The sequence below is a fragment of the Leifsonia sp. C5G2 genome (assembly GCF_013359685.1).
In the GTDB taxonomy this organism is placed as follows: domain Bacteria; phylum Actinomycetota; class Actinomycetes; order Actinomycetales; family Microbacteriaceae; genus Leifsonia.
Window position 1 is genome coordinate 57225 of the sequence record NZ_JABFMV010000003.1, and the last position, 111125, is coordinate 168349.

At 71.2% G+C, this 111125-nt stretch carries 115 protein-coding genes and 1 tRNA gene (2 of these 116 cut by a window edge); 45 read left to right on the top strand and 71 right to left on the bottom strand.

Annotation, left to right across the window (positions count from 1 at the left end):
* The 8 genes in view from HNO83_RS04945 to HNO83_RS04980 are tightly spaced (at most 38 nt apart) and all read left to right on the top strand, a layout consistent with a single transcriptional unit that may run on beyond the window.
* Positions 1-811 carry the 3' portion of a ThiF family adenylyltransferase gene (locus tag HNO83_RS04945; protein ID WP_175336413.1) on the top strand. The gene continues 320 nt to the left of window position 1, outside the view, so only the last 811 of its 1131 coding nucleotides appear in the window; its start codon lies beyond the left edge, outside the window; its stop codon occupies positions 809-811.
* Positions 812-842: 31 nt separating this feature from the next.
* Entirely contained in the window at positions 843-2057 is a 1215-nt protein-coding gene (locus HNO83_RS04950) for a molybdopterin molybdotransferase MoeA (RefSeq protein WP_175336414.1), read from the top strand.
* A complete protein-coding gene (gene moaCB, locus HNO83_RS04955) occupies positions 2054-3034 on the top strand; it encodes a bifunctional molybdenum cofactor biosynthesis protein MoaC/MoaB (protein WP_175336415.1) in 981 nt (326 codons plus the stop codon). The genes HNO83_RS04950 and moaCB overlap by 4 nt, the downstream gene beginning before the upstream one ends.
* On the top strand, positions 3031-3444 hold the full coding sequence (locus tag HNO83_RS04960) for a molybdenum cofactor biosynthesis protein MoaE (RefSeq protein WP_175336416.1): 414 nt from the start codon (positions 3031-3033) through the stop codon (positions 3442-3444). Before moaCB ends, HNO83_RS04960 begins: the two co-directional genes overlap by 4 nt.
* A 38-nt stretch (positions 3445-3482) precedes the next feature.
* Complete coding sequence (locus HNO83_RS04965; RefSeq protein WP_175336417.1) at positions 3483-3905, top strand: TOBE domain-containing protein; 423 nt, start codon at positions 3483-3485, stop codon at positions 3903-3905.
* Positions 3902-4705 (top strand): molybdate ABC transporter substrate-binding protein, encoded by an 804-nt coding sequence (modA, locus tag HNO83_RS04970; RefSeq protein ID WP_175336418.1) that lies wholly within the window; start codon positions 3902-3904, stop codon positions 4703-4705. Before HNO83_RS04965 ends, modA begins: the two co-directional genes overlap by 4 nt.
* 7 nt (positions 4706-4712) lie before the next feature.
* Positions 4713-5510 (top strand): ABC transporter permease, encoded by a 798-nt coding sequence (locus HNO83_RS04975; protein WP_175336419.1) that lies wholly within the window; start codon positions 4713-4715, stop codon positions 5508-5510.
* Positions 5507-6532 (top strand): sulfate/molybdate ABC transporter ATP-binding protein, encoded by a 1026-nt coding sequence (locus HNO83_RS04980; protein WP_175336420.1) that lies wholly within the window; start codon positions 5507-5509, stop codon positions 6530-6532. The genes HNO83_RS04975 and HNO83_RS04980 overlap by 4 nt, the downstream gene beginning before the upstream one ends.
* 92 nt (positions 6533-6624) lie before the next feature.
* Here the strand turns inward: HNO83_RS04980 and HNO83_RS04985 are convergent, their stop codons facing one another.
* Positions 6625-6870 (bottom strand): MoaD/ThiS family protein, encoded by a 246-nt coding sequence (locus HNO83_RS04985; protein WP_175336421.1) that lies wholly within the window; start codon positions 6868-6870, stop codon positions 6625-6627.
* Entirely contained in the window at positions 6863-7960 is a 1098-nt protein-coding gene (gene moaA, locus HNO83_RS04990; RefSeq protein ID WP_217498737.1) for a GTP 3',8-cyclase MoaA, read from the bottom strand. The genes HNO83_RS04985 and moaA overlap by 8 nt, the downstream gene beginning before the upstream one ends.
* Positions 7961-8007: 47 nt before the next feature.
* Between moaA and HNO83_RS04995 the strand changes: the two genes are divergently transcribed.
* The 3 genes from HNO83_RS04995 to HNO83_RS05005 are packed head-to-tail and all read left to right on the top strand — an operon-like array spanning position 8008 to position 9631.
* Positions 8008-8601 (top strand): sulfite oxidase-like oxidoreductase, encoded by a 594-nt coding sequence (locus HNO83_RS04995; RefSeq protein ID WP_175336422.1) that lies wholly within the window; start codon positions 8008-8010, stop codon positions 8599-8601.
* Positions 8602-8615: 14 nt separating this feature from the next.
* On the top strand, positions 8616-9368 hold the full coding sequence (locus tag HNO83_RS05000) for an FAD-binding oxidoreductase (protein ID WP_502708421.1): 753 nt from the start codon (positions 8616-8618) through the stop codon (positions 9366-9368).
* Entirely contained in the window at positions 9365-9631 is a 267-nt protein-coding gene (locus HNO83_RS05005) for a DUF6510 family protein (RefSeq protein WP_175336423.1), read from the top strand. The genes HNO83_RS05000 and HNO83_RS05005 overlap by 4 nt, the downstream gene beginning before the upstream one ends.
* Before the next feature lie 172 nt (positions 9632-9803).
* Here HNO83_RS05005 and HNO83_RS05010 read toward each other — a convergent pair whose 3' ends face one another.
* Together HNO83_RS05010 and HNO83_RS05015 are read right to left on the bottom strand one after the other, a co-directional pair.
* Entirely contained in the window at positions 9804-11615 is a 1812-nt protein-coding gene (locus HNO83_RS05010; RefSeq protein ID WP_217498759.1) for an APC family permease, read from the bottom strand.
* A 178-nt stretch (positions 11616-11793) separates the two neighbouring features.
* On the bottom strand, positions 11794-13296 hold the full coding sequence (locus HNO83_RS05015) for an SDR family NAD(P)-dependent oxidoreductase (RefSeq protein ID WP_175336424.1): 1503 nt from the start codon (positions 13294-13296) through the stop codon (positions 11794-11796).
* Between the two features lie 29 nt (positions 13297-13325).
* Between HNO83_RS05015 and HNO83_RS05020 the strand changes: the two genes are divergently transcribed.
* On the top strand, positions 13326-13754 hold the full coding sequence (locus tag HNO83_RS05020) for a DUF1622 domain-containing protein (protein ID WP_175336425.1): 429 nt from the start codon (positions 13326-13328) through the stop codon (positions 13752-13754).
* A gap of 28 nt (positions 13755-13782) precedes the next feature.
* Here the strand turns inward: HNO83_RS05020 and HNO83_RS05025 are convergent, their stop codons facing one another.
* On the bottom strand, positions 13783-14175 hold the full coding sequence (locus HNO83_RS05025; RefSeq protein ID WP_175336426.1) for a DUF5997 family protein: 393 nt from the start codon (positions 14173-14175) through the stop codon (positions 13783-13785).
* Positions 14176-14208: 33 nt separating this feature from the next.
* On the opposite strand from HNO83_RS05025, the gene HNO83_RS05030 reads away from it, so the two are divergent.
* Both HNO83_RS05030 and HNO83_RS05035 read left to right on the top strand, forming a co-directional pair.
* The gene (locus HNO83_RS05030) at positions 14209-14796 is read left to right on the top strand and encodes a LysR substrate-binding domain-containing protein (protein WP_175336427.1); all 588 of its coding nucleotides are present in this window, start codon (positions 14209-14211) and stop codon (positions 14794-14796) included.
* 108 nt (positions 14797-14904) lie between these two features.
* Positions 14905-16179 (top strand): alpha-hydroxy-acid oxidizing protein, encoded by a 1275-nt coding sequence (locus HNO83_RS05035; RefSeq protein ID WP_175336428.1) that lies wholly within the window; start codon positions 14905-14907, stop codon positions 16177-16179.
* A 16-nt stretch (positions 16180-16195) separates the two neighbouring features.
* Here HNO83_RS05035 and HNO83_RS05040 read toward each other — a convergent pair whose 3' ends face one another.
* The 4 genes from HNO83_RS05040 to HNO83_RS05055 all read right to left on the bottom strand — a co-directional run bounded on the left by HNO83_RS05040 (position 16196) and on the right by HNO83_RS05055 (position 19404).
* On the bottom strand, positions 16196-16603 hold the full coding sequence (locus HNO83_RS05040) for a hypothetical protein (RefSeq protein ID WP_175336429.1): 408 nt from the start codon (positions 16601-16603) through the stop codon (positions 16196-16198).
* 12 nt (positions 16604-16615) lie between these two features.
* Positions 16616-17581, bottom strand: a complete 966-nt coding sequence (locus tag HNO83_RS05045; RefSeq protein WP_175336430.1) for an NADP-dependent oxidoreductase — start codon at positions 17579-17581, stop codon at positions 16616-16618.
* Between the two features lie 79 nt (positions 17582-17660).
* A complete protein-coding gene (locus HNO83_RS05050; protein WP_175336431.1) occupies positions 17661-18689 on the bottom strand; it encodes a 6-phosphofructokinase in 1029 nt (342 codons plus the stop codon).
* A gap of 100 nt (positions 18690-18789) precedes the next feature.
* Positions 18790-19404 carry a CYTH domain-containing protein gene (locus tag HNO83_RS05055; RefSeq protein ID WP_175336432.1) on the bottom strand — a complete coding sequence of 205 codons (615 nt, stop codon included), beginning with the start codon at positions 19402-19404 and terminating at the stop codon, positions 18790-18792.
* Between the two features lie 75 nt (positions 19405-19479).
* Between HNO83_RS05055 and HNO83_RS05060 the strand changes: the two genes are divergently transcribed.
* Both HNO83_RS05060 and HNO83_RS05065 read left to right on the top strand, forming a co-directional pair.
* On the top strand, positions 19480-19872 hold the full coding sequence (locus HNO83_RS05060; protein WP_175336433.1) for a DUF3224 domain-containing protein: 393 nt from the start codon (positions 19480-19482) through the stop codon (positions 19870-19872).
* A 43-nt stretch (positions 19873-19915) separates the two neighbouring features.
* Positions 19916-20116 (top strand): hypothetical protein, encoded by a 201-nt coding sequence (locus tag HNO83_RS05065; protein ID WP_175336434.1) that lies wholly within the window; start codon positions 19916-19918, stop codon positions 20114-20116.
* 99 nt (positions 20117-20215) lie between these two features.
* On the opposite strand, the gene HNO83_RS05070 is transcribed toward HNO83_RS05065, so the two are convergent.
* The 3 genes from HNO83_RS05070 to HNO83_RS05080 form a co-directional block, all read right to left on the bottom strand.
* On the bottom strand, positions 20216-22375 hold the full coding sequence (locus HNO83_RS05070) for a DEAD/DEAH box helicase (protein ID WP_175336435.1): 2160 nt from the start codon (positions 22373-22375) through the stop codon (positions 20216-20218).
* Between the two features lie 170 nt (positions 22376-22545).
* Positions 22546-22893, bottom strand: coding sequence for a DUF6804 family protein (locus tag HNO83_RS05075; RefSeq protein ID WP_175336436.1), 348 nt, complete (start codon positions 22891-22893; stop codon positions 22546-22548).
* A 104-nt stretch (positions 22894-22997) separates the two neighbouring features.
* Positions 22998-23426 (bottom strand): RbsD/FucU domain-containing protein, encoded by a 429-nt coding sequence (locus HNO83_RS05080; RefSeq protein WP_175336437.1) that lies wholly within the window; start codon positions 23424-23426, stop codon positions 22998-23000.
* Positions 23427-23574: 148 nt separating this feature from the next.
* Between HNO83_RS05080 and HNO83_RS05085 the strand changes: the two genes are divergently transcribed.
* The 3 genes from HNO83_RS05085 to HNO83_RS05095 all read left to right on the top strand — a co-directional run bounded on the left by HNO83_RS05085 (position 23575) and on the right by HNO83_RS05095 (position 25729).
* A complete protein-coding gene (locus HNO83_RS05085) occupies positions 23575-23853 on the top strand; it encodes a metal-sensitive transcriptional regulator (RefSeq protein ID WP_115698346.1) in 279 nt (92 codons plus the stop codon).
* Positions 23854-23855: 2 nt separating this feature from the next.
* The gene (locus tag HNO83_RS05090) at positions 23856-24383 is read left to right on the top strand and encodes an O-acetyl-ADP-ribose deacetylase (RefSeq protein ID WP_175336700.1); all 528 of its coding nucleotides are present in this window, start codon (positions 23856-23858) and stop codon (positions 24381-24383) included.
* Positions 24384-24454: 71 nt separating this feature from the next.
* Positions 24455-25729 (top strand): M20/M25/M40 family metallo-hydrolase, encoded by a 1275-nt coding sequence (locus tag HNO83_RS05095; RefSeq protein WP_175336701.1) that lies wholly within the window; start codon positions 24455-24457, stop codon positions 25727-25729.
* 76 nt (positions 25730-25805) lie between these two features.
* Here HNO83_RS05095 and HNO83_RS05100 read toward each other — a convergent pair whose 3' ends face one another.
* The 5 genes from HNO83_RS05100 to HNO83_RS05120 form a co-directional block, all read right to left on the bottom strand.
* Positions 25806-26396, bottom strand: coding sequence for an SGNH/GDSL hydrolase family protein (locus HNO83_RS05100; RefSeq protein ID WP_175336438.1), 591 nt, complete (start codon positions 26394-26396; stop codon positions 25806-25808).
* 160 nt (positions 26397-26556) lie between these two features.
* On the bottom strand, positions 26557-27417 hold the full coding sequence (locus tag HNO83_RS05105) for an aldehyde dehydrogenase family protein (protein ID WP_175336439.1): 861 nt from the start codon (positions 27415-27417) through the stop codon (positions 26557-26559).
* Complete coding sequence (locus tag HNO83_RS05110; protein ID WP_175336440.1) at positions 27414-28910, bottom strand: aldehyde dehydrogenase family protein; 1497 nt, start codon at positions 28908-28910, stop codon at positions 27414-27416. Before HNO83_RS05110 ends, HNO83_RS05105 begins: the two co-directional genes overlap by 4 nt.
* 14 nt (positions 28911-28924) lie before the next feature.
* Positions 28925-29962 (bottom strand): deoxyribose-phosphate aldolase, encoded by a 1038-nt coding sequence (deoC, locus tag HNO83_RS05115; protein ID WP_175336441.1) that lies wholly within the window; start codon positions 29960-29962, stop codon positions 28925-28927.
* 14 nt (positions 29963-29976) lie between these two features.
* Entirely contained in the window at positions 29977-30975 is a 999-nt protein-coding gene (locus HNO83_RS05120) for a sugar-binding transcriptional regulator (RefSeq protein ID WP_175336442.1), read from the bottom strand.
* A 90-nt stretch (positions 30976-31065) separates the two neighbouring features.
* On the opposite strand from HNO83_RS05120, the gene HNO83_RS05125 reads away from it, so the two are divergent.
* Positions 31066-32028, top strand: coding sequence for an ROK family protein (locus HNO83_RS05125; RefSeq protein ID WP_175336443.1), 963 nt, complete (start codon positions 31066-31068; stop codon positions 32026-32028).
* A gap of 85 nt (positions 32029-32113) precedes the next feature.
* On the opposite strand, the gene HNO83_RS05130 is transcribed toward HNO83_RS05125, so the two are convergent.
* From HNO83_RS05130 to HNO83_RS05155, 6 genes are read right to left on the bottom strand one after another with little or no spacing between them, the layout of a single operon-like run.
* A complete protein-coding gene (locus HNO83_RS05130; RefSeq protein WP_175336444.1) occupies positions 32114-33334 on the bottom strand; it encodes an MFS transporter in 1221 nt (406 codons plus the stop codon).
* Positions 33334-34296, bottom strand: a complete 963-nt coding sequence (locus tag HNO83_RS05135) for a bifunctional riboflavin kinase/FAD synthetase (RefSeq protein WP_175336445.1) — start codon at positions 34294-34296, stop codon at positions 33334-33336. Before HNO83_RS05135 ends, HNO83_RS05130 begins: the two co-directional genes overlap by 1 nt.
* Entirely contained in the window at positions 34293-34796 is a 504-nt protein-coding gene (locus HNO83_RS05140) for a hypothetical protein (RefSeq protein ID WP_175336446.1), read from the bottom strand. The genes HNO83_RS05135 and HNO83_RS05140 overlap by 4 nt, the downstream gene beginning before the upstream one ends.
* 29 nt (positions 34797-34825) lie before the next feature.
* A complete protein-coding gene (locus HNO83_RS05145; protein ID WP_175336447.1) occupies positions 34826-35194 on the bottom strand; it encodes a hypothetical protein in 369 nt (122 codons plus the stop codon).
* Positions 35191-36102, bottom strand: a complete 912-nt coding sequence (truB, locus tag HNO83_RS05150; protein ID WP_175336448.1) for a tRNA pseudouridine(55) synthase TruB — start codon at positions 36100-36102, stop codon at positions 35191-35193. The genes HNO83_RS05145 and truB overlap by 4 nt, the downstream gene beginning before the upstream one ends.
* Positions 36099-36761 carry a TetR/AcrR family transcriptional regulator gene (locus HNO83_RS05155; RefSeq protein WP_175336449.1) on the bottom strand — a complete coding sequence of 221 codons (663 nt, stop codon included), beginning with the start codon at positions 36759-36761 and terminating at the stop codon, positions 36099-36101. The genes truB and HNO83_RS05155 overlap by 4 nt, the downstream gene beginning before the upstream one ends.
* A gap of 73 nt (positions 36762-36834) precedes the next feature.
* Between HNO83_RS05155 and HNO83_RS05160 the strand changes: the two genes are divergently transcribed.
* On the top strand, positions 36835-38334 hold the full coding sequence (locus tag HNO83_RS05160; RefSeq protein ID WP_175336450.1) for a DHA2 family efflux MFS transporter permease subunit: 1500 nt from the start codon (positions 36835-36837) through the stop codon (positions 38332-38334).
* 158 nt (positions 38335-38492) lie between these two features.
* Entirely contained in the window at positions 38493-39500 is a 1008-nt protein-coding gene (locus HNO83_RS05165) for a ketopantoate reductase family protein (protein ID WP_175336451.1), read from the top strand.
* 1 nt (position 39501) lies between these two features.
* Here HNO83_RS05165 and HNO83_RS05170 read toward each other — a convergent pair whose 3' ends face one another.
* A complete protein-coding gene (locus tag HNO83_RS05170) occupies positions 39502-40083 on the bottom strand; it encodes a nucleoside/nucleotide kinase family protein (RefSeq protein WP_175336452.1) in 582 nt (193 codons plus the stop codon).
* Between the two features lie 39 nt (positions 40084-40122).
* Here HNO83_RS05170 and HNO83_RS05175 point away from each other — a divergent pair, with 39 nt between their 5' ends.
* The gene (locus tag HNO83_RS05175; protein WP_175336453.1) at positions 40123-40989 is read left to right on the top strand and encodes an iron-sulfur binding domain-containing protein; all 867 of its coding nucleotides are present in this window, start codon (positions 40123-40125) and stop codon (positions 40987-40989) included.
* Positions 40990-40993: 4 nt separating this feature from the next.
* Here the strand turns inward: HNO83_RS05175 and HNO83_RS05180 are convergent, their stop codons facing one another.
* From HNO83_RS05180 to nusA, 6 genes are all read right to left on the bottom strand, one after another.
* Positions 40994-41965 (bottom strand): class I SAM-dependent methyltransferase, encoded by a 972-nt coding sequence (locus HNO83_RS05180; RefSeq protein ID WP_217498742.1) that lies wholly within the window; start codon positions 41963-41965, stop codon positions 40994-40996.
* A gap of 31 nt (positions 41966-41996) precedes the next feature.
* Complete coding sequence (locus tag HNO83_RS05185) at positions 41997-42281, bottom strand: YciI family protein (protein ID WP_175336454.1); 285 nt, start codon at positions 42279-42281, stop codon at positions 41997-41999.
* Between the two features lie 37 nt (positions 42282-42318).
* The gene (gene rbfA, locus HNO83_RS05190) at positions 42319-42765 is read right to left on the bottom strand and encodes a 30S ribosome-binding factor RbfA (protein ID WP_175336455.1); all 447 of its coding nucleotides are present in this window, start codon (positions 42763-42765) and stop codon (positions 42319-42321) included.
* Between the two features lie 60 nt (positions 42766-42825).
* The gene (infB, locus tag HNO83_RS05195) at positions 42826-45606 is read right to left on the bottom strand and encodes a translation initiation factor IF-2 (RefSeq protein ID WP_175336456.1); all 2781 of its coding nucleotides are present in this window, start codon (positions 45604-45606) and stop codon (positions 42826-42828) included.
* A gap of 105 nt (positions 45607-45711) precedes the next feature.
* Complete coding sequence (locus HNO83_RS05200) at positions 45712-46008, bottom strand: YlxR family protein (RefSeq protein ID WP_349627078.1); 297 nt, start codon at positions 46006-46008, stop codon at positions 45712-45714.
* 36 nt (positions 46009-46044) lie between these two features.
* The gene (nusA, locus tag HNO83_RS05205; RefSeq protein ID WP_175336458.1) at positions 46045-47052 is read right to left on the bottom strand and encodes a transcription termination factor NusA; all 1008 of its coding nucleotides are present in this window, start codon (positions 47050-47052) and stop codon (positions 46045-46047) included.
* 108 nt (positions 47053-47160) lie between these two features.
* Between nusA and HNO83_RS05210 the strand changes: the two genes are divergently transcribed.
* Complete coding sequence (locus HNO83_RS05210; RefSeq protein ID WP_175336459.1) at positions 47161-47952, top strand: DUF1206 domain-containing protein; 792 nt, start codon at positions 47161-47163, stop codon at positions 47950-47952.
* A gap of 22 nt (positions 47953-47974) precedes the next feature.
* On the opposite strand, the gene HNO83_RS05215 is transcribed toward HNO83_RS05210, so the two are convergent.
* The 4 genes from HNO83_RS05215 to HNO83_RS05230 are packed head-to-tail and all read right to left on the bottom strand — an operon-like array spanning position 47975 to position 53331.
* Entirely contained in the window at positions 47975-49951 is a 1977-nt protein-coding gene (locus HNO83_RS05215; protein ID WP_283810062.1) for an ABC transporter ATP-binding protein, read from the bottom strand.
* A gap of 12 nt (positions 49952-49963) precedes the next feature.
* Positions 49964-51697 carry an ABC transporter ATP-binding protein gene (locus HNO83_RS05220; protein WP_175336460.1) on the bottom strand — a complete coding sequence of 578 codons (1734 nt, stop codon included), beginning with the start codon at positions 51695-51697 and terminating at the stop codon, positions 49964-49966.
* Positions 51688-52317, bottom strand: coding sequence for a TetR/AcrR family transcriptional regulator (locus HNO83_RS05225; RefSeq protein ID WP_349627079.1), 630 nt, complete (start codon positions 52315-52317; stop codon positions 51688-51690). The genes HNO83_RS05220 and HNO83_RS05225 overlap by 10 nt, the downstream gene beginning before the upstream one ends.
* Positions 52318-52362: 45 nt before the next feature.
* Entirely contained in the window at positions 52363-53331 is a 969-nt protein-coding gene (locus tag HNO83_RS05230) for an aldo/keto reductase (protein WP_175336461.1), read from the bottom strand.
* A 132-nt stretch (positions 53332-53463) separates the two neighbouring features.
* Here HNO83_RS05230 and HNO83_RS05235 point away from each other — a divergent pair, with 132 nt between their 5' ends.
* Positions 53464-53961: a methylated-DNA--[protein]-cysteine S-methyltransferase gene (locus tag HNO83_RS05235; protein WP_175336462.1), complete on the top strand. Its 498-nt coding sequence runs from the start codon at positions 53464-53466 to the stop codon at positions 53959-53961.
* Positions 53958-54608, top strand: coding sequence for a DNA-3-methyladenine glycosylase I (locus HNO83_RS05240; RefSeq protein ID WP_175336463.1), 651 nt, complete (start codon positions 53958-53960; stop codon positions 54606-54608). Before HNO83_RS05235 ends, HNO83_RS05240 begins: the two co-directional genes overlap by 4 nt.
* A 599-nt stretch (positions 54609-55207) precedes the next feature.
* On the opposite strand, the gene HNO83_RS05245 is transcribed toward HNO83_RS05240, so the two are convergent.
* The 13 genes from HNO83_RS05245 to HNO83_RS05305 form a co-directional block, all read right to left on the bottom strand.
* A complete protein-coding gene (locus HNO83_RS05245; RefSeq protein WP_175336464.1) occupies positions 55208-56023 on the bottom strand; it encodes a YaaA family protein in 816 nt (271 codons plus the stop codon).
* Between the two features lies 1 nt (position 56024).
* On the bottom strand, positions 56025-56591 hold the full coding sequence (locus tag HNO83_RS05250) for a P-loop nucleotide/nucleoside kinase family protein (protein ID WP_249776514.1): 567 nt from the start codon (positions 56589-56591) through the stop codon (positions 56025-56027).
* A gap of 1 nt (position 56592) precedes the next feature.
* Entirely contained in the window at positions 56593-56853 is a 261-nt protein-coding gene (locus tag HNO83_RS05255; RefSeq protein ID WP_175336465.1) for a F0F1 ATP synthase subunit epsilon, read from the bottom strand.
* A gap of 1 nt (position 56854) precedes the next feature.
* Positions 56855-58315 (bottom strand): F0F1 ATP synthase subunit beta, encoded by a 1461-nt coding sequence (gene atpD, locus HNO83_RS05260; protein WP_175336466.1) that lies wholly within the window; start codon positions 58313-58315, stop codon positions 56855-56857.
* 25 nt (positions 58316-58340) lie between these two features.
* Positions 58341-59240 carry a F0F1 ATP synthase subunit gamma gene (locus HNO83_RS05265; protein ID WP_175336467.1) on the bottom strand — a complete coding sequence of 300 codons (900 nt, stop codon included), beginning with the start codon at positions 59238-59240 and terminating at the stop codon, positions 58341-58343.
* A gap of 34 nt (positions 59241-59274) precedes the next feature.
* The gene (atpA, locus tag HNO83_RS05270) at positions 59275-60912 is read right to left on the bottom strand and encodes a F0F1 ATP synthase subunit alpha (protein WP_175336468.1); all 1638 of its coding nucleotides are present in this window, start codon (positions 60910-60912) and stop codon (positions 59275-59277) included.
* A 22-nt stretch (positions 60913-60934) separates the two neighbouring features.
* Positions 60935-61726: a F0F1 ATP synthase subunit delta gene (locus tag HNO83_RS05275; protein WP_175336469.1), complete on the bottom strand. Its 792-nt coding sequence runs from the start codon at positions 61724-61726 to the stop codon at positions 60935-60937.
* Complete coding sequence (locus tag HNO83_RS05280; protein ID WP_175336470.1) at positions 61726-62283, bottom strand: F0F1 ATP synthase subunit B; 558 nt, start codon at positions 62281-62283, stop codon at positions 61726-61728. Before HNO83_RS05280 ends, HNO83_RS05275 begins: the two co-directional genes overlap by 1 nt.
* A 31-nt stretch (positions 62284-62314) precedes the next feature.
* Positions 62315-62536, bottom strand: coding sequence for an ATP synthase F0 subunit C (gene atpE, locus HNO83_RS05285; RefSeq protein WP_064111451.1), 222 nt, complete (start codon positions 62534-62536; stop codon positions 62315-62317).
* 51 nt (positions 62537-62587) lie between these two features.
* Positions 62588-63385, bottom strand: coding sequence for a F0F1 ATP synthase subunit A (atpB, locus tag HNO83_RS05290; RefSeq protein WP_175336471.1), 798 nt, complete (start codon positions 63383-63385; stop codon positions 62588-62590).
* A 173-nt stretch (positions 63386-63558) separates the two neighbouring features.
* Positions 63559-64062: a Cg1360 family ATP-synthase-associated protein gene (locus HNO83_RS05295; protein WP_175336472.1), complete on the bottom strand. Its 504-nt coding sequence runs from the start codon at positions 64060-64062 to the stop codon at positions 63559-63561.
* The gene (locus HNO83_RS05300; protein WP_349627080.1) at positions 64059-65345 is read right to left on the bottom strand and encodes an MraY family glycosyltransferase; all 1287 of its coding nucleotides are present in this window, start codon (positions 65343-65345) and stop codon (positions 64059-64061) included. The genes HNO83_RS05295 and HNO83_RS05300 overlap by 4 nt, the downstream gene beginning before the upstream one ends.
* Positions 65342-66034 (bottom strand): L-threonylcarbamoyladenylate synthase, encoded by a 693-nt coding sequence (locus HNO83_RS05305; RefSeq protein WP_175336473.1) that lies wholly within the window; start codon positions 66032-66034, stop codon positions 65342-65344. The genes HNO83_RS05300 and HNO83_RS05305 overlap by 4 nt, the downstream gene beginning before the upstream one ends.
* Positions 66035-66093: 59 nt before the next feature.
* On the opposite strand from HNO83_RS05305, the gene HNO83_RS05310 reads away from it, so the two are divergent.
* Positions 66094-66720: an HAD family hydrolase gene (locus HNO83_RS05310; RefSeq protein WP_175336474.1), complete on the top strand. Its 627-nt coding sequence runs from the start codon at positions 66094-66096 to the stop codon at positions 66718-66720.
* Positions 66721-66815: 95 nt separating this feature from the next.
* On the opposite strand, the gene HNO83_RS05315 is transcribed toward HNO83_RS05310, so the two are convergent.
* Both HNO83_RS05315 and HNO83_RS05320 read right to left on the bottom strand, forming a co-directional pair.
* Entirely contained in the window at positions 66816-67613 is a 798-nt protein-coding gene (locus tag HNO83_RS05315) for an ABC transporter permease (protein ID WP_175336475.1), read from the bottom strand.
* Positions 67610-68515 carry an ABC transporter ATP-binding protein gene (locus HNO83_RS05320; protein WP_175336476.1) on the bottom strand — a complete coding sequence of 302 codons (906 nt, stop codon included), beginning with the start codon at positions 68513-68515 and terminating at the stop codon, positions 67610-67612. Before HNO83_RS05320 ends, HNO83_RS05315 begins: the two co-directional genes overlap by 4 nt.
* 109 nt (positions 68516-68624) lie before the next feature.
* On the opposite strand from HNO83_RS05320, the gene HNO83_RS05325 reads away from it, so the two are divergent.
* Positions 68625-69554 (top strand): TetR/AcrR family transcriptional regulator, encoded by a 930-nt coding sequence (locus tag HNO83_RS05325; protein WP_175336477.1) that lies wholly within the window; start codon positions 68625-68627, stop codon positions 69552-69554.
* 109 nt (positions 69555-69663) lie between these two features.
* Here HNO83_RS05325 and epsC read toward each other — a convergent pair whose 3' ends face one another.
* Positions 69664-70233 carry a serine O-acetyltransferase EpsC gene (epsC, locus tag HNO83_RS05330; RefSeq protein WP_175336478.1) on the bottom strand — a complete coding sequence of 190 codons (570 nt, stop codon included), beginning with the start codon at positions 70231-70233 and terminating at the stop codon, positions 69664-69666.
* Positions 70234-70237: 4 nt separating this feature from the next.
* Complete coding sequence (gene cysK / locus HNO83_RS05335) at positions 70238-71176, bottom strand: cysteine synthase A (protein ID WP_175336479.1); 939 nt, start codon at positions 71174-71176, stop codon at positions 70238-70240.
* A gap of 117 nt (positions 71177-71293) precedes the next feature.
* Here cysK and prmC point away from each other — a divergent pair, with 117 nt between their 5' ends.
* Entirely contained in the window at positions 71294-72184 is an 891-nt protein-coding gene (gene prmC, locus HNO83_RS05340) for a peptide chain release factor N(5)-glutamine methyltransferase (protein WP_175336480.1), read from the top strand.
* A gap of 104 nt (positions 72185-72288) precedes the next feature.
* On the opposite strand, the gene prfA is transcribed toward prmC, so the two are convergent.
* The 8 genes from prfA to argS all read right to left on the bottom strand — a co-directional run bounded on the left by prfA (position 72289) and on the right by argS (position 83465).
* A complete protein-coding gene (prfA, locus tag HNO83_RS05345; protein WP_175336481.1) occupies positions 72289-73362 on the bottom strand; it encodes a peptide chain release factor 1 in 1074 nt (357 codons plus the stop codon).
* 88 nt (positions 73363-73450) lie between these two features.
* Positions 73451-75655 carry a transcription termination factor Rho gene (gene rho / locus HNO83_RS05350; RefSeq protein ID WP_175336482.1) on the bottom strand — a complete coding sequence of 735 codons (2205 nt, stop codon included), beginning with the start codon at positions 75653-75655 and terminating at the stop codon, positions 73451-73453.
* A 250-nt stretch (positions 75656-75905) separates the two neighbouring features.
* Positions 75906-76862, bottom strand: coding sequence for a homoserine kinase (thrB, locus tag HNO83_RS05355; protein WP_175336483.1), 957 nt, complete (start codon positions 76860-76862; stop codon positions 75906-75908).
* Positions 76859-77965 carry a threonine synthase gene (gene thrC, locus HNO83_RS05360; RefSeq protein ID WP_175336484.1) on the bottom strand — a complete coding sequence of 369 codons (1107 nt, stop codon included), beginning with the start codon at positions 77963-77965 and terminating at the stop codon, positions 76859-76861. The genes thrB and thrC overlap by 4 nt, the downstream gene beginning before the upstream one ends.
* On the bottom strand, positions 77965-79347 hold the full coding sequence (locus HNO83_RS05365) for a homoserine dehydrogenase (protein WP_175336485.1): 1383 nt from the start codon (positions 79345-79347) through the stop codon (positions 77965-77967). The genes thrC and HNO83_RS05365 overlap by 1 nt, the downstream gene beginning before the upstream one ends.
* Positions 79344-80798 (bottom strand): diaminopimelate decarboxylase, encoded by a 1455-nt coding sequence (gene lysA, locus HNO83_RS05370; protein ID WP_175336486.1) that lies wholly within the window; start codon positions 80796-80798, stop codon positions 79344-79346. Before lysA ends, HNO83_RS05365 begins: the two co-directional genes overlap by 4 nt.
* Positions 80799-80930: 132 nt before the next feature.
* Positions 80931-81725 carry an LmeA family phospholipid-binding protein gene (locus HNO83_RS05375; protein WP_175336487.1) on the bottom strand — a complete coding sequence of 265 codons (795 nt, stop codon included), beginning with the start codon at positions 81723-81725 and terminating at the stop codon, positions 80931-80933.
* Positions 81726-81764: 39 nt separating this feature from the next.
* Positions 81765-83465, bottom strand: coding sequence for an arginine--tRNA ligase (argS, locus tag HNO83_RS05380; protein WP_175336488.1), 1701 nt, complete (start codon positions 83463-83465; stop codon positions 81765-81767).
* 120 nt (positions 83466-83585) lie between these two features.
* Between argS and HNO83_RS05385 the strand changes: the two genes are divergently transcribed.
* Both HNO83_RS05385 and HNO83_RS05390 read left to right on the top strand, forming a co-directional pair.
* Positions 83586-84200, top strand: a complete 615-nt coding sequence (locus HNO83_RS05385; RefSeq protein ID WP_175336489.1) for an iron ABC transporter ATP-binding protein — start codon at positions 83586-83588, stop codon at positions 84198-84200.
* Positions 84201-84273: 73 nt separating this feature from the next.
* Positions 84274-84346: transfer RNA gene (locus HNO83_RS05390), tRNA-Arg, on the top strand.
* 5 nt (positions 84347-84351) lie between these two features.
* Here the strand turns inward: HNO83_RS05390 and HNO83_RS05395 are convergent.
* The 5 genes from HNO83_RS05395 to HNO83_RS05415 all read right to left on the bottom strand — a co-directional run bounded on the left by HNO83_RS05395 (position 84352) and on the right by HNO83_RS05415 (position 89471).
* Positions 84352-84624 carry an HPr family phosphocarrier protein gene (locus HNO83_RS05395; RefSeq protein WP_175336490.1) on the bottom strand — a complete coding sequence of 91 codons (273 nt, stop codon included), beginning with the start codon at positions 84622-84624 and terminating at the stop codon, positions 84352-84354.
* A gap of 77 nt (positions 84625-84701) precedes the next feature.
* Positions 84702-86801 carry a PTS fructose transporter subunit IIABC gene (locus tag HNO83_RS05400; protein WP_175336491.1) on the bottom strand — a complete coding sequence of 700 codons (2100 nt, stop codon included), beginning with the start codon at positions 86799-86801 and terminating at the stop codon, positions 84702-84704.
* 28 nt (positions 86802-86829) lie between these two features.
* Positions 86830-87777 (bottom strand): 1-phosphofructokinase family hexose kinase, encoded by a 948-nt coding sequence (locus tag HNO83_RS05405; protein ID WP_175336492.1) that lies wholly within the window; start codon positions 87775-87777, stop codon positions 86830-86832.
* Positions 87774-88559 (bottom strand): DeoR/GlpR family DNA-binding transcription regulator, encoded by a 786-nt coding sequence (locus HNO83_RS05410; RefSeq protein WP_175336493.1) that lies wholly within the window; start codon positions 88557-88559, stop codon positions 87774-87776. The genes HNO83_RS05405 and HNO83_RS05410 overlap by 4 nt, the downstream gene beginning before the upstream one ends.
* A 264-nt stretch (positions 88560-88823) precedes the next feature.
* Complete coding sequence (locus tag HNO83_RS05415) at positions 88824-89471, bottom strand: TetR/AcrR family transcriptional regulator (protein ID WP_175336494.1); 648 nt, start codon at positions 89469-89471, stop codon at positions 88824-88826.
* 169 nt (positions 89472-89640) lie between these two features.
* Between HNO83_RS05415 and HNO83_RS05420 the strand changes: the two genes are divergently transcribed.
* From HNO83_RS05420 to rlmC, 7 genes are all read left to right on the top strand, one after another.
* A complete protein-coding gene (locus HNO83_RS05420; protein ID WP_249776515.1) occupies positions 89641-91302 on the top strand; it encodes an ABC transporter substrate-binding protein in 1662 nt (553 codons plus the stop codon).
* Positions 91303-91388: 86 nt separating this feature from the next.
* Complete coding sequence (locus HNO83_RS05425; protein WP_175336496.1) at positions 91389-92213, top strand: ABC transporter ATP-binding protein; 825 nt, start codon at positions 91389-91391, stop codon at positions 92211-92213.
* The gene (locus HNO83_RS05430; RefSeq protein ID WP_175336497.1) at positions 92210-93040 is read left to right on the top strand and encodes an ABC transporter ATP-binding protein; all 831 of its coding nucleotides are present in this window, start codon (positions 92210-92212) and stop codon (positions 93038-93040) included. Before HNO83_RS05425 ends, HNO83_RS05430 begins: the two co-directional genes overlap by 4 nt.
* Positions 93037-94158 carry an ABC transporter permease gene (locus tag HNO83_RS05435; RefSeq protein ID WP_502708418.1) on the top strand — a complete coding sequence of 374 codons (1122 nt, stop codon included), beginning with the start codon at positions 93037-93039 and terminating at the stop codon, positions 94156-94158. Before HNO83_RS05430 ends, HNO83_RS05435 begins: the two co-directional genes overlap by 4 nt.
* A gap of 3 nt (positions 94159-94161) precedes the next feature.
* Positions 94162-95241 carry an ABC transporter permease gene (locus HNO83_RS05440; RefSeq protein WP_175336498.1) on the top strand — a complete coding sequence of 360 codons (1080 nt, stop codon included), beginning with the start codon at positions 94162-94164 and terminating at the stop codon, positions 95239-95241.
* On the top strand, positions 95238-97517 hold the full coding sequence (locus HNO83_RS05445) for an exo-beta-d-1,3/1,6-glucosidase (RefSeq protein WP_175336499.1): 2280 nt from the start codon (positions 95238-95240) through the stop codon (positions 97515-97517). Before HNO83_RS05440 ends, HNO83_RS05445 begins: the two co-directional genes overlap by 4 nt.
* Positions 97518-97585: 68 nt before the next feature.
* The gene (rlmC, locus tag HNO83_RS05450; protein WP_175336500.1) at positions 97586-98716 is read left to right on the top strand and encodes a 23S rRNA (uracil(747)-C(5))-methyltransferase RlmC; all 1131 of its coding nucleotides are present in this window, start codon (positions 97586-97588) and stop codon (positions 98714-98716) included.
* 14 nt (positions 98717-98730) lie between these two features.
* Here rlmC and HNO83_RS05455 read toward each other — a convergent pair whose 3' ends face one another.
* The 5 genes from HNO83_RS05455 to HNO83_RS05475 form a co-directional block, all read right to left on the bottom strand.
* Positions 98731-99543, bottom strand: a complete 813-nt coding sequence (locus tag HNO83_RS05455) for an ABC transporter permease (RefSeq protein WP_349627081.1) — start codon at positions 99541-99543, stop codon at positions 98731-98733.
* Positions 99540-100400, bottom strand: coding sequence for an ABC transporter ATP-binding protein (locus HNO83_RS05460; protein ID WP_175336501.1), 861 nt, complete (start codon positions 100398-100400; stop codon positions 99540-99542). The genes HNO83_RS05455 and HNO83_RS05460 overlap by 4 nt, the downstream gene beginning before the upstream one ends.
* Positions 100401-100549: 149 nt before the next feature.
* Positions 100550-101059 (bottom strand): peptide-methionine (S)-S-oxide reductase MsrA, encoded by a 510-nt coding sequence (gene msrA / locus HNO83_RS05465; protein WP_175336502.1) that lies wholly within the window; start codon positions 101057-101059, stop codon positions 100550-100552.
* Positions 101060-101070: 11 nt separating this feature from the next.
* Entirely contained in the window at positions 101071-101517 is a 447-nt protein-coding gene (gene msrB / locus HNO83_RS05470; protein ID WP_175336503.1) for a peptide-methionine (R)-S-oxide reductase MsrB, read from the bottom strand.
* Between the two features lie 36 nt (positions 101518-101553).
* On the bottom strand, positions 101554-102429 hold the full coding sequence (locus tag HNO83_RS05475) for an endonuclease domain-containing protein (protein ID WP_175336504.1): 876 nt from the start codon (positions 102427-102429) through the stop codon (positions 101554-101556).
* 266 nt (positions 102430-102695) lie between these two features.
* Between HNO83_RS05475 and HNO83_RS05480 the strand changes: the two genes are divergently transcribed.
* Positions 102696-103421: an alpha/beta fold hydrolase gene (locus HNO83_RS05480; protein ID WP_175336505.1), complete on the top strand. Its 726-nt coding sequence runs from the start codon at positions 102696-102698 to the stop codon at positions 103419-103421.
* A 95-nt stretch (positions 103422-103516) separates the two neighbouring features.
* On the opposite strand, the gene HNO83_RS05485 is transcribed toward HNO83_RS05480, so the two are convergent.
* Both HNO83_RS05485 and HNO83_RS05490 read right to left on the bottom strand, forming a co-directional pair.
* Complete coding sequence (locus HNO83_RS05485; protein WP_175336506.1) at positions 103517-103951, bottom strand: hypothetical protein; 435 nt, start codon at positions 103949-103951, stop codon at positions 103517-103519.
* Complete coding sequence (locus HNO83_RS05490; RefSeq protein WP_349627082.1) at positions 103948-105198, bottom strand: mechanosensitive ion channel family protein; 1251 nt, start codon at positions 105196-105198, stop codon at positions 103948-103950. The genes HNO83_RS05485 and HNO83_RS05490 overlap by 4 nt, the downstream gene beginning before the upstream one ends.
* 163 nt (positions 105199-105361) lie before the next feature.
* Here HNO83_RS05490 and HNO83_RS05495 point away from each other — a divergent pair, with 163 nt between their 5' ends.
* From HNO83_RS05495 to HNO83_RS05520, 6 genes are all read left to right on the top strand, one after another.
* Positions 105362-106357 carry an SDR family oxidoreductase gene (locus HNO83_RS05495; protein WP_175336507.1) on the top strand — a complete coding sequence of 332 codons (996 nt, stop codon included), beginning with the start codon at positions 105362-105364 and terminating at the stop codon, positions 106355-106357.
* A gap of 208 nt (positions 106358-106565) precedes the next feature.
* Positions 106566-107711 carry an ROK family transcriptional regulator gene (locus HNO83_RS05500; RefSeq protein ID WP_175336508.1) on the top strand — a complete coding sequence of 382 codons (1146 nt, stop codon included), beginning with the start codon at positions 106566-106568 and terminating at the stop codon, positions 107709-107711.
* Positions 107712-107786: 75 nt separating this feature from the next.
* Positions 107787-109118, top strand: coding sequence for an ABC transporter substrate-binding protein (locus tag HNO83_RS05505; protein ID WP_175336509.1), 1332 nt, complete (start codon positions 107787-107789; stop codon positions 109116-109118).
* Positions 109119-109128: 10 nt separating this feature from the next.
* Entirely contained in the window at positions 109129-110109 is a 981-nt protein-coding gene (locus HNO83_RS05510; protein ID WP_175336510.1) for a carbohydrate ABC transporter permease, read from the top strand.
* A complete protein-coding gene (locus HNO83_RS05515) occupies positions 110106-111014 on the top strand; it encodes a carbohydrate ABC transporter permease (protein ID WP_175336511.1) in 909 nt (302 codons plus the stop codon). The genes HNO83_RS05510 and HNO83_RS05515 overlap by 4 nt, the downstream gene beginning before the upstream one ends.
* A gap of 3 nt (positions 111015-111017) precedes the next feature.
* Positions 111018-111125: the beginning of a 6-phospho-beta-glucosidase gene (locus tag HNO83_RS05520; protein ID WP_175336512.1), read on the top strand. It continues 1164 nt past the right edge of the window; only the first 108 of its 1272 coding nucleotides appear in the window; it begins with the start codon at positions 111018-111020; its stop codon lies beyond the right edge, outside the window.

The window sequence follows — 111125 nt, forward strand, 5'->3', positions numbered from 1 at the left end:
CGACACGATCGAGGTCCGGCTGCTCGCCGAACGGCTGACCTCCGAGAACGCGCGGGAGGTCCTCTCCGGCTACGACCTCGTGCTCGACGGCAGCGACAACTTCCCGACCCGGTACCTGGTCGACGACGCGGCGACGTTCGCCGGCATCCCCGTCGTCTGGGGCGCCGTGCACCAGACCGGCGGCCAGGCCGGCCTCAGCTGGGCGGTGCAGGGGCCGACCTACCGCGACCTGTTCCCGGTGCCTCCGGCTCCGGGCAGTGTGGCCAGCTGCGCGGAGGCAGGGGCGCTGCCGTCGGTGTGCGGCGTCATCGGGGGCCTGATGGTCAGCCAGGCGATCCTGCTCGTCACCGGCACGGGCGACCCGCTGCTCGGCCGCGTCGTCGTCCACGACGGCCTGCGCGGCACGTTCCGCGAGCTCGCCTACGCGCGCGACCCGGAGGCCGAGCCGGTCACCGGGCTCATCGACTATGACCTGTTCTGCGGGGTTACCGACACGATGTCGCCCGCCGAGCTCCACGCGCGGCTGCTCGCGGGCGAACCGCACACGCTGCTCGACGTGCGCGAGCCGTGGGAGGCCGACATCGTGGAGCTGCCCGGCTCGCTGCTGGTGCCGCTCGGCGTGATCGAGCGCGACCCGGAAGGGGTCGCGGCCCGGCTCCCCGAGGGACCGCTCGTGATCGTCTGCCACCACGGCATCCGCGCCGAGACCGCCCGGCAGCTGCTCGATGGCGCCGGGGCGCCCGGCCTCGTCCTCGCCGGCGGAATCGAGGCGTGGGCGCGCGATGTCGACCCGAGCCTCCCCCGGTACTGACCGTGGACGGCCGGCGCGGGATACTGAACCCATGACCACAGCGCGCAGCGTCGAGGAGCATGCCGGGATCGTCGCGCGGATGCTGGAGCCGCTCAGCGACGAACCCTCCGTCGAGACCGTGCCGCTGGCCGATGCCCTCGGCCGCGTCACCGCGGGCGAGGTGCGGTCGGAGGTCGACCTGCCGCTGTTCCGCAACTCCCAGATGGACGGGTACGCGGTGCGGGCGGCCGACATCCACTCGGTCCCGGTCGCGCTGGAGGTGAGCGGCGACATCCCGGCCGGCCACACCAGCCCGGTGACCCTGATCGCCGGCACGGCGCTTCGCATCATGACCGGCGCCCCCGTGCCGACGGGAGCCGACGCGATCGTCCCGGTGGAGGACACCGAGCTGGTCCTCGGGCGCGACGACGACCTGGAGGGCGCGGTCGTCGAGATCCGCCGCTCCCGCAGCGCCGGCGAGTACGTCCGCGAGCGCGGCAGCGACGTCCGCCGCGGCGAGGTGCTCGTGCCCGAAGGGACCCGGCTCGCGCCCCGGCACCTGGCGGCGCTCGCGGCCGCGGGCGTCGAGACGGTGCACGTGCGCGCACGGCTGCACGTCGCCGTCCTGACCACCGGATCGGAGCTCGTGACCTCCGGATCGCCCGCGCACGGGCAGGTCTTCGACGCCAACGGCATCGCGCTCGCGTCGCTCGTGGAGGAGGCCGGGGCCGTCGTCTCGCTGCGCGCGAGCAGCGACGACGATCCCGGCGCCTTCGCCCGCATCCTGGATGACGCGATCCGGTCGAGCGACCTCGTCATCACCTCCGGCGGCATCTCGAAGGGCGCCTACGAGGTGGTACGCGAGGTGCTGCTGCCCCGCGGGGCGGACGTGACGTCGGTGGCGATGCAGCCGGGCGGACCGCAGGCGACCGCGGTGATCGACGGCGTGCCGGTGGTCGCGTTCCCGGGCAACCCGGTCAGCACGCAGGTGTCGTTCGCCGTGTTCCTGCGCGGGCCGCTGCGCGCCGCCGCCGGGCTGCCGCCGCTGCCGCCGCAGCGGGCGACGCTCACCGAAGCCGTGCGCTCGGTCCCCGGCCGCCGGCAGTTCCTGCGCGGCCGGCTCGACGAGGGCGGCGGCGTCGCCCCGGTCGCCGGTCCCTCGTCGCACCTGGTCGCGGCGATGGCCAAGGCCGACGTGCTCATCGACGTGCCCGTGGAGGCGGAGGCGCTCGACGCGGGCTCCGCCGTGACAGTCTGGACGCTATGACGCAGTTGACCCACCTCGACGCCGACGGCCGTGCACGCATGGTCGATGTCGGAGGCAAGCCGGAGACCGACCGGGAGGCGGTCGCGCGCGGCCGCTTCGTGACCACCCCGGAGGTGGTCCGGCTGGTGGCCGCCGACGACCTGCCCAAGGCGGACGTGCTCGCCACCGCCCGCATCGCCGGGATCGGCGGGGCGAAACGCACGAGCGAGCTCATCCCGCTCTGCCACCCGCTCCCGCTGAACGGCGTGCGCGTCGACTTCGAGCTGGACGCCGACGCCGGCGCCATCGAGATCGAGGTCGTCGCACGCACGCACGGCCGCACCGGCGTGGAGATGGAGGCGCTCACCGCGGTCGCGGTCGCGGGGCTCACGCTGCACGACATGGTGAAGGCGGTGGACCCGGCAGCGATGCTCACCGACGTCCGGCTCGTCGCGAAGAGCGGCGGGAAGCGCGGCGAGTGGCGGCGGGACGGCGAGCCCTCGGCGGTGGCCCCGGCACAGCCCGAGACGACCCATCCCGCGATCGTGCTGGTCGCCTCCACCCGCGCCGCCCGCGGCGTCTACGAGGACACGACCGGGCCGGTGATCGCGGACTGGCTGGCCGAGCGCCGGCTTCCCGCCGACGTCCGGGTCGTCGCCGACGCCGAGGTGGACGCGGCCCTGCGCGCCGCCGTCGCCGAGCGTCCCCTGGTGCTCATCACGACCGGTGGCACCGGTGTCTCGCCGACCGACCGGACGCCGGAGGCGACGGCGGCCCTGCTCGACCGAGAGCTGCCCGGCATCGAGGAGGCGCTGCGGGCGCGCGGCGCCGCGGCGACCCCGCTGGCGGCGCTCAGCCGCGGCCGGGTCGGGGTGGCCGGTTCGACCCTGGTGGTCAACCTCCCTGGCTCGCGCGGCGGTGTCGCCGATGGGCTGGCGGTGCTCGACGACCTGCTCCCCCATCTTCTGGACCAGCTGCGCGGAGGCGACCACTCGTGAGCGACATCCTCGCCACCGTCACGGCGGACCCGCTCGACCCGTCCACCGTCGACGAGTTCGTCTGGCGTGCGGAGGCGGGAGCCGTCGTGTCGTTCCGGGGCGTCGTCCGCGATCACGACGGCGGGAAGGGCGTCGTCTCGCTCGACTACCGGGCGCATCCCGACGCCGAGGACTTCCTCCGGGCGTGCTGCGAGGAGGTGGCTCGCACCAGCGGCCTGCGGGTCGCCGCGCAGCACCGCATCGGCTCGCTGACGATCGGCGACCTGGCGCTCATCGCCGCGGTCGCGGCCCCGCACCGGGCGGAGGCGTTCGCGGCGTGCGCCGAGCTGGTCGAGATCATCAAGGCGCGGGTGCCGATCTGGAAGCGGCAGCACTTCTCCGACGGCGCCTCGGAGTGGGTCGGCCTTTAGGCTTCCGCATCCGCACCTGCGGTTCTAGGCTGGACCTCGTGCCGCAGATACGGATCAAGGACGCCGCGCTCTACCTCGGTGTGAGCGACGACACCGTTCGCCGCTGGATCGAGGCGGGGCTGCTCGGCAGCACCCGCGACGACAGCGGACGGACGGTGGTGGACGGTCTCGAGCTCGCGCAGCTCGCCCGGCAGAACGCCGTGCTGCCCTCCGACCCGTCGGGCGTCGCCGGCTCGGCCCGCAACCGCTTCGTCGGGCTGGTGACCGACATCGTCGTGGACACGGTGATGGCGAAGGTGGAGCTGCAGTGCGGCCCGCACCGCGTGGTCTCGCTCATCAGCAGCGACGCGGTTCGCGACCTCGGGCTGGAGCTCGGATCGGTGGCGGTCGCCGTCGTGAAGGCGACCAACGTGATCGTGGAGGCGCCCGCGGGCCACGGCGGTCCGGCGGTGTCGCGGTGACGCGCCCACGACTGCGCGCCGCCGTCGTCCTGGCAGTGGCCGCTGGGCTGCTGCTGAGCGGCTGCAGCACGGCCGCCGCCGGCCCCGGCGCCTCCGGGACACCCACGCGGTCCGCCGACGATGTCCACGGCACCGTGACGGTGTTCGCGGCCGCCTCCCTCACCGCGACGTTCACCCGGCTCGGGAAGGAGTTCGAGGCCGCGCATCCCGGAGCGACGGTCTCCTTCTCGTTCGCCGGATCCTCCGACCTCGTCTCGCAGCTGACCGCCGGTGCCCCGGCCGACGTGTTCGCGTCCGCCGACGAGAAGAACATGACGAAGGCGGTGGATGCGGGGACGATCGACGGCAAACCGGTGGATTTCGCGACGAATGTGCTCGCCATCGCCGTGCCGGCCGGCAATCCCGCGCACGTGAAGAGCTTCGCCGACCTCGCCTCCCCGTCGGTCAAGACGGTGATCTGCGCGCCCCAGGTGCCGTGCGGCACCGCGACCGCGGCGGTCGAGAAGTCGGCGGGCGTGACGCTGACGCCGGTGAGCCAGGAGTCGTCGGTGACCGACGTGCTCGGCAAGGTGATCTCCGGCGAGGCCGACGCCGGTGTCGTCTACGCGACCGATGTGAAGGGCGCGGGTAGCAAGGTCGCCTCGGTGCCGTTCCCGGAGGCGGCGAAGACGGTCAACGTGTACCCGCTCGCGACCGTCGCGCACGCCCCCAACCCGGCCGGAGCCGCCGCGTTCGTCGCGTTCGTCACCGGTCCGTCCGGCCGATCGGCGCTGCGGGCCGAAGGCTTCGGGCTGCCGTGAGCCGCCGATGAACGTCCGTCTCGGCGTCCCCCGCTGGGTGCTCGCCGTCGCCGCGGTGGGTGCCCTCTTCGTGGTGCTGCCGCTGATCGCGATGGCACTCCGGGTCGACTGGCTGCACTTCCTGCCGCTGATCGCATCCCCGTCGTCGGTGGATGCGCTGCTCCTCAGCCTGCGCACCTCGCTGCTGGCCACGGCCGGCTGCCTGGTGCTGGGCGTCCCGATGGCGGTGGTGCTGGCGCGCGTGCCGTTCGCCGGGCAGCGGGTGGTGCGCGCGATCGTGCTGCTGCCGCTCGTGCTGCCGCCGGTCGTCGGCGGCCTCGCGCTCCTCGCCCTCTACGGCCGGCGCGGGCTGCTCGGCGGCGCGCTCGACGTGGCGTTCTCGACCCCCGCGGTCGTGATCGCGCAGACGTTCGTCGCGCTGCCGTTCCTCGTGCTCAGCCTGGAGGGCGCGCTGCGCTCCGCGGGCGAGCGCTACGAGGCGGTGGCGGCGACGCTCGGCGCGCGCCCGTCGGCTGTGCTGTTCCGGGTAACGCTGCCGCTGGTGCTCCCAGCGGTGGTGTCCGGCGCCATCCTGTCGTTCGCGCGGGCGCTCGGCGAGTTCGGCGCGACGCTCACCTTCGCCGGCAGCCTGCAGGGCGTGACGCGCACCCTGCCGCTGGAGATCTACCTGCAGCGGGAGACCGACCCGGATGCGGCGGTCGCCCTCTCGCTCGTGCTCATCGCCGTCGCGATCGCCGTGGTCGCCGTCGCGCACGGCGCCGGCGAGCGGGTGCGGCCGTGGCGGGCCGCACGGAGCGACGCGTGAGCCTGCGGCTGGACGCCGCGCTGGACGCGCGCGACGTCGCCGTCTCGCTGTCGCTCGACGACGGCGAGACCCTGGCCGTGCTCGGCCCGAATGGCGCCGGCAAGTCGACCGTGCTCGGGATGCTCGCCGGGCTCGTCCGCCCCGACCGCGGGAGCGCGACGCTCGGCGACGACGTGCTGTTCGAGCTGCCCGGCACCTGGAGCCCGCCGCACCGCCGCGGGGTCGCCCTACTGGCACAGGAGGCCCTGCTCTTCCCGCACCTGATCGTGCGGCACAACGTCGCGTTCGGCCCGCGCTCCTCCGGCGCGACGCGTTCGGAGGCGGGCGCGCTGGCCGACGAGTGGCTGCGGCGCACGGCGACCGACGCGTTCGCCGACCGGCGCCCGGCCGAGCTCTCCGGCGGGCAGGCGCAGCGCGTCGCCATCGCCCGCGCGCTCGCCGCGGAGCCCCGCCTGCTCCTCCTCGACGAACCCCTGTCGGCCCTCGACGTGGCGGTCGCGGCCGACGTGCGCGGGATGCTCTCCGATGTGCTCGCGGGCCGCACGACGGTCCTCGTGACGCACGACGCGCTCGACGCCTACCTGCTCGCCGACCGGGTGGCGGTCATGCACGACGGCCGCGTGGTGGAGGAGGGCCCGACGCGGCGCGTGCTGGAGCGGCCGCGGCATCCGTTCACGGCGGAGCTCTCCGGGCTGACGCTGGTGCGCGGCGTCCGCACGCCCGACGGGATGCGCGGCGACGACGGGATGCTGCTCCCCGGCGAGCCCGTCGAGCCGGTCGGGCAGGGCGCTCCTGTACTCGCGGCGGTGCGCCCGTCCGCCGTGCGGCTGACGCCGCCGGGCTCCGGGTCGATCGCCGCGGAGGTCACCGCGCTCGAACCGCAGGCCGACCTCGTGCGCGTGCGCACCGACCGCCTCGACGCGCTGGTGCCGCCCGCCGACGTCGCAGACCTCCGCCTGCGCGTCGGCGACCCCGTCGCCCTGACCGTCCCGCCGTCCGCCGTCACCCTCTACCCCGCCTGATCCTCCGCCGAGGTGCTCGCAGATGTCGCCCCTCGGCCCGAGATCGCGCACCTACGAGCACCTCAGCGGCGGGGTTGAGAGGGGTGCGGGGTTCAGCCGCCGGCGAAGGGTGGGAGGACGTCGACGATGCCGGTCACCTCGCGGGAGGGGTCGCGCGAGACGACGCCGCCGACCAGGAACGAGCCCGACCGCACCACGCGCTCCATGGCGTCGCCGTAGCGGGCCACCAGCACGGCCTGCAGGCCGCCGACGGTCGCGTCGGCCACCTCGATCCGCTCCTCGGGCCTCCCGGCCGCCTCCTCCGCCGCCGCGAAGTACCGCACGACGACCTCAGCCACCGATCGCCCCCATGCTCCGCACCGGCGGGGCGAACCCGGCCGCGTCCATCCCGTGCCCGGCCTGCTTGCCCCACATCGCCGCCTGCCACCAGCGCGCGATCTCGCTGTCGTCGGCCCCGCCGCGCAGCAGCCCGCGCAGGTCGGTCTCGTCGTCGCCGAAGAGGCACGAACGCACCGTGCCCTCGGCGGTGATCCTGGTGCGGTCGCACGCCGCGCAGAACGAGCGCGTGACCGACGCGATGATGCCGACGGTCGCCGGGGCGCCGCCCACCGTCCAGCCCTCGACGCGCCACTCCTCGGCCGGCGCGTGCGGGTCGTCGCGGCCCGCCTCCACGAGGGTGAACCGCTCCCCCAGCACCGCGAGCAGCTCCTCGGCCGACACCATGTTCTCGCGCAGCCACGAGCGGTCGGCGTCGAGCGGCATCTGCTCGATGAAGCGGAGCCGGCAGCCGTTCTCCAGCGCCCAGGCGAGCAGCTCCGCGGCGTCGTGCAGCGTGTCCCGCATCATCACGGCATTCAGCTTGAGCGGGGTCATCCCGGCCTCGTGCGCGGCCCGGATGCCCGCGAGCACGGCCGGGAGCCGGTCGCGGCGGGTCAGCCGGGCGAAGTGCTCGCGGTCGACCGTGTCGAGCGACACGTTCACGCGGGTGAGGCCGGCCTCCACGAGCGAGTGGATCCGGTGGTCCAGCCCGATGCCGTTGGTCGTGATCGAGAGGTCGATGCCGGGCGCGGCCTCCGCCGAGCGTCCGATGATCTCCGCCAGGTCGGCGCGCATCAGCGGCTCGCCCCCGGTGAACCGGACCTCGCGCACGCCCAGGTCGCGCACGCCGATCCGCACCAGCCGCGCGATCTCCGTCGCGGTCAGCAGGTCGTCGCGCGGGATCGCGGGCAGGCCCTCCGCGGGCATGCAGTAGGTGCAGCGCAGCGAGCACTTCTCGGTCACCGACACCCGCAGGTCGCGCGCGACACGCCCGAAGCGGTCGACGAGCCCGGGATGCTCCGGCCGCCCGGCGAGGCTCGGCATGCCGCCGGGAGCCGGCTCGGGGCGCGACGCGGCCCGCAGCGGGAGTCCCAGATTCACGGCCGTCATGCTCTTCACCATAGACCGGCGGGCGGCCACGGCAATAAGCTGCCGGAATGGGAATCATCTCGTCCGGCTTCCTCGGCCGTCGGAGGACCGACGACCCCCGCCTCCCTCCCGGTCAGTATCTGACCGAGGGCTTCCCGGTGCTCTCCGCCGGGCCGACGCCCCGCATCGCCAAAGACGACTGGGCGTTCACGATCACCACCGAGAAGGGCGCCGTGCACCGCTGGAGCTGGGACGAGTTCCTGGCGCTCCCGCAGGAGGACGTGAGCACCGACATCCACTGCGTCACCAGCTGGTCGAAGCTCGGGACGTCGTGGCGCGGCGTCGCACTCGACACGCTGTTCAAGGATGTCGACACCTCGTTCGAGTACACGATGGCGCACAGCTACGGCGGCTACACGACCAACGTGCCCCTCGCCGACCTGCTGAACGGGAAGGCCTGGGTCGCGCACTCGTTCGACGGGAAGGACCTGGAGCCCGAGCACGGCGGGCCCGCCCGGCTGCTGGTGCCGCACCTGTACTTCTGGAAGAGCGCCAAGTGGGTCAACGGGCTGCAGATGCTGCCGCAGGACCAGCCGGGCTTCTGGGAGCAGAACGGCTACAACATGTACGGCGACCCGTGGAAGGAACAGCGCTACTGGTGAGCAGCGTATGGCGGGTGGCCGACGTGGTCGACACGCGGATGGAGACCCCGACGGCCCGCACCATCCGGCTGCGCATCCCGGGCCTGCACGGCCACCTGGCCGGTCAGCACGTCGACATCCGGCTGACCGCGCCGGACGGGTACCAGGCGGTGCGGTCGTACTCGATCGCCTCCGGCGGCGGGCGGGGAGCACTCGAGCCGCACGAGCTTCCGGACGACGAGCTGGAGCTGACGGTCGAAGAGCTCGCCGACGGCGAGGTCTCGCCCTACCTGGTGCGCGGCCTCCAGAAGGGCGATCAGCTGGAGGTGCGCGGTCCGGTCGGCGGCTGGTTCGTCTGGCGGCCGGGCGACAGCGGCCCGGTGCAGCTGATCGCCGGCGGATCGGGCGTCGTGCCGCTCATGTCGATGGCGCGGGCGCACGCGGCCGCAGCCAGTACCGCGCCGTTCCGGATGCTGTACTCGGTGCGCACCCCGTTCTCCGGGTACTACACCGACGAGCTCGCGGGGCTCGCGGCCGATGCCGCGGCGCCGCTCCACGTCGACTACGTCTACACGCGGCAGGCGCCGGCAGACTCGGAGACGAAGCCCGGCCGCCTGAGCGCCGAAGGCATCATGCAGCACGTGCTGCCGGCCTCCGACTCCCCCACTTTCTTCATCTGCGGGTCGACGCCGTTCGTCGAGGCGGTCTCCGGCTGGCTGGTCGACGCGGGTCACGACCCGGCGCGCATCCGCACCGAGCGCTACGGCGGCATCGGAGGGACGCCATGACGAACCATGACTATCTCGACGGCAACGCCGCCGCCGGGCTGCTGTCGGAGGTGTTCGCGGCCGACATCACCACCGCGGTCGGCCAGTGCGTCAACTGCGGCGACGAGTCGGTGGTCGCACGCGGCAGGGTCTACGTGGACGAGCACGGCCTCATCCTGCGCTGCTCCGTCTGCGGCGACGTGCTCGCCGTCGCCGCCGAGCGCGCCGGTCGCCTCTGCCTCGACCTCCGCGGCCTAGCCTGGCTCGAGTTCCCCGTCGAGTAACCCCCACCCGTGCGCTCACTCGTCACCAATCGCCGCCGTTCGTGACGAATCGCCCTCATTCGTGACGAATCGCCGCCGCATGTCGCGCTGAGCTCATGCGCCGTTCGTGACGAAACGGCGCCATTCGTCACGAAACGGCGCGATTCGTCACGAATCGCGGCCAGCGGCAGCGTCAGGAGACGTGGACGGCGGGGCGGCGCTTGACGTCGCGCTCGGCCTCGCGGAGGACCTCGCGGGTGACGGGGGCGACCTCGCCGACGCCGGTGATCAGGTAGCGGAACATGTTCGAGATCGGGTTGCCCTCGGTCCACTCGAAGTAGATCGTCGGCACGACGCCGGTGACGTCGCGGATCTCGATGAGCACCGCCGCGATCGTGTTCGGCACGTTGCCGCTGCGGACCTGCAGCACCCGGTAGCCGTGCTTCACCACGCCCTGCACCACCAGGTCCTCCTCGAAGTCCGAGGAGTCCGACTGCAGCACCTCCAGGAAGATCGTGCGGGAGCGCTGCGGGATGTGGCTGAACTTCCGCTCGTCCTTGTTCTTCTGCTCGTACTCCTTCGTGGTGTCCACGTCGGGCTCGTGCGAGATGATGCGGATCTCGCCCTCCTCAGCGTCCTCCAGGATGAAGTCGAGCGCCGTCACGTCGAAGGTCACCGAGGTGGCGCGCAGCTGGAACGACCGCCCGATCCGCGACACGATCGACACGGTCAGGATGCCGAGGATGAACAGCGCCGCGATGCGCAGGCCGTCCGGCCGTTCGATGATGTTGTCGATGGTCGTGTAGACGAAGATCGCCGTGATCAGCCCGAACGTCCACATCCGCTTCGGCTGCCGCTTGCGGCGCGCCGACAGGGTCACCGCGAGGGAGGCCGACGTGATGAGCACCAGCACGCCGGTCGCGTACGCACCGCCCTGCGCGTCCACGCTGGCCTGGAAGATCAGCGTGATGAGGAACGCGATGGCCGTGAAGACGAGCACCAGGGGCCGCACGGCGCGCGCCCACTGCGGCGCCATCCCGTACCGCGGCAGGTAGCGCGGCACCAGGTTGAGCAGGCCGGCCATGGCCGACGCTCCCGCGAACCACAGGATGAGGATGGTGGAGATGTCGTAGATCGTCCCGAAGCCGTTGCCCAGGTACTCGTGCGCGAGGTAGGCGAGCGCGCGGCCGTTGGCCTGCCCGCCCGGCTGGAACTCCCGCTGCGGGATGAGCAGCGTCGTGGTGAAGCTCGACGTGATCAGGAAGACGCTCATGATGATGGCCGCCGTGGTGAGCAGATTGCCTGCACCGCGGATGCGCCCCTTCGGGTACGCGGGGTCGTCGTCCGGCCGTCCCTTGATCTGCGGCATCACCGCGACGCCGGTCTCGAAGCCGGACAGTCCCAGCGCGAGCTTGGGGAACACCAGCAGCGCGACCCCGACGATGATCAGCGGGTTGCCGTTCTGCCGGAACAGCGCCTCCGACCAGTCGGTCACCGCCGTCGGGTGCAGGAAGACCTGCACGATCGAGACGCCGACCACCACCACGTTGAGCGCCAGGTAGACCGCGACCAGCACCACCGCGATGCCGATGGCCTCCTTGAAGCCCTTCAGGAACACCGCCCCGAGGAGGGCCAGCAGGAACAGCGTGATCAGCACGTTGTTGCCGTGGAACCAGTCGGGCGCGAACGGGTTCTCGATGGCGTGCGCCGAGGCGTCCGCGGCGGACAGCGTGATCGTGATCATGAAGTCCGTCGCCGCGAAGCCGAGCAGCACCAGCACGAGGAGCTTGCCCGCCCACCACGGCAGCAGCCGCTCGAGCATGGCGATCGAACCGGAGCCCTTGAAGCTCTCGCGCGCGACCCTGCGGTACACCGGGAGGGCGCCGAGCAGGGTCAGCGCGACCAGCACGAGCGTCGCGAACGGCGAGATCAACCCGGCCGCGAGCGCCGCGATCGCGGGCTGGTAGCCGAGGGTGGAGAAGTAGTCGACGCCGGTGAGGCACATGACCTGCCACCACGGGTGGGTGCGCTCGGGGTTGCGGCCGTGCGGTCCCTGCTGGGTGCCGCGCTCGTCCACGAGGCCGGTGAGCAGCCAGTGCCGGAGGCTGCCGCCCTTCGTCGCCTTCGGCACGGGGCGCGCCTGGCCGGGCACGGGGATCTCGCTCACGTCGTCAGCGTACTGCTCACCAGGCCGAGACACTGTAGTCCTTCAGGAAGACGCCGTGCAGGTCCTCGCCCGCCTCGCCGCGGACGATCGGGTCGTAGACCCGTGCGGCGCCGTCGACCAGGTCGAGCGGGGCGTGGAAGCCCTCCTCGGCGAGGCGCACCTTGGTGTGGTGCGGCCGCTCGTCGGTGATCCATCCCGTGTCGACGCTCGTCATCAGGATGCCGTCGCTCTGGAACAGCTCCTCCGCGCTCGTGCGGGTCAGCATGTTCAGGGCGGCCTTCGACATGTTCGTGTGCGGGTGCCCCGCGCCCTTGTAGCGGCGGCCGAAGACGCCTTCCATCGCCGACACGTTGACGACGTAGGAGCGCCCGGCTGCGGCCAGCGACGGCCGGAGGCGGTCGATCAGGATGAACGGCGCGGTCTGGTTGCACAGCTGGACCTCGAGCAGTTCGAGCGCATCGATGGAGCCGATGGCCTGGGTCCAGGAGTTGACGCGCGCCACATCCGGGACGAGTCCGCCCGCGTCGATGGCCGTTCCGTCGGCGTGCCGGGCGAGCGAGGACGAGCCCGCGGCCATCGCGGCGCTGGCCAGGTCGTCGGCGGTGAGCGCGGCGGCGCCGGCCAGCTCGGCGATCGTGCCGCGCACGTCGGCGGCGGAGAGCAGCGGGTGCGCCGCGACCGACCGTTCCAGCGCGAGCGGATGCGGGTCGGCGGTGTGGCCGAACGTCTCCAGCTCAGGCAGCGGCCCGTCGGGCAGCGGCTGGGTCTCCGCCTCGGCGAGCAGCGAGTACGCGCCCGGCGAGCGCCGGACGGTCTGCGCGGCGTTGTTGATCAGGATGTCGAGCGGACCGCGCTCGGCGACGGAGTCCGCGAGGGCGATCACCTGGGCGGGGTCGCGCAGGTCGATGCCGACGACGCGCAGCCGGTCGATCCACTGCCCCGCGTCGGACAGCTGGGAGAAGCGGCGCACCGCATCCCGCGGGAACCGGGTCGTGATCGTCAGGTGGGCGCCGTCGCGCAGCAGCCGCAGCGCGATGTGCATGCCGATCTTCGCCCGGCCGCCGGTGAGCAGCGCGCGCTTGCCGGTCAGGTCGGTGCGCGCGTTGCGCTTGGCGTGGCTGAACGCCGCGCACGACGGACAGAGCTGGTGGTAGAACCAGTCGACCTCGGTGTAGTGCTGCTTGCAGATGTAGCAGGCGCGCGAGGTGATCAGGGTGCCCGCGGTGCGCGATCCGGTGCTGCTGGAGGTCAGCTCACGGCCGCGGGTCTCGTCGTCGATGCGGTCGGGGGCACCGGTCGCGGTCGCCGCGATGACGGCCTTGTCGGCGTCCTGCACCTGCTGCCGCAGGGTGCGCCGACGCTCCTGCTTGACCGCCTTGAACATGTGGCCGGTCGCACGCCGGACGGCGACGAAGTCGGGATGGTCGTGCTCGAGCTCGTGGAGTCGCTCGAGCACGCGGAGGGTCGCCGCGAGATCGTCGGGGTCGATGCCGGACGCGGCCGGGGTTTCGGGAGGCACCGGAAGATTCTACGTGGCACCATGAACGCATGGATGCGCATGCGTTCTTCGAGGCGACCGGCATAGCGTTCGAGTTCGCCGGCGTCGCGGCGATGGCGGTCGGTTTCGTCGTCGCGATCGTGCTCGCGCTGGTCGCCTGGCGGCGTCAGCGCAGCGGGGCGGTCGCGTTCCGGACGCTGCGGGAGAGCTTCGGCGGGGTGATCCTGCTGGGGCTGGAGATCCTGGTCGCGGCGGACTTGGTCAAGACCGTGACGTCGACCCCGTCGCTGACCGATGCGCTGGTGCTGGGGATCATCGTCCTCATCCGCACCATCCTGAGCTTCTCGCTGCAGGTGGAGATCGACGGTGTCGCGCCGTGGAAGCGGGCGCTGCTCACCACCGGGCCGTCCGTCGTGGCGCACGCGGCGCGGTCGGCGATGCGCACGCCCGACGGCGGCGAGCAGCCGGCGGGGATGTGACGAGCGCTGCGTGACTAGCGCGCCGTGATTAGCGCTCCTCGGCCGCCCACCGTGCCGCGCGCTCGGCGTCGCGCTGCTTGACGCGGGCGTTCTCCGCCCGCACCGCGGCCTGGGTCGCGCGCTCGGCGACGAGCCACTCGGGCGGGTCGGCCAGCAGGTCCTTGATCTGCGCGGTGGTCAGGGCCTCGGTGATGCCGCCGCGGGCGAGCCCGGAGTTGGAGACGCCCAGCTTGCGGGCGACCACGTCGCGCGGGTGCGGGCCGTCGGCGCGCAGGGTCTGCAGCCACTCCGGCGGCTCGGCGACCAGCGCGTCCAGCTCGGTGCGGCTGATCTCGCGGTCGCGGAAGTCCTCCGGCGCCGCCGGCAGGTAGATGCCGAGCTTCTTGGCCGCGGTGGCCGCCTTCATGGTCTGCGCCTTCATGTGCTCAAGGCTACCGTTCGCTACCCTCGTGAGGTGTCCTCCCCCTTCCGCGTTGCCTTCCCGCTCGGCGTGACCGTCGGCAAGTGGACGCGCGCCTTCGAGCAGTGCTTCCCCCGCGTGGAGCTGGTGGTGCGGCCGAGCGACGACCCCCTCGCGGCCCTGGCGGCGGGCGAGGCCGACATGGTGTTCGCACGGGACGCGGAGCCCGACGACCAGCGGCACCTCATCCCGCTGTACGCGGAGGATGTGGTGGCCGTCGTGCACCACGAGCACCTGCTGACGCTCGAGGAGACCTGGCAGCTGGCCGATTTCGACGACGAGCCGCGCGTGACCGGGGAGCCCTCGGAGGCGCTGATGCGTCGCGTCGCGTCGGGCGACGGCGTCGCGCTGCTGCCCGCGTCCGTCGCGAAAGCTCTGCGGCGGCGCGACGTGGTCGCCCTCCGGCTGGAGGACGCCCCGCAGAGCAGGATCGGCCTCACCTGGCCGCGCGAGGGCCAGCATCCCCTGGTCGACGAGTTCATCGGCATCGTCCGCGGCCGAACCGCGCACAGCTCCCGCAACCCCGACGTCGCCGCCCGCGAGCGGGCCGGCGGCGCGCGCGCCCGCAAGCGCCGCCGCTGACGCCGCGCGCCCGGTTGACGCGACACGCCGCCGCGACCGCCGCGTCCACGGCGTGTCGCGTCCACCAGGCGGCTTCCATGGGATGCGGTGCGGGGCAGGATGGGGGGCATGAGTTCCAGCGTCGGGCGCGAGGCGCAGTCCGAGATCTACCGGGCCGGGGTCGCCGGGCGGCGGCCCCGGGTGCCGGTCGGCGCGGCAGAGCTGGAGCGGGCGGCCCAGCGGCGGATGTCGCGCGCGGCATTCGCGTACGTCGCCGGCTCCGCCGGGCTGGAGCGGACCGCGCAGGCCAACCTCGACGCGTTCCGCCGACGCCGCATCGTGCCGAACGTGCTCCGCGATGTCTCGGCCCGCGACCTGTCCATCGAGCTGTTCGGCGTGCGGCGCCCCACTCCGCTACTGTTGGCGCCGATCGGCGTGCTCGAGCTCGCCCGGCGCGGCGGCGATGCCCTGGCGGCGCGGGCGGCCGCCTCGCTCGGCGTTCCGGCGGTGCTCTCGAACCAGGCGTCGCAGCCGATGGAGGAGGCGGCCGCGGCGATGGACGCCGTGCAGCACGGCGCCTCCCGCTGGTTCCAGCTGTACTGGAGCTCGTCGCGCGATCTCGTCGGAAGCCTGGTCGACCGCGCCGAGCGCTCCGGCTGCGAGGCGATCGTCGTCACGCTCGACACGCACGTTCTGGGCTGGCGCCCGCGCGACCTCGCCCTCGGCTACCTGCCGTTCAGCCGCGGACTCGGCATCGCGCAGTACACGTCCGACCCCGTGTTCCAGGAGCTGGTGCGCGAGCGGGCCGCCCGCGGCGCCCGGACCGCGACCACGGTGACGCCCGCCGCGGTCGCCGCCTTTGCGAGCATCCTGCGCCACCACCCGGGTCGTCTCCGCGACAACCTCCGCTCCGGCGAGCCGCTCGCGGCGGTCGAGACGTTCCTCGACGTGTTCGCCGACCCGTCCCTCACCTGGGACGACCTGGCGTTCCTGCGCGAGCGCACGCGGCTCCCGATCGTGCTGAAGGGCGTGCTGCATCCCGACGACGCCCGCCGCGCCGTCGACGCCGGTGTCGACGCCGTGCAGGTCTCGAATCACGGCGGCCGCCAGCTCGACGGCGAGATCGCGGCGCTGGACGCCCTGCCCGCGGTCGTGGATGCGGTCGGCGGCCGACTCCCCGTGCTGTTCGACAGCGGGATCCGCGGCGGATCGGACGCCCTCGTCGCGCTCGCGCTCGGAGCCCGCGCGGTCGCGATCGGACGGCCGTACGTCTACGCCCTCGCGCTGGCCGGCGAGGAGGGCGTGCGCGAACTGCTGCGCAACACGATCGCCGAGCTGGACATCACGCTCGGTCTCGCCGGTGCGCGCAGCATCGGCGAGGTGGATGCGTCCCTCCTCGCGTGAGCAGACGCACGACCCGCTACGAGACCGCCGCCCCGATCAGCGACAGCAGCGCCTGCGCGTACGCGGCGTCGGCCTCCGGCTCCTCGAAGTAGCGCTCCTGCCCCTCCAGGAGCACCGTGACCCGGTACCCGTCGGGCGTCCGGGCGAGGTGGCGGAACGTGCCCCCGAGCAGCTCGCGCAGCTGGTCCTCGCGCGGGATCCACAGCGCGTCCTCGACCGCGAGCGAGTCGAGCGCCCACTCCGTGGTGCCGTTGAAGCCGAGGATCGTCCCGGTGTCGAAGTGGTGCGGCTCGATCGTCATGTCGCTGACCGTGAACCGCTCGCCCTCCATCCCGGGCCGGTCGATGGCGAAGGTGTCCCCTGACGCGGGCTGCCAGCGCAGCCCCGCGGCCCGCAGCTGCCGGGCGGTGTCCTCGTGGATCACGGATGCTCCCTCTCAGTCGATGACGCTCAGTCGATGACGCTCAGTCGGTGACGCTAAGTCGGTGACGACGACGATCTTGCCGCGCACGTGGCCGCCCTCGAGCCTCCCGAAGGCCTCCACCGTGCGCTCGATGGGGTAGATGGAGTCGATGGGCAGCACCAGCTCGTTCTCCGCCAGCAGGGAGGCCAGCTCGGCGAGCTCGTCGTTGCCCGCGGCGCGGCCTCCGACCGTGCGGGCGCCGTGCGCGTCGGGCCCGAAGGCGGCGATCGTGTTGACGCGCTCGATCGGGACGCCCAGCTCCAGCGCCGCCTGGATCGTGTCCGGCCCGTGGTTGTCGAGCACCGCGGTGACCCGGTCGTCGTCGAGCACGTCGCGCACCCGGCCGGCCAGGCCGTCGCCGTACGCGACCGGGATGATGCCGAGCGACTCCAGGAACTCGTGGTTCTCCTCCGACGCGGTCCCGATCACGGTCGCGCCGGCCCGGACCGCCAGCTGCGCCGCCAGCACCCCGACGCCGCCGGCCGCCGCACTGACGAGGACGGTGTCCCGCTCGTGCAGGTCGAGCGAGCGGACGGTCGCCATGGCGGTGCGCCCGACGACCCCGAGCGAGCCGGCCACCTCGAAGGTGAGCGGGTCGGGCTTCGCCACCACCGCGCCGTCCTCTGGCACGACGACGAAGTCGGCGATGGACGCGAACGGGGCCGTGCCGAACACGGCCTGCCCCAGCTCGAACCGGGTCACGCCCTCCCCCAGCTCCTCGACGAAGCCGGCGAAGTCCTGCCCGATGCCGCTCGGCAGGGTGACGCCCATGCGCGCCGCCGCCTGCTCGGAGCGGTACGCCTTGCAGTCCATCGGGTTCAGCCCGGCCGCCATCACCCGCACGAGGAGCTGACCGGGGCCCGCCCACGGTCTGTCCCGCTCGACCACCTGCAGGTAGTCGCGGGAACCGAACTCCTCGAACTGGACGAATCGCGGCACGGATGGGCTCCTTCCCCTGGTAGGGAGGAGCCTAGCCCCGGCAGCGTCGGAACAGCAGGGACTCTCAGCCGAAGGACTGTCAGCCGAAGAGGAGGGCGGCCTCCTCGTAGCGCGCATCCGGCACGGTCTTGAGTCCGCCGGTGGCGTCGGCGATCGAGACGTTGACCACGTCCGTGCCGCGCAGCGACACCATGGAGCCCCAGCGGCCCTCGTACACCGCATCCACCGCGGCCATGCCGAGGCGGGTGGCGAGGACGCGGTCGTAGGCGCTCGGGACGCCGCCGCGCTGCATGTGGCCGAGCACGGTCGCGCGCGACTCGATGCCGGTGCGCTCCTCGATCATCGGGGCGAGCATCTCGCCGATGCCGCCGAGGCGGGGACGGTTGAACGCGTCGAGCCCCTTGTGCGAGTGCGCCTCCTCCATCGTGTCCAGGTGGAAGCCCTCGGAGACGACGATGACCGGTGCGCGGCCGCGGTCGCGCACCGACTCCACCCACTCGCAGATCTGCTCGATGGACTGCGGCTGCTCCGGGATGAGGATGGCGTGCGCGCCGCCCGCCATGCCCGAGTGGAGGGCGATCCAGCCGACGTGACGGCCCATCACCTCGACGACCATGCAGCGCTGGTGCGACTCCGCGGTCGTGCGGAGGCGGTCGATGGCCTCGGTGGCGATCTCCACCGCGGTGTCGAAGCCGAACGAGTAGTCGGTCGCGGCGAGGTCGTTGTCGATGGTCTTGGGGACGCCCACGATCTTGAGGCCCGCGTCGGTGAGCCGGCGGGCGGCGGTCAGCGTGCCCTCCCCGCCGATCGCGATGATGGCGTCGATGCCGTTCTCATCCATCATCCGCTGGATGTTCTCCGGGCCGCCCTTGTCGGTCTCGAACGGGTTGGTGCGGCTGGAGCCGAGGATGGTGCCGCCCTGGCGCGAGAGGCCGCGCACGCTGTGCCGGTCGAGCGGCATGATGTCGCCCTCGACCACGCCGCGCCAGCCGTAGCGGAAGCCGGCGAACTCGGAGTGGTGGACCCGGTCGCCCTTCAGGACCGCGCCGCGGATGACCGCGTTGAGGCCCGGGCAGTCGCCGCCGCTGGTGAGGATGCCGATCTTCATGCTGCTCCGTTTCGTGCGATGCGTCCCCTGAATCATGCCCGCGCGAGCGCGGCTGCACAAAATCGCACTGGACGGATGCGGAGTTGCGGTGGTAGGTGCGCTACAGCCCGAGGGCCCGCTGGAGCTTCGAGGAGCTCGCCGAGGGCCGGGCGCCGGCCGCGAGCAGCCGCTCCTCGATCCCGTCGAGCAGGGCGGTGCGGCCGTTGCGCGTGTCCGGCGCCCCGGCGAGCAGCTCGACCTCCCACTCCCGCCACTCCTGGGTACCGCCGGCGCGCAGGTTCTCGCTGCGCACGTGGTCGTCCGTGAGCTCGGCCACCTCGAACCCGGCGGCGTCGAGCAGCACGACGCTGTCGCGCTGGTTGGTCACGCGCGCGATCGGGACGAGCGGCTCGTCGCCGATCAGCGGCCGCAGGTGGTCGCGCAGGTCGGCGGGCGGCTCGTCCCCGTCGGTCAGTGGCCACTGCAGCTCGGTGCGGCCCTCCTCCGCGGGCTCCTTGACGTGCCAGCCCTCGTCGTGGCCGCCACGGCGCACGCGCAGGGCGGTGCGGTGCTGAGCGAGCGTCAGGTCGGCGGTGTCGAAGTAGGTGGCGACGAGCTCGTGCCGCTCCGGCTCCTGCTGCACGGCGACCGCGCCGACCCCGACGAGCAGTGGATGCCGCGCCTCGGCGTCGACGTCGTACTTGCGCTCGATCTCGGTCTGGGAGTGGTGGGGCATATCCCCTGTCTAGCCCACATCCCGGCTGTCGCGAAATTTCAAGCGCTGCGGGAGCGCGGCCGCTACGGTGAGCGCATGACCGCTGAGACCATCACCGCCCGTTTCGACGTGACCGGCTGGGAGCCGGCCGACCTCCCCGGGATCGACGGCGACTGGCTCGGCGCCGTCGTCATGCGCAAGACCTACACCGAGGGTCTCGTCGGCGAGTCGGTGGCGCACTTCGTCTCGTCGGGCACGGAGGAGGACGGCCGGGGCTACCTCGCCGCCGAGCGCATCACCGGGCGCCTGGAGGACGGGCGCGACGGCTCGGTGACCGTGCACCACGGCGCTCTGCAGCATCCCGGGGACGCGTCCGCGTTCGGTTACATCGTCGCCGGGACGGGCACCGGAGACTTCGCCGGCTTCCGCGGGCGGGCGAGGATCGAGCACGACGACCGCGGCGCGTACTTCGTGTTCGAGCTGGACTGACACCGGCCTTCACCGCCGCGACCGACGGCGGTACCCTCGGGACATGAGCGACCCCAGAGGAAGTGAACGCAGGGACGACGAGGACCTCGACGACTTCGTCGAGGCGCAGGAGGCCGACTACGAGCCGGAGCCCGTCGTCCACGACCCGGAGGACCTCCCCGTGGTCGACGACGAGGACGACGAGCTCCTCCCCGACGACGACCGCCCCGTCCCGCTCGACCCCGACGACGCCGAGATCGCCTGACCGCACCCCCGCCGCCGTCAGCTCCTGAGTTGTTCGACCGACACGCCGTGCCGAATTCGAACAAGTCCGGAGCCGACGGCTGGGGACGGGCGCCCGCGGTCAGGCGAGCGCGTCCTCCAGGAGGTGGATGAGCGCGTCGAGCTGCACGGAGTCGGTCGAGCCGACCTCCACGTCGCTGCCGTCGAGGGCACGGGCGGCGAGGCCCTGCTTCGCGTCGATGAGCTCCGCGATCTTGGAGTCGATCGTCTGCGCGGCGATGATGCGCCACGCGGTGACCGGCTCCTCCTGGCCGATGCGGTGGACGCGGTCGATCGCCTGCGTCTGCTCCGCCGCCGTCCACGACAGCTCGGCCAGCACCACGTTCGACGCCGCCTGCAGGTTGAGGCCGACGCCCGCCGCGGTGAGCGAGCAGACCGCGACCGCGACCTCCGGGTCGTTGTTGAACGCGTCGATCTCCTTCTGGCGGGCGAGGGCGGACTGGTCGCCGCGGATCGACACCGTCTTCAGGTCGCGGGCCGCGAAGGCCTCCTCGGCCGCATCCATCACGTCGATGTGCTTGGCGAAGAACACCACCTTGCCCACCGAGCGGGCCAGCTGCGCGGTGTAGTCCGACGCGAGCCCGGCCTTCGCCTGGCCGATCTTGCGGACCATGGTGAAGACGTTGTCGCCGGTCTTCGCCGACTTCGCCTCCTCCAGCTCCGACTGGGCGACCAGGCGGATGAGGTGGCGGCGGTGCGCCTCGTCGTCGCCGTCGAACGAGTCGGGGCGTCCGGCGGCCGCGGCGCGGTGGAACCGGGCGACGAGCCGCGCGGCCAGCTCCTTCTCCGCCTGGCGGATGGAGCGGCCCATCTCGTCGTCGAGCTCCACCGGCAGGTCGACGACGCGCCGGCTCGGCAGGTCGGCGGCCACGTCGAGCTTGCGGCGGCGGACGATGCCCATGTCGATGACGGCCTCGCGCGCGGCGGCATAGAAGCCGAAGTCGGCCGGGGTCAGCCCGGTCTCCTCCAGGTGCTCCATCAGCTCCGCGGTCGGCTTGTTGCCGTCGATCCAGCCGAGGAACTGCCAGATCGCCTTGAAGTCGTCGATGTCGTTGATCAGCGGCGTACCGGTCAGCGCGATCATCAGCGGGTCGGGCGTGGCCTGGCGGATGGCGTCGGCGAGCCCGAGCACCAGGCGCGAGCGCTGGGAGTGCAGGTTCTTGATGAAGTGCGCCTCGTCGACGACCATGCCCTTGAAGCCGAGCGTGCTCAGCCAGGAGAGGTGCCGGTCGAGCACCTCGTAGTTGACGATCACCACGTCGGCGAAGGCGTCGAGCCCCTCGCCGTCGCCGTGGATGACGGTCGCCCGGCGCTGCGGCGTCCACTGCTCCACCTCGCGCGCCCAGTTCATCTTGACGACGTTCGGGACGACCGCGAGCAGCGGGTAGGCGCCGGCGACGGATGCGGCCAGGACCGACTGGGCGGTCTTGCCGAGGCCCGGCTCGTCGGCGAGCAGGAAGCTCCTGTGCCCCTGCCGCACGCTCTCGATGAACCGCGACTGGTGGTGCATCAGCTCCAGGCCGTGCGGGGAGTAGCGGTCGATGGCCGGCGCCGGCGGCAGCTCCATGCTGGCGGCCTGACCGCCCGCGCCGTACTCGAACGACTTGAACAGCGGGCCGAGCAGCTCCCACGAGTCGAGCCGGCGCCGCGGGGTCGGCGCGCTCGGGGAGGCGCGTGTGAAGTCGGGGGCGAGGAACGGGTTGGACAGCTGGCGCGCCTTCACCGACGGCGGCACGACCTGCTTCTGCGCGAGCTCGGGCGGGATGACGGTGTCCAGCTTGGCGACGGGCCGCTCGATCGTGATGATGAGGTCGTCGGGCGAGAGCTCCGTTCCCGACTCCAGCAGCCAGTCCCGGCGCATCTTCTGCGCGGTGGCCGTGGAGGGCGACTCGCTCTCCAGCAGCGAGATGAGCGATGTGTCGCGGGCCGCCGTCTTGGCGAGGATGGTGGCGATGCCGTCGAGCCGCTTCAGCTGCTCTGCGCGCTGCGCGTCGCTGAGGTCGGGATCCGACTTCGCGCGCGCTCGCTCCTCGCGCATGAGGAAGGCGATCACCTGGAACTTGGTGCGGTTGGTCGGCCCGAGCTTCTTGCCGTCCGCGGCCTTCGCCTCCACCTCGCGCACTTTGCGCGCGAGCACGGGGATGAGCCCGTCGTTGTTGGCGTGCCGGTTCTTCCGCTGCTGCTGCCTGGTCGGGCTGGTGCGCTGACCGGAACGAGACATGGTCCTCCAGTGGAGGCGTCGCGGGCTGTCGGAGGACGCGACGCCGTGTGGGCGTGAGGCCGGCGGAGGCGGGAGGACCGGTGACCGAGTGGACCGGGCTCGACGCGGGTGACGCCGGGAGCGCGGCACAGGATGGCCGCGCAGCACCATTTTACCGGAAAGCCCGGCGTTCAGCGACGCGTGTCCGCGGGAATCTTGATCGTGACCGCGGCGGCGACGAAGACGACCGCTCCGACGATGGACAGACCCTGCAGCGCGAGGGTGCCGAGCGGCAGCGGCCACACCGGGTTCCAGACCACCGCGAGCGGCACGAGACCCGCCAGCCACCACCACATCCGGGCCTGGCCGGCGAAGACGCAGAGGATCAGCGCGAGGATGCTGACGCCGTAGCGGATGTAGAGATAGGCGTCGCCGCCGACGAGCGCGAGGCCCGCGAGGAGCACGATCGCGCCGAGCAGACCGGGTGCGAGCGCCGCCCGGTTGTAGGCGGGCTGCTGCGGCGTGTGGGGACGGGACACGGCATCCCACTCTACGCGGCCCGGACATGGTGCGCCCGCCCGGTTCCCGGAGACCTCGCTCTCCGGCCGGGCGGGCGGCGCTGTGTGGTGGGGCGTGCTGCGGGCTACAGCACTCCCCGGCGGAACAGGAATGCGCACGGCGGCGCGTCGGAGCCGACGCGCACCGTCACTGCGGAGTGTCGGGCGAGCTGGACGAAGGCGTCGAGCTCGAGGCGGGTCATCGGGACTCGGCGGAGTTCGGCGTCCGAGGCGATCCCGTTCACCGCGAACGCGACGTCGGGCACGTCGTAGGGTTCTGCGGCGAGGTCGAGGAACACGATCGGCGAGGCATCCTCCGTCTCGAGCGGGAACACGGAGAGGATGGCCTCTGCGGCGGCCTCCGTCGTGACGTCGTCACCGAGGTGGACGACGGGCGTGGTGATCTGGTCTTCCGGATAGCCGCTGCCCACGAGGGTAAGCGTCTCGCCATCACTCATGGCGTCGAGCGCGCTCAGGAGCGCGCCGGACAGCAGCGGGCTGAGGTTCTTCAGCAAAGTCGGGCCTTTCCTGTTAAACGAATATTTCTCAACCCCTCCCTGGAGGATAGACCTCTCTGTATGTCCACCCCTACCCCCCGTTGGGGGGCTTTTTGGCCATTGACACCCCTCTGGGGTATCGGGCAGGAGGTCGTATCCTGAGGGGGTGATCGCAGACATCAAGAAGCGGGCGCTGCACCGAACGCGCATCCTCGAAGGGCAGCTCCGGGGTCTCGAGAAGATGATCGAGAACGAGGACTACTGCATCGACATCATCACCCAGTCGCTGGCCATCCAGAAGTCGCTCGGCTCCCTGAACCGGCTGCTCGTCGAGAACCACCTCCGCACCCACGTCTCCGAGGCGTTCGAGGAGGGCGGGAGCGCCCAGGACGACGCGATCGTGGAGCTGCTCAAGATCTACGAGCTCTCCAACAACCGGGGTTGACGGTGGAGGAGCTGATCCGCATCGTCCGCGGAGACATCACCGACGAGGCGGTCGACGCGATCGTGAACGCCGCCAACAGCTCGCTGCTCGGCGGCGGGGGCGTCGACGGCGCCATCCACCGCCGCGGCGGTCCCGCGATCCTCGAGGCGACGCGCGAACTGCGTGCGACCACGCTCCCGGCCGGGCTGCCGACCGGCCAGGCGGTCGCCACCATCGCGGGCGACCTGGCGGCGAGGTGGGTCATCCACGCGGTGGGACCGGTCTGGTCGTCGCGCGAGGACCGCACGTCGCTGCTGCAGAACGCGTACCGGTCGTCCCTCCGCGTCGCGCGCGAGCTCGGCGCTCGCACGGTCGCCTTCCCGGCCATCTCCGCCGGGGTCTACGGCTGGCCGATGGACGACGCCGCCCGGGTCGCAGTCAGCACCGTGCGCGCGGTGCTCTCCTCGGGGGTCGGGTCGGTCGAGCACGTGCGATTCGTGCTGTTCTCGGACGAGGCGTTCGACGCCTTCCGCACGGCGGCCGGCGAGTGACGTCCGCCGACGACGCCGCACGCGACGACGGCGCGCTGGAGCGGTTCCGCGCGCTTCTGCGCATCCCCACGATGTCGCGCAACGATCTCGAGGAGACGGACTGGGCGGCGTTCGACCGGTTCTGCGACGCGCTGCCGGAGCACTACCCGGCGCTGCACGCGACCCTGGAGCGCGAGCGGCACGGTCACTCGCTGCTGTACCGCTGGCGCGGCCGGGGCGACGGCGACCCGACCGTGCTGATGGCGCACTACGACGTGGTGCCCGCGACCGAGGAGGGCTGGACGCATCCCCCGTTCGCCGCCGAGCTCACCGGCGACGGCGAGCGGCAGCTCCTCTGGGGGCGCGGGGCGATCGACGACAAGGGGGCGGTCGTCGCGATCCTGGAGGCCGTGGAGGCGCTCGTGCGCGAGGGCTTCCAGCCGGCGGACGACGTCTACCTGAGCTTCGGGCACGACGAGGAGACGGTCGGCTCCGGCGCACGCGGCATCGCCGCGGTGCTGCGGGAGCGCGGCATCCGCCCGGCGCTCGTGCTCGACGAGGGCGGCGCGGTCGTGGAGCGGATCTTCCCGGGGGTGAGCGCGCCGGTCGCGGTGGTCGGGGTGAGCGAGAAGGGCATCACGAGCGTGCGGCTCACCGTCGAGCAGCACGGCGGGCACGCCTCCACTCCCCCGCGGATGACGGCGACCGTGCGGCTGGCCCGGGCGATCACCCGGCTGAACGCCCGGCCGTTCCCGGCGCGGCTGACCGAGACGAACCTGCGGATGGTGGAGACGCTCGGCGCGCACGCGACCGGGCCGCTGCGGGCCGTGTTCACGCGCGCCCGGCGGCTGCAGCCCGTGCTGCGCTGGGTGTTCGGCCGGCTGAGCGACGAGACCCGGGCGATCGTGCGCACCACCACCGCGGTGACGCAGCTGCGCGGCAGCCTGGCGGCGAACGCTTTGCCGGAGACCGCGGAGGCCGTGGTCAACACGCGCATCGCCGTCGGCTCGTCGGTCGCGGAGACGCTCGACCACTTGCGCCGGGCGATCCGGGACGACGCGGTGCGGATCGAGGCCGTCGACGCGAGCGAGCCGTCGCCGGTGTCGCCGTCCGAGGGCCCGCAGTGGGAGCGGCTGGCCGCGGCCATCGGCGCCGTCCACCCGCGCGCCGTCGTCACGCCGTACGTCATGCTCGGCGCGAGCGACAGCCGGCACTTCACCGGGATCTGCGACGCCGTCTACCGCTTCACCCCGTTCGAGTTGAGCTCGGACGAGCGCGGTGCCCTGCATGCGCGCGACGAGCGCATCCGCGTCGCCACCTGGCTCCGCGGCATCCGCGTCTACCAAGCCCTCCTCCGCGCCTCCTGACCCCCCGTCGAGTACACCAAGACTGCACGCCTCCACGGCGTGTCGCGTGCAGTCTTCGCGGACTCGGCGGTGGGGGCTAGCGGGAGCCGAGGTCGGGGAGGGTGATGGCGCGGGAGTTGGGGGGCAGGTCGCGAAGGCGCTCCAGGGCGGGGGCCAGCTCGGCGGCCCAGGCGCGGTAGCCCTCGTCGTTCAGGTGGAGGCGGTCCTCGGTGTACGCGGGATTCAGCTCCCCGTCCTCCAGCGCGAGGGCCGGCCAGAGGTCGAGCCAGCCGGCGTGAACCGTCGGCGCGAACTGCCACAGGTGCCGGTTGATGTCGCGGATCTGGTCCCCGAACTCGTGCCCGCGCGGCATCACCGACTGCACCAGGATGCGCGTGTCCGGCAGCTCCTTCCGGAGCGTCACCAGGATGGTCTCGACGTTGCGGACGACGTGCTCGACCGACCGGCGCCAGGCCAGGTCGTTGGTGCCGACGAGCAGAGCCACGAGCGCGGGACGCGACTCGATCACGGCGTCCAGCCGCGCGACGACGTCGTCGGTCGTGTCACCGGCGACGCCGAAGTTGCGGACCGTCTCACCGGGGAGCAGTGCCCCCCAGTCGCCGCCCTGCGTCAGGCTGTCCCCGACGAGGGCCAGCACCTCGCCCTCCGGTCTCCACTCGTCCGTCATCGCCACAGCCTCCCCTAGGTCTCCCCCCATCCTCCCTCCAATCGAACGGGGAAGCGAGGGCCGCGTCAGCTCTCGCGCGGCGCCGATCGGCCGCGCGACTCGTGCCGAATGAGCGCTATTCGTGAGGAATAGCGGTCATTCGGCACGAATCGCGGGCGGGTCAGAGCAGCGACTTGGTGTGCCAGACGGTCTTGGTCTCGGTGAAGAACGCGATCCGGTCGAGCGACGGCGCGGCGGCGTCCGGGCCGTTCTCCGGCGGCAGGACGCGCTTCAGGGTGTCGGCCGCCGCGATCTGCAGGTCGATCCACTCCAGCTCGCCCGCACCGACCAGGTCGAGCGCGTTGACGTCGGCGTGCGACGCCAGCCACGGCGCGATCTCGGCAGGCGACCCGGTCAGGATGTTGACCACGCCACCCGGCACGTCGCTCGTCGCGAGCACCTCGCTGAGGCTGATCGCCGACAGCGGGAACCGCTCGCTCGCCACGACGACGACCGTGTTGCCGGCGACCAGCGCCGGAGCGACGGCACTCACGAAGCCGACGAGGCTCGAGTCCTGCGGCGCGACGATCGCGACGACGCCGGTCGGCTCCGGCACCGAGATGTTGAAGTAGGGGCCCGCGACGGGGTTGGCGTTGCCCGCGACCTGCGCGAACTTGTCCGCCCATCCCGCGTACCAGACCCAGCGGTCGATCGCCTCGTCCACCTGCGCCGTCGCGGCGGACGCCGAGACGCCCTCGGTCTCGCGGATCTCGTCGACGAACTGCGCCCGGCGGCCCTCCATCAGCTCGGCGATGCGGTAGAGCACCTGGCCGCGGTTGTAGGCGGTGGCTCCCGACCATCCCGAGACCGCGGCGCGGGCGGCGACCACGGCGTCACGGGCGTCCTTGCGGGAGGCCTTCGCCGCGTTGGCGAGGAATCCGCCCTTCGGCGTCGTCACCTCATACGTGCGACCGGACTCGCTGCGCGGGAACTTCCCGCCGATGTAGAGCTTGTAGGTCTTCGGAACGGCCAGGCGGCTCATTTAGCGGCTCCCTTGCGAGCGAGACGGGCGGGGATGGAGGCGGCGGCCGGCAGCGACCGGCCGGGCACCAGGTAGGCGCCGAGACCGTGGCGGCCGCCCTCGCGGCCGTAGCCGGACTCCTTGTACCCGCCGAACGGGCTGGCCGGGTCGAAGCGGTTGAAGGTGTTCGCCCACACGACGCCGGCGCGCAGCTTGTCGGCGACGGCGAGGATGCGGCTGCCCTTCTCCGACCAGATGCCGGCCGACAGCCCGTACGGGGTGTTGTTGGCCTTCGCGATCGCCTCGGCCGGGGTGCGGAAGGTCAGCACCGACAGCACCGGGCCGAAGATCTCCTCGCGCGCGATGCGGTGGCTCGTCGACACGTTGTCGAAGATGGTCGGCGCGAACCAGAAGCCGTTCTCCGGGATGGCGCAGTCGGCGGTCCAGCGCTCGGCGCCCTCCGCCTCGCCGATGTCGGAGAGCTCGCGGATGCGCTGCAGCTGCTCGGCCGAGTTGATCGCCCCGATGTCGGTGTTCTTGTCGAGCGGGTCGCCGAGGCGCAGCGTCGACAGCCGGCTCTTCAGCCGCTCGACGACCTCGTCGTGGATGCTCTCCTGCACCAGCAGCCGGCTGCCCGCGCAGCAGACGTGGCCCTGGTTGAAGAAGATGCCGTTCACGATCCCCTCGACCGCCTGGTCGATGGGCGCGTCGTCGAAGACGATGTTCGCGGCCTTGCCGCCGAGCTCGAGCGTGAGCTTCTTGGAGGTGCCGGCGACCGAGCGCGCGATCTCGCGGCCCACCGCGGTGGAGCCGGTGAAGGCGACCTTGTTCACGTCCGGGTGGGCGACCAGGTCGCGGCCGGTCTCGCCGGCGCCGGTGACGATGTTGACGACGCCCGGCGGCAGGTCGGCCTGCTGCACGATCTCGGCGAACAGCAGCGCGGTCAGCGGCGTGGTCTCTGCCGGCTTCAGCACGACGGTGTTGCCGGCGGCGAGGGCGGGAGCGATCTTCCACGCCAGCATGAGCAGCGGGAAGTTCCACGGGATGACCTGGGCGGCGACTCCGAGCGCGCGGGGCGCGGGGCCGAGGCCGGCGTGCTCCAGCTTGTCCGCCCATCCCGCGTAGTAGAAGAACCAGGCGGCGACGAGCGGGACGTCCACATCCCGGCTCTCCTTGATCGGCTTGCCGTTGTCGAGGCTCTCGGCGACGGCGAGCTCGCGGGCGCGCTCCTGCACGAGCCTCGCGATGCGGAACAGGTACTTGCCGCGGTCGCTGCCGCTCATGCGCGACCAGACGCGGTCGTAGGCGCGGCGGGCGGCGGCGACGGCCGCATCCACATCGGAGGTGTCGGCGGTCGCGATGGTCGCGATCCGCTCCTCCGTGGCGGGCGAGATGGTCTGGAACGGCGTGCCGTGCCCGTCGACGAACTGGCCGTCGATGAACAGCCCGTACTGGTCGCGGAGGTTCAGGATCGACCGCGACTCGGGAGCCGGTGCGTATTCGAGGAAACTCATGGTCAGGTCAGCTTTCAGTCGATCGTCACGTAGTCGGCGCCGGAGTAGTGGCCGGTGGTCAGCTTCTGCCGCTGCAACAGCACGTCGTTGAGCAGGCTGGACGCGCCGAACCGGAACAGGTGCGGCTGCAGCCAGTGCTCCCCCACCGTCTCGGCGACGGTCACGAGGTACTTGATGGCGTCCTTCGACGAGCGGATGCCGCCCGCCGGCTTCACGCCGATCTCCTCGCCGGTGAGCCGGTGCCAGTCGCGCACGACCTCCAGCATGAGCAGGGTGACCGGCAGCGTGGCGGCGGGCGAGACCTTGCCGGTCGAGGTCTTGATGAAGTCGCCGCCGGCCAGGATGCTCAGCCAGGAGGCGCGGCGGACGTTGTCGTACGTGTTCAGCTCGCCGGTCTCCAGGATGACCTTGAGGTGCGCGTACGTGCCGTCGTCACGGCGGCAGGCCTCCTTCACGGCGACGATCTCGTCGAACACCTGGCCGTAGCGGCCGGAGAGGAAGGCGCCGCGGTCGATGACCATGTCGATCTCGTCCGCGCCCGCGGCCACCGCGTCGGCGGTGTCGGCGAGCTTGACCTTGAGCGACGCACGGCCGCTCGGGAACGCGGTGGCGACCGCGGCGACGTTGACCCCGCCCTGGCCCCCGGCGCGGCGGACCGCTCCGGCGTGGGCCGCACCGAGCGCCTCCACCGCGTACGGGACCATGTCGCCGTAGACGCAGACGGCGGCGGGACGCGGCGTGCCCGGGTCCGACGGATCCGGCGTCAGGGCCTTGGCGACGAGCGAGCGGACCTTGCCCGGCGTGTCCGCGCCCTCCAGCGTGGTCAGGTCGATCAGCTCGATGACGGTGTCGAGCGCCCACTTCTTGCTCGACGTCTTGATGGAGCGGGTGCCGAGCCCGGCCGCGCGCTGCTCCAGGCCGACCGCGTCGACGCCGGCGATGCCGTTCAGGTAGCGCCGGAGCGAACCCTCCGTCAGGTCGCCGCCGAGCACCTCGACGGCGCGGGCCGCCGGCGCGAGGGTGCGCACGGGCGGCGTTGTCTCGATGGTCACGTGTTCCTCCATTGCTACAGGATGTTCTGCGTCGCGGCCGGCGTCGCCTGCGCCGCGGAGCCAGGGTGCGTGCGGCCGAGCAGGTCGTTGGCGGTCGCCTCGTCGGTGATGAGCGTGGTGCACAGGCCGCTGGCGACGACGGCGTGGGCGACGCGGTGCTTCGCCTCCCCCGCGATGACCGCGATGGAGGTGCGGGCCGCTCGCAGCTCGTCGAGGCTGAGACCGAGGGTGCGGGAGTTCAGTTCCGGGTCGGCGACCTGGCCGTCGTCGGTGATGAAGCGGCCGACCACGTCGCCGACGGCGCCCTTCTCGGCGAGCCCGGCCACATCCTCCACCGACAGGTAGCCGGAGTCGACGTGCACCGAGCTGGTGTCGACCACGCCCGCGCTGAACAGGTAGGCGTTCGCGCTGCGGGCGAGCTCCAGCACGCTCTGCACGGAGCGGTCGGCCTCGATCGCGCGGCGGGTGGCGGCGTGCTCGAAGATGGCGGGGCTGGGGAGCAGCGTCGCCGTGCCCTGAGCCTTGCGCGCGATGACGACGGCGGTGTCGGCGGCCGCGGTGGCCTGACGGGTGGACGAGACGCTTCCGTTGATCTGGACCGGGTTGACCCCGACGGCCCAGCCCGGGCGGAGGCGCGCGGCGACGGCGTGCAGCGTGCGGCCCCAGCTCACGCCGAGCGTGCGCGGGACCGGGCGGAGCGTGGTGAGGTAATCGGCTGCGGCCTGAGCGACCCGTCCTTGGACCTCCGAGTCGGACTCGGCGGCCGGCACGACGACGGCGTCGTCCAGCCCGTAGAAGCCGCACAGCTCGCGTTCGAGCGAGAAGCGGCGGGCGCTGGGGTGCACGATCTCGATGCGCACGAAGCCGTGCTCCCGGGCGGCGACCAGCAGACGGCCGACCTTCCAGCGGGAGACGTTGAGCGCGACGCCGATCTCGTCCTGCGTCTTGCCGGCCTCGTAGTAGAGCTCTGCGGCTTTGACGGCGAGGATCTCGTCCGAATCGTTCAGGGCCACCCGTCCAGCTTAGGAACCGCCGCGCAAGCGAGCAACACTTGTGTGGTGCGTGCTCAAATGAGCAGGGACGGTTTCGTTTATCGTTGGGTCGTGCCCGCAGACTCCCACGTCCTCTCCCCTGCCTACGTCCTCGCCGTCGACTTCGGCGGAACCAAGGTCGAGGCCGCCCTCGTCGATGCGGACGGGCGCCTGGTCGAGGGCTCCCGCCACCGCCGGCCGACCGGCCGCGACGCCACGGTGCCGGAGCTCGAGGAGTCGGTCGGCGGCGTCGTCCGCGACGCCTTCGCCGCGCTGCCGGAGGGCGGCAGCGTCGTCGGCGTCGGCATCGGCAGCGCCGGCCCCATCGACCGCACGCGCGGGCTCGTCTCGCCGCTCAACGTCCCGCACTGGCGCGACTACCCGATGCGCGACTTCGTCGCCGGCGTCGCCGCCGGGCTCGGTCTCGACGTTCCCGTGACGCTCGAGATGGACGGCGTCGCCATCACGATGGCCGAGCATTGGGTCGGCGCCGCGCAGGGCGTCGACAACGTCATGGGCATGGTCATCTCGACCGGGATCGGCGGTGGCCTCATCGTCGACGGCCGCGTCATCACCGGGCCGACCGGCAACGCGGGGCACATCGGCCACGTCGAGGTCGGCGACATCGAGGGCGAGGACACGTTCGGCAGCCGGTACGCGCTGGAGGCCATGGCGTCCGGTCCGCACACCGTCGCCTGGGCGCGGCACCAGGGCTTCGCGGGCGCGACCGGCGAAGAGCTGGCGGCCGCGTACGCCGCGGGCGACCCGGTCGCGCGCGAGGCGATCGCCCGCACCGGAACCGCCGTCGGGCACGCCATCGCCTCGGCCACGGCCCTGCTCGACCTCGAGCTCGTCGCCATCGGCGGCGGCTTCTCGCACTCGACGCCCGACCTGTTCGACCACATGCGCACGGTGATCGCGGACCACTACTTCCCGTTCGTCCGCAAGGTGCGCATCGTCCCGTCCGCCCTCTCCTCCGAGGGCCCCCTCATCGGCGCCGCCGCTCTCATCCACCGCGCCCACCTCCTCCCCTAACCCTCTCCCAAGCCAACAGCTCCTGAGTTCTTCGACCAGAATCCGGCGATTCGCTCGAAGAACTCAGGAGCTGTTGGCTTGGGGGTCAGTCCTCGAGGTAGTGAGGGCGGGCGGCGATGGAGCCGGCGACGGCGGCCGCTAGGGCGGTCGCGGTCAGGACCGCGAGGGCGAGGGTCCAGGATGCGGTGAGCTGGTGGAGGACGCCGACGGCGAGCGGGCCGAGCGCGCCGAGGGTGTAGCCGAGCCCCTGCGTGAAGCCGCTGAGAGCGACCGATCCGGCGTGTGTCCGCGTTCGCATGTTGATCAGCACGAGGCAGAGCGGGAACAGCAGCGGCCCGAGACCCGCGAGCGCCACCCACAGCCAGGTCGCCGTGGCAGGCACCAGGATGAGACCGAGGTAGCCGACGACGAAGAACGCGACAGCGACATAGATCAGCAGGGCCACGTTCCGCATCCGCGAGGCGAGCAGCGGCACCAGCAGCCCGGCCGGTATTCCCATTCCGGCATACACCGACAGCAGGGCGCCCGCGTCGAGCGGAGGCACCCCGGCGACGTCGTGCAGGATCTGCGGCAGCCAGGCGAACATCGCGTACGCGTTGAGGCTCGACACCGCGAACAGCACCGCCATCGCCCAGGCCAGCGGCGACCGCCAGACCCGCCCCGCCATCGCCGGCTGCGCGGTCTCGACCTCCACGTCGCTGTCCGGGTGCGCCGGCCGGTGCGAGATCAGGATGCGCAGCCACGGCAGGATCGCCAGCACCGTCACGAGCGCCCACATCCCGACCGAGACGTGCCAGCCCGCCGCGTCCGCCACCGGGACGGCGACCAGCGGCGGCAGCAGCGTGGAGACCGACATGACGGTCGCGTAGAGCGAGGTCACCAGCCCGATCCGGTCCGGGAAGTAGCGCTTGACGAGGGGCGGCAGCAGGACGTTGCCCACGCCCATCCCGGCGAAGGTCACGGCGGAGCCGATCGCGAGCACCGCGAACGAGCCGGCGGATGCGCGCACCAGGTGCCCGGCCAGCATGACCGCGAGGGCGATGACCACGACCGCTTCGAGGCTGAGCCGCCGCGTGAACCGCGGCGCGATCAGGCCGAACAGGGCGAAGCAGACCGGCGGCAGCATCCCGAGCAGCCCGACGCCGATGCTCGACACGGCGAACTCGGTGCGGATCTCGGCGAAGATCGGCGAGAGCGCGGCGACGGCCGTGCGCAGGTTCGCCGCCACGAGCAGGATGCCGAGCAGCGCGATCGCGCGCCCGCGCCAGAGCGGCCGCGCCCCGGCGGCCCGCGGGTCGTCCGTCATCAGGCGGGTTCGCCCGCGTCGTCGGGCTGTGCGGCGCCGAGGAGCTCCCGCGCGCGCTGCACGTCGTCCGCGATCTGCGCGATCAGCGGCTCGACGCCGGTGTAGGCGACCATGCCGCGGATGCGCTCCACGAACGACACCTCGACCGTGTGGTCGTAGAGGTCGAGGTCGCGGTCGAGCACGTACGCCTCCACCTGCTTGTGCGGCACGCCCTCGAACGTCGGGTTGTTGCCGACCGAGATGGCGGCCGGGTACCGCTCCCCCGCGTCCGTCAGCCAGCCGGCGTAGACGCCGTCCGCGGGGACGAGGCCCTCGGACTCGGGCGACAGGTTCGCCGTCGGGAAGCCCAGCTCGCGTCCGCGGGCGGCCCCGTGCACGACGACGCCGCGCACGGTCGGCGCCGAGCCGAGAAGCTCCGCCGCGTGGCGCACATCGCCGTCGGCCAGCAGCTCCCGGATCCAGGTGGACGACACGCGCCTGCCGTGCTCGGGCCGCACGTCGTCGATGAGCTCGACCTCGAAGCCGTACTTCTCGCCCAGCCGCCGCAGCATCGCGACGTCGCCCGCGCCGCGCGCGCCGAACCGAAAGTCGCTGCCGACGAGCACCGCCGCCGCGTGCAGCCGGTCGACCAGGATGGTGTGGACGAAGTCCTCCGGGTCGAGCCCCGCGAGCGCCCGGTCGAACGCCACCATCAGCGTCGCATCGACGCCGGTGGACGCGAGCAGGTCGAGCTTCTGCGCGTTGCTGACGAGCGACGCCGGGCATTTCTCCGGGGCGAGCAGTTCGAGCGGGTTGCGGTCGAAGGTGATGATCGTCGAGGTCAGCCCGCGCTCGGCGGCGACGGCCCGCAGCCGGTCGATCACCGCGCGGTGGCCGGTGTGGACGCCGTCGAACTTGCCGATCGTGACCGCGCTCGGACCCCACCCGTCCGGGATGTCGGCGACCGCGCGGAAGACCCTCACGAGCCCGCTCCGGTGCTGCTCGGCTCGGCCCGGCCGTCCTCCGGCCGGTGGCGGCTCAGCCACAGCATCCCGAGCACCGGGAGGACCAGCGGGATGAACAGGTAGCCCATCCCGTACACCGACCACACCGTGGCGTCACGGCCGAACGGGTCGATGTCGTGCAGGCCGAGCACGGCGGGCGCGAACAGGCTCAGCGTGCCGATGACGAGCACGCCGGCGAACTCGAAGCCGATGGTGATCCAGGCCACCCGGTACCAGACGCGCCCCGGCGCGACGAGCGCGATGGTCGCGACGATGTAGACCGCGGCGGAGAGCGCCGAGAGCGTGAACGCGACGGGCGCCTCGTGGAAGCGGTCGATGATCTGGAACACGCTGCGCCCGGTGGCCGCCAGGGCCAGCACGCCGTAGACGAAGACCAGCACGCGGCCGACGCCGGACATCCGCCGCCGGGGAGGCTCTGGGTCGGAGTTCGTGCGCGCGGACATGGTGTGGTGGGACATCGCTTCGATTCTATTTGCGTCCGGAGGGCTCACGCGCCCTGCACGAACCAGATCTGCCCCATCCTGTACACCATGACGGCGATGGCGAGGCAGACACCGCCCAGGATGACGGTGCTCCAGCGGTTGCGCTCGACGAGCGCCCAGAACCCGCCGGCGAGGGGCAGGATGATCGCCGAGATGAGGTAGATGTAGAACTCCGCGAGGCTGCCCGACGGCGGGTTGCCGGCGAGCGGGGCGATGATCGCGATGACGAGCTGCACGAGCAGCAGCAGCTCGACGACCGCGACGGCGCCCATCGAGACGTCTCCGGGCAGCCGGCCCGCGAGGCCGAGGATGAGGCACAGGATGCCCGCGGCGCAGGCGACGACCACCTGCACCGTCGTGAACCACTCGATCATGCCGGGCTGACCGCTTCGTCCGTCGGGAAGTTCACGAGGGTCCTTGCTTCCTTTCCGCGGAACTCGACCAGCCCCACCAGCGCGCCGTTCGGCGCGACCGCGGCGACGGGCTCGCCGCCGGGTCCCTCCCGGTCGGCGACGTGGATGCGTCTCCCGTGCGTGAGGTCGATGGCCTGCTGCTCCGTGAGGTCGAGCCGTTCGAACAGCCGTGTGGCCGCATCCACCGCCGGCACGAGCGCCGCCGCAGGATCGAGCGTAGCGAGGTCGTGCGCGTCCCGCACGTGGAAGGCGCCGACCCGGCTGCGCCGGAGCGCGATGAGGTGGCCGCCGACGCCGAGGCCGGCGCCCAGGTCGCGCGCGAGCGAGCGGATGTAGGTGCCCGAGGAGCAGACGACGCGCACGTCGAGGTCGATCGCGCCCGCCTCCCGTCTCGTGTCGAGCAGCTCGAACTCGGCGACCGTGACGGCTCGCGCCTTCAGCTCCACCTGCTCGCCGGCCCGCACCCGCGCGTACGCGCGCTTGCCGTCCACCTTGATCGCGCTCACCGAGCTCGGCACCTGGTCGATCTCGCCCGTGAGCTCGGCGATGCCTGCGGCGATCGCGTCGGCCGCGACCGCATCGAGCGCCTCCTGGCCCGCGGGCTCGAGCAGCTCGCCCTCCGCGTCGTCGGTCGTCGACGCGGCGCCGAGCCGGATGGTCGCGAAGTACTCCTTGTCGGCGCCGACGATGTAGGTGAGCAGCCGCGTGGACGAGTTCAGGCCGACGATGAGGAGGCCCGTCGCCATCGGGTCGAGCGTGCCGGCGTGGCCGACCTTCCGCGTGCCGGCGGCCCTGCGTACGCGCGCGACGACGTCGTGGCTGGTGAGACCCGCGGGCTTGTCGATCAGGATGAGTCCGCTGCCGGTCACGCGCGCTCGCCTTCGTCGCCCTGGACCTCGAGCACCAGCTGCAGCTTGGTGCGGAAGGTGCACTCGATCAGCTCGGTGGCGGCGTCGTCCTTGCCGTAGTCGTCGGTGAGCCGGAGGCCGAGCAGCGTGTTCAGCAGCATCCCCTCGGCGAGGAAACCGCGCGCCTCCTCGGGATCGAAGCCGGCCTCCTCGCGCAGCAGCCGGTAGATGGTCAGGAACCCGCCGCGGGCCTTCGCCCCGATGCTCGGGTCCTGGCCCATGCTGAAGGCCTGCATGAGCGAGAGCAGCAGTCCGCGGTCCTCGATCAGGTTGACGTACGCCAGCCCCAGCCGGCGGCCGATCTCGCCGTGCTCCGGGTTCTTGCCGACGGGGTAGCCGGGATCGGTCGCGGCGGGAGACCCCTCGGCCTTCCACTGCGCGATGGTGTCGGTGAAGGCGACGAGCAGGCGGTCGAGCGAGCGGGTGAGGACGCCGACGAAGAGGTTCTCCTTGCCCCCGAACATGCGGACGACGTAGGGCTGGCTGATCCCGGCCGCCTTCGCGATCTGGTCGGTGGTCGCGCCGAAGTAGCCGCGCTCGCCGAACACCCGGCTGGCGGCTTCGAGGATCTGCTCCCGGCGTTCGGCCGAGGGGATCCTCTCGCTGATCTTGTCCGTCACGCTTGACAGGTTATCAGTCGATTACTAATGTCAGCTCTTGTAATCATCCGATAACAACAACTGGAGGCGCGCAATGTCCGCACCCCTCGCCGTCGCCCGGCGCATTCCGGTCTGGCTCGCGATCGTCGCGGCCTCGCTGCCGATGTTCATGGCGACGCTCGACAACCTCGTCGTGACCAGCGCGCTGCCGGTCATCGCCCGCGACCTCAGCGCCTCCATCGAGGAGCTGCAGTGGGTGGTCAACGCCTACACACTCACCTTCGCGACCCTCATGCTCATGGCCGTGGGGCTCGGCGACCGTCTCGGCCGGCGCTCGGTCTTCCTCGCCGGCATCGCCGTCTTCACGCTCGCCAGTGCGGCGGCCGCGCTCTCGACCGAGCCATGGCAGCTGATCGCCGCCCGCGCGGTGCAGGGCGCCGGGGCCGCGGCCCTGCTCCCGCTCTCGCTCACCCTCCTCGCCGGCAGCGTCAGCGAGCGGCTGCGGCCGGCCGCGATCGGCATCTGGGGCGGCATCTCGGGCCTCGGCGTCGCCCTCGGACCGCTCATCGGGGGCGCGGTGGTCGAAGGATGGAACTGGCAGGCGATCTTCTGGCTCAACGTCCCGCTCGGCGTGATCGCCGTCCCGCTCGTGCTGCTCGCCCTGCCGAACAGCTTCGGGGAGCGCGTGCGCGCCGACGTCATCGGCCTGCTGCTCGCCGCACCTGGGGTGCTCGGGGTGGTCTGGGGCATCGTCCGCGGCAACGACGCGGGATGGGGCAGCGCCGAGGTGCTCATCCCCCTGATCGCGGGCGCGGCCCTGCTGGTGGCCTTCGTGCTCTGGGAGAGCCGGGCTCAGGCTCCGCTGCTGCCGCTGCGGCTGTTCCGCGACCGGAGCTTCACCGTCGCCAACCTGGTCGGCGTCACCTTCAGCTTCGGGATCTTCGGTGCGATCTTCATCCTGATCCAGTTCCTCCAGGTGGTGCAGGGCCACACTCCGCTCGAGGCCGGCGTGATGACGATGCCGTGGACTCTCGCTCCGATGGTGGTCGCACCGCTGACCGGGCTGTTCTCCGCCCGCACCGGCACGCGGCTGCCGGTGGTGGCCGGGCTCGTGCTGCTCGCCGTGGCGATGGGCTGGATCGCGGCGACGCTCTCGGCGACGCTCCCCTACTCGGAGATGTGGCCGCCCTTCCTGCTCGCCGGCATCGGCATGGGCCTCGTCTTCGCCCCCAGCTCGACGGCCGTGCTCGCCAACATGCGCCCGGCCGACCACGCGAAGGCCTCCGGCACCAACTCGACGCTGCGGGAGGTCGGGGTCGCGCTCGGCGTCGCCGTGCTCACTGCGGTGTTCACCGGCGCCGGCGGCACGCTGACGCCGACGGGATATGTGGATGCGGCCATCCCCGCGGTCTGGGTCGGCGCCGGGGTGCTCGCGGCGGCGGCCGTGATCGCCCTCGCCCTGCCGAGCCGCCGGGCCGCCCGCGCCGCCGCCGCAGCCGCCGCGCCCACTACCGAGTCTCCCGTCGAGGCGCCGGCCGAGGCCGCCGCCGAGACTCTCGCGACCGCCGAGCCGGCCCCCGTCCTCGCCGACTGACGCATCCATGGGGCGCAACACGCCGTCAGCCCGCCCGGCTGACGGCGTGTTGCGTCCCACAGGTTCACCTGGTTGCCGCGACACGCCGTTCCGGCGGCCGACGCGGCGGCGTGCCGCGTCAACCAGGTGAGGCGCTGCGCGCGGATAGGCTGGAACGCGTGCGTATCGGCGTGATCGGAGCGGGAGCCATCGGCGGCACGATCGCGGCGCTGCTCGACCGCGTCGGGCACCTCGTCGAGGTCACCGCCCGCGGGGAGCAGCTCGCCGCCATCCGGGAGTCCGGCATCCGGCTCGACGGAGGCTGGGGCGCCCACACCGCGCGGGTGTCCGCCGCGGAGACGCTGCAGACGCGGCCGGAGCTCGCCTTCGTGTGCACCAAGGCGCAGGACGCCCCCGCCGCCATCCGCGCCAACGCCGCGCTGCTCGACGGCATCACCGTCGTGGTCGTGCAGAACGGGCTCGCCGGGCTGGCCGAGGCCGAGCGGCTGCTCCCCGGGTCCGACTGCGTCGGCGCCCTGGCGCTGTACGCCGCGAGCTACCTCTCCCCCGGCCGCGTCACCGTCACGACCCCGGCGAACACCTACCTCGGCGCCGGCGATGGCGCTGCGCCACCGGCCGCGGTCGACGCCGCCCGCATCCTGGACGCCGCCATGCCCGCCTTCGCGATCGACAACTTCACCGGCGCCCAGTGGACGAAGCTGATGGTCAACCAGATCAACGCCCTCCCCGCGATCACCGGGCTGAGCGCGCAGGAGGTCCTCGGCGACCGCCGCCTGCGCGCGATCGTCACGGCGAGCCTCCAGGAGGCCACCCGCGTCGGCTTCGCCCGGGGCGTGCACTACGGCAGCATCCAGGGACTCGACGACCGCATCCTGCGCTTCGTCGCGCGCGCGCCGCGCTGGGCCGCGCAGGCGGTGCCGCTGCTGATGAAGCGGCGGATGGGCGCGACGCCCAACCCGGGCTCGACGCTGCAGAGCCTCCGCCGCGGGCAGCTGACCGAGATCGACTACCTCAACGGCGCCGTCGTCGAGGAGGCGGGGCTCGCTGGGACGGAGGCGCCCGTCAACGCGGCGATCACTGCCCTGGTGCATGAGGTCGAGCGGTCGGGCGCGTTCCTCGCGCCGGACGTGGCGGCCGACCGGATGCGGCCGGTCCTCGAGTCCTGAGTCAGCGCGCCGCCCAGCGCGGCTGCGCCGGATCCGATTCGTCGACCAGATGCGTGGCGTGCTCGCGCGGGTGAGCATCCTCCACATACGCCTCGGTCTGAGGGACGTTCACCAGCAGCACCGAGGCGTTCCAGTCGCCGCGCAGTGCCGGCCGCAGCGGGAACTCGCCGTCGACGACGAGTACGGCGTCGGGCCCGGCGGTCAGCCAGCGCGCTTCGACCGGCTGGTCGCGTGCCTCGTCGAAGGAAGCCGTCTGGAATCCCGCGCTCCCGCCGAGCCGGAACGGGTCGAGCAGCACCCGGCGCAGGGCGACCAGGTCGTACGCGTCGCGGTAGTAGCCCTCCGGCGTCTCCGGCCCCAGGCGCGTCCGGTAGGCGCGGGAGGTGTGGAAGCCGGCGAGGGAGGCGCGGAACGTGTCCGCACCCGCCTCCCGGAACACCGCAGCGAGGTCGTCCGCGAACCCCGTCCCGCCGATCCGTCCTCCGTCGACCGCGACCACCACACGCCCGGCGGGCGAGTCGCGCCGGATCGCGGAGACGAGCTGCCGCACGAACAGCACGCGCGGCGTCGGCGGAAGCATCATGCGACGAGCATAGGCCGCCGCACCGGTTAGCCTCGATGCATGCACGACTACGCCGGGACGGTGGTGGCCTGGTATCAGGAGAACCGCAGGGACCTCCCGTGGCGCCGCGACGGCTTCACCCCGTGGGGCACGCTGGTCAGCGAGTTCATGCTGCAGCAGACCCCGGTCAGCCGTGTCATCCCCCGGCTGGAGGAGTGGCTGAGCCGCTGGCCGACTCCGGCCGACCTCGCGTCGGTGCCGCCCGGCGAGGCCGTCCGGGCCTGGAAGTCGCTCGGCTACCCGCGGCGCGCGCTCTGGCTGCACGCGGCCGCGGTGACGATCACCGAGCGGCACGGCGGGGTCGTGCCGGACGACGTGGACGCCCTGCTCGCCCTCCCCGGGGTCGGCGACTACACGGCCCGCGCGGTGGCGGCCTTCGCGTACGGCGAGCGGCATCCGGTGGTCGACACCAACATCCGCCGGGTCATCGCCCGCACCGTCGACGGTCAGGCGGAGCCCGGTCCGCCGAGCACCCGCCGCGACCTGGCGGCGATGGAGGCGCTCCTCCCGGAGGAGCGCGACGCGGCCGCCGCCTTCAACGCCGGGATGATGGAGCTCGGCGCGATCGTCTGCGTCGCGCGCACGCCGCGCTGCGACTCCTGTCCGCTTTCCGACCGCTGCCGTTGGCGCCAGGCCGGCTACCCGGAGTACGAGGGACCGACGAAGGGCAGGCAGAAGCGCTACGAGGGCAGCGACCGCCAGGCGCGCGGGCGGATCCTCGCGGAGCTGCGGGCCTCGCACACCCCCGTCCCGGCCGGAGAGCTCGCCGCCGTCTGGCCGGACCGCGAACAGGGCGAGCGGGCGCTCCAGGGTCTGGTCAAGGACGGCCTGGCCGTCGAGACGGTGGGCGGCTACACACTGCCCTAGCGGTTCAGGGCTGCTCCGGGGTCCGGGCGAAGGCCGCCGCGAGGGCGTCGAAGAGCTTCCGGCGCTCGGCCAGTGCCCGCGGGCGGGTCCGCAGGCCGCGCAGCGCCTCCCAGCCGTCCCACGCGAGCAGGTCCCTGCCGTCGACGGCGAGCGTGCGGCGCAGGACGTGCTCCGGCACCTGCTGCGGGTCCGGCGCCTGCAGCGCGGGGAGCAGCGCGTCGTAGCGCTCCGAGAGCACACGCGACGACGGGTCGACGCGAGCGATGAGCACCACGCCCGTCGGTGCGGTGTTCACCGGGACGACGACCAGATCCGGCCGCTCGGCGCGGAGCAGCTCGACGACCTTGTACACGTCGCCCGCCCACGAGTCGGTGTACCGGTCGCGGGCGGCCTCGTGCACCGACCGCGGCATCATGTCGTCGAGGACGACGATGCTCGTCGGAGAGGTCAGGCGCTCGACGTTGAGGAAGTCGCGGTAGGCGAACTCCGCAAGGTGCATCCCGTCGACGAAGGCCAGATCGAGCGGGAGGCCGTCGAGGTGCTTCTTCGCGCGTCCGGAGGCGAAGAAGTCGTCGCTCGTCTCGCGCGCGAGCAGCAGGTCCGCGTGCAGCGGGTTGGTGATGTGGAACGCCGGGTCGATGCCGATGGTCTTGGCCGACGAGAGCGTGAGCGAGCGCCCGTCGTCGACCCCGATCTCCAGGTAGCTGCGCGGCTGGAGTGCCGCGTGCAGACCGGCCAGGAACTCGTGCCGGGTGAGGGTCGGGGCCGGGAACTGCGATTCGTCCCACGGGTAGACGGGGTAGCCGCTCGGCGCGATCTCGTAGGCCGCCGGCTCGGCCTCCGCCTCCCGCTCCTTCGGCGCGATCCACCGGGCGAGCGACGCACGGGCGGAGCCCTCCGCATCGACCAGGCGGTCGACCCGCTCCGGACCGATCAGGGGCGAGAGCGTGTTCCGGACGGCGTTCCTGAGAGTCACGCATGCCAGGATACCGGCGCGCGGAGAACTGTCACGCGAACACGAGCGGGTCCCAGTCCTGGATGCGGGAGCGGTGGACGAGGCCCTCCGTGACGAACGGGTCGCCCGACCGGAACCGCTCCGCCGCCTCCCGAGAGCGGAAGATCGCCATGGATCCCTGGGTCGCCGGGTCGCCGAACGTCCCGATCATGAGCACCTCGCCGCCCTTCGCGAACTCGTCCAGGTAGGCGCGGTGGCGGGGGTAGGCCTCCACCAGGCGCTCGAAGTGCTCCGGACCGGCGTCGGGGTCGGCATCGTAGAACGAGACGGCGAACATGCCGTCATGCTACGACCGGTCCGACCCCGGCGGGAGGTCAGTCCTCGTCGTCGTCCTCGTCGAGCTCGCGCGGCTTGACGTACGGGTCCTCGTCACCGGCGTACGTCGCGGTCGCGGCGAGCCCGGCCACCTCGGTGTCGCGCTCGCGCGCCTCGCGGAGCAGGTCCTCGATGTGGGCGGCGTTCTCCGGGATCGCGTCGAGCTGGAACTCCAGCGTCGGCGTGAGGCGCGCGGTGATGTTCTTGCCCACCTCGCTGCGCAGCATGCCGGTGGCCGCCTTGAGCGCGGCCGCACTGTCCTCGCGCTCCTGCTCGGTGCCGTACACCGTGTAGAAGACGGTCGCGTGCTGCAGGTCGCCGGTCACCTGGACGTCCGTGATGGTCACGAAGCCCAGGCGCGGGTCGCGCAGGCCGCGGTCGAGCCGCTTGGCGATGATCTCCTTGATCCTGTCCGCGAGCTTCCTCGCGCGTGCCGGATCGGCCATGAGTTTTTCTCCCTTCGAGCACGATGGCCGGTGGCGTCAGCCACCGGCCATCGTTCGCGACTAAACGCGGGGCTTCTCGCGAAGCTCGGTCGTCTCGATCTCGTCGCCGATCTGGATGTCGTTGTACTTGCCGAGGCCGATACCGGCCTCGAAGTCCGTACGGACCTCCGTGACGTCGTCCTTGAACCGGCGCAGCGACTCGATGGCGAGGTTGTCCCCCACCACGACGCCGTCGCGGATGACGCGCGCCTTGGCGTTGCGCGTGATGGTGCCGGACCGGACGATGACACCGGCGATGTTGCCGAACTTCGAGGAGCGGAACACCTCGCGGATCTCGGCCACACCGGACTGGACCTCTTCGAACTCGGGCTTGAGCATGCCCTTCAGCGAGTTCTCGATGTCCTCGATGGCGTTGTAGATGACCGAGTAGAACCGGACATCCACACCCTCGCGGGCCGCACGCTCGCGCGCCTTCACGTCCGGGCGGACGTTGAAGCCGATCACGATCGCGTTGTCGATCGTCGCCAGGTCGATGTCCGACTCGGTGATCGCGCCGACACCGCGGTGCAGGATGCGCAGCGACACCGACTCGTCGACCTCGATCTTCATGAGCGACTCCTCCAGCGCCTCCACGGCACCGGACACGTCGCCCTTGATGATGAGGTTGAGCGCCTCGACCTTGCCCTCCTCCAGGGCCCGGGTGAAGTCCTCGAGCGAGATGCGCTTGCGGGCCTTCGCCAGCTGCGCGTTGCGCTCCGCGGCCTCACGCTTCTCGGCGATCTGACGCGCGGTGCGGTCCTCCTCGGTGACGAGGAAGACGTCGCCGGCGCGCGGGACGCTGGAGAGACCCTGCACCTGGACCGGACGCGACGGGGCGGCCTCGAAGACGGCGTCGCCGTTCTCGTCGGCCATCGCGCGGACACGGCCGTAGGCGGTGCCCGCCACGATCGCGTCGCCGACCCGGAGCGTTCCGGACTGGATGAGCACGGTCGCCACGGCGCCGCGGCCCTTGTCGAGCTTCGCCTCGATCGCGACACCGCGTGCGTCCTTGTTCGGGTTCGCACGGAGGTCCAGACCGGCGTCCGCGGTCAGCAGCACGGCGTCGAGCAGGTCGTCGATACCGACGTTGTTGCGGGCGGAGACGTCGACGAACAGGACGTCGCCGCCGTACTCCTCCGCCACCAGACCGAACTCGGTGAGCTGCTGACGGACCTTCGCCGGGTTGGCGTCGGGCTTGTCGATCTTGTTCACCGCGACCACGATCGGCACGTTCGCCGCCTGGGCGTGGTTCAGCGCCTCGATGGTCTGCGGCATGATGCCGTCGTCGGCCGCGACCACGAGGATCGCGATGTCGGTGACCTGCGCACCACGGGCACGCATGGCGGTGAACGCCTCGTGACCCGGGGTGTCGATGAAGGTGATGGCACGCTCGATGCCGTCGTGCTCCGTCCACACCTGGTACGCACCGATGTGCTGGGTGATGCCGCCGGCCTCGCCCGCGACGACGTTCGCGTTGCGGATGGCGTCGAGGAGGCGCGTCTTACCGTGGTCGACGTGGCCCATGACGGTGACGACCGGGGGCCGGATCTCGAGGTCCTCGTCGGACTCGCCCTCCAGCTCGGCGTCGAGGTCGATGTCGAAGCCCTCGAGCAGTTCGCGGTCCTCGTCCTCGGGCGAGACGACCTGGATCTTGTAGCCCAGCTCCTCGCCGAGCACCTCGAAGGTGGCCTCGTCGAGCGACTCGGTCGCGGTCGCCATCTCTCCCAGGTGGAAGAGGACGGTGACCAGCGACGCGGGGTTCGCGTCGATCTTGTCGGCGAAGTCGGAGATCGAGGAGCCGCGACGCAGCCGGATGACGGTGTCGCCGTTGCCGCGGGGTACGCTCACGCCGCCCAGCGACGGGGCCTCCCGCATCTCGAATTCCTGGCGCTTCGCGCGCTTCGACTTGCGGGCCTTGCTCTTGCCGCCACCGCGGCCGAACGCGCCGGCCGTGCCGCCGCCCGGTCCACGACCGCGACCGCCGCCGCCACCGGGGCGCGGGCCGCCGAAGCCGCCGCCCGGACGCTGGAAGCCGCCGGCCCCTGCGCCTGCTCCTGCACCGCCGCCGCTGCCGGGGCGCTGCTGGAAGCCGGGACGGCCGCCGCCACCGCCACCGGGACGACCGGGACGGTTGCCGCCGCCGCCCTGGCCGGGCGCGCCGATACGGGGCGAGCCGGGACGCGGCGGGGTCGGACGCGGGATGTTGCCCGGGCTCGGGCGCTGGCCCATGCCCTGCGACGACGAGAAGGGGTTGTTGCCGGGCCGCGGCGGGCGCTGACCCATCCCCTGGTTCGACGAGTACGGGTTGTTGCCGGGGCGCGGCGCGCTCGGGCGCGGGATGCTGCTCCCGCCGGGGCGCGGCGCCGCGGGCTTCGTGGCGTCGGGGGTCGCGGCCTTCGCCGGACCGCCGGACGTGCTCGCCGCCGCCGTCTCGGCGGCAGCCTTCTCGGCAGCGGCCTTCTCGGCGGCCGCCTTCTCGGCAGCGGCCTGCCGCTCGGCGACCGACATCGGCGCCTGCGGCTTCGGGCCGGCGTCGGCCTCCGGTGCGCTGGCCGCCGGCGGGCGGGGAGCCGAGGGGCGCGGCGCCTGCGACGGCGCCTTGGGCGCGGCGGTCGCCTTGTCGGCGGACGGCTTCGCACCCTCGGCCTCCAGGGCGGCACGCAGCTTGCGGGCTACCGGGGGCTCGATGCTGGAGGACGGTCCCTTGACGAACTCGCCCATCTCCTTGAGCTTCGCGAGCGCGACCTTGCTGTCGACGCCGAGCTCGCTCGCGACCTCATGTACGCGTGGTTTTGCAGCCACAATTCTCCTGTCTGGGGCCCACCCCCGGACAGGGGCAGGCGTTAGTAGCGGACGGATCTCATTTCGAGCCGCTCATCGGTTGTCACTCATGTGAAGTCAACTTCTTCAGCCTGTTCTAATGAATTGCGACCGGATGGCCGCGGTGTCGATGGCCCCCTCCACGCGAAGCGCCCGCCCGAAGGCCCGGCGCTTCTCTGCGAGGTCGAGACACTTGACGACCGGATGCAGCCACGCACCCCGTCCCGGCAGGGTGGCGGACGGGTCCGCCACGAGTACCGATTGCTGGACGACGACCCTCCGAAGAGAGGACCGGGGAGCGCGAGAACGGCATCCGACGCACGTTCTGACGGGTTCCATCCTACTCCTCTCGGCGCCCGGCGCCGAACGGACGGACCCGTACATGTCGATGAACGCCGGGACGACTCCCGGAATTCCGCTTCAGTCCCGGTCGAGGATCGAATCCGGCTGGATGTCGATCTTCGCGCCCGTCAGCTTCGCGGCGAGCCGCGCGTTCTGGCCCTCCTTGCCGATGGCGAGGGACAGCTGGTAGTCGGGCACCAGGGCGCGGACGGCCTTCAGCGACTCGTCGATGACGAACGCGCTGGTGACCTTCGCCGGGCTCAGGGCGCTGGAGACGAACGTCGCCAGGTCGGGCGAGTAGTCGACGATGTCGATCTTCTCGTTGTTCAGCTCGGCGGTCACCGCGCGCACGCGCTGACCGAGCTCGCCGATGCAGGCGCCCTTCGCGTTCACGCCGGGCTCGGTCGCCCGCACCGCGATCTTGGTGCGGTGCCCGGCCTCGCGCGCCAGCGACACGATCTCCACGACCCCGCTCGCGATCTCCGGCACCTCGAGCGCGAACAGCTTGCGCACGAGCGCCGGGTGCGTGCGCGACACGGTGATCGACGGACCCTTCGGGCCCTTCGTCACGCTCGTCACGTAGACGCGGATGCGGGAACCGTGCGCGTACTCCTCGCCCGGCACCTGCTCCTCCGGCGGGAGGATGGCCTCCACCGAGCCCAGGTCCACGTGGATCATCCGCGGGTTCGGGCCTTGCTGGATGACGCCGGCGACGATGTCGCCCTCGCGTCCGCGGAACTCGCCGAGCACGGCGTCGTCGGCGATGTCGCGCAGCCGCTGGTTGATCACCTGCTTGGCCGCGAAGGCCGCGATCCTGCCGAAGTCGCTCGGGCTGTCCTCGGCCTCGCCGATGATGTTGCCCTCCTCGTCCCGCTCGGGGACGTAGACGGTGACATGCCCGGTCTTGCGGTCGAGGTGCACGCGAGCGGCCGGCGGCTGGTCGCTGTGACCGTGCCGGTGGTCGGCCTGGTTCGTGTGCTTCAGGTACGCGGTCAGGATGGCCTGCTCGATGATCTGAACCAGCTCGTCGAACGGGATCTCCTTCTCGCGCTCCATCAGACGCAAGACGCTGAGGTCGATGTCCATGCCGGCCTCCTCTGTTCAGATCTCGCCGCCGCGCGACAGCGCGGCGGACTCAAACCTCTAGGGTACCCGAGATTCCGCGAGACCCGAACGCCGGGTACCGTTCACGGCATGACCTCCCCCACCCGGGTCGCCTCCCGAGTCGAACGCTCCCCCGCCGTCCGCATCCTCGCCCGCGTCGGGCTGGCCGCGATCGGCGTGCTCCACATCCTGATCGGCGTCATCGCCCTGGCCGTCGCCTCCGGCGCCGGCGGCAGCGCGGACCAGTCGGGCGCCCTCCAGGCCCTCGTCGCCGTCCCCGGCGGGCTCTTCGTGCTCTGGGCCGTCATCGTCGGGCTGATCTTCCTCTCGCTCTGGCAGATCCTGCAGGCCGTGACCGCTCGCAGGGCGGGCCAGAAGGTCACCGAGGCCGCGAAGTGCGTCGTCTACGCGGCACTGGCCGGCATCGCGATCTCGATCGCCGCGGGCGGCAGGCACAACTCGTCGTCCTCCGAGAAGACGGCGAGCGCGCAGCTGCTCGGGATGCCCGGCGGTGTCTTCCTGCTCGCCGCCGTCGGCCTCGTCGTCGTCGCCGTCGGTGTCGTGTTCGTGTTCAACGGCGTCACCCACCGCTTCGAGCGCGACCTCCGGCTGCCGCCGAACCGCTGGGCGACCGTGACGACGACGCTCGGCCGCGTCGGGTACGTCGCGAAGGGGGTCGCCCTGGTCATCGTCGGCGGCCTCGTCGTCTTCGGCGCGATCACGTCGGACCCCGAGAAGGCCGGCGGCCTGGACGGCAGCCTGAAGGCGCTCATCCAGGTGCCGTTCGGCGTCTTCCTCCTGGTGCTCATCGCGCTGGGGCTCATCGCCTACGGGCTCTTCTGGTGCGTGCGATCGTACGCGTCGCGCCTCGCCGAGCCGTGAGCCGCCGCCCTCCCGGTCCCTGCTAGTCCCCCGCCCCGGCGAACTGCGCGTTGTAGAGCGAGTAGTACGCGCCCCCGCGCGCCAGCAGCTCGCTGTGCGTCCCCTGCTCGACGATGCTGCCCGCCTCCATCACCAGGATGAGGTCGGCGTCCCGGATGGTCGACAGCCGGTGCGCGATGACGAACGACGTGCGGTCGGCCCGGAGCGCGCTCATCGCCTTCTGCACCAGCAGCTCGGTGCGGGTGTCCACCGAGGAGGTGGCCTCGTCGAGGATCAGCACGCTCGGCCGGGCGAGGAACGCGCGGGCGATGGTCAGCAGCTGCTTCTCGCCCGCCGAGATGTTCGAGCCCTCGTCGTCGAGCACGGTGTCGTAGCCGTCCGGCAGGGAGTGCACGAAGCGGTCGACGTAGGTGGCGCGGGCCGCATCCAGCATCTCCTCCTCGGTGGCGTCCGGCCGCCCGTACAGGATGTTGTCGCGGATGGTGCCCTTGAACAGCCAGGTGTCCTGCAGCACCATGCCCATCCGGCTGCGCAGGTCGTGCCGGGTCATGCTCGCGATGTCGACGCCGTCGAGCGTGATGCGGCCGCCGTCGAGCTCGTAGAAGCGCATCATCAGGTTGACCAGGGTCGTCTTGCCCGCACCGGTCGGCCCGACGATCGCCACGGTCTGGCCCGGCTGGGCGACCAGCGACAGGTGCTCGATCAGTGGGGTGTCCTCGACGTAGCGGAACGAGACATCCTCGAACGCCAGCAGCCCGCGCGTCCCTTCCGGGCTCTCCGGCGGCTGCGGGTCGGCCGACTGCTCGTCGGCGTCCAGCAGCTCGAACACCCGCTCCGCGCTGGCGACGCCCGACTGCAGCAGGTTCGCCATCGACCCCAGCTGGGTGAGCGGCTGCGTGAACTGGCGGGAGTACTGGATGAACGCGGTCACGTCGCCGAGCTGCATCATCCCGCTCGCCACCTGCAGGCCGCCGACGACCGCGATCGCGACGTACATCAGGTTCCCGACGAACATCATCGACGGCATGATGAGCCCCGAGATGAACTGCGCGCCGAAGCTCGCCCGGTACATCTCCTGGTTCTTCTCCCGGAAGCGCGCCTCCACCTCGCGGTGGCGGCCGAACACCTTCACCAGCGAGTGGCCGGTGAAGGCCTCCTCGATCTGGCCGTTCAGCTCGCCGGTGTGCCGCCACTGGGCCACGAACAGCTTCTGCGAGCGCTTGGCGATCACCGTCGTGATGACGAGGGTCAGCGGGATGGTGACGAGCGCGATGACCGCGAGCAGAGGCGAGATCACGAACATCAGCACGACGACGCCGATCACGGTCAGAAGGGACGTGAGCAGCTGGCTCATCGTCTGCTGCAGCGACTGCGAGATGTTGTCGATGTCGTTCGTGACGCGGCTGAGCAGCTCACCGCGCTGCATCCCGTCGAAGTACTTCAGCGGCAGGCGGTGGAGCTTGTCCTCCACGTCCGCGCGAAGCCGGTACACCGTGCGCTGGGTGATGCCGTTCAGCACGTACGCCTGCAGGTAGCTGAACAGCGACGACAGCACGTAGAGGGCGAGCACCCAGAGCAGCGTCTGGCCGACGGCCGTGAAGTCGATGCCGGCGCCCGGGGTGAAGGTCGTGCCCGAGAGCAGGTCGGCGAACTGGTTCTGCCCCTGCGCCCGCAGGCCGTCGATGACCTGCTGCTGCGTCATCCCCTTCGGGAACTGGAGCGAGAGCGCGCCGGCGAACACCAGGTTGACCGCGTTGCCGAGCAGCTTCGGTCCGAGAACGGCGAACGCCACCGAGATCACCGCGAGCGCCGTCACGGCGACCAGGGCCAGTCGCTCCGGCCGGAGGCGGCCGAGCAGCCGCTTGGCGCTCGGCCCGAAGTTCAGCGACTTCTGGACGGGCATCCCCATCCCGCCGAACGGGCCGCCGCCCGGTCCCCGGCGGACAGGGGGTCCGGGAGGGCCCGCGGGCCGGGCCGGTGCCGTGGTCTTCTCGCTCATCCCCTGCTCTCCTTACGCCGCGTCCTGGGCGGCGAGCTGCGACGACACGATCTCCGCGTACGTCGGGTTGCTCTCCACGAGCTCGTCGTGCGTGCCGGTGCCGACCACGCGGCCGTCCTCCAGCACGATGATCAGATCGGCATCCACGATCGTCGACACCCGCTGGGCGACCACGATCATGGTCGCGCCGGCGACGTCCCGGGCGAGGGCGGACCGCAGGCGGGCGTCCGTCGCGGTGTCGAGCGCCGAGAACGAATCGTCGAAGACGTAGATCTCGGGCTTGCGCACCAGCGCCCTCGCGATCGCCAGGCGCTGCCGCTGGCCGCCGGAGACGTTGGTGCCGCCCTGCGCGATCGGCGCGTCCAGCTTCTCCGGCATCGCCTCGACGAAGTCGCGCGCCTGCGCGACCTCGAGCGCGTGCCACAGCTCGTCGTCGGTGGCGTCCGGGTTGCCGTAGCGCAGATTGGAGGCCACCGTGCCGGAGAAGAGGTAGGGCTTCTGCGGGACGATGCCGATGCGCGACCAGAGCAGCTCCGGGTCGAGCTCGGCCACATCCACCCCATCGACCAGGACGATGCCGCTGGTGGCGTCGAACAGCCGAGGGATGAGGTTCACCAGCGTCGTCTTGCCCGCTCCGGTGCTGCCGATGATCGCCGTGGTCCTGCCGGGGTGCGCCAGGAACGTCACATCGGTGAGCACCGGATGCTCGGCTCCGGGATACGAGAAGCCGACGTCGACGAACTCCACCGTCCCGTGCACGCTCACCTCGGTGACCGCGTCGTCGGCCGCACGGACGGACGGCTCGGTGCCGAGCACCTCGCCGATGCGGTCGGCGCACACCGACGCCCGGGGCACGAGCACGGCCATCATCGTCGACATCATCACGCCCATCAGGATCTGCATGAGGTACTGCAGGAAGGCGGTCAGCGTCCCGATCTGCAGCGAGCCCTCCTGCACGCGGAAGGCGCCGAACCAGATCACCGCGACGCTCGAGACGTTGAGCACGAGCATGACGATCGGGAACATCAGCGCGAACAGCCGCCCCGCCTTGAGCGCGGTGTCGGTCACCTCGTCGTTCGCGACGCGGAACCGCGCCGTCTCGACGTCCTCCCGCACGAACGCGCGCAGCACGCGGATGCCGCTCAGCTGCTCCCGCAGCACGCGGTTGACCCGGTCGATGCGGTCCTGCATGCGCCGGAACAGCGGCACCATGCGCGCGATGATGATGCTCACCGCCACCAGCAGCGCCGGGACGCTGACCGCGATCAGCCAGGAGAGGTCCAGATCCTGCTGCATCGCCAGAACGATGCCGCCGACGGCCAGGATGGGCGCGGAGACCAGCAGGGTGCACGTCATCATCACGAGCATCTGCACCTGCTGCACGTCGTTGGTGTTGCGGGTGATCAGCGACGGTGCACCGAAGGCGGACACCTCGCGCTCGGAGAACTCGCCGACGCGGTGGAAGATCGCCTCACGCAGGTCGCGGCCGACCAGCATGGCGACCTTCGCCCCGAAGTAGACCGCCGTGATGGCGCAGGCGATCTGCACGAGCGTGACGCCGAGCATCTCCGCTCCCACCGAGAGGATGTACCCGGTGTCGCCCTTGGCGATGCCGTTGTCGGTGATGGCGGCGTTCAGCGTCGGCAGCCAGAGCGACAGCAGCGACTGCGCGAGCTGGAAGACGACGACCCCGATGAGGAGGGGCCAGTGCGGCCGGAGGAACCGGCCGAGCAGTCTCAGGAGCATGATGCCTCCGTCGGAGTGGTCGGGAACGTGACGTGCGGGGAGGTGCCGGCGATGCCCACGAGCACCATCCGGGCCAGGTCGTCGATGCTGAACTCGATCCCCTCGTTGAGCGCGGGGAACGCCGCGGAGAAGGTGATCAGGCGGAGCAGGTGCGCCACGCGCTCCGGGGGCCAGTTGAGCTCGTGCGTCTCCGGCTCGAGGACGCGCGCGATGATCCGGGCGAACTCGCCGCGCTCCTGGGGGACGGGCGGGCGCTGCGGGCCGATCACCGGCATCAGCCGCATGACCTTCTGGAACCGCTCGCGCAGCAGGTACAGGATGGCGCGGACCTTGTTCTCCAGAGGGAGCGCGGGGTCGATGCTGCGCAGAGCCTCGCGCAGCGGCTCGGGGTCGAGGTAGGTCTCGATGGCCGCCTGGACCAGGCTCTCCTTGTCGCCGAAGGCGCGGAAGATCGTGCCCTCGGCGATGCCCGCCGCCTCGGCGATCTGGCGCGAGGTCACGCCGCGGCCGTGCTCCAGCAGCAGCGGGATGACGGCGTCGACGATCATCGCTTTGCGAACGTCGGCCGCCATCGGCTGGGCGCGCGTGCGCGGGGCCTCGGTCTGGGCGTCGCTGGTCACGCGCTCACTCTACGCGGAGTGAGTACTCACTCACAAGCGTCCGTGTTATGCGACGGCGAAGATCTCCGAGATCGCGGCCACCTCGTCCGGCGTCGGCTGCCATGCCGTCGCGGCCTCGGCGTTCGCAACGATCTGCTCCGGCTTCGTCGCGCCGGCGATGACGCTCGTCAGGCCGGGCTGGGCGAGCAGCCAGGCGAAGGTGGCGGCCAGCATCGAGACGTCGCGGTCGTCGCAGAACGCCTGGAAGCGCTCGATCCGATCCCACGGGGCCTCGTCGAGCAGGTGCTTGCGCAGCTGCATGATGCGGCTGTCGGCCGGGCCGCCCTCCCGGGTGAACTTGCCGGTGAACAGCCCGTTGTAGAGCGGGAAGTACGGCAGGAAGCCGAGGCCGTAGCGGTTCGCCGCCGGCAGCACCTCGCGCTCGGCGTCGCGCACCAGGAGGCTGTACTCGTTCTGGGCCGAGATGAACTTCGGGTGGCCGCCCAGCTGCGCGGTGAACTCGGCCTCGGCGATCTCCCAGCCGGACAGGTTCGAGTGGCCGATGTAGCGGATCTTGCCCTCGGCGATGAGGTCGTCGAGGGTCGCCAGCGTCTCCTCGATGGGGGTGTGCGGGTCGGGACGGTGCAGCTGGTACAGGTCGATCCAGTCGGTGCGCAGGCGGCGGAGCGAGCTCTCGACAGCGAGACGGATGTAGCGCCGGGAGCCGCGGACGCCCCAGTCCGGTCCGTTGACGCCGGCCATGTCCATCCCGAACTTGGTGGCGAGCACGATCCGGTCGCGCTTGCCCTCGAGCGCCTTGCCCATGAGCGTCTCGGAGAGGCCGCGCTCCTTGCCGTAGATGTCGGCGGTGTCGAAGAACGTGACACCCGCGTCGATGGCGGCGCCGATCACCGCGTCGGTGCCCTCCTGCGTCTCGGTCGCGGTGTCCTTCCGGCCGAAGTTGTTGCAGCCGAGGCCGACGGTGGAGACGATGAGTCCGGAGCGTCCGAGGGTGCGGTATTCGATGTTCGCCATGCTCCGAGTCTAGGCACGGCGTCGGCCGGCCTCGGCGCTGGTCGCCCGTCCACAGGCGGAGCTCGCCGCGACTTATCCCCAATGTCCGATTCCCGCGAGTGCAGGGTCGGTGGTCCGCCCTAGAGTCGACCCATGAGCAGTTCCTTCGCCTACCTCCTCCGCACGACGAGCCCCATCGGCCGGCTCGAGCTCACCAGCGACGGCACGGCCGTCACCTCGCTCTCGATCGAGCGCGAGGGCAGCCTGCCGCTCGACGACCATCCCGAACGCAGCACCGCGGTGCTCGACGACGCGGCGGCGCAGCTGGCCGAGTACTTCGCGGGCTCGCGGCGCGTGTTCGACGTGCCGGTCCGGCTGCAGGGCACGCCGTTCCGCCAGGCGGTGTGGCAGCGGCTGGCCGAGCTCGAATTCGGCACGTTCGTGTCGTACGGCGAGCTGGGCGCCTCCCTCGGTCACGCCGGGTACGGGCGCGCGATCGGCGGTGCGGTCGGGGCCAATCCGGTCCCGATCATCGTGGGCTGCCACCGCGTGCTCTCGTCGAGCGGGCGCGTCACCGGGTACAGCGGCGGCGAGGGCGTCCCCACCAAGCTGTGGTTACTCGAGCACGAGGGGATCCTGCTGGCCGCATGAGCGCGACGACCGAGCCCACCGATCCCACCGCAACCGTCGCCCCCGCCGCTGTCGAGCGCGAGGTGCTCGTCGTCGGCGACGACGGCCGCGCCCGCTGCGCCTGGTCGGCGAGCGACCCCGAGTACCGCCGCTACCACGACGAGGAGTGGGGGCGGCCCCAGCACGACCCACGAGCCCTCTACGAGAAGCTGTGCCTGGAGGGGTTCCAGGCGGGCCTCTCCTGGATCACGATCCTGCGCCGGCGGCCGGCGTTCCGCGAACTCTTCCTCGGGTTCGACCCGGTCGAGGTGGCCGAGATGACCGAGGCCGACGTGCAGCGCCTGCTGCAGGACGCCCGCATCATCCGGCATCGCGGCAAGATCGAGGCCACCATCTCCAACGCGCGCGCCGTGCTCGCCCTCGACGTGCCGCTCGAGGAGCTGATGTGGGGCTTCGCTCCCACGCCGCGCGCAGGGGACCGCCCGCACTCCTGGGGAGACATCCCGGCCGTCACACCGGAGTCGACCGCCCTCAGCAAAGAGCTGCGGCGGCGCGGCTTCCGCTTCGTCGGCCCGACGACCATGTATGCCCTCATGCAGGCGACCGGCATGGTCGACGACCACGTCGAGGGCTGCTTCGTCGTCGAGGAGGTCGAGCCCCGCCCCTGACGCACCCGGCGTCGCGCGACGGCCCGCGTCGCGCGGCGGCCCGCGTCGCGCGACTGCCCGCGTCGCGCGACGGCCCGCGACGCGCGGCGGCCCGCGACGCGCGGCGGCCCGCGACGCGCGGCGGCCCGCGCTCGCGACTGCGCCCCGACGGAACGATTGCGCCGCGTCGAGCAGTCGCACGTGTTCCGGCGGACCGCAGTCGCCCTCGCGCGACCACGACTGCGCCCCTACGGAACGAGTGCGCCTGCGCGAGCAGGCGCGGTCGTACCGGCGCACCGCAGTGGCGGCGGCGAAGGAGACCGAGAGAGTCGGGCCGACGGCGGATGTGGACTCCGCGCCGGATTCTCGCTGGTGAAGCGCCACCGCTCGTGCCCGACCGCAGGCGGATTCTCGGGTGCTTCACGCTCCGGCACGGAAACGGCGTATGGGGATGACACGCCGGCCACCGCACGTCGGCCCGACTGGTGAGGACGACAGGATCGCACCAGGTGCGCCCACGCCTCGGATCAGTGATCCTCTCTCTTACTGGTGAGCTTATCTCATTTTTGGTTCGTGCACCACTGAGAATTCACCGTGTCGACGAGCGTCTCGTCCCGCCGTCACCTCGCCCGGAGAGCCGCCATCAGGCGACCCGGCTCGCCCCGCACCTCGGGCACCACCAGCTCCAGGTCGCGGGATGCGGGGTCGCGCACCGGCCGCAGCTCGTAGCCTTCCGCCGCGGCCCACGCAAGGAGCTCGTCCGTCGATCCGAACCCGGCACCGGCCTCCACGAGGGCCCGGGTGAGCAGACCCTTCGCCTGCTTGTTGAAGTGGTTGAGCGCGCGAACGTGCCCGTCCGCATCCCGCGCGAGCACACGCACGTAGTGCGCCCCCGGCCGGTCCGGCAGCGGCGCCAGAGCGGCGTACCCCTCCGACCGCAGATCCAGCAGCAGATCGTCCCGCTCCGCCAGGGCATCCGCCCCGGCCGCGGCCCAGCGCTTCTTCAGCGAGTGCGCTCCGCGGACGAGCGAGAGCCGCGAGTCGAACGAGAGACGGTACGCGGGCACCGGGTCGGCCCCACCCACCAGCCCGAGCAGCGCCGACTGCACGGCGACCGACTCGGCGGCCACCGACCAGTCCGCCTCCGAGAGCGAGCCGGCGTCCAGGGCGTCGTACAGCACCCCCGTGTACCGCTCCAGCGCCCGCATCGTCGGTGACGACGGGATGGCGCGGTTGCGGTCCACCTCGCCGGCCTGCTTCGGGCCCAGCTTGAGGGCGCGCACGGCGGCATCGCGGTCGGCCGCGAGGGTCACGACCGCGTCCACCACCTCGCGGCGGACCGCGTTGAGCGACGGGAAACGCAGGCGGTCGAGGGCGAGCGGCGACCCCGCTCCCCCGCCCCTCTTCGTCTCGGAGGGCGGGAGCAGGATGAGCACGCTAGCCCTCCAGGAAGCGCAGCGCCGTGTCGACGTTCTCGCCGAGCGGGGCGGAGGTGTCGAGGGTGACGCGCGGCAGCGAGCCGCACGCGCCCCTCCACTCGTCGTACTCGTCGGTGCTCTGCTCCACCGCGACGCCCGAGTAGGCTGCGGCGTCGCCGGTGCGCTTCGAGAGCCGTTCCTGGTGCAGAGCGTCGTCGGAGCAGACCGTCTCGACGACGCGGAGCTTCACGTCGCACCGCTCCGCCAGGTCGCGCCACTGCAGGCGCGCGGGCTCCACGGCGTTGACGGCGTCGACGACGACGGAGTGACCGGAGAGCAGTACCTGCTCCGCCATGGTCTCCGCCACCAGGTAGGCCGCGAGCCCGGTCGGCTGGTCGGACTCGATCCCCGCGCGGAGGATGGAGGCCTCGATCGGGTCCACCGAGATCACCGTCGCGCCGAGGCGGCCGGCCACGATCTCCGCGATGGTGGACTTGCCGGAACCAGGGAGCCCCGCCATCGCCACCAGCATGGGGACGCGAACGTCTCCGAACTGGCGCTCCAGCGGGGCTCCCTGCTCAGCCATGTCAGACCAGCTCGGCCTGACGGGCCACGATGGTGACCGTGTTGTTCTCGACGGAGAGGAAGCCGTCGTCGGCCTTCGCCGCGATCGACTCGCCCCCGTTCAGGGTGACGCGCACCTCGCCCTCGGCGAGGATGGCCAGCAGCGGCTCGTGGCCGGGCAGGATACCGATCTGCCCTTCCACGGTCCGCGCCACGACCATGCTCGCCTCGCCCGACCACACCTCGTGGTCGGCGGCGACGACGCTCACGTTGAGGACAGCCATGTCAGCCGTTCTCCTTCTGGATCTGCGCCCACTTCTCCTCGACGTCGGAGATCGCACCGACGTTGAAGAACGCCTGCTCGGCCACGTGGTCGAACTCGCCCTTGGCGATCGCGTCGAACGACTCGATGGTCTCCTTGAGCGGGACGGTCGAGCCCTCCACGCCGGTGAACTTCTTCGCCATGTAGGTGTTCTGCGAGAGGAACTGCTGGATGCGGCGCGCACGCGACACCGTGATCTTGTCCTCCTCCGACAGCTCGTCGACACCGAGGATCGCGATGATCTCCTGCAGCTCCTTGTTCTTCTGAAGGATCTGCTTGACCGTGGTCGCGACGCGGTAGTGATCCTCGCCCAGGTAACGGGGGTCGAGGATACGCGAGGTCGAGGTCAGCGGGTCGACGGCCGGGTACAGACCCTTCGACGCGATCTCACGGGAGAGCTCGGTCGTGGCGTCGAGGTGCGCGAACGTGGTCGCCGGCGCCGGGTCGGTGTAGTCGTCCGCGGGGACGTAGATCGCCTGCAGCGACGTGATCGAGTGGCCCCGGGTCGAGGTGATGCGCTCCTGGAGCTGGCCCATCTCGTCCGCGAGGTTCGGCTGGTAGCCCACCGCGGACGGCATGCGGCCGAGCAGCGTCGACACCTCGGAGCCCGCCTGGGTGAACCGGAAGATGTTGTCGATGAAGAGCAGCACGTCCTGGTTCTGCACGTCGCGGAAGTACTCCGCCATCGTCAGCGCGGACAGCGCGACGCGGAGACGGGTCCCCGGCGGCTCGTCCATCTGGCCGAAGACGAGCGCGGTCTTGTCGAAGACGCCCGCCTCCTCCATCTCGTGGATGAGGTCGTTGCCCTCACGGGTGCGCTCGCCGACGCCGGCGAACACGGACACACCACCGTGGTCCTGCGCCACGCGCTGGATCATCTCCTGGATGAGGACCGTCTTGCCGACGCCCGCACCGCCGAAGAGGCCGATCTTGCCGCCCTGGACGTACGGGGTGAGCAGGTCGATGACCTTGATGCCGGTCTCGAACAGCTGGGTCTTCGACTCGAGCTGGTCGAACGCCGGGGGGTTGCGGTGGATGGGCCAGCGCTCGGTGATCTCGATCTTCTCGCCCGGCTCGGCGTTCAGGACCTCGCCGGTGACGTCGAACACCTTGCCCTTGGTCACGTCGCCCACCGGGACGCTGATCGGGGCGCCGGTGTCGCGCACCTCGCCGCCGCGGACCAGGCCGTCGGTCGGCTTCAGCGCGATGGCGCGGACCAGGTCGTCGCCGAGGTGCTGCGCGACCTCGAGGGTGATCTCGTTCGACTGGTCGCCGATCGTGATCGTGGTCTTCAGGGCGTTGTAGATGCCTGGGATCGCGTCGTGCGGGAACTCGATGTCGACGACCGGGCCGGTCACACGCGCGATGCGCCCGACGCCCGGCTGCGCGGTCGAAGCCTGGGCTTCGGCGGTAGCGGTAGTCATGATTTCTCTCTATCTCGTAGACGTTTTACTTGGCCGAGCTCAGCGCGTCCGCGCCGCCGACGATCTCGGAGATCTGCTGGGTGATCTCCGCCTGGCGGGCGTTGTTCGCGAGACGCGTGTAGTCGGTGATGAGCTTGTCGGCGTTGTCGCTCGCGGCCTTCATCGCCTTCTGCGTCGCGGCGTGCTTGGAGGCGGCCGACTGCAGCATCGCGTTGAAGATGCGGCTCTCGATGTAGACGGGGAGCAGCGAGTCGAGCACCGTCCCCACGTCCGGCTCGAACTCGTAGAGCGGCAGGACCTGCGTGCGGTCCGGCTCCTCCACGCCCTCGACGACCTCCAGGGGGAGCAGGCGGACGACCTGCGGCTCCTGGGTCAGCATGCTGACGAAGCGGTTGTAGATGATGTGGATCTCGTCCACGCCGCCGTCGGATGCGTCACGCAGGAAGGACTCCAGGATCGCGTCCGCGATCTCCTTCGCCTGCTCGAACTCCGGCGCGTCCGTGTTGCCGGTCCAGACCCGCTCGAACGCACGGCGACGGAAGCTGAAGTAGCCCTGCGCCTTGCGGCCGACGAGGAAGTACACGACCTCCTTGCCCTGGCTGCGCAGCAGCTCGGCGAGCTTCTCCGACTCCTTGAGCACGTTCGAGTTGAACGCGCCCGCGAGACCGCGGTCGGAGGAGAAGATGACGATCGCTGCGCGCTCGATCTTCTCCGGCTCGGTGGTCAGCACGTGGTCGACGTTCGAGTAGGTCGCCACCGCCGACACCGCGCGCGTGATCGCGCGGGCGTACGGCGAGCTGGCGGCGACCCGCGCCTGCGCCTTCTGGATGCGGGAGGCGGAGATCAGCTCCATCGCACGGGTGATCTTCTTGGTCGTCTGGGCAGATCTGATCTTCTGCCGGTAGACCCGAAGCTGTGCTCCCATGTGTCTCCTCTTTACCTAACTGTCAGTGCCGCGCTCAGCGCTTGGCCTTGACGATGCGCTCCTGGTCGACCTCGTCCTCGTCGATGGCCTCGAACTCCTCGCGCCCGACCGAGGCGAGCGGCTTGCCCTCGCCGGTCTGGAACTCGAGCTTGAACGAGTCCACCTCGGAGTCGAGCTTCGCGACCGTGTCGTCGTCGAGGACGTTGGTCTCGCGGAGCGTCGTCAGGATGTCGGTGTTGCGGCGGAGGTGGTCGAGCAGCTCCGACTCGAAGCGCAGGACGTCCTCGACAGCCACCTCGTCGAGCTTGCCGTTGGTGCCGGCCCAGATCGAGACGACCTGCTCCTCCACCGGGTACGGCGAGTACTGCGGCTGCTTGAGCAGCTCGGTGAGGCGGGCGCCGCGGGCGAGCTGACGGCGGCTGGCCGCGTCGAGGTCGGACGCGAACATCGCGAACGCCTCGAGCGAGCGGTACTGCGCCAGCTCCAGCTTCAGCGTGCCGGAGACCTTCTTGATCGACTTCACCTGCGCGTCGCCGCCGACTCGGGAGACCGAGATGCCGACGTCGACCGCGGGACGCTGGTTGGCGTTGAAGAGGTCGGACTGCAGGAAGATCTGGCCGTCGGTGATCGAGATCACGTTGGTCGGGATGTACGCCGAGACGTCGTTGGCCTTCGTCTCGATGATCGGCAGACCGGTCATCGAGCCGGCGCCCAGCTCGTCGGAGAGCTTGGCGCAGCGCTCCAGCAGGCGGGAGTGCAGGTAGAAGACGTCGCCAGGGTAGGCCTCGCGTCCCGGCGGACGGCGGAGGAGGAGCGACACGGCGCGGTACGCCTCGGCCTGCTTCGACAGGTCGTCGAAGACGATGAGGACGTGCTTGCCGCCGTACATCCAGTGCTGGCCGATCGCCGAGCCGGTGTAAGGGGCGAGGTACTTGAAGCCCGCAGGGTCGGAGGCCGGGGCGGCGACGATGGTGGTGTACTCCATCGCACCCGCGTCTTCGAGCGCGCCCTTCACCGAGGCGATGGTCGAGCCCTTCTGGCCGATGGCGACGTAGATGCAGCGGACCTGCTTGTTGACGTCGCCCGACTCCCAGTTGGCCTTCTGGTTGATGATCGTGTCGATCGCGATCGCGGTCTTGCCGGTCTGGCGGTCGCCGATGATGAGCTGGCGCTGGCCGCGGCCGACCGGGATCATCGCGTCGATGGCCTTGATGCCGGTCTGGAGCGGCTCGTGCACCGACTTGCGCTGCATGACGCCGGGGGCCTGGAGCTCGAGCTCGCGGCGGCCCTCGCTGGCGATCTCGCCGAGGCCGTCGATCGGGTTGCCGAGCGGGTCGACCACGCGGCCGAGGTAGCCGTCGCCGACCGGGACGGAGAGGACCTCGCCGGTGCGGGTCACCTCCATGCCCTCGACGATCTCGTCGTACTCGCCGAGCACCACGACGCCGACCTCGTTCTCGTCGAGGTTCTGGGCGAGGCCCAGGGTGCCGTTGGCGAAGCGGATGAGCTCGTTCGCCATGACGCTGGGGAGGCCCTCGACGTGCGCGATGCCGTCGGAGGCGTCGATGACGTGACCGATCTCGGTCGCCTCTGCGGTGGCCGGCTCGTACTTGTTGACGAAGTCCTTGAGCGCGTCGCGGATCTCGTCGGGGCTGATCTGGATGTCTGCCATTGTGATTCCTATCTTGAGGCGGTCAGCCCGCCAGCTGAAGCCGGAGTTCGGCCAGACGCGATGCGATGCTTCCATCGATGACGTCGTCACCGATCTGTACGCGCAATCCGCCGATGATCGAGGGGTCGACGACCTGGTTGAGCTTGAGGTCGCCGTAGGTGGCGCTGAGAACGGAGCGCAGGCGCTCGGCCTGGGCGTCGGGCAGCGGGGCCGCGGCGTAGACCGTCGCGATGGTCAGGCCCTCCTGGGCCGCCACGACACGGGCGGCCGCGCGGAGCGACTCGCGGATGCTGCGGCCGCGGGGCTGCTCGACGAGCTGCCGCACGATGGCGACCGTCTCCTTCGACGCCCGCCCACCGAGCAGACGCTCGACGAGAGCGACCTTGGAGTCGCTCGTCGCGAGCTTGCTGCGCAGCGCCAGCTCGAGCTGCGCGTCGGAGGTCACGGCGCCTCCGAAGGTGAACAGCTCCCCCACGACGTCGACGTTCCGCGGCGCGGAGGCGGCGATCGCCCGGATGCCGAGCTCCTCGATCGCGGCGAGCAGGTCGTCGTGGGACGACCAGCGCTGCGCGACGATCACACCGAGCAGCGAGACGGCGGGCTCGGACAGGGAGCCGAAGACGCGCTTCACGAGCGCGGCCTTGCCCTCCGGGTCCGCCGTGGGGTCGCCGAGGACGGCTCGGAGCTGGGCGGAGTCGGCGACGACTCGTCCTGCGGCGAACAGGTCCTCGGCCGTCGCCAGATCGGCCTTGGATCCCAGGTCGGCGAGTGCCGACACGGACCGGGCCAATGCTTCTCTGGTGGCGCTTCCCATCAGTTGCCCGATCCTGCCTTCTGCTGGTCGGCCTCGAGGTCCGCGAGGAAGCGGTCCACGATCGCCTGGGCGCGCTTGTCCTCGTCGAGCGACTCGCGCACCACGGTCGACGCGAGGTCGATCGCGAGCGAGCCGACCTCGCCGCGCAGCTGGACGAGCGCCGTCTGGCGCTCCGCCTCGAGCTGTGCCTGGGCCTGCGCGGTCACGCGGGCGGCCTCGGCCGTCGCGGTCTCGCGGGCCTCCGCGACGATCTTCTGACCGTCGTTGCGGGCGGTCTCGCGGATCTTCGCGGCCTCGGCGCGAGCGTCGGCGAGCTGGGCGGTGTACTGCTCGAGCAGCTCCTCCGCCTTGCGCTGCGCCTCGTCGGCCTTCTCGATGTTGCCTTCGATCGCCTCAGCGCGCTCATCCAGCAGCTTCTTCATGCGCGGAAGCACGAGCTTCCAGAAGAAGAACAGGATGACGATGAAGCAGATCAGCGCACCGATGATGTCCGGCCACGCCGGGATGAGCGGATTGTGCTGCTCCTCCGCCGCGGCGATCACCACACCGTTGAGCATGGTTCCTCCTTACTGAGAGAGAAAAGAGGACTCAGACGAAGATGAAGTAGGTCGCGATACCGATGAAGGCGAGCGCCTCGGTGAACGCGATACCGATGTACATCAGGACCTGGAGACGGCCGGCCAGCTCGGGCTGACGGGCCACGCCCTCGATGGTCTTGCCGACGACGATGCCCACGCCGATGGCCGGGCCGATGGCGGCGAGGCCGTAACCGACGGTGGCGATGTTGCCGTTGATTGCAGCGATGTCCACGTTGTGTGTTTCCTTCCGTGATGGCGATCCGTGCGGGTGCGCGGATCGTTCTTAGTGTTCCTCGGCGACTGCCAGCTGGATGTAGACAGCGGTGAGCAGTGCGAAGACGTAGGCCTGCAGGACTGCGACCAGGATCTCGAAGAGCGTGAAGACGAACCCGAAGGCGAAGGTGCCGATGCCGAACAGCGACCACCAGCCGCCCGCGGTGAAGAAGAAGAACCACGTCGCGGTGAAGAACAGGACGAGCAGCAGGTGCCCGACGACCATGTTCATCAGGAGTCGGAGGGTCAGCGTGATCGGACGCAGGATGAAGGTCGAGACGAACTCGATCGGCGTCACGATGATGTAGAGGAACCACGGCACGCCGGGCGGGAAGAGCGCGTTCTTGAAGAAGTTCGCCGGGCTCTTCTTGATGCCCGCGTAGATGAACGTCACGTACGCGACGATCGCGAGCAGCAGCGGGACCGCGATGACCGAGGTGCCCGCGATGTTGAGGAACGGGATGATGCCGGTGATGTTGAAGAACAGCACCATGAAGAAGATCGTGGTCAGCAGCGGCAGGAAGCGGCGGCCGTCCTTCTTGCCGAGCAGGTCCTCCGCGATGTTGACGCGCACGAAGTCGAGGCCCATCTCGACGACCGACTGGAAGCGGCCGGGGATGAGCTTCATGCGGCGCGTGCCGAGCCAGAAGATCAGGAGGAGCGCGATCGTGGCGAGGAGACGCACGACGATGATGCGGTTGAACTCGAGGCCACCGATGGTGAACAGGGTCGGGGGGAAGAACTCGTTGATCGAGGGACCCTGGAAGCTACCATCTTCGGAGCTTGCGGCCTGGACCAGCAGGTTCACAGCGTTAGCTAACAGCGCTATCTCCTGTTTCGGGGCGTCGAGCTGAGAGCTCTCGCGACGACGAACGGTGGGACACCCTGCACTACTCGCGCTACGGGTTTCTTCGCGCGAACGGGTGGGGGATCACGGACAACTCTACAAGAGTTTTCAGCCCATAACGAATTGGATACGGGTCAGCGCTTCTCGCCGGGGAGAGTGACGTCGCTGGCGTAGGGGACGCGCGATCGGAACACCACGATCATGTCGACGACGAGCGATCCGATCACCCCCGCGATGAGGCTCAGGAACAGCACGACGGGGTTGATCCACGGCTGGTCCCTCAGCAGGATCGCGAGCACCAGGAACAGCACGAACTTGAGGATCCAGCCTCCCAGCACGATGCCGAAGAACAGGCCGACGAAGAGGTCGGAGCCGATGAATCGGTTCGCGATCAGGATGCTCAGCGCCGTGATCGAGAGGAACACGGCGGCCATCGCGGTGCCGATCAGAGCGCTCGTCACACCGACCCACCCGGCGAAGAGACCGCCCAGCAGCATTCCGACGATGGCGATCGCCAAGGCCAGGATGAGGCCGTACTTCAGTACGTCCCGCAGCACGGGGGTCGAGGTGGGCTGGGCGGCGGGCTGGGCCGGCCGGGGGGCGGGTGCGCCGGGCGCGCCGTCCGGGTGGTCGGTCATCGGGACTCCTCGGTGAGCGTCTGCTCGTCGGTTGCGGTGGTGGTGTGGCCGTCGGCCCCTGCGGGGGCGGTGCGTGCGGCGGGCCGCGCGCGCGCGGCGTCGAGCTGGTCGTACCGGGCGGTCTCGGCCGCCTCGCGGCTGCCCGCGGGGGCGAGCTCCGCGACGGCCTCGTTCGCCTTCCTCCGGCTCAGCGGAGCCAGCGTGAAAGCCGTGCAGACGACCAGGCCGATGGCGACGAACACGATCGCCATCCAGTACGGGTCGAAGAAGAACAGCAGGCAGCCGATCGAGAGGACGGCCGTCCACGCGTAGAAGATGAGCACCGCGTGCAGGTGCGTGTGCCCCATGTCGAGCAGGCGGTGGTGCAGGTGCTTGCGGTCGGCGCTGAACGGCGACTTGCCCGCCCGCAGGCGCCGGATCACGGCGAGCCCGAAGTCGAGCAGCGGGATGACGAGCACCGCGAACGGCAGGATGATCGGGATGAACGCCGGCACCAGCGAGGACCGGCCGAGCGTCTGCAGGTCCTGCGGGTTGATCGTTCCGGTCACGGAGATGGCCGAGGTGGCCATGAGCAGGCCGATCAGCAGCGCCCCGGCGTCGCCCATGAACATCTTCGCCGGGTGCCAATTGAGCGGAAGGAAGCCTGCACAAGCGCCGACCAGGATCGCCGCGATGACGCCGGCGAGGCTGAAGTAGTTCTGCGGGCTGATCTCGCGCTGCAGCAGGTAGGTGTAGATGAGGAACGTGCCGTTCGCGATCAGCGCGACGCCGGCGACGAGGCCGTCCAGGCCGTCGATGAAGTTGATCGCGTTCATCACGAGGACGATCGCGAAGAGCGTGATGACGATCGACATGATCGGCGAGCCCACGGTGAGCCCGCCGATCGGCAGCGAGTAGATCTGCACGCCGAGCCAGGCGATCAGGCCGGCGGCCACGAACTGGCCGGCGAGCTTCGTCATCCAGTCGAGGTCCCAGATGTCGTCCGCGACCCCGAGGACGACGATGAGCAGGGACGCGCCCAGGATCGCGAGGATGGGCCCCTGGTCGGAGAAGATCAGCGAGAGGACGCCGAACTGGCTCGACAGCAGCCAGGAGACGCCGAACGCCACCAGGATCCCGAGGAACATCGCGACGCCGCCGAGCCGCGGCGTCGGCCGGGTGTGCACGTCGCGGGCGCGGATCTTGGGGTACAGCTTGAAACGCATCGCAAGCTTGTAGACGACGAACGACATCCCGAACGTGATGACGGCCGAGATCAGGGCGAGGGCGAGGAGGAGGGTCACGGTACGGGAGCGTCCAGGGCGTCGCCCACCACCTCGCGCAGCCGGTCGGCGGAGATGACGCCGTGGCGGAGGATGCGCAGGCCGCCCACGCCGGCGGCCAGGGCGGTCGCGTCGACGATGGTGGACGACGAGTCCTTGCCCTCGACGCGGTCGTAGGCGGAACCCGCCTCTCCCCCGTCGAGGTAGACGGAGATCGACTCGCCGAGCATGCCCTCCGCCTCGGCGGCGGTGCGGGCGGCCGGGCGGCCGGTCAGATTGGCGGACGACACGGCGAGCGGGCCGGTCTCGCTCAGCAGTTCGAGCGCGAGGGTGTTGTCGGGCATGCGCAGCGCGACGGTGCCCTTGGTCTCCCCCAGGTCCCAGACCAGCGACGGGGAGGCCGGGAGCACGATGGTCAGCCCGCCCGGCCAGAAGGCCTTGACGAGCGCATCCACCTCATCCGGGACGGTCTCGGCGAGCGCCGCGAGCGTCGGGATGCCGGGCACCAGGACCGGGGGCGGCGACTGGCGGCCGCGTCCCTTCGCGTCGAGGAGCCGTTGCACCGCAGCCGGGCTGAAGGCGTCGGCGGCGACGCCGTAGACCGTGTCGGTGGGGATGACGACGAGTTCGCCGCGCCCGATCGCCGCACGGGCGAGGCGCATGCCGGTGAGCAGCTCGGAGTCGACCGAGCAGTCGTAGATGGGAGCCATGACGGCTCAATGATAGCCGGGGGGCGGACGCCCAGACTGGGAGGACGATACTGGAGGCGATGGACGTCTACTTCTTCGACTGCGACAAGACGCTCTACGACTACGACTTCCACAAGCGGCTTCCGAAGCTCGCGGAGCTCGGAGGTGTGAGCCAGTACCGACTCGCGTCCACCTGGTGGGCGGGCGGTTTCGAGCGCGCCGCCGAGATCGGCGAGTACTCCACCAGCGAGGAGTACCTGGACGCGTTCGCCGAGGTGACCGGCGCCCGGCTGACGCTGGAGCAGTGGCAGGAGGCGCGCAAGGCGGCCATGACGCCCATCCCCGGGTCGATCGCCGTGCTGCACGAGGCCGCGACCCTCGGGACGGTCTCGCTGCTGTCGAACAACCCCATCCCGTTCAAGGACTCGCTGCCGGTGCTCACCCCCGAGATCGTGGACGTGCTGCAGAGCAACGACCTCGTCTCGGCGGTGCTGGGCGCCCGGAAGCCCGAACGCCGCATCTACACGCGGGCGCTCGGGCGGTTCGGGGTGAAGCCCTCCGACGCGATCCTGTTCGACGACTCGCTCGCGAACGTCGAGGGCGCCCGGGAGTGCGGGATGCACGCCTACCACTTCACCAAGCGCGACGACGGAACCTTCGACACCGACGCGATGCTCGCCGCCGCGCACGCCTTCGCCTCGCGCTGACCCCGCCCAAGCCAAGAGCTCCTGACTTTCTCGCGTTCGCGGCGGCGATTCGCTCGAAAAACTCAGGAGCTGATGGCTTGGGGCGGGGCCGGCGGTCAGCGGCGGGCGGCGGAGCGGCGGAACAGCCACGCGGCCCAGGCGTACGCGGCGACGATGATCAGCGCGCACCAGCCGAGGGCCCACCAGAGGTCGGCGCCGGGAGCACGGCCGAACAGGAGAGCCCGGATCGTCTCGATGATCGGCGTGATCGGCTGGTTCTCGGCGATCCACCGCAGCCAGACCGGCATCGTGTCGGTCGGCACGAAGGCACTCGACAGGTACGGCAGGAACAGCAGCGCGAAACCGTAGCCGCTCGCCGCCGTCGGGCTCTTCGCCGCGAGACCGAGGGCTGCGTACAACCACGTGATGGCCAGGATGAACAGGGCGACGACTCCGAGCGCACCGAGCCACTGCAGCACATCGGCCGTCGGGCGGAAGCCCACCAGCAGTGCGACCCCGATCACCACGCCGGTCGCGAGCAGGTTCCGGAGCAGGCTCGCGACCACGTGTCCCGTGATGACCCCGCGGGAGCGCAGCGGCATGGTGCGGAAGCGGTCCACGATCCCGTCGCTCATGTCGCGGGCCACGTCCACGGCCGTGCTCGACGCGCCGAACCCGGCGCAGAGCAGGATGATGCCGGGCACGACGTACTGGACGTAGCCGCCCTCAGCGTCCAGCGCACCGCCGAACACGAACGTGAACAGCAGCATGAGCATGACGGGGAGGACGATCGCCATCGTGAGCGCCTCGACGTCGCGCAGCGAATGGCGGATGCTGCGACCGACGAAGACGGCGGCGCTCGCGAGCGGCGAGACGGCGTGCTCGGGACGGGCGGGGATGCTGACGGCGGTCATCGGACGGCCTCCTTCTCGGTCTCGTTCGCTGCGGACGACTGCCCGGTGAGGGCGAGGAAGGCGTCGTCGAGCGACGGCTTCCGGATGGCGATCGTCCCGCCTGCCACCCCGAGGGCGTCCAGCCGGTCGATGGCGGTGCGCAGCGCCTCCACGCTGCCGTCGGTCGGGAGCTCGCGGACCACGTCGCCCCGGGCGTCGCGCAACTCGACCACCTCGCCGTCGACGCGTGCCTTCAGCTCGTCCGCCGTGCCCTCGGCCACGATGACGCCGTGGTCGAGCACGGCGATCCGGTCGGCGAGCTGGTCGGCCTCCTCCAGGTATTGCGTGGTCAGCAGGACCGTGGTCCCGCGGCGCGCCAGGTCCTGGATGATCTCCCACAGCGTCTGCCTGCTGCGGGTGTCGAGTCCGGTCGTCGGTTCGTCGAGGAAGATGACGGGCGGGGTGGCGACCAGGCTCAGCGCCAGGTCGAGGCGGCGGCGCATCCCGCCCGAGTAGGTCGCGACGCGTTTACGGGCGGCGCCGCCGAGGTCGAAGCGGTCGACGAGCTCGGCCGCCCGACGCTTGGAGTCCGCTGCGCTGAAGCCGGAGAGCCGGGCCATCATCCGCAGGTTCTCCTCCCCGGTCAGGACGCCGTCGACGGCGGCCGCCTGGCCGGTGACGCTGATGGCGCGCCGGATGCCGCCGGCGTCCGTCGCCAGGTCGTGGCCCGCCACCGTCACCGTGCCCTCGTCGGGCTGCACGAGGGTGGACAGGATGGTGATGAGCGTCGTCTTGCCCGCGCCGTTGGGCCCGAGCAGCGCGAAGACGGTGCCCGCCTCCACGCGCAGGTCGATTCCGTCGAGGACGGTCTGCGCACCATAGGACATGCGCACTCCCCTCACCTCGATCGCTGGTCCGGTCATGATGATCCCTTCATTGTGTGTGTCGTAAACTGTTTATGCCGCATACGGTTGTTTAAGTGATACACAGTTCTAGGATGGGTGTCAACAACCCGTGAGGAGGACGCCGCAGATGCCGGACGACGTCGAAGAGGCGCTCCCCCGCGCCGTCGCCCTGAGCTGGGGCGTCGCGGAGCACCCGCAGCGCGGCCCCAAGCGCGAACTGAGCATCGAGCGGATCGTCGACACGGCGATCGAGCTCGCCGACGCCGAAGGGCTCCCCGCCGTCTCCATGAGCCGCATCGCCGGTGAGCTGGGGTTCACGACGATGTCGCTCTACCGCTACGTCACCAGCAAGGACGACGTGCTCGCCCTCATGCAGGACGCGGTGTGCGCCATCCCGATCCCGCCCGACCACGAGCTCGACCGGCGCGCGGACGGCGCGCACGACTGGCGGCAGGGGTTGCGCCGCTGGGCCATGGCGACCATCGAGGTGATGCGCGAGCACCCGTGGTTCCCCGACATCCCGATCAACGGCATCCCGCTCATGCCCAACAACCTGGCCGTGCTCGACTGGGGGCTGCGCGAGATGCGCGCGCTGCCGCTGTCGGACGCGGAGAAGATGTCGACCGCGCTGCTGCTGTCGTCGTACGCGCGCGCCGTCGGGGTGGTGGAGCGCGATGTGACGCGGTCACGCCAAGCCGACGGCCCCCCGGCCTACGGCGAGGCGTTCACGGCGGCCCTGGCCGAGCTGGTCACGCCGGAGCGGTTCCCGGACCTCGCACCGCTCGTCGCGTCGGGAACCTACGCGGACGCCGACGGCGGCGAGCAGGACGACTTCGCCTTCGGCCTCGACCGCATCCTGGACGGCATCGAACGCTACGTCGCCGAGCGCGGCGGCGAGGCGCCGGCCGCGGCAGCGCCGCTCCCGGAGCCGGTGCCGCGCGACAAGGCCGTCCGCGAAGCAGCGAAGGCCCGGCGCGAGGCCGAGTCGCGCCTCCGCGAGGCCCGCAAGCGCGAGCGTGAGGCGATCGCCCGCGCCCGCGAGCGCGCCGCCCGCTGACCCTGTCCCCCACCTCGCCCCCGCAGCGGTCAGCTCCTGAGTTCTTCGAGCGACACGCCGCGGCGCGGTCGAAGAACTCAGGAGCTGATGGCTGGGGGCTGGGGGCTGGTCAGATGTAGATGGCGGGGTCGAGCCAGTCGTCGCCGGCGATCTGCTCGTGGCCGGAGCGCGGGCGGGGATGCGCGGGGACGCCGACGAGGAGCGAGTCGGCGGGCGCGTCGCGCGTGACGACGGCGTTGGCGCCGATGACCGAGTGGGCCCCGATCGTGATCGCGCCGAGCACCTTCGCACCCGCGCCGACGATGACGCCGTCCTCGACCGTGGGATGCCGCTTGCCGTGCCCGCTCCCCCGACCGCCCAGGGTCACGCCGTGGTAGAGCATGACGTCGTCGCCGATCCACGTCGTCTCGCCGATCACGACCCCCATGCCGTGGTCGATGAAGAACCGGCGGCCGATGCGGGCCCCGGGATGGATCTCGATCCCGGTCAGGAACCGCGTCAGCTGCGAGAGGACGCGTGCGGGCGTCCGCAGGCCGGCCCGCCACATCCGGTGGGCGATCCGGTACGACCAGATCGCGTGCAGGCCGGAGTAGACGACGGCGACCTCGACCCCGCCGCGGGCGGCCGGGTCGTGCCTGCGCGCGTTCCGGATGTCTTCCCGGGCTCGGAGGATCGGCACCCGCTCAGTCCAGCAGGTCGGCCCACAGCGGGGTCGAGATGTAGCGCTCGCCGGTGTCGCAGACCACCGCGACGATCGTCTTGCCCGCGTTCTCGGGACGCTTCGCCAGCTGCAGCGCGGCCCAGACGATCGCACCGGAGGAGATGCCCGCGAGGATGCCCTCCTCGCTCGCCAGGCGCTTGGCCACATCCAGGGCGTCCTCGAACGACACGTCGACGACCTCGTCGTACACCGTGGTGTCGAGGATCTCGGGGACGAAGTTGGCGCCGATGCCCTGGATCTTGTGCGGGCCGGGCTTGCCGCCGTTCAGGATGGGCGAGTCGATCGGTTCGACCGCGACGATCTTCACGCCGGGCTTGCGCTCCTTGAGCACCTGGCCGACGCCCGTGATCGTGCCGCCGGTGCCGACGCCCGCGACGAAGATGTCGACGCCGCCGTCGGTGTCCGCCCAGATCTCCTCGGCCGTGGTGGCGCGGTGGATGGCCGGGTTGGCCTCGTTCGCGAACTGCTTCGCCCAGATGGCGTTCTCGGTGCTCTCGACGATCTCCTGCGCCTTCTCGACCGCGCCGCGCATGCCGTCGGGACCGGGCGTCAGCTCGATCTTCGCGCCGAACGCGCGGAGCAGCACGCGCCGCTCCTTGCTCATGGTCTCCGGCATGGCCAGCACGACGTTGTAGCCGCGCGCCGCACCCACCATGGCGAGGGCGATGCCGGTGTTGCCGCTGGTCGCCTCCACGATCGTGCCGCCGGGCTTGAGCGCACCGGCCTTCTCGGCGGCGTCGATGATGGCGACGCCGATGCGGTCCTTCACACTGCCCGCGGGGTTGTAGAACTCGAGCTTGGCGAGGACCGTCGCGTCGACCCCCTCGGTGAGCCGGTTCAGCCGCACGAGCGGCGTCCGCCCGACAGCCTCGGTGACGTTGTCGTAGATGTGACCTGACATGGCCTCTCCTCGTCGGATCGGGGTGGATGGGATCGCCTCACCACTCTAGACGCCGCATCGGGAAGGCGAAGGCGCGTGACAGCGTCAGGCTCTGCCGGGCGCTAGGCTCGACGGGCGATGAGCCCCGAATCCCCCGCATCCCCTTCCTCCTCCGTGTCCGTCCGCGCCCTCCGGGACGAGACGGTCGCCCTGCTGGCGCGTGCGGGCGTCCCCGACCCGGAGGTCGACGCCGAGCTGCTGATCGGCCACGTGCTCGATGTCGGCCGTGGACGCGTCCAAGCGCTCGTGGTGATGGACTCAACGGTCGCCATTGCGGACGCCGAGCGCCTGCGCGACCTGGCCGCGCGCCGCGCCGCCCGCGAGCCGCTGCAGCACATCACCGGCCGCGCGCCCTTCCGGTCGCTGGAGCTGAACGTCGGTCCGGGCGTGTTCGTGCCCCGGCCCGAGACCGAGCAGGTGGCGCAGTTCGCGATCGACGCGCTGCGCGCCGTCCCGTCGCCGACGCCGGTGGCCGTCGACCTGGGGACGGGCAGCGGCGCCATCGCGCTGGCGCTGGCGACCGAGGTGCCGCACGCGCGCGTCTACGCGGTCGAGAACTCTCCCGAGGCGTACATCTGGGCCCGGCGCAACATCGACGAGGTGGGCGCCGAGAACCTGACCCCTGTGTTCATCGACCTGGCGGACGCCCTGCCGGAGCTCGACGGCACGGTGGACGTGGTCATCTCGAATCCGCCGTACGTGCCGGACGACGCCATCCCGCGCGACCCCGAGGTGCGGCTGCACGACCCGCACGCGGCGCTCTACGGCGGCCCGGACGGGCTGGATGTGGTCCGCACGATCTCGCGCGTCGCCCGGCGCCTGCTCCACCCCGGCGGCACGCTGGTGCTCGAGCACGGCGAGCTGCAGGGCGCCGCGATCCGCGCCCTGCTGACGTCCGACGGCTGGCGCGCCGCCGCCACCCACCGCGACCTCACCACCCGCGACCGGGCCACCACCGCCCTCCGCTGACCCGCCCCTCCAAGCCAACAGCTCCTGGCTTTTTCGAGCGACGCGCCGCGGCGAGGTCGAAAAACTCAGGAGCTGTTGCCTTGGGACCGGGCTCAGAGGGAGGGTCAGTCGGCGAGGTTGGAGAGGCGGGTCTCCTCGTCGAGGGCGATGTTGCTGTCGATGACGGGGTCCAGGGCTCCGTTCATGACGGCGTCGAGGTTGTAGGCCTTGTAGCCGGTGCGGTGGTCGGCGATCCGGTTCTCCGGGAAGTTGTAGGTGCGAATGCGCTCGGAGCGGTCCATGGTGCGGATCTGGCCCTTGCGGAACTCGGCCGCTTCCGCGTCCGCCTCCTCCTGCTGACGCGCGAGCAGCCGGGCGCGCAGCACGCGCATGGCCGCCTCGCGGTTCTGCAGCTGGCTCTTCTCGTTCTGCATCGACACGACGATGCCGGTCGGGACGTGCGTGATGCGCACCGCCGAGTCGGTCGTGTTGACCGACTGGCCGCCGGGGCCGGAGGACCGGAACACGTCGATCTTGAGGTCGTTCGGGCTGATCTCGACCTCCTCCGGCTCGTCCACCTCCGGGAACACCAGCACACCGGCGGCGGAGGTGTGGATGCGGCCCTGCGACTCGGTCGCCGGCACGCGCTGCACGCGGTGGACGCCTCCCTCGTACTTCAGGTGCGCCCAGACGCCCTCGGCCGGGTCGCTGGAGGTGCCCTTGAAGGCCACCTGCACGTCCTTGATGCCGCCGAGGTCGCTGGAGGTCTGCTCGATGATCTCGGCCTTCCAGCGCTTCGAGTCGGCGTAGTGCAAGTACATCCGCAGCAGGTCGCCGGCGAACAGCGCCGACTCCGCGCCGCCCTCGCCCATCTTGATCTCCATGATCACGTCGCGCGAGTCGTTGGGGTCGCGCGGGATGAGCAGCCGCCGCAGCTTCTCGGACGAGTCGGCGAGGCTCTGCTCGAGGCCCGGGAGCTCCTCGGCGAAGGCCGCGTCCTCGGCGGCGAGCTCGCGGGCGGCCTCCAGGTCGTCCGACAGCTGCTTCCACTCCGTGTAGGCGGCGACGATGCGCGACAGCTCGGCGTAGCGGCGGTTGACGCGCTTCGAGCGCACGGGGTCGCTGTGCAGCTCCGGGTCGGACAGCTGGCGCTGCAGGTCGTCGTGCTCGGCGATGAGGGCGTTCACCGATTCGAACATGGGGTCTTCTTTCTGCGAGGGGGGGCCGGGGAACGACGAAGCGCCCGTCCGTCCTGCACGGGGCAGGACGGACGGGCGCGAAACCGGGCTAGCGGTGGTCGTTCTCGTGGCCGTGCGAGTGCGCGGTGCCGTGGCCGTTCGTCGGCTGCGGCATCGACTTCTGCACCTGCATCAGGAACTCGACGTTGCTCGAGGTCTCCTTGAGGCGGCCGAGCACGATCTCCAGGGCCTGCTGCTGGTCGAGCCCGGCGAGGGCGCGGCGCAGCTTCCAGGTGATCTTGACCTCGTCCTGACCCATCAGCATCTCCTCGCGGCGGGTGCCGGAGGCGTTGACGTCGACGGCCGGGAAGATGCGCTTGTCGGCCAGCTGGCGCGACAGGCGGAGCTCCATGTTGCCGGTGCCCTTGAACTCCTCGAAGATGACCTCGTCCATCTTGGAGCCGGTCTCCACCAGCGCCGAGGCGAGGATGGTCAGCGAGCCGCCGTGCTCGATGTTGCGGGCGGCGCCGAAGAAGCGCTTCGGCGGGTACAGCGCGGACGCGTCCACGCCGCCGGAGAGGATGCGGCCCGACGCCGGAGCGGTCAGGTTGTAGGCGCGACCCAGGCGGGTGATGGAGTCGAGCAGCACGACCACGTCGTGGCCCAACTCCACCAGGCGCTTCGCACGCTCGATGGCGAGCTCGGCGACGGTGGTGTGGTCCTCGGCGGGACGGTCGAAGGTGGAGGCGATGACCTCGCCCTTCACCGTGCGCTGCATGTCGGTGACCTCTTCCGGACGCTCGTCCACCAAGACGACCATCAGGTGCACCTCGGGGTTGTTCGCCGTGATCGCGTTGGCGATCTGCTGCATCACGATCGTCTTGCCGGCCTTCGGCGGCGCGACGATCAGGCCGCGCTGGCCCTTGCCGATCGGGGCGACCAGGTCGATGATCCGCTGGGTCACCTTGGACGGCTCGGTCTCCAGGCGCAGTCGCTCCTGCGGGTACAGCGGCGTCAGCTTGCCGAACTCGACGCGGCCCGCCGCCTCCTCCGGGGTCTGCCCGTTGATGGAGTCGACCTTCACCAGCGCGTTGTACTTCTGGCGGGTGTTGTTCTCGCCCTCGCGCGGCTGGCGGATGGCGCCGACCACGGCGTCGCCCTTGCGCAGGTTGTACTTCTTGACCTGGCCGAGCGAGACGTACACGTCGCTCGCGCCCGGCAGGTAGCCGGTGGTGCGCACGAACGCGTAGTTGTCGAGCACGTCGAGGATGCCGGCGACCGGGATGAGCACGTCGTCGTCGGACAGCTCGGGCTCGAACTCGTCGCCGACCGCGCCGCCGCGGCGCTTGCGGTTGCGGTCGCGGTAGCGGCCGGAGCGCTCCCCCTCGGCCTGCTGGTCGGCGTTCTGGCCGCGGTTCTGCTGGCCCTGCTGCTGACCGCCCTGACCGCCCTGGCCGCCCTGCTGGAGGTCCTTCGGCTGGCCCTGGCCCTGCTCGTTCTGCTGGGCGCTGTTCTTGTTGCGGTTGCGGTTGCGGCGGTTGCGGCCGGTGCCCTGCTGCTCGCCCTGACCGCCGTCGCCCTGCTCGCTCTGGCCCTCGGCGCGGGCGCCCTCGGGCTGGTCGGCCTGCTGCTCGCTCTGCGCGGCGGCGTCCTGGGCCTGGTCGGCGTTCTGACCGTTCTGGCCGCGGCCGCGACGACGACGTCCGCCGCCGTTGCCCTGGCCCTGGTCGCCGTTCTGGGCGTTCTGGCCGTTCTGCTGGCCGCGCGCCTGCTCGCGGGAGGCGAGGGCGGAGTCGAGCAGCGCATCCACGTCGGGGATGAGCGAGTCGACGCCGGTGGCGCCGGAGTTGACGTGCGTGCCGGCCGCGATGCCGTTGCCGGCCGCGATCCCGGTGCCGTCCGGGCTGCTGACGCGGCGCGAACCGCGGCGGCGCGGCTCGGAGCCGGCCTGGGCGGCGTCCGCCTGCGGCAGCACCGGGTCGCCGACGGTCGGCTCGACGCGCTCGGCGCCCGCCGGCTCGGCGATCAGGGGCTCGGCGATGAGCGTCTCGGTCGAGAGCGGCTCGGCGATGAGCGGTTCGGTGAGGACTTGCGAGGCGGCGGTCGCCGCCTCGGTCTGCTGCGGCTCGGCAGCGGCGTCGGCCGGAGCGGCGGCCGCACGCGCGGCGGCGATCGCTTCGACCAGTTCGCCCTTGCGGAGCCGGCCTGCGCCCTGGAGCCCGAGCCCGGCGGCGAGAGCCTGGAGCTCCGCCACCTTGAGCGAGGTCAGGTCGCTGGTGTCCACGCCCCCGGCGTGGAGTTCGACATCAGTCACGGAAGAGGATCCTTTCCCCCGACGCGCGTCTGCGCGCCGTCTGTGAGCTTCGCCACATGAACTGCCGGTACGTGCTGCGTTCTGATCCGCGCTACGTCGCCGCCCCGATGTCCGCTAAGGAAGACTCGGGAAGGCAGGCAGGAGTGACGGCATGATTGCTAGGAGATCACCCGGAAGCTGGATTCGCTCGTGACGCGGGTTCTTCGCGGGTGCACTGCAGTTTACCACCTCGGGCGTGAGGCTCGGGACGCTACGCCGCCGGTGTGTCCGCCGACGCCGGCTCCACCCGCGCGACCGTCGCGCCCTTGAAGTCGACCGCGAGCATCAGCGGCTGCCAGCGCGTCTGCGCGGCCTCCTCCACCAGCTTCGCGGCGGCCAGCCGCTGGCTCGGGTCGCTGCCGAGGACCAGGATCGACGGGCCGGCGCCCGAGACGACGGCGGCGAAGCCGTTCTCGCGCAGCAGCGTGATGAGCCGGTCGGTCTCCGGCATCGCCGAGGCGCGGTAGCTCTGGTGGAGCTTGTCCTCGGTGGCCGCGTGCAGCAGTTCGGGGCTCTGGATGAGGGCCGCGACGAGCAGGGCGGAGCGGGAGACGTTGAAGACGGCGTCCTCGTGGGGCACCGACTGCGGCTGGAGGCTGCGCGCCAGGGCCGTGGACATCACGTGCTCGGGCACCAGCACGAGCGGCGAGACGCCGCGGTGCACGATGAGCTTCTTGAAGCGCGGGCCCTCCGGGGTGACCCAGGCGATCGTCAGTCCGCCGAAGAGGGCGGGCGCGACGTTGTCGGGGTGCCCCTCCATGTCGTTCGCGAGGGCGAGCAGCTGCTGCGCGTCGAGATCGACGACGCCCTCCAGGAGTCCCTTCGCGGCCATGATGCCGGAGACGATCGCAGCTCCCGAGGACCCGAGGCCGCGGCCGTGCGGGATGCTGTTGCGCGCCCGCAGGTTCAGCCCCGGCATCGGCACGCCGACGGCGTCGAAGGTGTGCGCGATGGCGCGGACGACGAGGTTGCTCTCGTCGGTGGCCACCTCGCCCTCGCCGACGCCGACGACCTCGACGGTCGCGCCCGGCTCGTCGCGGACGGAGACCTCGAGCTCGTCGTAGAGGGCGAGTGCGAGGCCGAGCGTGTCGAAGCCGGGGCCGAGGTTGGCGCTGGTCGCCGGGACCTTGACGGCGACGGTCCGGCCGCGCAGGTCGGGCGAGGTCACGCGGTCGCCTCGGCGCGCTGCAGGCCGAGCACGTCGGCGATGGCGGTCGTGTCGACCGGGACGACGGTCGGCTGGACGTCGGAGCCGTCGGCCGTGCGGAGGGCCCACTGCGGGTCCTTCAGGCCGTGGCCGGTGACGGTCAGGACGACGGTGGCGCCGGCCGGGATGACGCCCGCCGCCGAGCGCTCCAGCAGGCCGGCGACGCTGATCGCGGAGGCCGGCTCCACGAAGATGCCGACCTCGGCGGAGAGCAGGCGGTGCGCCTCCAGGATCTTCGCGTCGTCGATGGCGCCGAAGTAGCCCTCGCTGTCGTCCCGGGCGTTGAGAGCGAGCTCCCACGACGCCGGGTTGCCGATGCGGATCGCGGTGGCGATGGTGTCCGGGTCCTTGACCGGGTGCCCGAGCACGATCGGGGCGCTCCCCGCGGCCTGGAAGCCGAACATCCGGGGCAGCCTGGTGGACTCCCCGCGCTGCAGCTCCTCGGTGTAGCCGCGGTGGTACGCGGTGTAGTTGCCGGCGTTGCCGACGGGCACGATGTGGAAGTCCGGAGCGTCGCCGAGCGCCTCGACGACCTCGAAGGCCGCGGTCTTCTGACCCTCGATGCGGTCGGGGTTGACCGAGTTGACCAGGTGCACCGGGTAGTTCGTCGCGAGGTCGCGCGCGATGTCGAGGCAGTCGTCGAAGTTGCCCTGCACCTGCAGCAGCTGCGCGTTGTGCGCGATCGCCTGGCCGAGCTTGCCCATCGCGATCTTGCCCTCCGGCACCAGCACGACGGCCTGGATGCCGGCGTGCGTGGCGTACGCGGCGGCGGACGCCGAGGTGTTTCCGGTGGAGGCGCAGATGACGGCCTTCGCGCCGTGCTCGACGGCCTTCGAGATCGCCATGGTCATGCCGCGGTCCTTGAACGACCCCGTGGGGTTCATCCCCTCGAACTTCACGTACACGTCGGCGCCGGTGCGCGCGGACAGAGCGGGTGCGGGGATGAGCGGCGTGCCGCCCTCGCCCAGCGTGACGATCGGAGTGGCCTCGGAGATGTTCAGGCGGTCCGCGTACTCGCGCAGGACGCCTCGCCACTGACGACTGTAGGCCTTGGGCTGGGGCATTACGATCCTTCGACTCGGAGAACGGAAGAGATGGCGATCACGACGTCGCTCGCCGCGAGCGCCTCGACGGTGGCCGCGAGTGCGGCCTCCTCGGCTTCGTGGGTGCCGATGACCAGGGTAGCGGTGGCCCTGCCGCCGCCGTGAATCGGGCCACCGGCCGGGCCGGCGGCCTCCGGCGCCGAACCGGCCACCACGACCGGCCCGGTGAGGCTCGGCACCGACTGCTGCACGGTCTCCACGCTGACACCGCCGTCGCTCAGGATGCGCGCCACCGCGGCGAGCACGCCGGGCTGGTCCTCCACATCCAGGGTGATCTGGTAGCGGGTCACCACGCGGCCGATGTCGAGCACCGGCAGGTCGGAGTGCGTCGACTCGGCGACGCCCGGACCGCCGACGACGTGCCTCCGCGCGGCGGAGACGACGTCGCCGAGCACGGCCGACGCGGTCTCGACGCCGCCGGCCCCCGCGCCGTAGAACATGAGGTCGCCGGCGGCGGCGGCCTGCACGAACACCGCGTTGTGGGCGCCGTGCACCGCGGCGAGCGGGTGGTCGCGGCTGATGAGCGCCGGGTAGACGCGGGCGGAGACGCCCTCCTCCCCCGACTCCGGATCCCTCATCCGCTCGCAGATCGCGAGCAGCTTGATGACGGCCCCGGCCTCGCGGGCGGCATCCACCTGCGCCTTCGTCACGCCGGTGATGCCCTCGCGGTAGACGCGGTCGAGCGGCACGGTGGTGTGGAAGGCGAGGCTCGCCAGGATGGCGGCCTTCTGCGCCGCGTCGTAGCCGCCGATGTCGGCGGTCGGGTCGGCCTCGGCGCACCCGCGGTCGGTGGCGGTGGCCAGCGCGTCCTGCAGGGTCTCGCCGTGCACGTCCATCCGGTCGAGCACGAAGTTGGTGGTGCCGTTGACGATGCCGAGGATCCGCTCGATGCGGTCGCCGGCGAGACTGTCGCGCAGCGGGCGGATGATCGGGATGGCGCCGGCGACGGCCGCCTCGTAGTAGAGCTGGGCGCCGACCTGCTCGGCCGCCTCGAACAGCTCGGGGCCATGGGTGGCCAGCAGCGCCTTGTTCGCGGTGATGACGTCGGCACCGGAGTTGAGCGCCTCGAGCACGTACCCGCGGGCCGGCTCGATGCCGCCCATCAGCTCGACCACGATGTCGGCGCCGAGGATGAGCGAGCTCGCGTCGGTGGTGAACAGCTCGCGCGGCAGGTCGACGTCCCGAGGAGCGTCGACGTCGCGCACGGCGATGCCGACGAGCTCGAGCCGGGCGCCGACGCGGGAGGCGAACTCGTCGCCCTGCTCCAGCAGGAGGCGGGCCACCTGGGAGCCGACGGAGCCGGCCCCGAGGAGGGCGACGCGGAGGTTGCGGTACTCGATCATGCCTGGCTGCGCTCCTTCGACGCGGTGACAGCGGATGCGGGGACGGCGGACGGGTCGTACGCCGCATCCCGGGCGAGGAGGTCCTCGATGGTCTCTCCCCGCACGATCACGCGCGCGTCGCCGTCGCGGACGGCCACCACCGGCGGCCGCCCGAGATAGTTGTAGTTGCTCGCGAGCGACCAGCAGTAGGCACCGGTCGCGGGCACGGCGAGCAGGTCCCCCGGCTCGACGTCGGCGGGCAGGTACTCGGCGTCGACCACGATGTCGCCGCTCTCGCAGTGCTTGCCCGCGACGCGCACGAGCGCGGGCGGGGCGAGGGAGACACGGCTCGCGATGCGGGCCGAGTAGTCGGCCTCGTACAGCGCGGGGCGGGCGTTGTCGCTCATCCCGCCGTCGACGCTCACGTAGCGGCGGACCGCGGTCTCGCCGTCGTCCTCGAAGGCGACGGGCACGTCCTTCGTGGTGCCGACCGTGTAGAGGGTGAGACCGGCGGTCCCGATGATCGACCGGCCGGGCTCGAACGCGACGACGGGCATCGGGATGTCGAGCTCCTCGCATCCGGCCGCCACCGTCTCCGCGATGCGGCGCGCGAGCACCTCGATCGGGGCCGGGTCGTCGGCGGCCGTGTAGGCGATGCCGAAGCCACCGCCCAGGTTCAGCTCGGGCACGTCGCCCCCGGCCAGCAACCGCTTGTGCAACGTGAGCAGGCGCGCGGCCGACTCGGCGAAGCCGTCGGCGCCGAAGATCTGCGAGCCGATGTGGCAGTGCAGCCCGCGGAAGACCAGCGACGGGCGCGAGCGGATGAGTCCGACGGCCTCTTCGGCGCGGTCGAGCGCGATCCCGAACTTCTGGTCCTCGTGAGCGGTGGCGAGGAACGCGTGCGTGTGCGCGTGCACCCCGCTGTTCACTCGCAGCCGGACGCTCTGCCGGACACCGTGCCGCTCCGCCGCCTCGGCGACGCGGTCGATCTCCTGCAGGCTGTCGATCACGATGGCGCCGACGCCGACCTGCACGGCCCGGTCGATCTCGGCGAGCGACTTGTTGTTGCCGTGGAAACCGAGCCGCTCGGGGTCGACGCCGGCCGCCAGCGCGACCGCGAGCTCGCCCCCGCTGCAGACGTCGATGTGCAGGCCGGCCTCGGCCATCCAGCGGGCGACCTCGATGCTCAGGAACGCCTTGCCTGCGTAGTAGACCTTCGCGGCCGTCCCGATCTCGGCGAAGGCACGGTCGAAGGCCGTGCGCACCTCGACGGCGCGCGAGCGGGCGTGCTCCTCGTCGACGACGTAGAGCGGCGTCCCGAACCGCGCGGCGAGCTCCCCCGCCGCGACGCCGCCGACGACGAGCTCGCCGTCGGAACGCGAGACGGTGCGGGACCAGAGCCCGGGGACGAGCGCGTTCGCGTCGTCCGGGACATGCAGCCAGGAGGGTGCGAGGGGATTCGGATCGGCCATAGGGAACCTCACGGGTGGTGACGAGTGGGGGTCTCCTAGGCGAGCGGACCCGGATTGGCCCCTGAAGCCGGTGGAGAGGACAGGACCAGTGTATCCGGGAGCCGTATCCGCTTTCCGTGTGTTACATCCGGACTAGGAGCAGCTGCCCTTGCTGTTCAGGAACTTCTCGTTCATCACGAAGTCACTGGCGGTCAGCCGGACGGTCGCGTGCCCCGGGGAGACCTGGATGTCATCGACCTGCACGCCATCAGGAAGGTACTGCGCCGCGCACACCGGGAACGGCCCCTGCGCGGTGAGCGCCTGCAGCAGCCTGTCCAGGTTGACGTTGCCGGCGCCCGTCTTGAGGCTGGCCTTGTCGGCCTTCAGTAGCACCTGGTCGCCCGCGGCCTCCGGCGTCGCCGTGACCGTGTACTGGACGGGCAGCCCGAGCAGGCTGATGCTGCCGTCGTACCCGATGGTGCCGGCACCGAGGGTGATGTCGCCGGTCGCACCGGGGATCTGCACGAGCTTGTTGAGCGAGTCCTGGCTGATGCTCAGGGTGCCGGTCGCCTGCGAGATCGGCTTCGAGAAGTCGGTCGGGACGCCGGTGGCGACGAGCTTCGCGCTGAGTGGCGCACCGTTCGCCACCACCTTCGGCGCGTCGAGCTCCACGCGCTGGAAGGTGCCGGAGAGGTACTGCTGCAGCACGGAGAATCCCCCAATGTGCGTGGTGACCTGGCCCTTCACGTCGGCCGGCAGATTCTTCTCGATCTCGTCGGAGACGCGTTGCTCGGCGTACGCGCGCGCTGCCGAGTCGACGACCACGAGCAGCACGACGATGACGACGACCGGGATGCCGACCCACAGCAGCAGCCGCAGCCAGCGCGGCCGGCGGCGGCGCTGCGGCGCACCCGTACCGGGCAGCACCTGGGTCGTGTCCTCGCTCATCGGGTCGCCTCCTTCGTCTCGTCGCTCGTCGTCCGCCGGCTACATCCGGTCCGGGGCCGAGACCCCGAGGAGGCCGAGGCCGTTGCGGATGACCTGGCCGGTCGCATCGTTCAGCCACAGGCGAGTGCGGTGCACGTCGGTGACAGGCTCGTCGCCGTGCGGGATGACGCGGGTCGAGCCGTCCCGCACCGCGTACCAGGCGTGGTACAGGCCGGCGAGCTCCTCGATGTACCGGGCGACCCGGTGCGGCTCGCGCAGCTCGGCCGACAGTGCCACGACGCGCGGGAACTCCTGCAGGCCGCCGAGCAGAGCGGACTCCGTCTCGTGCGTCAGCAGCTCGGGCGCGAACACGCTCCGGTCGACACCGGCCTTCTCGGCGTTCGCCGCGACGGACCGGGTGCGGGCATGCGCGTACTGCACGTAGTAGACCGGGTTCTCGTTGCTGCGCTTGGCGAGCAGGTCGAGGTCGATGTCGAGCTGCGAGTCGGTCGAGGAGCGCACCAGGGCGTAACGGGCGGCGTCGACGCCCACCGCGTCCACGAGGTCGTCGAGCGTGACGATCGTTCCCGCGCGCTTGGACATCCGGACCGGCTCGCCGTCCTTCACCAGGTTGACCAGCTGGCCGATCAGGATCTGGAGGTTGACGTTCGGCACGTCGCCGAACGCCTCCACCATCGCCATCATGCGGCCGATGTAGCCGTGGTGGTCGGCGCCGAGCATGATGATGTTCTGCTCGAAGCCGCGCTCGCGCTTGTCGAGGTAGTAGCCGAGGTCGCCGGAGATGTACGCGGGCTCGCCGTTGGAGCGGATGACCACGCGGTCGCGGTCGTCGCCGAACGCCGTCGTGCGCAGCCAGATGGCGCCGTCCGCCTCGAAGATGTGGCCCTGCTCGCGCAGCCGCTCGATGGCGCGCTCCACGGCGCCGGACTCGTGGAGCGAGTCCTCATGGAAGTACACGTCGAAGTCGACGCCGAACGAGTGCAGGCGCTGCTTGATCTCCTCGAACATCAACTGCGTGCCGATGGAGCGGAAGACCTCCTGCTGCTGCTCGCGCGGGAGCGCGGCGAGGTCGCCACCGTCGCTCTCGGCGTAGGCCGCGACGACGCGGTCGGCGATCTCGCCGATGTAGGCGCCGCCGTAGCCGTCCTCCGGGGTCGGCTCGCCGAGGTAGGCGGCGAGGAGGCTGCGGGCGAAGCGATCGATCTGCGAGCCGTGGTCGTTGAAGTAGTACTCGCGGGTGACATCGGCGCCCTCGGCCTGGAGGATGCGCGCGAGGCTGTCGCCCACCGCGGCCCAGCGTGCGCCGCCCATGTGGACGGGGCCGGTCGGGTTGGCGGAGACGAACTCCAGGTTGACGCGCAGGCCATCGTAGGTGTGGCCGCGGCCGTAGCCGTCGGCCTGCTCCACGATCGTCTTGGCGAGCTGGCCGGCCGCGGCGGCCTCGAGCCGGAAGTTGATGAAGCCGGGACCGGCGACCTCCGCGGACGCCACCCCCTCGATGCCCGAGGCGGCCGCGGCGATCTCCTCCGCGAGCTCGCGCGGGTTGACCCCGACCTTCTTGGCCAGGCGCATGGCGACGTTGGAGGCCCAGTCGCCGTGGTCGCGGTTCTTCGGCCGCTCGAGCGGCACATCCGCCGCCGTGAGGGACAGCTCCGGGATGTCGGCGCCGGCCTCTCGTCGCCGCTCGACCACCGTCGTCACGATGTCGAGAAGGGCGGCGGAGAGGTCAGCGGGAGTCATGAGGAACGATTCTACCGGGAGCCTGGGTGGACGCCGGGCGGGGTGGCCGCGCACGGTTGATAGGGTCGTCGCGACGCGCGCTCCCGCACGGCGCGCGCCGAGCAGAGAGACGGATCCGCAATGCCGACCACCCCCCGCCGCACCACGCTCCTGGCCGTCGCTGCCGCCGCCGGGATCCTCGCCTCCGCCGCCCTGTCCGGGTGCACCCCCGCCGCGAAGCCGGCCGGGCCGGCCACGGCCGCCGCGACGGGCGGGAGCACGCCCCGGACGGTCCCCTCGGCCACCCCGACGCCGACCGACCCTCCCACGCCGGTCGGGCTGACCTGCGAGCAGGTCGTCACGCCGGAGCAGCTGCAGGCGTCCGTGCCGGGCTACGCCGCCGACCCGGGGTACGCGCCGAAGGCCGGGTCGCTCGAGAAGAGGATCGCCGACTGGCAGGGCGTGGCGTGCGCCTGGCTCAACCAGACCAGCGGCGACGTGATCCAGGTCGCGGTCGCCCGGCCGCCCGCCAGTGCGCTCGAGGGACTCAAGAACAGCGCGATCACCGCATCCAACCCGGTGCCCACCTACGGCGTGCCGCCGCAGGTCGAGGGCTACTTCGCCCCGGGCACCTCCGGCCAGGTGCAGATCTTCCGCGGGAGCTACTGGATCGTGGCCGACTCGACCGTGTTCCAGGAGCCGGGCGACGCGGCACCGCTGATGGAGAAGGTGCTGGAGAGCGTCCCCTCCTCCTGACCTCGGAGACCTCCCGGGCGGGCCGCGCGATTCACGGGCGCGGCCCGCGGGATGCTAGCCTGGGAGCACCCTGGCCCCCATAGCTCAGGGGATAGAGCGTCTGCCTCCGGAGCAGAAGGCCGTAGGTTCAAATCCTACTGGGGGCACCCTTTCAGTCGACCGCGTCGAGGTCCGTCTCCAGCAGTGCCGCCAGCTCGTCGAGCGCTGCATCCGCATCCGGGGCGTCCGATCGCAGGGTGACGACGGTCCCCTTGCCCGCGGCGAGGCCCATCAGCGACAGGATGCTCGCGGCGTTCAGCTGGGGCCCGTCGCCGACGGCGATCGTGATCGGGATGGCCTTCTCCTGCACCGCCTGCACGAACAGCTTGGCGGGGCGGGCGTGCAGGCCGGAGGCGCTGGCGACGGTGGCGTGACGTTCTGACATGGTTCTCTCCTCGGGTGGTCGGGGGCCGGCGGGGTCGGGCGGGGTCGGTCGGGTGCGGGCGGCAGGGTGGCCGGCCGTCAGACGACGGCGGTCTCCATGCGCTCGTCGACGGCGTCCTCCTCGGCGATGGCGGCGGCCCGGCGGGGGGCCGCGAAGCGCTTCAGGCCGACGACGACGAACGCGGTGACCACGGTTCCGGCGACGAGCGCCAGCAGGAAGCCCCAGATCGGGTCGATGGCGAAGAAGACGAAGATGCCGCCGTGCGGGGCGCGCGACTCGACGCCGAAAGCCATGGCGAGGGCGCCGGCGACTGCACCGCCCGCCAGGTTCGCGGGGATGACGCGCAGCGGGTCGGCCGCAGCGAACGGGATCGCTCCTTCGGAGATGAACGAGGCTCCCAGCAGCCAGGCGGCCGCGCCGTTCTCCCGCTCCACCTGGGTGAAGCCGCGGCGGTAGAGCACGGTCGAGGCGAGCGCCATGCCGAGCGGCGGCACCATCCCGGCGATCATCACCGTGGCCATGATCTGGAAGCTGGCCGGGGTCTGCGCGGCGAGGCCTGCGACCGCGAACGCGTACGCCACCTTGTTGACCGGGCCGCCCAGGTCGAAGGTCATCATGAGGCCCAGGATGATGCCGAGCGCGATCGCGCCGGCGCCGGTGAGGCCGTTGAGGAAGGTGGTCAGCTGCGCCATCAGCCAGGCGATGGGCGCGCCGAGGATGAGCAGCATCAACCCCGACGCGATGATCGAAGCGCCGAGCGGGATGATCACCACCGGCATCAGGCCGCGCAGCCAGCGCGGGACCGCAGGACGACCGATCAGCCAGGCGGCGAAGCCGGCCAGCAGTCCGCCGATCAGGCCGCCGAGGAAGCCGGCGTTCATGAACACGGCGATCGCGCCTGCGACGAATCCGGGCGCGATGCCGGGCCGGTCGGCGATGGCGAACGCGATGTAGCCGGAGAGTGCGGGCACCAGGAAGCCGAGGCTCACGCTCCCGATCTCGAACGCGATCGCGCCGAGGTAGTAGCCGAGGCCCTGCGGCGGGAGGTCCCAGATCGCGTAGTGCTGCAGGGTGTACACGGCGTTGTTGACGCCGGAACTGCCGTGGGCCAGCGCGATCCCGTACCCGCCGAGGAACGGCAGGAAGCTGATCGCGATCAGCAGACCCCCGCCCGCGACGAACGGGATCATGTAGCTGACGCCGGTAAGGAGGATGCGCTGGATGTTGCGCCCCCAGGAGAGCTGCTGCGCGCCGGAGCCGGCCGAGCCGCCGCCTGTCGCTGTGACACGGGCGCCCTGCGGATCGCGGGCGACGGCCACGGCGTCCGCGATCAGCCGGTCGGGCTGCTCGATGCCGCGCTTCACGGTGGAGCGCACGACCGGCTTGCCGCGGAAGCGGGCCTCCTCTCGCACGTCGACATCGTTGGCGAAGATGACCGCGTCTGCCGCGTCGATGACGCTCTGCGGGAGCGCCTGGTAGCCGCTGGAGCCCTGCGGCTCCACGACGAGGTCGATCCCGGAGTCCTTGCCCGCCTTGGTCAGGGCATCCGCGGCCATGAAGGTGTGCGCGATACCGGTGGCGCAGGAGGTGACCGCGACGATCCGGGCAGGGCGGCCGTCGATGAGCAGGCCCTCGGGGGTCGAGCCGTCCGCGGTCGCAGCCGGGGCGGGATCGGGCTCGTCGGGTGCTGCGGCCTCGGCCGGCTTCGCGGCGGCCGCGGCGCCCTCGCCGATCGCCTCGTCGACCAGGGCGACGACCTCCTCCGGCGTGGTCGCGGCGCGGAGGCCCGCGGTGAACTCGTCGAGCATGAGGCTGCGGGCGAGCTTCGAGAGCACCGCGAGGTGCACCTCGGCGGCGTCGTCGGGAGCCGCGATGAGGAAGACGAGGTCGGCAGGGCCGTCCGGCGCGCCGAAGTCGACGCCGGGCTTCAGCCGCGCGAACGCGAGCGACGGCACCGTGACGGCGGGGCTCTTGGCGTGCGGGATGGCGATCCCGCCGGGCAGGCCGGTCTCGTCCTTCTGCTCGCGCGCCCAGGCGTCCTCGAACAGCGCTTCGGCGTCGGTCGCACGCCCCTGGGCCGCGACCCGGGCGGCGAGGGCGCGGATGATGTCGCTCTTGTCGGCGCCCTCGCCGATGTCGAGGCCGACGAGGTCGGGGGTGATGGTCTTCGGTGACACGGTTCCTCCAGGGTCTTTCGATGGGAGTTCAGAGGTGGAGTGCGGCGACGGGGATGTCGTCGCCGGGGAGGTCGGCCGCGCGCGGCGCCTGCGTTCCGGGCAGGGACGCGGCGGCGGACCCGTAGCGCACGGCGGTGACGAGCCGTTCGGGCTCGGAGGCCGCGGCGGATTCGGCCAGCAGGTAGCCCGCGAGCGCGCTGTCGCCCGCGCCGACGGTGCTCCTGACCCGGATGCGCGGGGCCCCGGCGACGTAGCCGCCATCGGCGGTCACGAGCACCGAGCCGAGCGCGCCGAGGGTCACGAGGGCGGCTCCCACGTGCTCCGGCGCGAGTGTCCGTGCGACGGCGAGCACCGCCTGCGGGAGGTCGGCCTCGTCGAGCGGGACGCCGGCGAGCTCGGCGAGCTCGTCCTCATTGGGCTTGATGAGATCGGGATGCCCGTCGAAGACGGCCGCGCGCAGCGCCTCCCCCGACGTGTCGACGGCGATCTTGGGAGCGGCGCTCCCCCAGCGGATGCGCACCGCGCGGATCACCGTGACGTAGAAGTCGTCGGCGGCCCCCGGCGGAAGCGAGCCCGCGAGCACGAGCCAGCGTGCGCCGGAGCAGGCCTCGACCACCGCATCCACCAGCGCGGACGCCTCGGCCGGCTCGAGAACGGCGCCGGGGAGGTTGAGCTTGGTGGTCACTCCGGCGGGATCCGCGATCGTGAGGTTGGCCCGTGCGTGGCCTTTGATGCCGACGCGCCGGGTGGCGAGTCCGGCCGAGTTCAGGACGATGCCGAAGGGGTCATCGGCGGCGAGCGGCAGCACCGCGACCGCCGGGACGCCCGCCGCGGTCACGACTCGGGCCACGTTGATGCCTTTGCCTCCCGCGTCCTCTCGGGACGCCGCGGCCGACTGCACCTCTCCCGCTCGCAGCGGGGCGGCGAGGGTGACCGTGCGATCCAGCGATGGGTTGGCGGTCAGCGTGACGATCATGCGATCCACACCTCCACGCCGGCCGCGGCGAGCGCGTCGGCCAGCTCGCCGCCCGGCGCCCGGTCGGTGACCAGCACGTCGAGCGCGTCGAGACCGGCGAAGGCGACGAGCGACTCCTGCCCGAACTTGCTGGCGTCGGCGACCAGCACCACCCGGCGCGCGGCCCGGACGATGGCCTCCTTGACGGCGGCCTCCTCCGGGTCGGGGGTGCTGAGCCCGAAGGCGGCGGAGACGCCGTTGGCTCCGACGAAGACGATGTCCGGGCGCAGCGACTGGATCGAGCGGACGGCGGCCGCACCGACGGCCGCGGCGGTGACCCCGCGGATGCGCCCGCCCACGACGGTGAGCCCGACGCGCTCGGCGCCGGCGAGCGCCGGGGCGAGCGTGATGGAGTGGGTGACGACCTCCGCATCGCCGAGCGTCGCCTCGAGCCGCGCGGGAAGGAGTTGCGCGACCGCGGCGGTCGTCGTTCCCGCGTCGAAGTAGAGGGAGCCGCGGAACCCGTCGCCGAGCGCGTCGAGCGCCCTCGCGGCGATCCGCTGCTTGGTGTCGGCGTTGAGCGCGGTGCGCTCCGAGACCGAGGCCTCGGCCGTGCTGCCGCGCTCCAGGGCGACGGCGCCGCCGTGCACGCGCCGCAGCGCGCCCGCCTGCTCGAGCGCATCCAGGTCGCGGCGCACGGTCTCGGTGGTGACGCCGAACCGGTCGGAGAGCTCCACGACCGCGACGCGGCCCTCATCGCCGAGCAGTCGCTCGATCAGTGCCTGACGCTCCGTTGCATACACGCGGTGGCCTCCCTTGGTTTCGAACACAATACAACACGTTCCCACGCAAAACAACATGCTTTCATGTTGTTTTCGTTGGCTTCGCGTCGACCTCGCCACACCGCGATTCGTCACGAACGGCGGCGATTCGTGACGAATCGCGGCGATTCGTCACGAGTCAGCGGAGCGCGCTCGACTCGACGACGCGGCGATTCGTCACGAACGAGAGCGGTTCGTCACGAACGAGAGCGGTTCGTCACGAACGGCGGCACCGCGAGGGCGGGGTCAGGCCTCGCGCTGGTAGGAGGAGACGGCGGGGCCGGGGTGGAGCACGCCGTTCATGATCGCCTGGATGGCGAACTCGCTGGCGCTGGCGAGGTCGATCGCCGTGGGGTCGAGCAGCCACTGCAGCTGCAGACCGTCCATGACCGCGAGGATGGCCGCAGACGCCTTGTCGATCTCGGCCGGGTCGGTCACGCCCTCCTGCTCGCAGAGCTCCCGGAAGGCGGTGTCGACCTCGCGGCGCAGCACGCGGTAGCGGTCCTCGAAGTACGTCTTGGCGGGGTGATCGTCGGTCACCGACTCGGCCGAGAGCACGGTGTACACCTGCACGATGCCCGGCCGCTGCGCGTTGCGCTGCGCCGTGCCGACCAGGTGCGCGAACAGCGCCGGCCCGCCCGGGATGTGCTGGTCCGCCAGATGGGCGACGTCGTCCTGATCGCGGAACTCGAGCACCTCGAGCAGCAGGTTCTGCTTCGACCCGAAGTGGTGCAGCACCCCGGCGTGCGTGATGCCGACCTGCTCGGCGATGTCGGCGAGCGTGCCGTTCGCCGATCCCTTCGTGCCGAAGGTCTCGATCGCCGCCCGCAGGATCTCCTTGCGCTTGCGCTCCGTCTCGGGGCGCGGGCTCGAACTGCCGCCGGAAACAGCCATTCCGTCACGCTCCCTGGTGTGCCGCTTGCGTGCGAGCTTACCACCCAGTAACCTCACCCCAACGTGCTTTCTGACCAGTAAGCAAGTTCCGTCGGCAGACGGCCCCGCAGCACCAGGACACAACGGATGTGTCCGTCACGAAGGAGAAGCAATGAGGCTTAGGAAGTTCTTGATCACGGCATCGGCGGTCGCCGCCGTCAGCGCGATCGCACTCACGGGATGCTCGTCCGACGGCTCGTCGAAGGGCGGCTCGGCGGGCGGCGGATCCCTCACGGTGGCGAAGCCCGACGGCGCGGCCGTCCTCGCCACGCAGATCAACAACCCGTTCATCGGCACCGGCTCGGGCATGTCCCTCGGCTACGACCGGATGCTCTACGAACCGCTCGCGATCGTCAACCCGGTCGGCAAGAACGAGACCACCCCGTGGCTCGCGTCGAAGGTGGAGTGGAACTCCGACTACACCCAGCTCACCGTGACCCCGCGCAAGGGCGTCAAGTGGAACGACGGCAAGCCGTTCACCGCCGACGACATCGTCTACACGTACAACCTCATCAAGACGACACCGGCCCTCGACCTGGGCGGACTCAAGCTGAGCGACGTCAAGAAGGACGGGGACAACGTGGTCCTGTCCTTCAGCGAGTCCAAGTTCGTCAAGCAGGGCGACGTGCTCCAGGTGCCGATCGTCCCGGAGCACCAGTGGAAGAGCATCTCCGACCCGACGAAGGACCCGGTCAAGGAGGCCATCGGCACCGGCCCGTACACGATCAAGACGTTCTCCTCGCAGGGTGTCGTCCTGAAGTCGCGCAGCGACTACTGGGGCGGCGCGGTCCCGGTGGCCGAGCTCAAGTACCTCGAGTACAACGACAACACCGGCCTCCTCCGCGCGCTGCAGAGCGGCGAGACCGACTGGGCGCAGATCTTCATCACCGACTACCAGAAGAACTACGTCGACAAGGACCCGAAGCACAACGTGTTCTGGGGCGCCAACGTCCTGAGCCCCGACATGATCGTGGTCAACACCACCAAGGCGCCGTTCAACGACGTCGCGTTCCGCAAGGCCGTCAACATGGTGGTCGACCGCAAGGCCCACGCCGAGAAGGCCCGGAGCAACGCCGGACCGGAGCTCACCAACGTGACCGGCATCCCGCAGCCGACCGGCGACCAGTACATCGCCCCCGAGTACAAGGACCAGACCTTCACGATCGATGTCGACGGCGCCAAGAAGGTGCTGAGCGACGCCGGCTACACCTGGAAGGACGGCGCCCTGATCGACCCGAAGGGCTCCCCCGTGTCGTTCACCCTGCAGGACCCGCAGGGCTGGAACGACTACGTCACCGGCATCCAGCTGGCGGCGACGCAGATCAAGAGCACGCTCGGCGCCGACGCGAAGGTCGCCACCCCGGATGCCGACACCTGGCTCGCCAACATGGCGTCCGGCAACTTCGACGCCGCTCTGCACTGGACCGGCTCCGGCTCGAACCCGTGGCACATCTACGACGACGTCATGAACTCGAGCTACCTCGACCAGGCCACGGACGGCAAGGTGTCCGACAACTTCGGCCGCTACAGCAACCCGGAGGCCACGGCCCTGCTCAAGGAGTACGCGCAGGCGTCCGACGACGGCGCCCGCACGGCGGCGCTGAACAAGCTGCAGAAGATCTTCGTGGAGGACGTCCCGGCGATCGCCGTCGGCACGCACCCGCAGCTGGCCGAGTACAACACCCGCAAGTTCACCGGCTGGCCGAGTGAGAAGGACCAGTACGCCACCGCGGACCCGACCCAGCCGTCGGCCGTCCAGGTGCTGATGAACCTGAAGCCCGCGGGCAAGTAGCAGGCCACCATCCGTCCGGGGCGGGCGCGAGTCGCCCCTCGCGCCCGGCCCGGACGACCCGCGTGCAGCACGAAAGCGATGCCCTCATGACAGACACCCTTCTCTCGGTACGCGACTTCTCGGTCGTGTACGACGTGGATCCGCCGGTCGCGGCGGTCAAGAACGTCACCCTCGACATCAAGCGCGGCGAGATCGTCGGCCTCGCCGGCGAGAGCGGCTGCGGCAAGACCACCCTCGCCTACGGCGTCCAGCGCCTTCTCAAGCCGCCGGCGGTCATCACCAGCGGGAGCGTCGTCTTCCACGACCAGACCGGCGAGGACATCGACATCAACGCGCTCGACGCGGAGCAGATGCGCCGGTTCCGCTGGGACAAGATCTCCATGGTCTTCCAGGGGGCGATGAACGCCCTCAACCCGGTCGCCACCATCGGCTCGCAGCTGGACGACGTGTTCCAGGTGCACCGGCCGGAGCTCAGCCGTTCGCAGCGGCGTGCGGCGGTGATCGAGCTCCTGGAGATCGTGAAGGTCGGCGGCCAGCGCGTCCGCTCCTTCCCGCACGAGCTCTCCGGCGGGATGCGCCAGCGCGTGATGATCGCGATGGCCCTCGCCCTGCGCCCCCAGCTCATGGTGATGGACGAGCCGACGACCGCGCTCGACGTGCTCGTGCAGCGCGAGATCCTCAAGCAGATCTCGCAGCTCCGGCACGACTTCGGGTTCTCCGTCGTCTTCATCACCCACGACCTCCCGCTCCTGCTGGAGATCAGCGACCGGATCGCGATCATGCGCGAGGGCGAGATCGTGGAGCTCGCCCCCGCGGAGCAGATCTGGAACGCGCCCCAGCACGAGTACACCCGCACCCTCCTGGAGTCGTTCCCGCGACTGACCGGAGAGAGAGGAGTGGTCGTCCGATGACGACGCTCGAGTTCAGGAACGTCACCAAGATCTACAACGTCCGCGGCGCCGGCCAGCTGACCGCCCTCGACGACGTCAGCTTCACGCTGGGCCCGCGGCAGACCATCGGCCTGGTCGGGCAGTCGGGCAGCGGCAAGTCGACGATCGCGAAGATCCTCACCCAGCTGGAGACCCCGACCCGCGGCGACGTGCTGCTCGACGGCTCCCCCATCCCCCGCTCGGGGAAGGCGCTGCGGAAGTACCGCCAGCAGCTGCGGATGGTCTTCCAGGACCCGTTCGCCTCCCTCAACCCCTCGCACTCGATCCGGCATCACCTCGAGCGGCCGCTGCGGCTCGACCGCGTGGTGCCGCGCGGCGAGGTCGACGACGAGGTGCGGCGGCTGCTGCAGCGCGTCCGGCTCGACGCGGACGCGGTCATCGACCGCCGGCCGCACGAGCTCTCCGGCGGCCAGCGGCAGCGCGTCGCCATCGCCAGGGCCCTGGCCTCCCGTCCGGCCCTGCTGGTGGCGGACGAGCCGGTGTCGATGCTGGACGTGTCCATCCGCCTCGGCGTGCTCAACCTGCTCGCCGACCTGCAGCGCGAGGAGGGCCTCGGCGTCCTCTACATCACGCACGACCTGGCCACGGCCCGGCACTTCAGCGACGAGATCATCGTGCTGAACCAGGGCAGGATCGTCGAGCACGGCACCGCCGACGACGTCATCCTGCGCCCCCAGGACCCGTACACGCGGGAGCTCCGCGCGGCGTCCCCCGACCCCGAGAAGCACTTCGGCGCCCGGGCGGCCCAGCCGGCCGCCGCCGCGCAGACGGCAGGAGGTGCGCTGTGAGCGCCCAGACCACGACCGGCCAGACCACGACCGGCCAGACCGCGACGGGCCTGTCGCCCGCAGAGCAGCCAGGCGATCCGACGCTCGTCGGCACCACCGCGACCCGGGCGGAGCGCCGCGGCGTCCGCGTCCCGTGGCGGTTCATCGGCGGCCGCGTCGCGTTCTACGCGTTCACCCTGTGGGCCGCCATCACGATCAACTTCTTCCTTCCCCGCCTGATGAAGGGCGACGCGGTCGACGCGTACATGGCGCGCAGCCAGGGCCAGCTGACCCCGGACGCGGAGAAGGCGCTCCGGCTCCTCTTCGGCCTCGACCACTCGGTGCCGCTCTGGCAGCAGTACCTCGACTACTGGAACATGCTGCTCCACGGCAACCTGGGCGTCTCCATCTCCACCGGCATGGCCCCGGTCGGCGACGCCATTGCCTCGGCCCTCCCGTGGACGCTGGGCCTCGTCGGCTTCGCGACCGTGGTCTCCTTCGTGATCGGCACCTCCCTCGGCGCCGTGATCGGCTGGCGGCGCGGCGGTCGGCTCGACGTGCTCGTGCCGGTCACCACGTTCCTCGGCACCGTCCCCTACTTCTGGCTCGGCCTGATCTTCATCGCCGTGTTCTCCACCACGCTCGGCTGGTTCCCTGCCGGGCACGCCTACGAGCTGGGCGTCGAACCCGGCTGGAACGGGGAGTTCATCGGGCAGGTCGTCTCGCACGCCATGCTGCCGATGCTCACCATCGTCGTCGTCTCGCTCGGCGGCTGGGTGCTCGGCATGCGCAACATGATGCTCACCGTCCTCGACGAGGACTACATCACCGTCGCGCAGGCGAAGGGCATGCCCGACCGCCGGGTGCTGTGGCGCTACGCCGCGCGCAACGCGGTGCTCCCGCAGATCCAGAGCTTCGCGCTCGCCCTCGGCTTCATCGTCAGCGGCACGATCGTGATGGAGATGGTCTTCTCCTATCCCGGGATCGGCCTGCTGCTGCTCAACGCCACCAACGCGAAGGACTACGCGCTGATGCAGGGCATCTTCCTCGTCCTGGTGCTGGCCGTGCTCGTGGCGAACATCGTCGCGGACATCGCCTACGCCATCCTCGATCCCCGCACCCGTCAGACGGAGGCCTGAACCATGAGAACCCCCGCCGAAGAATCGGACACCCTCGCGCAGCCCGCGGGCGTCGGAAGCCCCGAGACCGCCTTCGTCCTCGCCGTCGGCCCTCGGCCGCCCGCGAAGGCGACCTTCTGGTCGCAGCTGAAGGCGTCCCTCGCCATGTTCGGCAACCGCAAGTCGGCCACCGGGCTCATCATCCTCGGCGTCTTCGTGCTCGTCGCGATCTTCGCCCCGTGGATCGCGCCGTACGACCCGAACGCGCAGCACCTCGATCAGACGCTGCAGCCGCCGTCGTTCCAGCACCTGCTCGGGACGACCCACATCGGGCAGGACGTCTTCAGCCAGCTCGTCTACGGCACCCGCGGGGTGCTCGTGGTCGGGTTCCTCGCGACGATCATGGCCACCGTCGTCGCCATCGTGGTCGGTGTGACCGCGGGCTACCTGCGCGGCTGGAAGAGCGAGTCGCTGTCGGCGCTGTCGAACGTCTTCCTGGTCATCCCCGGCCTCCCGCTCATGATCATCGTCGCGTCGCAGTTCGACGACCCGCCGCTGTGGATCATCGCCGCCGTCCTCGGACTGACCGGGTGGGCGTGGGGCGCCCGCGTGCTGCGCGCGCAGACGATGTCGCTGCGCAACCGGGACTTCATCCAGGCGGCCCGGGCCAACGGCGAGCCGCTGCACCGCATCATCCTGGTGGAGATGCTGCCCAACCTGATGGCGATCATCGCGTCGAGCTTCGTCGGCACCATGACGGCCGCGGTCCTCGGCCTCACCACCCTCGCGTTCATCGGCGTCATCCCGGTGTCGAACCTGAACTGGGGCACCATCCTGTTCTGGGCGCAGCAGAACAACGCGTTCCCCGACTACTGGTGGTGGTACATCCCCGCCGGCCTGTGCATCGCGCTGCTCGGCGTGGCGCTCGCGCTCGTCAACTTCGGCATCGACGAGTACGTCAACCCGCGCCTGCGGTCGGCGGGCGAGCGCGCCAGGGCGATGAAGCGCAAGGGCATGAACGTCAACGCCGCCGTCACCCAGGTCCGCACCGAACCCACCACGGCCGGTCCGGCCGGATCAGCACCGGAGAGCACCACCGCATGACAACCACCCTGCCGTCCACGAGTGCCGCGCCCGGCGGCGAGGCGCTCCCCTACCGGGACCCGTCCCTGCCGACCGCCGACCGCGTCCGCGACCTCCTCGGCCGCATGACGGTCGAGGAGAAGGTGGGGCAGATGCTCCAGCTGGATGCTCGCGACGACCTGCAGGACCACGTCCTGCGGCGTCACGTCGGCTCGATCCTGCACACCTCCCCCGAGCGCATCCTGGAGGCGAACCGGCTCACCGCGCAGACCCGGCTGCGCATCCCGCTGCTCGTCGGCGAGGACTGCATCCACGGCCACTCCTTCTGGCCCGGCGCCACGATCTTCCCCACCCAGCTCGGGATGGCGGCGACGTGGGACGCCGAGCTGATCGAGCGCGTCGCCCGGGCCAGCGCGGAGGAGGTCGCGGTGACGGGCGTGCACTGGACCTTCTCGCCCGTGCTCTGCATCGCCCGCGACCTGCGCTGGGGCCGCGTGGGCGAGACCTTCGGAGAGGATCCGTTCCTCATCGGCGAGCTCGCCAGCGCCATGGTGCGCGGCTACCAGGGCAGCGGCCTGGACGACCCCACCGCGATCCTCGCCACGGCGAAGCACTTCGCCGGGTACTCGGAGACGCAGGGCGGACGCGACGCGAGCGAGGCCGACCTCTCGCGGCGGAAGCTGCGCAGCTGGTTCCTCCCGCCGTTCGAGCGCGTCGCCCGCGAGGGCTGCCGCACGTTCATGCTCGGCTACCAGAGCACCGACGGCGTGCCCATCACCGTGAACGACTGGCTGCTCAGCGACGTGCTCCGCGGCGAGTGGGGCTACACCGGGACGCTCATCACCGACTGGGACAACGTCGGGCGCATGGTCTGGGAGCAGCGGGTGCAGCCCGACTACGCCCACGCCGCGGCCGCGGCGGTGCGCGCGGGAAACGACATGGTGATGACGACGCCCGGGTTCTACGAGGGGGCGCTGGAGGCCGTCGAGCAGGGCCTGCTCGACGAGGACGCCTTCGACGCCGCCGTCGCGCGCATCCTGACGCTCAAGTTCGACCTCGGTCTGTTCGAGGACCCGCGGCTGCCGTCGCAGGATCTCGACGCCGTGGTCGGGAGCGCCGAACATGCCGCGCTCAACCTGGAGGTGGCACGGCGCTCGATCGTGCTGCTGGAGAACGACGGGACGCTGCCGCTCACCTCGCCTTCGGTCCGGGTGGCCGTGGTCGGGCCGCTCGCGGACGACGCCCAGACGCAGCTGGGCGACTGGGCCGGCGGCTCCGGCCAGGCCGGATGGCTGGACGGCCAGCCGCGCGAGATGATCGAGACCGTGCTCGACGGGCTGCGCGCGCTGCCGGGATGGGAGGTGCGGCACGCCCGCGGGGCCGACATCCTGACCCTCGAGGACGACCCGCGCGGCACGACGTTCCCCGACGGCCAGCCGCGGCCGCCCGTGGTGGTGCCGTCGCCGCCCGATCGGGAGCTGATCGACGAAGCCGTCGCTGCGGCGGAAGGGTCGGATGTGGTGGTCGCGGTCGTGGGCGACCGGATCGAGCTCGTCGGCGAGGGGCGCTCCACGGCGACGCTGGAGCTCATCGGCGGCCAGAACGCGCTGCTCGACGCGGTGATCGAGACGGGCAAGCCGGTCGTCGTCGTGGTGATGGCGTCGAAGCCGCTGGTGCTGCCGCCGTCGGTCGCCCGGGCTGCCGCCGTGCTGTGGGCGGCGAGCCCCGGCATGCGCGGCGGCACCGCGATCGCGGAGATCCTGGCCGGACGCGTCGAGCCGTCGGGCCGGCTCCCGATCTCGTTCGCGCGCCACGCCGGCCAGCAGCCGACGTACTACAACCAGCTGCGCGGCCAGCACGGCGACCGCTACGCGGACCTCACCCAGCAGCCCGCGTGGGCGTTCGGGGACGGCCTGTCGTACACGACCGTGGAGTATTCGGACCTCGCGCTGGAGCGCACCGCGCTCGGCCTCGCCGACGAGATCGTGGCCGAGGTGACGGTGCGGAACACGGGCGCGCGCCCGGTCCGCGAGACCGTCCAGGTGTACGTGCGGGACACGGTCACCAGCGTCAGCTGGACGGACCGCGAGCTGAAGGCGTACCGCCAGGTGGAATTGCCGCCGGGAGAGTCGGCCCGCGTGCGGGTCGTGCTGCCGGTCGCGGACTGCACGATCGTGGATGCCGCGGGCACGCGCCTGGTCGAGCCGGGAGCGTTCGAGCTGCTGGTCGGACCCTCGTCGCGGGAGTCGTCGCTGCTGGCGGCGCCGTTCGAGGTCGTGAGGCCCGTCGCCCACTGAGGACCGGGTCGTGCCCCGCCGGGGGCGCGGCCCGCTCCCGACGGATCGCACGTAGAATCGTCGCCGGGATGGACTGCTCGTACTTCGACGCCGGCGTGTGCCGCTCGTGCACCCTGATGGGCGTGCCGTACGCCGCGCAGCTGGCGGACAAGGACGCGCACGCCCGCGACCTGCTCGCCGCCTTCGGCGACGCCGTCTGGCTGCCGCCGGTGGCGAGCGCGGAGTCCGGCTACCGGAACAAGGCCAAGATGGTGATCGGCGGCACCGTCGACTCCCCCACGATCGGCATCCTCGACGAGAACGGCCGCGGGGTGGACCTGCGCGAGTGCGGGATCTGCGCCCCGGGCATCCGCGCCGCGCTCCCGGTGATCGCGGACTTCGTGACGCGCACCCGGCTCGCGCCCTACAGCGTCCCGGAGCGTCGTGGCGACCTCAAGTACGTGCTGGTCACCCTCTCCCCCGACGACGAGCTGATGATCCGGTTCGTGGTGCGGTCGGAGGACGTCGTCGCCCGCATCCGCGCCCGGCTCCCGGAGCTGCGCGCCGCGCTGCCCTCCGCGCGCGTCGTGACGGCGAACATCCAGCCGGAGCACAAGGCCGTGGTGGAGGGCGACCGGGAGGTCGTGCTGACCCCGGACGCCTCGCTCGTGATGCGGGTGGGAGCGGTGCCGCTGCGGCTGCGCCCGCAGTCGTTCTTCCAGACCAACACGGCCGTGGCCGAGGCGCTGTACTCCCAGGTGGCCGACTGGGTGGACGCGGTGTCGCCCGCCAGCGTGTGGGACCTGTACTGCGGTGTCGGCGGCTTCGCGCTCAACGTCGCGGCCCCCGGGCGCCGGGTCGTCGGGGTGGAGACGAGCCGGGAGGCCGTGCGCAGCGCGCGGGCGACCGCGTCGGCGGCCGCGCTGCCGCACGTGGCGTTCCGTGCGGGCGACGCCACCGCGTTCGCGCGCGACGCGAAGACGACCCCGGAGCTCGTGATCGTGAACCCGCCGCGCCGCGGCATCGGCGCGGAGCTCGCGGGCTGGCTCGAGGACTCCGGCGTGCCGTCGGTGGTGTACTCCAGCTGCAATGCCAAGAGCCTCGCCCACGACCTGGCCCGGATGCCGTCGTACCGCATCCGGACCGGCCGCGTCCTCGACATGTTCCCGCAGACCGGCCACCTGGAGGTCGCCGTCCTGCTGGAGCGGTCCGCCGCCTAGCGTCGCCGCCCGCCTCAGCCGTCCTTGCGGATCCAGCGGAACGTGATGCGAGAGGCCACCAGCCCGGCGACGAGCCAGATGAGCAGCACGACCGCGATCCATCCCAGCTGCCAGCTGCCGCTCGGCTCCTGCGAGGCGAAGTCGGCGGGCAGGAAGACGCTGCGCATCCCCTCGGCGATCCACTTCAGCGGGAAGATGCTCGCGATCGTCTGCAGCCAGGAGGGCAGCACGTCGAACGGGATGTAGACCCCGGAGATGAATTGGAGGATGAGCACGATCGGGATGATGACGGCGGTGGCGCTCCTCCCGCTGCGGGGCACAGCCGACAGCGCGATGCCGAGCACAGCGGAGGTCGTGATGCTGAGCAGGTAGATCCAGGCGAAGCGGAGCCAGAGGTCCGGCTCCGTCGGCAGTTCGACGCCGAAGGCGAGCCACGCGACGACGAGCAGCAGGCCGATCTGGAGGATGCTGGTCGCCAGCACCTGCCCCATCTTGCCGATGAAGTAGGACATGACCGGCAGCGGCGTTCCGCCGAGCCGTTTGAGGGTCCCGTCGCTCTTCTCGCCGGCGATGTCGACCGCGAGGTTCTGCACCCCGGAGAGCAGGATGCCCGCGGCGATCATCGCCGGGAGGTAGTACGCCGCCCGGCTGATGCCTCCCGTGCCGTCGGGCGCGGCCCCGACGTTCCCCAGCCCTTGGAACGCCACCGAGAAGATCCCGAGCATGACCACCGGGAAGAGGAAGGTGAAGAAGATGGTGTCGCTCTGGCGGAAGTAGAGCATCGTCTCGTAGCGGACCCGTTCGAGCCCCAGCACAGCTGCACTCACGAGGCCACCTCCTCGCGGTGGACGAGCTCCAGGTAGATGTCCTCCAGGCTGGGCCTGACCACCTCCAGCTCCGGTGGTTCGCCGCCGCTGTCGGCGGTGAGCCGTGCGACCAGCGCCGCGGGCGTCTCGGTGCGCTCCGAGCGGAGGGACCCCGACGCGTCGCGCCAGCGGACGATCGGCACACGCGCCTCCTGGCCGCCGAGTTCACCGATCGCCCCGATGTCGACCAGCCGCCCGCGGGCGATGACGGCCGCCCGATCGCTGAGCTGTGCCGCCTCGTCGAGGTAGTGCGTGGTGAGAAGGATCGTGGTGCCCTCCCTCTTGAGGGAGCGGATCAGGTCCCAGAACCGTCGCCGGGCCTCGGGGTCGAAGCCGGTGGTGGGCTCGTCCAGGAAGAGGAGCTCGGGTCGGCCGATCACGCCGAGGGCGACGTCGAGCCGTCGCCGCTGGCCACCCGACAGACTGCGCACCCGGGCTTTCGCCTTCTCCGTGAGCCCGACCGCGGCGATCACCTCGTCGACGTCCCGCGGGGCCGGGTAGAAGCGCGAGAAGTGGGTGAGCTGCTCCCTCACCGACGCGTTGCCCGCCTCGGCGCTGGTCTGGAGCACGATCCCCAGGCGCGCCTTCCACCGTGTCCCCGCTTTGCCGGGATCAGCCCCGAGCACCGACACCTCGCCGCCTGAACGGTCGCGATACCCCTCGAGGATCTCGATGGTGGTGCTCTTGCCCGCGCCGTTGGGTCCGAGCAGGGCGAACGTCTCGCCTGCTGCGACGTCGAAGTCGATGCCGCGCACGGCGTCGAAGGTCCCGTAGGACTTGCGGAGGGCCCGGATGGAGATCGCGTTCGCAGACGGCATGGTCTTCATTATGCGGACGCGACCGTGGTGCGGACACGCAGTGGCCGCAATACAAGACGGGCCTCCGCATCTCCAGCGGACCACGGCGAGCGCCCCGAGGGTCACCCCCTCACGGCGCCACCGCGGCCCGCCGCCCGGGCCGGCCGCTGCTAGCTCGCCGCGGACTCCCGCTTCGGGAGCTTCCAGCCCGGCCGCACGAAGTGGCAGGTGTAGCCCCACGGGATGCGCTCCAGGTAGTCCTGGTGCTCGGGCTCCGCCTCCCAGAACGGGCCCGCCTGGCTGACCTCGGTGACGACCTTGCCCGGCCAGAGACCGGACGCGTCCACGTCGGCGATGGTGTCCTCGGCGATGCGGCGCTGCTCGTCGTCCTCGTAGAAGATCGCGGAACGGTAGCTGGTGCCGACGTCGTTGCCCTGCCGGTTCTTGGTCGACGGGTCGTGGATCTGGAAGAAGAACTCCAGCAGGTCGCGGTAGCTCGTGCGCTCGGGGTCGTACTCGATCTCGATCGCCTCGGCGTGCGTCCCGTGGTTGCGGTAGGTGGCCTTCGCGACGTCGCCGCCGGTGTAGCCGACGCGCGTGCCGGTCACGCCCGGCAGCTTGCGGATGAGGTCCTGCATGCCCCAGAAGCAGCCTCCGGCGAGGATGGCCTTCTCTGTCATTGTCGTGCTCCTTACTTGTCGAAGATCGAGCGGTACTGGCCGTATCCGGCCTCGTCCAGCTCTGCGAGCGGGACGAAGCGGAGGGCCGCCGAGTTGATGCAGTAGCGCAGCCCGCCGGCCTCGGCGGGACCGTCGTCGAACAGGTGACCCAGGTGGCTGTCGCCGTGAGCGGACCGCACCTCGGTGCGCACCATCCCGTACGTGCGGTCGACCTTCTCGACGATGTTGCCCGGCTCCACCGGCACGGTGAAGCTCGGCCAGCCGGACCGGCTGTCGTACTTGTTCACGGATGCGAAGAGCGGCTCCCCCGACACGATGTCGACGTACAGTCCCTCGTCGTGGTTGTCCCAGAACCTGTTGCGGAACGCGGGCTCCGTTGCAGCCTCCTGCGTCACCGCGTACTGCTGCGGCGAGAGCCGGGAGACAGCCTCCGGGTCCTTGCGGTAGTCGAGTGTCACGTTTCCTCCTCGTGCGGCGCGCTGGCTGCGACGCCGTCAGTGGATGAAACACGGCGGAGCACCCAGTTGGTCCCTCCGTTCCTGTGAGTTCGCCGAGTGCGCAAGGACGCGATCCACCGCGTCGATCACCGCCTGCCAGTCGTCCGTCACCTGGCCGGCGGAGACCCGCAGTCGCGGCGACCCGCGAGCCGCAAGCCGGGCATCCCGCACCCGGTCCCGTTCGAAGGCCTCCCGGTCGCGGTGGAACGCGAACCCGTCGATCTCCAGGAACAGCTCCCCGTCGATCCGCATGTCCACTCGGCCGACGCCGTCGACCTGCACCTGCTGCTCGACGAGATGACCGCGCGCCTGCAGTCGCTGCCGCACGATCGACTCCACGCCGGAGTCCGATCCCGGTCGTGCCAGCATCCACCTCCGTCGCGCGTTGACCGGCTGCCCGGCCAGGATCGCGCGCAGCTGCCGGAGGGTCACGAGGCCCGCGGTCAGCGCCGTGTCGAAGACCGCGACCGCGGTCTCCTCGTCGGCGCACCGCGCCACCGACCGCAGGCAGTCGGCGACCGTCACCCTCCAGACCTCCGCCGAGTGCTCGGTCGGCAGCCAGTGGCGCACGTGCGGGCCCTCTACCGGGCCGGCCCTGGCATGCCCACCGAACCGAAGGTGCAGCCGGGGGTCCGATCCCGCCCACAAGCCGTACGTCCGCGCGGCCGACACGCAGGAGAGACGCCCGCGCGCAAGCACGGCGGCGACCGCAGCGGGCGGCGCATCCGGCAGCGCATAGACGCCCCGCCGCAGACGGCGCAGCGCCCCCGCGCGGACGGCGGCGGTCAGGTCTTCGGACGTGGCGCCCGTGGCGCGCAGCTGGAGGGTGGAGGCGATTCCGCCGAGACGGTGCAGGGTTCGTTCGTCGATCATGGCTCCAGCATCCCGGCGAGCGGGAGACCCACTCGTCCCGATCCCGGGATCTGTGGAAAGCCCGCGACGCACTCCGCCTGTGTACACCAGCGCTCGAACGTTCGAATCTCCGTCTGGGCCGCCTGACGTCGGAGATTCGAACGAACCGCGGCCGAATCCCCGACCGAAGCGGCACGGGTAGACGCCCGACGCCCGAAGGCCGTAGCCTGGCGCCGTTCCGAGAGCCCGCACCCGTTCACAGCACCGAGCGAAAGAGCAGGAACACCATGGCTTTGCCCACGATCGTCCTCGTCCACGGAGCCTGGGCCGACGCGTCCAGCTGGAATCCGGTCATCACCGACCTGCGCGACCGCGGGTTCACCGTGCTCGCCCCGCCGAACCTGCTGCGCGGCGCCGCCGGCGACGGAGCCTACGTGGCCTCCTTCGTCGCCCAGCGCACCGAGGGCCCCGTCGTGCTCGTCGGCCACTCCTATGGCGGGGCCGTCATCAGCGCCGCCGGGCTGAACGGCGGCGACGTGCGCGCCCTGGTCTACATCGACGCCTTCCTGCCCGACGAGGGCGAGACGGTGTTCGGCCTGCTCGGCGGCTCGGGCTCCGCGCTCGACGTGCCCGACCCGACCACGGTGCTCGACATCGTCGGCTTCCCCGGCGCCGAGGAGGGCAACGCCGACGCCTACCTCAAGCCGTCGACGGTGCACCAATTCTTCGCGCAGGATCTCGAGGAGGAGGCGCGCGACCAGATCGCGGCGGGCCAGCGGCCGATCTCGCTCGCGGCCAACACCGCCCCGGCAGGCGCACCCGCCTGGCGGAGCCTGCCGGTCTGGGCGGTCGTCGGCACGGAGGACCGGGTCATCCCGCCCGCCCTGCAGCGCCGGATGGCCGAGCGGGCCGACGCGACCATCGTCGAGACGCCCTCCAGTCACGTCTCGATGCTGTCGGCGCCGGATGTGGCGGTCGGGATGATCGTCGCCGCGGCCGAGTCCTTGACCTAAGCGGGCACACCAGCGCTCGAACGTTCGAATCTCCGTCAGGGCCGCCTGACGTCGGAGATTCGAACGAACCGCGGCCGAATCTCCGACGCAAGCCACTAGGACGTCGGCCGGGCCTCGTGCCCCGGCTCGCCGTGCGTCCGCCGCTGCTCCTTGAGCTCCGCCTCGTAGAGGTGGCGGCGGCCGCCGGCCAGCCGGTCGCGGGCCTCGCGCTCCAGCTCCGTGAACAGCGCGTAGTAGCCGTCGTCGAAGTCCTCCACGATCTGGAACGTCCAGCGCCCCTCGATCACGTTCCGGCCGACCAGCTCCCGCTCGATCCGGTCCGCCAGCTCGGCGTGCCCGGCGTCGCGCAGCTTCCCGGCCGCCTCCCCCAGCGTGAAGTCCGCCTTGCCGGTCAGCCGGTGGAACCCGTACAGCAGGCCGCGGGCGTGCTCCATCACCTCGAGCGCCTCGGAGAGGCTGCCGAGCGCCTCCACCGTGGCGTCATCCATGCCGTCGGGTCGGGTGTGGGCGTCGTCGGAGCGGTCGGTCATCGGATCTCCTTCTGGTCGGGGTCGGGGTCGGCGGCACGCGACGCGGGGTCGTCCGGGTCGACCGCGACGGGGTGGCCGTCCACATCCCGGATGACGGGGACGGCGTCGGTGAACTGCTGCGCGCGCTGCTCGTTCTCCGGTGTCCCGCTGAACAGGCGGCCCTCCTCCTCGGTGCGGGCGCGCGGCGGGCGCTCCGTCTGCTCCGGCTCCTCGACGAGCTCCACGCGCTGGCGCGGCAGCGACACGGGAGAGTAGCGCTGCATCCAGTCGATCAGGCGCTCCCGCACCAGGCAGCGGAGGTCGAACAGGGTCGGCGCGTCCTTCGCCGTGACGAGCACACGCACCCGCACCCAGCCGCCGACCGCGTCGGTGACCTGCAGGATCCCGGTGCGGTGGTCCCACAGGTCGGTGGTGGCGAGGATGCGGTTGAGTTCGGCGCGCATCCCGCCGGTGGAGACGCGCCAGTCGAGGTCGAACTCGACGGAGCCGAGCAGCTCGCTGTGCTGGCGGGTCCAGTTCTCGAACGGTTTCGTGGTGAAGTACGTCGACGGCAGCACCAGCCGCCGGTCGTCCCACACGTGCACCACGACGTAGGTGAGCGTGATCTCCTCGATGGTGCCCCACTGCTGCTCCACGACGACGACGTCGTCGATCCGGATGGCGTCCGAGAACGCGAGCTGGATGCCGGCGAACAGGTTGGCGAGGCTCGACTGGGCCGCGACACCGGCGATGATGCCGATGATCCCGGCGGAGGCGAGCAGGCTGGCGCCCGCGGCCTGCAGCGCCGGGAAGGTGAGCAGGATGGCGCCGAGCCCGATCACGACGGCGGCCACGACCGTGAGCCGCCTCAGGATGAGCACCTGCGTGCGCACGCGCCGCGCGTACCGGTTGTCGGGCACGTCCAAGCGGTAGCGGGCGAGCCCCAGGTCCTCCACGAAGATCAGGAAGGCCGCCGCGAACCACACCCCGGTGGCGATCGACAGGATGAGGAACGTGTGGTGGAGGCCCGACCGCCAGGCGGCCGTGACGTCCGGCGGCAGCGCGAGTGTCACGGCGATCCACAGCACGATGACGAGCAGGAACAGCCGGAAAGGGACGCGGACGTGCCGGATCAGCAACTCCGGCCACTGCCGGCGCCGCCCGATCAGCCGCAGGATCAGGGCGAGGACGGCGGTGACGACGACCGCGACGACGACGGCGAGAAGGCAGGCCAGCGCGAGGCCGGGCCAGCTGCGCAGGGGGAACACGGGTGAAGGATCTCCTCGGAGGGTCGGAACTCGGCACGCAGTGTACGCCGCCCGCGCGCGCGGCCCGCCGGGTCCGGGCGCTCGCGGGAGCCGGTGGACCGGACTAGCCTGGCCCTTCGGGCGGTGTCCGGCGGACCCGCGACCACGACGTGAAGGAGCGGGAATGGCAGCGACACGGACACTCTTCATCGGCGGGACGGGCGTGATCAGCTCCGCCTGCGTCGCGGAGGCGCTGGGGCAGGGGCACGAGGTCACGGTGGTCAACCGCGGCAACAGCTCCACCCGGCCGCTGCCCGACGGCGTGGAGGTGCTGCACGCCGACATCCGCGACCCGGAGAGCGTCCACCGTGTGCTCGGGGAGCGCAGCTTCGACGTGGCCGCCGAGTTCCTCGCCTTCACGCCGGAGCACGTCCGCACCGACTTCGAGCTGTTCGAGGGCCGGGTCGGCCAGTACGTCTTCATCAGCTCCGCTTCGGCGTACCAGAAGCCGCCGTCGCGTGTGCCGGTGACCGAGTCCACCCCGCTGCGCAACCCGTTCTGGCAGTACTCGCGCGACAAGATCGCGTGCGAGGACGTGCTCGTCGAGGCGTACCGCGACCGCGGCTTCCCCGTCACCATCGTGCGTCCGTCGCACACCTACGACCGCACCCTGATCCCGACCTCCGGCCACTGGACCGACCTCGAGCGGATGCGCCGCGGCGCACCGGTGGTCGTGCACGGCGACGGCACGAGCCGCTGGACGATCACCCACAACACGGACTTCGCGGTCGCCTTCACCGGGCTGCTCGGCCGGCCGGAGGCGGTCGGGGACAGTTTCCACATCACGGGCGACGAGGCCCCGACCTGGGACGAGATCTACTGCTACCTCGCGGAGGCCCTCGGCGTCGAGGCCGACCTCGTGCACGTGGCGAGCGAGTCGATCGCCAAAGCGATCCCGGACCTCGGACCCGGCCTCATCGGCGACAAGGCGCACTCGATGCACTTCGACAACAGCAAGGTCAAGGCGCTCGTGCCCGGCTTCAGCGCGCGCGTGCCGTTCGCCCGCGGCGCCGGCGAGATCGTGGAGTGGTACCTGGCCGACGCCGACCGGCAGCGCGTCGACCCCGACCTGGATGCGGCGTTCGACCGGCTCGTGGAGCACGCCCGCGCGTTCGGCTGAGCCGAGCCGCTCTCCCGGCTCCGGCCGGTGCAGGAGACGGAGGACCCGTGCCCACTGGCGGCCCGGATGTCCTCCGTTTCCTGCTTTTCGGGCGACATCGACCGCGAGTTCCTCCCTGTTCGACGCAGCGGCCGAAACAGGGTCTTTACTATAAAGAAACTTTCCTGATACATTTCCGGACGAGGATCGTTCCAACGAAGGGATGAGGATGGCCGGACCCGTTCGCGGCACCCCCGGGTGGCTGCGCGAGACCAACGACCGCACCGCGCTGTCGCTGCTGCTGGAGCACGGCGTGCTCACCCGCAACCGCATCGGCGAGCTGTCCGGGCTCTCCAAGCCGACCGCCGCCCAGATGGTGGCGCGGCTTGAGACGGCCGGCCTCATCCACGCCGTCGGCGAGGTCTCCGGCGGCCGCGGCCCCAACGCCGCCAGCTACGCCGTACGCACCGACCGGATGCTCGGCGTCGCGATCGACATCGACGCCGAAGCACTGCGCTCGACGGTCGTCGACGCCTCCGGCGAGGAGCGCCCGATCGCCGTGACCCCGCTCGCCGGCCGCTCCCCCGAGGACGACGTCCGCGCGGCGGTGGACGCCGCGTGCGCCGCCGCCGGAGCCGACGCCGACCGGGTCGGCGCCGTGTGCGTCGGCGTGCAGGGCGCGCTCGACCCGCGCACCGACGAGCTGACCTACATCGAGACGCTGCCCGGCTGGCCCAAGCAGGGCATCCGGCGACGGCTGGAGGACGCGCTCGGGCTCGCAGTCCGCATCGACAACGACGTGAACCTCGCGGCGCTCGCCGAGCGCACGGATGGCGCCGGCCGCGACACCGGCGGGTTCGCCCTGCTCTGGATGGGCGACGGCCTCGGCCTGTCGGTCGACCAGGGCGGAACGGTCCACCGGGGCGCGTCGGGCGGCGCGGGCGAGATCGGCTACCTGCCCATCCCGCACTCGGCGGCCGAGCTGGATGCGGACGCGCGAGACCTGCAGGACCTGATCGGCGGCCCCGCGGTCACCGCCCTCGCGGCCGCCCACGGGCTCGGCGCCGACCTCACGGGCGACACCGACGCGCGGGACGCGTTCCTCCTCGAGCTCGCCCGCCGCGTCGCCGTCGGCGTCGTGCCGGTGCTCGCCCTCCTCGACCCCGAGCTCGTCGTACTGGGAGGACCGACCGGCTTCGCCGGCGGCCCCCGCCTCGCCGAGCTCGTCACCCGAGAACTCCGCCCCGCCTGGGGCGAGCGGAGCGTCGTCGCCACCGGCGTCGCCGCCCACCCCGTGCTCCGTGGAGCACGGGAGCACCTCGTCGGCGAGGTGCGCGATGCGCTCTTCGCCGAAGTGTCGCGGATCGCACCGTAGCGCCCGCGACCGCACCGCACCATCCATCCCACCCGCATTCACACCACAGGCACCACCGACAGTGAGGGAGCCACAGTGAAACACCGTCATCTCATCGCCGCCGCCGCGATCACCGCGGCCGCAGCGCTCGCCCTCTCCGGCTGCTCCGGCGGCTCCGGAGGCGGCAGCTTCAGCGACACCGCGCCCAGCGACCTCAGCGGCACGGTCTCGTTCTGGCACTTCTTCTCCGACCGGGAGGCGAAGGTGATCCAATCGGTCGTCGACGACTTCGAGAAGAAGTACCCGAAGATCAAGGTCGACGTCCACTCCGGCCAGGACGACGAGAAGCTGCAGAAGGCCATCGCGACCGGCAGCAAGGTCGACGTCGGTCTCTCCTACTCCACCGACATCGTCGGCAACTTCTGCTCCAACGGCGCGTTCCGCAGCCTCAACAAGGTGATCGAGCGCGACAAGGTCGATATGGGCCAGTTCTCCGACACGGTGAAGTCGTACACCGAGTACAAGGGCACCCGCTGCGCGATGCCGATGCTCGCCGACGTCTACGGCCTCTACTACAACAAGGACCTGCTGCAGGCCGCCGGGTACACCGCGCCGCCGAAGACGCTGACCGAGCTGGAGTCGATGGCCGAGAAGCTGACCACCTTCAACGGGGACGGCTCGATCAAGACCCTCGGCTTCAACCCGACCATGGGCTGGTACGAGAACTCCGCGGCCCACTACGGGCCGGCCGCCGGCGCCGAGTGGCTGAAGAGCGACGGAAAGAGCGCCGTCGGGTCGAGCGACGGCTGGAAGCAGCTGATGACGTGGCAGAAGGGCTTCGTCGACAAGATCGGCTGGGACAAGCTGAACGCCTTCACCTCCGGCCTCGGCCAGGAGTTCTCGGCCGACAACGCGTTCCAGACCGGCCAGGTGGCGATGAACCTCGACGGCGAGTACCGCACGGCGTTCATCGACGACCAGGCGAAGAAGCTGAACTACGGCACCGCGCCGTTCCCGACCGCCGACGACCACACTGAGCTGTACGGCGGCGGTTACATCACCGGGAACATCATCGGCATCTCGAAGGGGTCGACGCATCCCGAGCTCGCCTGGGCGCTGCTGAAGTACCTCACGACCGACACGGACGCCGTGGTGAAGCTCGCCAACGGCCTGAAGAACGTGCCGACGACGAAGGACGCGCTCGCCTCGCCGAAGCTGGAGGTCTCGGAGCAGTTCAAGACGTTCCTCGACATCTCGTCGGACAAGAACGTGCAGACGACCCCCGCGAGCCCGCTCGGCGCCGGGTACCAGCAGACCTTCGAGGACTACTGGAACAAGTACCAGAGCCAGGGCGGCGACCTCGACGCGGGCCTGAAGTCGGTCGACAAGCAGATCGACGACGCGCTCGCGCTGAGCACCGGGCCGTGAGCCGACCGAGATGACCGCCACCATCGACCGTGCGGGGCGGGTCGCCGCCCGCCCCGCACGCTCCGGCGCCCGGCGTCGGCGCTCGCTCGTCACCCTCGCGCTTCTCGCACCGGCGCTGCTCGGGCTGCTGATCTTCTTCGTCTACCCGCTCATCGCGTCCCTCTACTACTCGTTCACGCGGTTCGACCTGGTGTCGCCGCCGCAGTGGATCGGCCTGCGCAACTACGAGTACCTGTTCACGCAGGACCCGAACGTCTGGCTGGCCACGCTGAACACGTTGTGGTTCGTGGTGATCTGGGTCCCGGTCAAGACGGCGTTCGCGCTGCTGATCGCCGGGCTCCTCGCCCGGGCGCGCCGCGCGTCCGGCATCTGGAGGACGATCTTCTACCTGCCGGCCCTCGTGCCGCCGGTGGCGAGCGTCGTGGCGTTCGTGTTCCTGTTCAACCCGGGCACGGGACCGGTGAACCAGGTGCTCGCCTGGTTCGGGATCAAGGGGCCGCTCTGGTTCAACGACCCCGCCTGGTCGAAGCCGTCGCTGGTGCTGCTCGGCATCTGGGTCATGGGCGACATCATGATCATCTTCCTGGCCGCTCTCCTCGACGTGCCGCGGGAGCAGTACGAGGCGGCGTCCCTGGATGGGGCGAACGGCGTCCAGAAGGTCCGCTACGTGACCATGCCCTCCATCGCGCCGGTGCTGCTGTTCGCCGTCGTCACCGGCGTCATCGCGGCGATCCAGTACTTCACGGAGGCGGCCGTCGCGTCGTCCGTGGCGTCGGGCAAGGCGGTCGTCGGCCAGGGCATCAGCACCAACCTCGGCTACCCGGACGGCTCCCTGCTCACCTACACGCAGTGGCTGTACGTGCGCGGCTTCGGCACCTACCAGCTGGGCTACGCCTCGGCGCTCGCGGTGCTGCTGTTCGTCGTCGCGGCCGTCATCCTCGTCCTGCTGCTGCGCCGCTTCAAGGCGTTCACCCCGGAAGGCGCCCAATGACCTCCGCCACCCTCTCCCCCGACACGGCGACGCCCTCCCGGCCACCCGCGCCCCGCCGCATCCCGACGCCGCGCTCGGCCCGGGCACGGCGCATCCTCGCCTGGATCGCCGAGCACGCGGTGCTCGTCGTGCTCGCCGTGCTGTTCATCGCGCCCGTGGTCTTCGTCTTCCTCACCTCGCTCATGTCGAGCGAGCAGACGCTGACCGCGTCGCTGTGGCCGCAGCCGTTCCAGTGGGACAACTACGTGAAGGTGTTCACGACCGTCCCGCTGGCGCAGTGGTTCGCCAACTCGGCGCTGTACGCGGTGCTGGCGACGGCGTTCATGCTCATCTCCAGCGTCCCGGCGGCGTACGCGCTCGCGAAGATCCGCTTCCGCGGCTCCGGCGTGCTGTTCACGGTCATCATCATCGCGATGCTGCTGCCGCCGCAGGTGACCGCCATCCCGATCTACGTCATGTGGTCGCAGCTGGGGCTGACCGGGACGCTGTGGCCGCTGATCCTGCCGAACCTGCTCGGGGACGCGTTCTCGATCTTCCTGCTGCGGCAGTTCTTCCTCACCATCCCCAGCGAGTACTCCGACGCGGCGCGCATCGACGGCAACGGGGAGTTCGGCGTGCTGTGGCGGGTGGTCATCCCGATGGCGAAGCCCGGCATCGCGGCCACCGCGATCTTCCTGTTCTTCGCCTCCTGGAACGACTACTACGGCCCGCTGCTGTACACCTCGGAGAACCCCGCCGCCTGGCCGGTGGCCTACGGGCTGGCGTCGTTCCGCGGCGTGCACGGCACCGACTGGGGACTCACCATGGCCATGACGATGCTGGTGACCGTGCCCGTCGTCCTCATCTTCTTCTTCGCCCAACGCGTCTTCGTGGAGGGCATCACACTCACCGGCGTGAAGGGATAACACGTGAAACTGACGGTCGTCGGAGGCGGCTCCACCTACACCCCCGAGCTCATCGACGGGTTCGCGCGGCTGCGGGCCGTGCTGCCGATCGAGGAGCTGTGGCTGGTCGAC

What these genes read in the sequence shown, in the direction of transcription:
- HNO83_RS04950 (WP_175336414.1), top strand. Translation starts at nt 843, where the DNA reads ATGACCACAGCGCGCAGCGTCGAGGAGCATGCCGGGATCGTCGCGCGG.
- moaCB (WP_175336415.1), top strand. Translation starts at nt 2,054, where the DNA reads ATGACGCAGTTGACCCACCTCGACGCCGACGGCCGTGCACGCATGGTC.
- HNO83_RS04975 (WP_175336419.1), top strand. Translation starts at nt 4,713, where the DNA reads ATGAACGTCCGTCTCGGCGTCCCCCGCTGGGTGCTCGCCGTCGCCGCG.
- moaA (WP_217498737.1), bottom strand. Translation starts at nt 7,960, where the DNA reads ATGACGGCCGTGAATCTGGGACTCCCGCTGCGGGCCGCGTCGCGCCCC.
- HNO83_RS04995 (WP_175336422.1), top strand. Translation starts at nt 8,008, where the DNA reads ATGGGAATCATCTCGTCCGGCTTCCTCGGCCGTCGGAGGACCGACGAC.
- HNO83_RS05005 (WP_175336423.1), top strand. Translation starts at nt 9,365, where the DNA reads ATGACGAACCATGACTATCTCGACGGCAACGCCGCCGCCGGGCTGCTG.
- HNO83_RS05010 (WP_217498759.1), bottom strand. Translation starts at nt 11,615, where the DNA reads ATGTGCCTCACCGGCGTCGACTACTTCTCCACCCTCGGCTACCAGCCC.
- HNO83_RS05020 (WP_175336425.1), top strand. Translation starts at nt 13,326, where the DNA reads ATGGATGCGCATGCGTTCTTCGAGGCGACCGGCATAGCGTTCGAGTTC.
- HNO83_RS05025 (WP_175336426.1), bottom strand. Translation starts at nt 14,175, where the DNA reads ATGAAGGCGCAGACCATGAAGGCGGCCACCGCGGCCAAGAAGCTCGGC.
- HNO83_RS05035 (WP_175336428.1), top strand. Translation starts at nt 14,905, where the DNA reads ATGAGTTCCAGCGTCGGGCGCGAGGCGCAGTCCGAGATCTACCGGGCC.
- HNO83_RS05050 (WP_175336431.1), bottom strand. Translation starts at nt 18,689, where the DNA reads ATGAAGATCGGCATCCTCACCAGCGGCGGCGACTGCCCGGGCCTCAAC.
- HNO83_RS05055 (WP_175336432.1), bottom strand. Translation starts at nt 19,404, where the DNA reads ATGCCCCACCACTCCCAGACCGAGATCGAGCGCAAGTACGACGTCGAC.
- HNO83_RS05060 (WP_175336433.1), top strand. Translation starts at nt 19,480, where the DNA reads ATGACCGCTGAGACCATCACCGCCCGTTTCGACGTGACCGGCTGGGAG.
- HNO83_RS05065 (WP_175336434.1), top strand. Translation starts at nt 19,916, where the DNA reads ATGAGCGACCCCAGAGGAAGTGAACGCAGGGACGACGAGGACCTCGAC.
- HNO83_RS05070 (WP_175336435.1), bottom strand. Translation starts at nt 22,375, where the DNA reads ATGTCTCGTTCCGGTCAGCGCACCAGCCCGACCAGGCAGCAGCAGCGG.
- HNO83_RS05095 (WP_175336701.1), top strand. Translation starts at nt 24,455, where the DNA reads ATGTCGCGCAACGATCTCGAGGAGACGGACTGGGCGGCGTTCGACCGG.
- HNO83_RS05100 (WP_175336438.1), bottom strand. Translation starts at nt 26,396, where the DNA reads ATGACGGACGAGTGGAGACCGGAGGGCGAGGTGCTGGCCCTCGTCGGG.
- HNO83_RS05105 (WP_175336439.1), bottom strand. Translation starts at nt 27,417, where the DNA reads ATGAGCCGCCTGGCCGTTCCGAAGACCTACAAGCTCTACATCGGCGGG.
- HNO83_RS05110 (WP_175336440.1), bottom strand. Translation starts at nt 28,910, where the DNA reads ATGAGTTTCCTCGAATACGCACCGGCTCCCGAGTCGCGGTCGATCCTG.
- HNO83_RS05130 (WP_175336444.1), bottom strand. Translation starts at nt 33,334, where the DNA reads ATGACGGACGACCCGCGGGCCGCCGGGGCGCGGCCGCTCTGGCGCGGG.
- HNO83_RS05140 (WP_175336446.1), bottom strand. Translation starts at nt 34,796, where the DNA reads ATGTCCCACCACACCATGTCCGCGCGCACGAACTCCGACCCAGAGCCT.
- HNO83_RS05145 (WP_175336447.1), bottom strand. Translation starts at nt 35,194, where the DNA reads ATGATCGAGTGGTTCACGACGGTGCAGGTGGTCGTCGCCTGCGCCGCG.
- HNO83_RS05160 (WP_175336450.1), top strand. Translation starts at nt 36,835, where the DNA reads ATGTCCGCACCCCTCGCCGTCGCCCGGCGCATTCCGGTCTGGCTCGCG.
- HNO83_RS05170 (WP_175336452.1), bottom strand. Translation starts at nt 40,083, where the DNA reads ATGATGCTTCCGCCGACGCCGCGCGTGCTGTTCGTGCGGCAGCTCGTC.
- HNO83_RS05175 (WP_175336453.1), top strand. Translation starts at nt 40,123, where the DNA reads ATGCACGACTACGCCGGGACGGTGGTGGCCTGGTATCAGGAGAACCGC.
- HNO83_RS05185 (WP_175336454.1), bottom strand. Translation starts at nt 42,281, where the DNA reads ATGTTCGCCGTCTCGTTCTACGATGCCGACCCCGACGCCGGTCCGGAG.
- rbfA (WP_175336455.1), bottom strand. Translation starts at nt 42,765, where the DNA reads ATGGCCGATCCGGCACGCGCGAGGAAGCTCGCGGACAGGATCAAGGAG.
- HNO83_RS05200 (WP_349627078.1), bottom strand. Translation starts at nt 46,008, where the DNA reads ATGTACGGGTCCGTCCGTTCGGCGCCGGGCGCCGAGAGGAGTAGGATG.
- nusA (WP_175336458.1), bottom strand. Translation starts at nt 47,052, where the DNA reads ATGGACATCGACCTCAGCGTCTTGCGTCTGATGGAGCGCGAGAAGGAG.
- HNO83_RS05210 (WP_175336459.1), top strand. Translation starts at nt 47,161, where the DNA reads ATGACCTCCCCCACCCGGGTCGCCTCCCGAGTCGAACGCTCCCCCGCC.
- HNO83_RS05215 (WP_283810062.1), bottom strand. Translation starts at nt 49,951, where the DNA reads ATGAGCGAGAAGACCACGGCACCGGCCCGGCCCGCGGGCCCTCCCGGA.
- HNO83_RS05220 (WP_175336460.1), bottom strand. Translation starts at nt 51,697, where the DNA reads ATGCTCCTGAGACTGCTCGGCCGGTTCCTCCGGCCGCACTGGCCCCTC.
- HNO83_RS05230 (WP_175336461.1), bottom strand. Translation starts at nt 53,331, where the DNA reads ATGGCGAACATCGAATACCGCACCCTCGGACGCTCCGGACTCATCGTC.
- HNO83_RS05235 (WP_175336462.1), top strand. Translation starts at nt 53,464, where the DNA reads ATGAGCAGTTCCTTCGCCTACCTCCTCCGCACGACGAGCCCCATCGGC.
- HNO83_RS05240 (WP_175336463.1), top strand. Translation starts at nt 53,958, where the DNA reads ATGAGCGCGACGACCGAGCCCACCGATCCCACCGCAACCGTCGCCCCC.
- HNO83_RS05250 (WP_249776514.1), bottom strand. Translation starts at nt 56,591, where the DNA reads ATGGCTGAGCAGGGAGCCCCGCTGGAGCGCCAGTTCGGAGACGTTCGC.
- HNO83_RS05255 (WP_175336465.1), bottom strand. Translation starts at nt 56,853, where the DNA reads ATGGCTGTCCTCAACGTGAGCGTCGTCGCCGCCGACCACGAGGTGTGG.
- atpD (WP_175336466.1), bottom strand. Translation starts at nt 58,315, where the DNA reads ATGACTACCGCTACCGCCGAAGCCCAGGCTTCGACCGCGCAGCCGGGC.
- HNO83_RS05265 (WP_175336467.1), bottom strand. Translation starts at nt 59,240, where the DNA reads ATGGGAGCACAGCTTCGGGTCTACCGGCAGAAGATCAGATCTGCCCAG.
- atpA (WP_175336468.1), bottom strand. Translation starts at nt 60,912, where the DNA reads ATGGCAGACATCCAGATCAGCCCCGACGAGATCCGCGACGCGCTCAAG.
- HNO83_RS05275 (WP_175336469.1), bottom strand. Translation starts at nt 61,726, where the DNA reads ATGGGAAGCGCCACCAGAGAAGCATTGGCCCGGTCCGTGTCGGCACTC.
- HNO83_RS05280 (WP_175336470.1), bottom strand. Translation starts at nt 62,283, where the DNA reads ATGCTCAACGGTGTGGTGATCGCCGCGGCGGAGGAGCAGCACAATCCG.
- HNO83_RS05295 (WP_175336472.1), bottom strand. Translation starts at nt 64,062, where the DNA reads ATGACCGACCACCCGGACGGCGCGCCCGGCGCACCCGCCCCCCGGCCG.
- HNO83_RS05305 (WP_175336473.1), bottom strand. Translation starts at nt 66,034, where the DNA reads ATGGCTCCCATCTACGACTGCTCGGTCGACTCCGAGCTGCTCACCGGC.
- HNO83_RS05310 (WP_175336474.1), top strand. Translation starts at nt 66,094, where the DNA reads ATGGACGTCTACTTCTTCGACTGCGACAAGACGCTCTACGACTACGAC.
- HNO83_RS05315 (WP_175336475.1), bottom strand. Translation starts at nt 67,613, where the DNA reads ATGACCGCCGTCAGCATCCCCGCCCGTCCCGAGCACGCCGTCTCGCCG.
- HNO83_RS05320 (WP_175336476.1), bottom strand. Translation starts at nt 68,515, where the DNA reads ATGACCGGACCAGCGATCGAGGTGAGGGGAGTGCGCATGTCCTATGGT.
- HNO83_RS05325 (WP_175336477.1), top strand. Translation starts at nt 68,625, where the DNA reads ATGCCGGACGACGTCGAAGAGGCGCTCCCCCGCGCCGTCGCCCTGAGC.
- cysK (WP_175336479.1), bottom strand. Translation starts at nt 71,176, where the DNA reads ATGTCAGGTCACATCTACGACAACGTCACCGAGGCTGTCGGGCGGACG.
- prmC (WP_175336480.1), top strand. Translation starts at nt 71,294, where the DNA reads ATGAGCCCCGAATCCCCCGCATCCCCTTCCTCCTCCGTGTCCGTCCGC.
- prfA (WP_175336481.1), bottom strand. Translation starts at nt 73,362, where the DNA reads ATGTTCGAATCGGTGAACGCCCTCATCGCCGAGCACGACGACCTGCAG.
- thrC (WP_175336484.1), bottom strand. Translation starts at nt 77,965, where the DNA reads ATGCCCCAGCCCAAGGCCTACAGTCGTCAGTGGCGAGGCGTCCTGCGC.
- HNO83_RS05365 (WP_175336485.1), bottom strand. Translation starts at nt 79,347, where the DNA reads ATGATCGAGTACCGCAACCTCCGCGTCGCCCTCCTCGGGGCCGGCTCC.
- lysA (WP_175336486.1), bottom strand. Translation starts at nt 80,798, where the DNA reads ATGGCCGATCCGAATCCCCTCGCACCCTCCTGGCTGCATGTCCCGGAC.
- HNO83_RS05375 (WP_175336487.1), bottom strand. Translation starts at nt 81,725, where the DNA reads ATGAGCGAGGACACGACCCAGGTGCTGCCCGGTACGGGTGCGCCGCAG.
- argS (WP_175336488.1), bottom strand. Translation starts at nt 83,465, where the DNA reads ATGACTCCCGCTGACCTCTCCGCCGCCCTTCTCGACATCGTGACGACG.
- HNO83_RS05385 (WP_175336489.1), top strand. Translation starts at nt 83,586, where the DNA reads ATGCCGACCACCCCCCGCCGCACCACGCTCCTGGCCGTCGCTGCCGCC.
- HNO83_RS05395 (WP_175336490.1), bottom strand. Translation starts at nt 84,624, where the DNA reads ATGTCAGAACGTCACGCCACCGTCGCCAGCGCCTCCGGCCTGCACGCC.
- HNO83_RS05405 (WP_175336492.1), bottom strand. Translation starts at nt 87,777, where the DNA reads ATGATCGTCACGCTGACCGCCAACCCATCGCTGGATCGCACGGTCACC.
- HNO83_RS05415 (WP_175336494.1), bottom strand. Translation starts at nt 89,471, where the DNA reads ATGGCTGTTTCCGGCGGCAGTTCGAGCCCGCGCCCCGAGACGGAGCGC.
- HNO83_RS05425 (WP_175336496.1), top strand. Translation starts at nt 91,389, where the DNA reads ATGACAGACACCCTTCTCTCGGTACGCGACTTCTCGGTCGTGTACGAC.
- HNO83_RS05430 (WP_175336497.1), top strand. Translation starts at nt 92,210, where the DNA reads ATGACGACGCTCGAGTTCAGGAACGTCACCAAGATCTACAACGTCCGC.
- HNO83_RS05440 (WP_175336498.1), top strand. Translation starts at nt 94,162, where the DNA reads ATGAGAACCCCCGCCGAAGAATCGGACACCCTCGCGCAGCCCGCGGGC.
- HNO83_RS05445 (WP_175336499.1), top strand. Translation starts at nt 95,238, where the DNA reads ATGACAACCACCCTGCCGTCCACGAGTGCCGCGCCCGGCGGCGAGGCG.
- rlmC (WP_175336500.1), top strand. Translation starts at nt 97,586, where the DNA reads ATGGACTGCTCGTACTTCGACGCCGGCGTGTGCCGCTCGTGCACCCTG.
- HNO83_RS05460 (WP_175336501.1), bottom strand. Translation starts at nt 100,400, where the DNA reads ATGCCGTCTGCGAACGCGATCTCCATCCGGGCCCTCCGCAAGTCCTAC.
- msrA (WP_175336502.1), bottom strand. Translation starts at nt 101,059, where the DNA reads ATGACAGAGAAGGCCATCCTCGCCGGAGGCTGCTTCTGGGGCATGCAG.
- HNO83_RS05475 (WP_175336504.1), bottom strand. Translation starts at nt 102,429, where the DNA reads ATGATCGACGAACGAACCCTGCACCGTCTCGGCGGAATCGCCTCCACC.
- HNO83_RS05480 (WP_175336505.1), top strand. Translation starts at nt 102,696, where the DNA reads ATGGCTTTGCCCACGATCGTCCTCGTCCACGGAGCCTGGGCCGACGCG.
- HNO83_RS05485 (WP_175336506.1), bottom strand. Translation starts at nt 103,951, where the DNA reads ATGACCGACCGCTCCGACGACGCCCACACCCGACCCGACGGCATGGAT.
- HNO83_RS05495 (WP_175336507.1), top strand. Translation starts at nt 105,362, where the DNA reads ATGGCAGCGACACGGACACTCTTCATCGGCGGGACGGGCGTGATCAGC.
- HNO83_RS05500 (WP_175336508.1), top strand. Translation starts at nt 106,566, where the DNA reads ATGGCCGGACCCGTTCGCGGCACCCCCGGGTGGCTGCGCGAGACCAAC.
- HNO83_RS05510 (WP_175336510.1), top strand. Translation starts at nt 109,129, where the DNA reads ATGACCGCCACCATCGACCGTGCGGGGCGGGTCGCCGCCCGCCCCGCA.
- HNO83_RS05515 (WP_175336511.1), top strand. Translation starts at nt 110,106, where the DNA reads ATGACCTCCGCCACCCTCTCCCCCGACACGGCGACGCCCTCCCGGCCA.